The sequence below is a fragment of the Lachnotalea sp. AF33-28 genome (assembly GCF_003477885.1).
In the GTDB taxonomy this organism is placed as follows: Bacteria; Bacillota; Clostridia; order Lachnospirales; family Lachnospiraceae; genus AF33-28.
Genome location: NZ_QUEE01000002.1, coordinates 403,700 through 510,151, shown reverse-complemented (window position 1 = coordinate 510,151; position 106,452 = coordinate 403,700). Strand labels below are relative to the sequence as shown.

General features: G+C 49.9%; 88 protein-coding genes (1 of these 88 running past the window's edge). 26 read left to right on the top strand and 62 right to left on the bottom strand.

Features of this window, described 5'->3' with window-relative positions; all coding sequences use genetic code 11:
* Nucleotides 1-140 precede the first annotated feature (140 nt).
* The 13 genes from DWZ56_RS04685 to DWZ56_RS04625 form a co-directional block, all read right to left on the bottom strand.
* On the bottom strand, nucleotides 141-740 hold the full coding sequence (locus DWZ56_RS04685) for a hypothetical protein (RefSeq protein WP_118555203.1): 600 nt from the start codon (nucleotides 738-740) through the stop codon (nucleotides 141-143).
* Nucleotides 741-816: 76 nt separating this feature from the next.
* Nucleotides 817-2,523 carry a putative polysaccharide biosynthesis protein gene (locus tag DWZ56_RS04680; RefSeq protein ID WP_243095062.1) on the bottom strand — a complete coding sequence of 569 codons (1,707 nt, stop codon included), beginning with the start codon at nucleotides 2,521-2,523 and terminating at the stop codon, nucleotides 817-819.
* A gap of 136 nt (nucleotides 2,524-2,659) precedes the next feature.
* Complete coding sequence (locus tag DWZ56_RS04675; RefSeq protein ID WP_118555202.1) at nucleotides 2,660-3,859, bottom strand: DUF3048 domain-containing protein; 1,200 nt, start codon at nucleotides 3,857-3,859, stop codon at nucleotides 2,660-2,662.
* 21 nt (nucleotides 3,860-3,880) lie between these two features.
* On the bottom strand, nucleotides 3,881-4,378 hold the full coding sequence (gene ybeY, locus DWZ56_RS04670) for an rRNA maturation RNase YbeY (RefSeq protein ID WP_118555201.1): 498 nt from the start codon (nucleotides 4,376-4,378) through the stop codon (nucleotides 3,881-3,883).
* Complete coding sequence (locus tag DWZ56_RS04665; RefSeq protein ID WP_118555200.1) at nucleotides 4,375-5,346, bottom strand: PhoH family protein; 972 nt, start codon at nucleotides 5,344-5,346, stop codon at nucleotides 4,375-4,377. Before DWZ56_RS04665 ends, ybeY begins: the two co-directional genes overlap by 4 nt.
* Nucleotides 5,321-6,562: a sporulation protein YqfD gene (gene yqfD / locus DWZ56_RS04660; protein WP_118555199.1), complete on the bottom strand. Its 1,242-nt coding sequence runs from the start codon at nucleotides 6,560-6,562 to the stop codon at nucleotides 5,321-5,323. Before yqfD ends, DWZ56_RS04665 begins: the two co-directional genes overlap by 26 nt.
* 20 nt (nucleotides 6,563-6,582) lie before the next feature.
* Nucleotides 6,583-6,771 (bottom strand): YabP/YqfC family sporulation protein, encoded by a 189-nt coding sequence (locus DWZ56_RS04655; RefSeq protein ID WP_158584447.1) that lies wholly within the window; start codon nucleotides 6,769-6,771, stop codon nucleotides 6,583-6,585.
* A gap of 184 nt (nucleotides 6,772-6,955) precedes the next feature.
* Complete coding sequence (locus DWZ56_RS04650; RefSeq protein WP_158584446.1) at nucleotides 6,956-10,522, bottom strand: DUF4132 domain-containing protein; 3,567 nt, start codon at nucleotides 10,520-10,522, stop codon at nucleotides 6,956-6,958.
* Nucleotides 10,512-10,841: a hypothetical protein gene (locus DWZ56_RS04645; RefSeq protein ID WP_118555196.1), complete on the bottom strand. Its 330-nt coding sequence runs from the start codon at nucleotides 10,839-10,841 to the stop codon at nucleotides 10,512-10,514. The genes DWZ56_RS04650 and DWZ56_RS04645 overlap by 11 nt, the downstream gene beginning before the upstream one ends.
* Nucleotides 10,842-10,875: 34 nt before the next feature.
* Entirely contained in the window at nucleotides 10,876-12,633 is a 1,758-nt protein-coding gene (locus DWZ56_RS04640; protein WP_118555195.1) for an SWIM zinc finger family protein, read from the bottom strand.
* Nucleotides 12,634-12,648: 15 nt separating this feature from the next.
* Nucleotides 12,649-13,761 (bottom strand): VWA domain-containing protein, encoded by a 1,113-nt coding sequence (locus DWZ56_RS04635; protein WP_118555194.1) that lies wholly within the window; start codon nucleotides 13,759-13,761, stop codon nucleotides 12,649-12,651.
* Nucleotides 13,751-16,174, bottom strand: coding sequence for a DUF5682 family protein (locus DWZ56_RS04630; RefSeq protein ID WP_118555193.1), 2,424 nt, complete (start codon nucleotides 16,172-16,174; stop codon nucleotides 13,751-13,753). Before DWZ56_RS04630 ends, DWZ56_RS04635 begins: the two co-directional genes overlap by 11 nt.
* Nucleotides 16,135-17,250 (bottom strand): ATP-binding protein, encoded by a 1,116-nt coding sequence (locus DWZ56_RS04625; protein WP_118555192.1) that lies wholly within the window; start codon nucleotides 17,248-17,250, stop codon nucleotides 16,135-16,137. Before DWZ56_RS04625 ends, DWZ56_RS04630 begins: the two co-directional genes overlap by 40 nt.
* A 464-nt stretch (nucleotides 17,251-17,714) precedes the next feature.
* On the opposite strand from DWZ56_RS04625, the gene DWZ56_RS04615 reads away from it, so the two are divergent.
* From DWZ56_RS04615 to DWZ56_RS04605, 3 genes are all read left to right on the top strand, one after another.
* Complete coding sequence (locus DWZ56_RS04615; RefSeq protein ID WP_118555190.1) at nucleotides 17,715-18,185, top strand: HIT family protein; 471 nt, start codon at nucleotides 17,715-17,717, stop codon at nucleotides 18,183-18,185.
* Nucleotides 18,186-18,472: 287 nt separating this feature from the next.
* Nucleotides 18,473-18,736, top strand: a complete 264-nt coding sequence (locus tag DWZ56_RS04610; RefSeq protein WP_118555189.1) for a CD3324 family protein — start codon at nucleotides 18,473-18,475, stop codon at nucleotides 18,734-18,736.
* Nucleotides 18,737-19,075: 339 nt separating this feature from the next.
* Nucleotides 19,076-20,374, top strand: coding sequence for an MFS transporter (locus DWZ56_RS04605; protein ID WP_118555188.1), 1,299 nt, complete (start codon nucleotides 19,076-19,078; stop codon nucleotides 20,372-20,374).
* Between the two features lie 19 nt (nucleotides 20,375-20,393).
* Here the strand turns inward: DWZ56_RS04605 and DWZ56_RS04600 are convergent, their stop codons facing one another.
* From DWZ56_RS04600 to DWZ56_RS04530, 15 genes are all read right to left on the bottom strand, one after another.
* Nucleotides 20,394-21,824: an MATE family efflux transporter gene (locus tag DWZ56_RS04600; RefSeq protein ID WP_118555187.1), complete on the bottom strand. Its 1,431-nt coding sequence runs from the start codon at nucleotides 21,822-21,824 to the stop codon at nucleotides 20,394-20,396.
* Nucleotides 21,825-22,118: 294 nt separating this feature from the next.
* Complete coding sequence (locus DWZ56_RS04595; protein WP_118555186.1) at nucleotides 22,119-22,373, bottom strand: TfoX/Sxy family protein; 255 nt, start codon at nucleotides 22,371-22,373, stop codon at nucleotides 22,119-22,121.
* 20 nt (nucleotides 22,374-22,393) lie between these two features.
* Entirely contained in the window at nucleotides 22,394-23,101 is a 708-nt protein-coding gene (locus tag DWZ56_RS04590) for a YkgJ family cysteine cluster protein (RefSeq protein ID WP_118555236.1), read from the bottom strand.
* 2 nt (nucleotides 23,102-23,103) lie between these two features.
* A complete protein-coding gene (locus tag DWZ56_RS04585; protein ID WP_118555235.1) occupies nucleotides 23,104-23,664 on the bottom strand; it encodes a GNAT family N-acetyltransferase in 561 nt (186 codons plus the stop codon).
* Between the two features lie 59 nt (nucleotides 23,665-23,723).
* Nucleotides 23,724-24,329, bottom strand: coding sequence for a hypothetical protein (locus DWZ56_RS04580; RefSeq protein ID WP_118555185.1), 606 nt, complete (start codon nucleotides 24,327-24,329; stop codon nucleotides 23,724-23,726).
* A 496-nt stretch (nucleotides 24,330-24,825) separates the two neighbouring features.
* Nucleotides 24,826-25,002: a 30S ribosomal protein S21 gene (rpsU, locus tag DWZ56_RS04575; RefSeq protein WP_003504099.1), complete on the bottom strand. Its 177-nt coding sequence runs from the start codon at nucleotides 25,000-25,002 to the stop codon at nucleotides 24,826-24,828.
* Between the two features lie 139 nt (nucleotides 25,003-25,141).
* Nucleotides 25,142-27,748, bottom strand: coding sequence for an alanine--tRNA ligase (alaS, locus tag DWZ56_RS04570; RefSeq protein WP_243095071.1), 2,607 nt, complete (start codon nucleotides 27,746-27,748; stop codon nucleotides 25,142-25,144).
* A gap of 81 nt (nucleotides 27,749-27,829) precedes the next feature.
* On the bottom strand, nucleotides 27,830-27,982 hold the full coding sequence (locus DWZ56_RS22865; protein ID WP_199679544.1) for a hypothetical protein: 153 nt from the start codon (nucleotides 27,980-27,982) through the stop codon (nucleotides 27,830-27,832).
* Between the two features lie 65 nt (nucleotides 27,983-28,047).
* Nucleotides 28,048-29,280, bottom strand: coding sequence for a tyrosine--tRNA ligase (gene tyrS, locus DWZ56_RS04565; RefSeq protein ID WP_118555183.1), 1,233 nt, complete (start codon nucleotides 29,278-29,280; stop codon nucleotides 28,048-28,050).
* Nucleotides 29,281-29,633: 353 nt separating this feature from the next.
* A complete protein-coding gene (locus DWZ56_RS04555) occupies nucleotides 29,634-30,455 on the bottom strand; it encodes a lysozyme inhibitor LprI family protein (protein ID WP_118555181.1) in 822 nt (273 codons plus the stop codon).
* A 169-nt stretch (nucleotides 30,456-30,624) separates the two neighbouring features.
* Nucleotides 30,625-31,098 (bottom strand): ribonuclease HI, encoded by a 474-nt coding sequence (gene rnhA / locus DWZ56_RS04550; RefSeq protein ID WP_118555180.1) that lies wholly within the window; start codon nucleotides 31,096-31,098, stop codon nucleotides 30,625-30,627.
* Nucleotides 31,099-31,185: 87 nt separating this feature from the next.
* A complete protein-coding gene (locus tag DWZ56_RS04545; protein ID WP_158584445.1) occupies nucleotides 31,186-32,865 on the bottom strand; it encodes a MutS-related protein in 1,680 nt (559 codons plus the stop codon).
* A 158-nt stretch (nucleotides 32,866-33,023) separates the two neighbouring features.
* Nucleotides 33,024-34,379 (bottom strand): magnesium transporter, encoded by a 1,356-nt coding sequence (gene mgtE, locus DWZ56_RS04540; RefSeq protein ID WP_118555178.1) that lies wholly within the window; start codon nucleotides 34,377-34,379, stop codon nucleotides 33,024-33,026.
* Between the two features lie 790 nt (nucleotides 34,380-35,169).
* Complete coding sequence (gene spoIVA / locus DWZ56_RS04535; protein WP_118555177.1) at nucleotides 35,170-36,645, bottom strand: stage IV sporulation protein A; 1,476 nt, start codon at nucleotides 36,643-36,645, stop codon at nucleotides 35,170-35,172.
* 85 nt (nucleotides 36,646-36,730) lie between these two features.
* Nucleotides 36,731-38,035, bottom strand: coding sequence for a S41 family peptidase (locus DWZ56_RS04530; RefSeq protein ID WP_118555176.1), 1,305 nt, complete (start codon nucleotides 38,033-38,035; stop codon nucleotides 36,731-36,733).
* Between the two features lie 473 nt (nucleotides 38,036-38,508).
* Here DWZ56_RS04530 and pflB point away from each other — a divergent pair, with 473 nt between their 5' ends.
* Genes pflB through pflA form a run of 4 tightly spaced genes read left to right on the top strand, consistent with a single transcriptional unit; the run spans nucleotide 38,509 to nucleotide 41,904 of the window.
* Nucleotides 38,509-40,575: a formate C-acetyltransferase gene (gene pflB / locus DWZ56_RS04525; protein ID WP_118555234.1), complete on the top strand. Its 2,067-nt coding sequence runs from the start codon at nucleotides 38,509-38,511 to the stop codon at nucleotides 40,573-40,575.
* An 11-nt stretch (nucleotides 40,576-40,586) separates the two neighbouring features.
* Nucleotides 40,587-40,808 carry a hypothetical protein gene (locus DWZ56_RS04520; protein WP_118555175.1) on the top strand — a complete coding sequence of 74 codons (222 nt, stop codon included), beginning with the start codon at nucleotides 40,587-40,589 and terminating at the stop codon, nucleotides 40,806-40,808.
* A 46-nt stretch (nucleotides 40,809-40,854) separates the two neighbouring features.
* Nucleotides 40,855-41,094: an autonomous glycyl radical cofactor GrcA3 gene (grcA3, locus tag DWZ56_RS04515; RefSeq protein WP_118555174.1), complete on the top strand. Its 240-nt coding sequence runs from the start codon at nucleotides 40,855-40,857 to the stop codon at nucleotides 41,092-41,094.
* Nucleotides 41,095-41,154: 60 nt separating this feature from the next.
* Nucleotides 41,155-41,904, top strand: a complete 750-nt coding sequence (pflA, locus tag DWZ56_RS04510; protein WP_176928327.1) for a pyruvate formate-lyase-activating protein — start codon at nucleotides 41,155-41,157, stop codon at nucleotides 41,902-41,904.
* An 11-nt stretch (nucleotides 41,905-41,915) separates the two neighbouring features.
* Here the strand turns inward: pflA and DWZ56_RS04505 are convergent, their stop codons facing one another.
* Nucleotides 41,916-42,815 (bottom strand): AraC family transcriptional regulator, encoded by a 900-nt coding sequence (locus DWZ56_RS04505; RefSeq protein ID WP_118555172.1) that lies wholly within the window; start codon nucleotides 42,813-42,815, stop codon nucleotides 41,916-41,918.
* 203 nt (nucleotides 42,816-43,018) lie between these two features.
* On the opposite strand from DWZ56_RS04505, the gene uxuA reads away from it, so the two are divergent.
* The gene (gene uxuA, locus DWZ56_RS04500) at nucleotides 43,019-44,086 is read left to right on the top strand and encodes a mannonate dehydratase (RefSeq protein WP_118555171.1); all 1,068 of its coding nucleotides are present in this window, start codon (nucleotides 43,019-43,021) and stop codon (nucleotides 44,084-44,086) included.
* A gap of 26 nt (nucleotides 44,087-44,112) precedes the next feature.
* Nucleotides 44,113-45,723 carry a mannitol dehydrogenase family protein gene (locus tag DWZ56_RS04495; RefSeq protein WP_118555170.1) on the top strand — a complete coding sequence of 537 codons (1,611 nt, stop codon included), beginning with the start codon at nucleotides 44,113-44,115 and terminating at the stop codon, nucleotides 45,721-45,723.
* A gap of 63 nt (nucleotides 45,724-45,786) precedes the next feature.
* Here DWZ56_RS04495 and DWZ56_RS04490 read toward each other — a convergent pair whose 3' ends face one another.
* Nucleotides 45,787-48,624 carry a hypothetical protein gene (locus DWZ56_RS04490; RefSeq protein WP_147369382.1) on the bottom strand — a complete coding sequence of 946 codons (2,838 nt, stop codon included), beginning with the start codon at nucleotides 48,622-48,624 and terminating at the stop codon, nucleotides 45,787-45,789.
* Between the two features lie 64 nt (nucleotides 48,625-48,688).
* Nucleotides 48,689-49,780 (bottom strand): hypothetical protein, encoded by a 1,092-nt coding sequence (locus DWZ56_RS04485; protein ID WP_118555168.1) that lies wholly within the window; start codon nucleotides 49,778-49,780, stop codon nucleotides 48,689-48,691.
* 146 nt (nucleotides 49,781-49,926) lie between these two features.
* Here DWZ56_RS04485 and DWZ56_RS04480 point away from each other — a divergent pair, with 146 nt between their 5' ends.
* The 4 genes from DWZ56_RS04480 to DWZ56_RS04465 are packed head-to-tail and all read left to right on the top strand — an operon-like array spanning nucleotide 49,927 to nucleotide 51,364.
* Nucleotides 49,927-50,199, top strand: coding sequence for a helix-turn-helix domain-containing protein (locus tag DWZ56_RS04480; RefSeq protein WP_002593556.1), 273 nt, complete (start codon nucleotides 49,927-49,929; stop codon nucleotides 50,197-50,199).
* Nucleotides 50,159-50,536: a TnpV protein gene (locus DWZ56_RS04475; RefSeq protein WP_118555167.1), complete on the top strand. Its 378-nt coding sequence runs from the start codon at nucleotides 50,159-50,161 to the stop codon at nucleotides 50,534-50,536. Before DWZ56_RS04480 ends, DWZ56_RS04475 begins: the two co-directional genes overlap by 41 nt.
* A 55-nt stretch (nucleotides 50,537-50,591) precedes the next feature.
* Complete coding sequence (locus DWZ56_RS04470) at nucleotides 50,592-51,005, top strand: DUF3795 domain-containing protein (RefSeq protein ID WP_117505909.1); 414 nt, start codon at nucleotides 50,592-50,594, stop codon at nucleotides 51,003-51,005.
* Between the two features lie 53 nt (nucleotides 51,006-51,058).
* Nucleotides 51,059-51,364 carry a hypothetical protein gene (locus tag DWZ56_RS04465; protein WP_021425049.1) on the top strand — a complete coding sequence of 102 codons (306 nt, stop codon included), beginning with the start codon at nucleotides 51,059-51,061 and terminating at the stop codon, nucleotides 51,362-51,364.
* Between the two features lie 93 nt (nucleotides 51,365-51,457).
* Here the strand turns inward: DWZ56_RS04465 and DWZ56_RS04460 are convergent, their stop codons facing one another.
* Nucleotides 51,458-52,264 carry a helix-turn-helix domain-containing protein gene (locus tag DWZ56_RS04460; RefSeq protein ID WP_117534455.1) on the bottom strand — a complete coding sequence of 269 codons (807 nt, stop codon included), beginning with the start codon at nucleotides 52,262-52,264 and terminating at the stop codon, nucleotides 51,458-51,460.
* Between the two features lie 483 nt (nucleotides 52,265-52,747).
* On the opposite strand from DWZ56_RS04460, the gene DWZ56_RS04450 reads away from it, so the two are divergent.
* The 8 genes from DWZ56_RS04450 (at nucleotide 52,748) to DWZ56_RS04415 (ending at nucleotide 58,511) form a co-directional block, all read left to right on the top strand.
* A complete protein-coding gene (locus DWZ56_RS04450; protein ID WP_003020302.1) occupies nucleotides 52,748-52,936 on the top strand; it encodes a hypothetical protein in 189 nt (62 codons plus the stop codon).
* On the top strand, nucleotides 52,933-53,274 hold the full coding sequence (locus DWZ56_RS04445; protein ID WP_006873175.1) for a DeoR family transcriptional regulator: 342 nt from the start codon (nucleotides 52,933-52,935) through the stop codon (nucleotides 53,272-53,274). The genes DWZ56_RS04450 and DWZ56_RS04445 overlap by 4 nt, the downstream gene beginning before the upstream one ends.
* Nucleotides 53,267-53,563, top strand: coding sequence for a DUF3847 domain-containing protein (locus DWZ56_RS04440; protein WP_009323503.1), 297 nt, complete (start codon nucleotides 53,267-53,269; stop codon nucleotides 53,561-53,563). Before DWZ56_RS04445 ends, DWZ56_RS04440 begins: the two co-directional genes overlap by 8 nt.
* Nucleotides 53,564-53,857: 294 nt before the next feature.
* Complete coding sequence (locus DWZ56_RS04435) at nucleotides 53,858-54,178, top strand: TfoX/Sxy family protein (protein ID WP_109258346.1); 321 nt, start codon at nucleotides 53,858-53,860, stop codon at nucleotides 54,176-54,178.
* 31 nt (nucleotides 54,179-54,209) lie between these two features.
* The gene (locus DWZ56_RS04430) at nucleotides 54,210-54,728 is read left to right on the top strand and encodes a signal peptidase II (protein ID WP_109258347.1); all 519 of its coding nucleotides are present in this window, start codon (nucleotides 54,210-54,212) and stop codon (nucleotides 54,726-54,728) included.
* A gap of 186 nt (nucleotides 54,729-54,914) precedes the next feature.
* The gene (gene mobQ, locus DWZ56_RS04425; RefSeq protein WP_118392446.1) at nucleotides 54,915-56,495 is read left to right on the top strand and encodes a MobQ family relaxase; all 1,581 of its coding nucleotides are present in this window, start codon (nucleotides 54,915-54,917) and stop codon (nucleotides 56,493-56,495) included.
* Nucleotides 56,496-56,560: 65 nt separating this feature from the next.
* Nucleotides 56,561-57,205 carry a CHC2 zinc finger domain-containing protein gene (locus DWZ56_RS04420; protein WP_099323100.1) on the top strand — a complete coding sequence of 215 codons (645 nt, stop codon included), beginning with the start codon at nucleotides 56,561-56,563 and terminating at the stop codon, nucleotides 57,203-57,205.
* On the top strand, nucleotides 57,174-58,511 hold the full coding sequence (locus DWZ56_RS04415) for a virulence-associated E family protein (RefSeq protein ID WP_118555166.1): 1,338 nt from the start codon (nucleotides 57,174-57,176) through the stop codon (nucleotides 58,509-58,511). The genes DWZ56_RS04420 and DWZ56_RS04415 overlap by 32 nt, the downstream gene beginning before the upstream one ends.
* Before the next feature lie 28 nt (nucleotides 58,512-58,539).
* Here the strand turns inward: DWZ56_RS04415 and DWZ56_RS23430 are convergent, their stop codons facing one another.
* The gene (locus tag DWZ56_RS23430) at nucleotides 58,540-58,779 is read right to left on the bottom strand and encodes a hypothetical protein (protein ID WP_021682886.1); all 240 of its coding nucleotides are present in this window, start codon (nucleotides 58,777-58,779) and stop codon (nucleotides 58,540-58,542) included.
* Between DWZ56_RS23430 and DWZ56_RS04405 the strand changes: the two genes are divergently transcribed.
* Both DWZ56_RS04405 and DWZ56_RS04400 read left to right on the top strand, forming a co-directional pair.
* Nucleotides 58,753-58,950, top strand: coding sequence for a hypothetical protein (locus DWZ56_RS04405; protein WP_054328110.1), 198 nt, complete (start codon nucleotides 58,753-58,755; stop codon nucleotides 58,948-58,950). The two genes, DWZ56_RS23430 and DWZ56_RS04405, sit on opposite strands and share 27 nt — an antisense overlap.
* On the top strand, nucleotides 58,951-60,621 hold the full coding sequence (locus DWZ56_RS04400) for a recombinase family protein (protein WP_118555165.1): 1,671 nt from the start codon (nucleotides 58,951-58,953) through the stop codon (nucleotides 60,619-60,621). It abuts the gene before it with no gap.
* Nucleotides 60,622-60,644: 23 nt separating this feature from the next.
* Here the strand turns inward: DWZ56_RS04400 and DWZ56_RS04395 are convergent, their stop codons facing one another.
* The 4 genes from DWZ56_RS04395 to DWZ56_RS04380 form a co-directional block, all read right to left on the bottom strand.
* A complete protein-coding gene (locus tag DWZ56_RS04395) occupies nucleotides 60,645-61,397 on the bottom strand; it encodes a hypothetical protein (protein WP_118555164.1) in 753 nt (250 codons plus the stop codon).
* Nucleotides 61,398-61,434: 37 nt separating this feature from the next.
* Nucleotides 61,435-62,295 (bottom strand): carbohydrate ABC transporter permease, encoded by an 861-nt coding sequence (locus DWZ56_RS04390; protein WP_176928131.1) that lies wholly within the window; start codon nucleotides 62,293-62,295, stop codon nucleotides 61,435-61,437.
* A 4-nt stretch (nucleotides 62,296-62,299) separates the two neighbouring features.
* Nucleotides 62,300-63,196 (bottom strand): carbohydrate ABC transporter permease, encoded by an 897-nt coding sequence (locus DWZ56_RS04385; RefSeq protein ID WP_118555163.1) that lies wholly within the window; start codon nucleotides 63,194-63,196, stop codon nucleotides 62,300-62,302.
* Between the two features lie 93 nt (nucleotides 63,197-63,289).
* Nucleotides 63,290-64,654 (bottom strand): ABC transporter substrate-binding protein, encoded by a 1,365-nt coding sequence (locus tag DWZ56_RS04380; RefSeq protein ID WP_158584444.1) that lies wholly within the window; start codon nucleotides 64,652-64,654, stop codon nucleotides 63,290-63,292.
* A gap of 238 nt (nucleotides 64,655-64,892) precedes the next feature.
* On the opposite strand from DWZ56_RS04380, the gene DWZ56_RS04375 reads away from it, so the two are divergent.
* Nucleotides 64,893-65,804, top strand: coding sequence for a helix-turn-helix domain-containing protein (locus tag DWZ56_RS04375; protein ID WP_118555161.1), 912 nt, complete (start codon nucleotides 64,893-64,895; stop codon nucleotides 65,802-65,804).
* Between the two features lie 14 nt (nucleotides 65,805-65,818).
* On the opposite strand, the gene DWZ56_RS04370 is transcribed toward DWZ56_RS04375, so the two are convergent.
* The 12 genes from DWZ56_RS04370 to DWZ56_RS04310 all read right to left on the bottom strand — a co-directional run bounded on the left by DWZ56_RS04370 (nucleotide 65,819) and on the right by DWZ56_RS04310 (nucleotide 80,591).
* Complete coding sequence (locus DWZ56_RS04370; protein ID WP_158584443.1) at nucleotides 65,819-66,652, bottom strand: MerR family transcriptional regulator; 834 nt, start codon at nucleotides 66,650-66,652, stop codon at nucleotides 65,819-65,821.
* A 101-nt stretch (nucleotides 66,653-66,753) separates the two neighbouring features.
* Entirely contained in the window at nucleotides 66,754-67,509 is a 756-nt protein-coding gene (locus tag DWZ56_RS04365; RefSeq protein WP_118555159.1) for an N-acetyltransferase, read from the bottom strand.
* Nucleotides 67,510-67,749: 240 nt separating this feature from the next.
* Nucleotides 67,750-69,423 (bottom strand): extracellular solute-binding protein, encoded by a 1,674-nt coding sequence (locus DWZ56_RS04360; RefSeq protein WP_118555158.1) that lies wholly within the window; start codon nucleotides 69,421-69,423, stop codon nucleotides 67,750-67,752.
* A gap of 80 nt (nucleotides 69,424-69,503) precedes the next feature.
* Complete coding sequence (locus DWZ56_RS04355; RefSeq protein ID WP_118555157.1) at nucleotides 69,504-70,427, bottom strand: carbohydrate ABC transporter permease; 924 nt, start codon at nucleotides 70,425-70,427, stop codon at nucleotides 69,504-69,506.
* 10 nt (nucleotides 70,428-70,437) lie between these two features.
* On the bottom strand, nucleotides 70,438-71,394 hold the full coding sequence (locus tag DWZ56_RS04350; protein ID WP_118555156.1) for an ABC transporter permease: 957 nt from the start codon (nucleotides 71,392-71,394) through the stop codon (nucleotides 70,438-70,440).
* Nucleotides 71,395-71,846: 452 nt separating this feature from the next.
* On the bottom strand, nucleotides 71,847-74,171 hold the full coding sequence (locus DWZ56_RS04340; RefSeq protein ID WP_147369381.1) for an AraC family transcriptional regulator: 2,325 nt from the start codon (nucleotides 74,169-74,171) through the stop codon (nucleotides 71,847-71,849).
* Nucleotides 74,172-74,316: 145 nt separating this feature from the next.
* Nucleotides 74,317-75,384: a PTS transporter subunit IIC gene (locus tag DWZ56_RS04335; RefSeq protein ID WP_118555232.1), complete on the bottom strand. Its 1,068-nt coding sequence runs from the start codon at nucleotides 75,382-75,384 to the stop codon at nucleotides 74,317-74,319.
* Between the two features lie 171 nt (nucleotides 75,385-75,555).
* Nucleotides 75,556-76,071, bottom strand: a complete 516-nt coding sequence (locus tag DWZ56_RS04330; protein WP_118555153.1) for a transcription repressor NadR — start codon at nucleotides 76,069-76,071, stop codon at nucleotides 75,556-75,558.
* Between the two features lie 65 nt (nucleotides 76,072-76,136).
* A complete protein-coding gene (locus DWZ56_RS04325) occupies nucleotides 76,137-77,150 on the bottom strand; it encodes an NAD(P)H-dependent glycerol-3-phosphate dehydrogenase (protein WP_118555152.1) in 1,014 nt (337 codons plus the stop codon).
* Between the two features lie 63 nt (nucleotides 77,151-77,213).
* Complete coding sequence (gene plsY, locus DWZ56_RS04320) at nucleotides 77,214-77,855, bottom strand: glycerol-3-phosphate 1-O-acyltransferase PlsY (protein ID WP_118555151.1); 642 nt, start codon at nucleotides 77,853-77,855, stop codon at nucleotides 77,214-77,216.
* Between the two features lies 1 nt (nucleotide 77,856).
* Nucleotides 77,857-79,185: a ribosome biogenesis GTPase Der gene (der, locus tag DWZ56_RS04315; RefSeq protein ID WP_118555150.1), complete on the bottom strand. Its 1,329-nt coding sequence runs from the start codon at nucleotides 79,183-79,185 to the stop codon at nucleotides 77,857-77,859.
* A 47-nt stretch (nucleotides 79,186-79,232) separates the two neighbouring features.
* On the bottom strand, nucleotides 79,233-80,591 hold the full coding sequence (locus tag DWZ56_RS04310; protein WP_176928482.1) for a DUF512 domain-containing protein: 1,359 nt from the start codon (nucleotides 80,589-80,591) through the stop codon (nucleotides 79,233-79,235).
* Nucleotides 80,592-80,757: 166 nt separating this feature from the next.
* On the opposite strand from DWZ56_RS04310, the gene DWZ56_RS04305 reads away from it, so the two are divergent.
* On the top strand, nucleotides 80,758-81,651 hold the full coding sequence (locus DWZ56_RS04305) for a ribokinase (RefSeq protein ID WP_118555148.1): 894 nt from the start codon (nucleotides 80,758-80,760) through the stop codon (nucleotides 81,649-81,651).
* Nucleotides 81,652-81,756: 105 nt separating this feature from the next.
* On the opposite strand, the gene DWZ56_RS04300 is transcribed toward DWZ56_RS04305, so the two are convergent.
* Genes DWZ56_RS04300 through DWZ56_RS04290 form a run of 3 tightly spaced genes read right to left on the bottom strand, consistent with a single transcriptional unit; the run spans nucleotide 81,757 to nucleotide 87,609 of the window.
* Nucleotides 81,757-82,521, bottom strand: a complete 765-nt coding sequence (locus DWZ56_RS04300; protein WP_118555147.1) for a GNAT family N-acetyltransferase — start codon at nucleotides 82,519-82,521, stop codon at nucleotides 81,757-81,759.
* A 45-nt stretch (nucleotides 82,522-82,566) separates the two neighbouring features.
* A complete protein-coding gene (locus DWZ56_RS04295) occupies nucleotides 82,567-84,270 on the bottom strand; it encodes a molecular chaperone HscC (protein ID WP_118555146.1) in 1,704 nt (567 codons plus the stop codon).
* Nucleotides 84,271-87,609 carry a J domain-containing protein gene (locus DWZ56_RS04290; RefSeq protein ID WP_158584442.1) on the bottom strand — a complete coding sequence of 1,113 codons (3,339 nt, stop codon included), beginning with the start codon at nucleotides 87,607-87,609 and terminating at the stop codon, nucleotides 84,271-84,273. It lies immediately after the preceding gene.
* 411 nt (nucleotides 87,610-88,020) lie between these two features.
* Between DWZ56_RS04290 and DWZ56_RS04285 the strand changes: the two genes are divergently transcribed.
* A complete protein-coding gene (locus DWZ56_RS04285; protein WP_118555144.1) occupies nucleotides 88,021-88,941 on the top strand; it encodes an Rpn family recombination-promoting nuclease/putative transposase in 921 nt (306 codons plus the stop codon).
* Nucleotides 88,942-89,042: 101 nt separating this feature from the next.
* Here the strand turns inward: DWZ56_RS04285 and DWZ56_RS04280 are convergent, their stop codons facing one another.
* From DWZ56_RS04280 to DWZ56_RS04225, 10 genes are all read right to left on the bottom strand, one after another.
* Nucleotides 89,043-90,587, bottom strand: a complete 1,545-nt coding sequence (locus DWZ56_RS04280) for a glycoside hydrolase family 43 protein (RefSeq protein ID WP_199679543.1) — start codon at nucleotides 90,585-90,587, stop codon at nucleotides 89,043-89,045.
* A 57-nt stretch (nucleotides 90,588-90,644) separates the two neighbouring features.
* Nucleotides 90,645-91,268, bottom strand: coding sequence for a pyroglutamyl-peptidase I (pcp, locus tag DWZ56_RS04275; protein WP_118555142.1), 624 nt, complete (start codon nucleotides 91,266-91,268; stop codon nucleotides 90,645-90,647).
* Nucleotides 91,269-91,298: 30 nt separating this feature from the next.
* Nucleotides 91,299-93,920 (bottom strand): glycoside hydrolase family 28 protein, encoded by a 2,622-nt coding sequence (locus DWZ56_RS04270; RefSeq protein ID WP_118555141.1) that lies wholly within the window; start codon nucleotides 93,918-93,920, stop codon nucleotides 91,299-91,301.
* 30 nt (nucleotides 93,921-93,950) lie between these two features.
* Nucleotides 93,951-95,249 (bottom strand): amidohydrolase family protein, encoded by a 1,299-nt coding sequence (locus DWZ56_RS04265; RefSeq protein WP_158584441.1) that lies wholly within the window; start codon nucleotides 95,247-95,249, stop codon nucleotides 93,951-93,953.
* Between the two features lie 80 nt (nucleotides 95,250-95,329).
* Nucleotides 95,330-96,739, bottom strand: a complete 1,410-nt coding sequence (locus DWZ56_RS04260) for an amidophosphoribosyltransferase (RefSeq protein ID WP_118555139.1) — start codon at nucleotides 96,737-96,739, stop codon at nucleotides 95,330-95,332.
* Nucleotides 96,740-97,160: 421 nt separating this feature from the next.
* On the bottom strand, nucleotides 97,161-98,681 hold the full coding sequence (locus DWZ56_RS04250; protein WP_243095058.1) for a helix-turn-helix transcriptional regulator: 1,521 nt from the start codon (nucleotides 98,679-98,681) through the stop codon (nucleotides 97,161-97,163).
* Between the two features lie 371 nt (nucleotides 98,682-99,052).
* Complete coding sequence (locus DWZ56_RS04240; protein ID WP_118555137.1) at nucleotides 99,053-102,175, bottom strand: hypothetical protein; 3,123 nt, start codon at nucleotides 102,173-102,175, stop codon at nucleotides 99,053-99,055.
* Between the two features lie 3 nt (nucleotides 102,176-102,178).
* The gene (locus tag DWZ56_RS04235; RefSeq protein ID WP_118555136.1) at nucleotides 102,179-103,705 is read right to left on the bottom strand and encodes a response regulator; all 1,527 of its coding nucleotides are present in this window, start codon (nucleotides 103,703-103,705) and stop codon (nucleotides 102,179-102,181) included.
* Between the two features lie 2 nt (nucleotides 103,706-103,707).
* The gene (locus DWZ56_RS04230) at nucleotides 103,708-105,510 is read right to left on the bottom strand and encodes a sensor histidine kinase (RefSeq protein WP_158584440.1); all 1,803 of its coding nucleotides are present in this window, start codon (nucleotides 105,508-105,510) and stop codon (nucleotides 103,708-103,710) included.
* A gap of 165 nt (nucleotides 105,511-105,675) precedes the next feature.
* Nucleotides 105,676-106,452, bottom strand: partial view of an extracellular solute-binding protein gene (locus DWZ56_RS04225; RefSeq protein ID WP_118555134.1) — the final stretch only. Its footprint extends 912 nt past the window's final position; 777 of the gene's 1,689 nt are visible here — the last part of the coding sequence; its start codon lies beyond the right edge, outside the window; the stop codon is at nucleotides 105,676-105,678.

Below are 106,452 nucleotides of genomic sequence, written 5' to 3'. Positions count from 1 at the left end.
CCGCTGCGCTCCGCCTCTCTCGCGGGCTTCGCCCTATGGAAAAACAAATGCGGAGACATCCGTCGGTGAGCAAGCTCCCCGGCGGATGTCTCCGCATTTGTTTTTCCGCACTGCTCATTGCCTTCGCGGACATTATACCCCTAACTGGTATAACTTTCAAGATAATTATATACCTCGTCTATACTCTCTGTCTCTATCCCGGCTCTTATCTTTTCTTGCTCTTCTTTGGGCAGCTTGGATATTTCTATCTCTGTCTCTAAATACATCTCTCCTGTCGCGTTGTCATATACCGCCAGTTTGCCATCCCTCTCTGTCAGGGTGTAACCTGTTTTTACCCTGTCTGTGTCGATCGTTTTACGGATGACCAGACGGTCTTCTGAAAATGACATCAGATCGTATCCTATAAAGGTGCTGTCCTCTTTCTCTGTCTGCACCGACAGCTCGTCCAGATATCGGATCAGTGCCTCCCGGTTTAATCCTAACATCGCGATCGGTATTTTTCCGGACTCCTCTGCGATGTTGTTTGTGTCCAGATCGTAAATCTCATGTATATACTGCATGCCTTCTTTTACTATGATCTCTTTGTTCGCTTCCGCAGCTACATACTGCATCTCTTTCGTTTCCCCTTCTGTCGCTTCCTTCGCACGGAAATGATCCAGAGAATAACGGTAGCTGATGTAATAAACAGAGGAAAAGACAAACACCATAGAAAATAAGCAGATAATATAACGTTTCTTCATGGCTGCTCCTATCTCGCGCTCGTGTCGCCAAATATTACTTGTTATATTATCTGCTTAATTTTTATTTTTAAACGCTTTATTTCAATAAATGTAATTTCTTAGCAATGTTTACGACCGTCTTCCCTTTCGGCATGCTGTACAGATCTACCTCATCCACGCATTTCGTCAAAAGAAGCAGCACTCCGTAGACGATCACCGCTACGATTATGGATATGACCGTCGCCAGCCAGTTGCGCTTTACAAGCTTGATGAGCAGCGTGTACACGCCAAAGGCAAAGGCTCCCATGATTAAGGAGGAGATCAGAGGCAGCACATAGTTTTTCATCATATCCTGCCTGTATTTCACATAGCGGGATATGGATATCATGTTCAGCACTACCATCGTGAGGCCAAAGGTGATGTCCGCCAGCACAACGCCCTGAATACCAAGACGGAATACCCAGAGGCAGACCGCCAGTATCACCACATGGGAAACCAGTGCGATGAACGCATTTCTGGCAGGCACATTCATGCGGTTCAGCCCCTGAAGCACGGCGTTGGTTACCGTGGACCAGGAGTACAGCACTACCGTGATGCAGCCAATCCATAACAGATTAACTGCCAGGGAGTTGTATTCATTACCCGGAAACAGCAGGTTTACGATCGGATCAGCTAACACCGCCAGGCCCACACAGGAGGGTATGGCAATCAGCATCGTAAAACGCAGGGAGGTGTTGATCCGATTTGCTACTTGAGTATGGTTTTGATTGGCTACCGCCCTGGTAAGCGCCGGGACGATGGACGCTGCCAGACCTGTCGCAAAGGAGATCGGCACATGGGTCAGCAGATGGTATTTTCCTTCATAACAGCCCCAGATACCCTGATATTCCTTCTGTGTGATCCCGACAAACTCTGTGTAATGACCGAAAATGGAGTTGTCAATCAGGGAACTGATGTTGTAAATCGCCGAGTTGAATATGATCGGCAGCAGGATCAGCACCAATGTCTTCCATACCGACAGATAGGATTCCACATGACGGCTTTTGTCCCTGCGCATCTGGCGCTTGAGCACCCTCCGGTACAGCAGGTATATCAGCATGCATAGAATCAGCGCAACCAGCGCGCCCACACCGGTGCCGACGGTGGCGCCTTCCGCGCCCCTGGCCACCGCATAGATGTCAGTATTTAATATCCGGTCCGCTTTGGCACCCTCCGCATAGAGATAATAGGCCGCCGCAATGCTGATGACCGCATTGAATATCTGCTCCACAATCTGAGATAAGGCGCTCGGGATCATCGTGCCGAGGCCCTGATAATAGCCGCGGTATACGCCCAAAAATGCCATCACCATCACAGTGGGGGACAGCATCCGGATCGCGTATTTGGCCGTGGGCATGTTCAGCGCTTTTTCCGCGAAAAATCCCGCTCCAAAGTACATCACCAGAGCCGCGCAGGTACCCACGATCAATGCGAACAGCAGCGCGCCCTTGAAGATCCGGTTGGAATCCTTGTATTTGCGAACCGCCGCCTTGGCTGCCACCATGCGGGAGACCGCAGTAGGGATGCCCAAAGAAGATATCAGCAGTACGATCGAATAAATCGTAAATGCCGCTGAGTACACGCCCATCGTTTCCTCGCCGACAATATTCATCAGTGGGACACGGTATACCACGCCGATCAGCCTGCAGATAATCGATGCAGCAGCGAGAATACTGCCCTGAATTATGAAATTAGATGTCCTTTTGCTCTTTGCCGCTTCGCTCATGCTTTCCTCATATTTTCTGTATTTTATCCTTTGTTTCATCCGAAAGCAGCCTGCCCGCGGATGACAGTACAGATCACAAAACAGTACAGCATTCCGGCCGCAGGATAGGTTTCATCCCGTCTTAGAATACTGTACTGATTTGTCTGCCGCTTCCTATAAGCGGCTGTAAGAACCGTTAATTTATCTCGTTAGAATTCTTGTCTTTGCCGATGATCGTGTCCTTTTCGTTTTCCGTAGGCACAACGCTGATGAAGGTCTTGCCCTGATTCATCGTGATCTGGTTGCCGTCCTTATCCTCAAACCGCATGGGGCCCCACTCCGTGTCCTTGATCCAGCGGATCGGGATCGCCTTGCCCTTGGTGATATAGTAGCCGTCGCCGTCAGACCATAAATCAAACTGCAGATACTGCGTGCCGTAATAGGAATCCTTTTCGCTGTACATGATGATCAGGTTATCGTAGGACAGCTGCTTGTTATCCATGGTATCGATATGTTTTGCTCCATACTGAAAACGGTAGTATAATCCGTCATCCTCATTATACTCGAAACTCGCATCGTTATACTTAAATCCCGAATATACATAATCCGCCGCAAATCCTTCCTCCAGCGTCACGGTCTCGCCGTCTGCCGCGAATTTGAAATGCTCGGTATAGGTCTCCGGAATCTCCTTATTGTAGATCTCGCGGAGGCGCGCGTACTCTTCATCTATATTCTTTATATAACCCTGCTTTTCAATGCCTGTCTCGATGCCCTTCGCGCTGGTATACGCGTTGTGCGGAGCTTTTCTGTCCGTCGTGCGGTAGTATACGCCCACGCCGCTGCCCTTCACGCCGTTTAAGTTGTTGGTGATGGGCTGGCTTAGATACAGATTCGCGTAATCGCACTGTCCGAAATGCAAATACACGGCATTCCATTCGCCTGCCAGGTATACAAAATAGGTTCTGGCGCTGCGCACAGGCCCGATCTTATCCAGATCGTCATAATTCTCAAACAGACCCATCATTCTGGTTATGGAACCTTCCACCATGCACTCGTACATGACATCCGCACGGCTGATGCCGGTCTGGGGAATCGCTGCCTGTATATTATTGATCATGATCGCGGCCGGGCGGCGGTTGCCGATCTCTGTGGAAACAACCTTGCCGGTCAGATGGCTCCTCATGGAGCCCTCCGGCAGGTCCTCCCCCGCCGGCTGCGTCTCTTCAGCCGTTTGAGCAGTGGTTTCTTCTGATTCTGTCGGTGCCTCTGTTACCTCCTGTGTGGTGGCAGGCGTCGTTGTGTCTTCGGGCAGCGACTCCGATGCCGGGGCTTTGGCACAGCCTGCCAGCATTGACAAAAGCATCGCAAGCACCAAAAATAAACTAAGCTTTTTCATATGAATCTCCTTTGCAACATTTTATCTATTGATATGCAAGATATCTAATAGCTCTCTCTGCCTGTCCTCCATCACGGCCCGCTCGTCCTCCGCCATATGGTCATAGCCAAATAGGTGGAACATGCTGTGGGCGGTCAGGAATGCCAGTTCTCTCTTCTCGGAATGGCCAAAGCTTTCGGCCTGTTCCTTCACCTTTTCCACGGAGATTATGATATCTCCCAGCAGAAGCTCTCCGCTCTCCGGATTGAAATTTTCCAGGGCATCGTCCTCCACCTGTGAGAAATCTCCAGGCGCTTCGTAGGAAATCATCGGAAAAGACAAAACGTCCGTAGGCGCATCTATCCCTCTGTAATCACGGTTGATCTCCCTGATGCCTTCGTTATCGGTCAGAGTGACGCTGACCTCCGCCTCATAGGGGCAGCGTTCATATTCCATCGCCGCTTCCACCACGGTCTTAATGATCTCCTCATATGGGAGTTCCAGCGGTATTTTACTTTCGTATTCTATCTCAATGGTCATGAGTGTTTTCCCCGTTTGCCTTCGTACTCTTCATATGCCTGTACAATCTTCTGTACCAGAGGATGTCTGACGATATCCTTATTGGTGAGGTGCATGACGCCGATTCCCTCCACCCTGCGCAGCACCTTAAGCGCCACATCCAGGCCGGAGGCCTGGTTTGCCGGCAGATCTCTCTGCGTCATATCTCCGGTGATGACCACCTTGGAACCAAATCCGATCCTCGTGAGAAACATCTTCATCTGGGCGGAGGTAGTGTTCTGGGCTTCATCCAGTATAATAAAAGCGTTATCCAGCGTGCGTCCCCTCATATAGGCGAGAGGCGCCACCTCTATAAGCCCCTTCTCAGCGTTGTGCAGATAGGTCTCCGCCCCCATCATCTCATACAGCGCATCATATAACGGCCTTAGATAGGGATCGATCTTGCTCTGCAGGTCGCCCGGCAGAAATCCAAGCTTTTCTCCCGCTTCGATGGCCGGCCGGGTCAGTATGATCCGGTTCACCTCATTGTCCTTAAACGCCTGTACCGCCATGGCCATGGCCAGATAGGTCTTGCCTGTTCCGGCCGGACCGACGCCAAAGACGATCATCTTTTCTCTTATGTGATCCACATACTGCTTCTGTCCCAGTGTCTTGGGCTTTACAGGTTTTCCGTTTATCGTTCGTGTAATCACGTCCTTGTCAATCTCCAGGATCTTATCATCCTTTTCCTCAAATGACAGGGACAGTGCGTAATCCACATTCTGCTCGGTGATGACATTTCCACGCTTGGACAGTTCGATCAGATTGGAAAATACACTCTTGGCCTTTTTTACCGCATCGTCCGGTCCGATCACTTTAATCGAACCGTCCCTGGCCACCATTGTCACATGCAGCGTGCGCTCAATCTTTTTGATAAAAGCATCAAACTGCCCGCATACATTCCTCTCATGATCCATGGGAATATCAATCATTGTTTCCATCAGACTCATCCGGTTTGTCAATCTCCTCCAGCTGCTCCAAAGTTTGTTCGGCATCGATGGGCTCGTTTACGACAATTCTGCCGGACGAGACGCAGCGCAATGCACTAGTATCTATTTTAACATTATTTTCAATAATTTGAACCCCCTTTTTCTTTAAATTTTCCTTAAAAACTTCTAACCTGTTTTGTGCAATCTGCAGGATCTCCTCCTCCGTGTACTGGCGTTCATAGGATCTGTATTCTCTGTTTTGCACAATTCCTGCATAAACTGGAAGATACAGGCTGTCTAAAAGATGTATTTGATATTCTTCTCCAACCTGGTCCCATTGTTCATACTTAGTGCGGCCCGTCGGCACAGCAAACAGGAATTCCCCTATTCGCAGATACCATTTTTTCTTCACATTGCCCGTATATACCCTTTTCTCTGCGAACGCAGGGAATTCGTCATAATATTCATAGAAAGTTTTTGCCATAATATCCGCATCCGCGCGCACAATCTGATAGCTGTCCACCTCGCCGCTGTCATTCATGACAGGCACCCGGCCCGATACCAGCAGCTGGCCTTTTGTCACCACATCCCCCGCTTTGACCTGGGGCACACCCCTTCTGGTCACAATCTCCGTAATGATGCCGTCTTTAGCCGCCACCAGGTCGCACGGATCGGAGGGTTCCTCCACCACATCCATCAGCCGGTCATTCTCACGTATATTTATGATCAGCCTGGTGCCTTTAATCTGTGCGGACACCCATGTGATCTCCCTGTACTCCAGGCGGATCAGCTGTTCAATGTCATCGCAGACCAGCTGGCCTTTTAAGATGCCGTTATGCACGCCCTTTTCATCCAGAAACTGTATCAGCGCGTCCGTGGTATAGGTGGAGTTGCCCTCAAAATGGATGTCCCAGATAAACAGAGACAGCGTATAAAGAAGTAGAAAGCACATGGCCAGTCCGATAAAAAACATTTTCCGTTTCCGGTATCTCTGTAAAAAAAAAGGAAGCCCAAACCGCTCCAGTATGATCAGCCTGGCCTTCGATTTTCGCACGAACCCTCTGGTTTTCCTGAAATCTTTGATGCTGATTTTAAATTCATAGTGGTCTTTCACATGTACGAGATCCCAGATGTCAATCCCGTTCCGGCTGCAAAGATTCAAAAAGCGCTCCGGCGAGTAGCCGGTCAGCTTTACCGTAAGACAGCCCCTCATATAAGTCCTGATCTTTCCCGCCAAAGTTACACCCGCCTCCGCCTCTAATATTCAAATCTGATATCCGTGATAAAGCCCGTAATCTGCATCTCTTCGTTGGTATAAGCCGCTATATTCAGCTCCTGGCCGACCACGGATATTTTATATTTTTTTGCCTGAATCCGGATCAGCTGGTCTGTATAGTGTATCAGCCCTTTATAATTTTCTATGTAGAGGGACTGGTTTCCATTCATATAAATCTGCACAGCATCAAACAAAGCTGCTCCGCCCTTTATCATCCCTTTTGTCTATTCTATGGCAGGGGCATTTGTCCTTATGCCAAAAATACTCAGGAACTTCGGGCACAGCAGCTTATATTGTTCTTTTAGCAAATCAATAGCAATTCAGAAGGCACATCTTCCTGGCAGGCTTACTGTTTTATTTCTTCTCTCTCCAGTTTTCGTTGCGTTCCTTGCTGGAAGCGGTGGCCTTTTCCAGCTGGTAAACGATCTCACTGAAATAGCGGGCGGGCACCTGCCCCAGAAGGAACGTATTCTTTTTCGTCACTTCATCGTATACATAGCTGCCCCGCTTTACGGTGCCTGCTTTGTAAAATTTCGCTTCATAGACGGTGATCTCTTCATTTTCATCGCCGACAAAAAGGCCGGAAAATTCCAGTTCAACACCGATGCCGATGGAAGGATCCTCGCGGTAATAGGTATAGTATCCCCCCGCATCCTGGACGGAACCGCGGTACCATCCCATGCTCTGCAGTTTGCCGGACAAAGACAGGCCGTTTAAGATCTTTCCGCCAAACCTCTCTAAGGCGGCAGCGGTCATCTCCTCCTCGTCCGCTTTATAAATCGGACGGTTCAGCTGTTCAACGGACTGCTCCACCTCATAATCTTCCAGCTGCTGCTTCCATGCCTCTCGGGACTCTTCGGTCAGCTCAATGGGATGAACGAGGCCGATAGAAGCGTTTTCGGGAAGCTCATAGACATCTTCCTCCCAAGTGTTAAAGCTTCCGTCTTCCATATAGCGGAAGGTATCCGTCAGGCGGTCATCCTCATATACACCCCAGATCAGGCTGATGGCGAACTGATGCATCACCGGATTCTTCACAAAAAGTGCCTTCCACCTATCGGCGCTCCATTTTCTTTCTGTGGAAAGAGCCTGTTCCAGACGGAGCTTCTGGGCGGAAACCGTGATCTTCATCTGCTTTTTCATCTGTTTGAACGCTTCATAGCTCTCCTTTGCCAGGGCTTCGTCGTCCTTTTTACCCGGGGCGGGAAGGTTCTTCAGCTTTTTCTTGTTATCATCGTACACCTCAATCTCAAGGGCCGGTGTCAGATATACCTTAAACTTTCTTTCGCCGTAATCAAAGGTGCGGGCCATGGTTTCATCAAAGCCCAGATCCGGCACGATCTTATCCTCCAGCTCCTCCCTGGTCAGACCCAGCTGGGATGCGGCGAATTCCAGCGCCTCTCCGGCCGCCGTTTTGATCTGGCGGAATTTAAATTTTCTGGCTATGCTGTCCACAGTTAGAAGCGCGGATGGAGAATCGTTGAGCGCCAGGGCCTTTACCGCCTCCGCCGCGATCGCCCCTCTGGCATGCTGGGGCCACTCGTTGATCTGGTGGGTGAGCCTGCGCACAATCTCCTCCCCTCCGTGGACGGAGGCAAAATAGAGCACCCATTTCTTCTTGGATTCCGCACCGGCTTCCAGCCATTTATCAAACATCTCACAGGCATAAATGCCAAGCTCCCTTTTGTCGAGAGGTTCTGCCAGCCGGACGGCCTCTTTGCTGACTCCCGGGATATCCGCGCCTGCATAGCAAAGCGCTAAAGCCTGCAGATACTCCTCTGCGGCCTCTTCCCCGTTCTGCTTGTGTACACAGACAAAGGGGGTCTGATAAGCCCACTCCAGTTTTCGTTTCTTGCCGCCCTTATGCAGCTCCTTTACAAGATCTTCCAGGGAGGGTTCCCCGGCGGCAGACGGCTGTTCGCCCGCAGACGGCATACCGAGCACCGTGCCGATCAGGTCCGCCAGTTTTTTGCTTTTTTCGCTCTCAATCGCCGCGGACAGATCCTCCCGGAAAGCATCGGCTCCCCATGCTTTCATGACCAGCACCGCCATCTCACGCTCGGCGGATTTCCTGGAACGCAGCAGGCCCCGGATATCCTCTTCCCATTCCCTGTGGCCGGAAAGCACCGCGGCAAGCAGCTCCCGCACCTGTTTGGAATTATCGCCGGCATAGCAGAGCAGCTCCTGCTTGTATTCTTCCGGCCAGTTATCCATAAATGTGATGCCAAGATACCGGCCGGTCACACAGCTTTTCTTCGCCGCGCCAATCAGCTCCGCTGCCCCCTTCACCTTTTCCCGTCGCAGATACTTGGACACCGCATCCAGCAGGGCGGCTTTCTGAGAGTCCGAATAAATCGCGTCGTATATGGCGCCGGCCAGATCCAGGCGTCCTTCTATGGGAAGCCCTTCTTCCTCCAGCATTTGAAACAGCGTGGGGATCTCCTCCTCACCGTTTGTCTTATTCGAAGCAGATCGGCCGATCCGGTTTGCAAAAAAATATCCTTTCAGACTCAGACCCAGAAATGTGATGCACCTTCTGTAAAACGCATCACAGCCCACGCTCTTCTCATAATCCTCCAGCAGCCTGCTGTAACTCCAGTAGCCGTACCGTTCACCGCGGTAATCCTCTTTGTTCTGATAAAGCGTGTCAAGAGAAACGCTGCCGAGCAGATAGTCTTTAGCCAGAGGTGCTCCGGGCTGGTAACTGTCCGTCAGCTCCTTTGCGATCTTTTCCATCAGCCCGCTCTCAAGGCCTGCCGAAAGCTCTTTATAGAGGGAAGGATTTCCGGCCTTCAGCTGCTGGACCATAAATTTATAGCTGTCCATGTCCGTCTTCTTCAAAACATCTTCGTATTCTCCGGGATGTTTTGCCGACATCCTGCGAAGCGCTCCTCCCAGCTTCGCCGAAGCGCACCAGGATATGTAGTCTCCGGCCGGCACATCCAAAATGCTTTCCAGCTGCTCTTCATGCTCATTAAAGTATGTGCCCTGTGTGATCTGCCTGCAGGCGTTCATTGTGCCGGACAGAGAAGCGGCGGCACAGAACTTCAAAAACACTTCAAATCTGCCGGAGGCGTCCATGGCAAGGAACGCACAGCTTGCCAGCAGGCGGATCAGATAGTCGGAAGGGGCATGCGCCGTAAGAAGCGCTCTTACGGCGGCCGGAATCTCATCTGACACGGCGCCGGTTTTCAGATACTTGGATATCAGTGATTTTTCAAAATCGCTTAAGCCGGATATCATGACCGGCACGGCATCGATCAGGGAATCCCGAAGATATTCCGTCTTTTTTGTGACGGCATCGGCCTCACCGCCGCCCTGTCCAAACAGCTTGCCGATGCTTTTAAGCACCCCGACGCCGGCTCTGCCGTTTTTCTGATCTAAGCAGTGCAGATAGAGGGCCGCTGTCAGCAGCTGACCGTTGTTATACGCGTTCTGGCAGCAGTCGAAGGCTTCCAGAAATACATCCGGATCTTTTTTCCCCAGGGTGAAAAGTTCGCTCATAAAATTAGCGTTTAACAGATTCTCATTCCACGCCACCGCTTCAATCACCATAGAGGCTGCGGCGGCCGGTCCGACAAGCTCCTTTACCTTAGGAAATCCGATACGGTTTATCTGATAGGTTTCATAAGAAACATAAAAGCTGGTGGAACCGCCCACCGCAAACAGGAAGCGGATGTATCGGTCCAGCTCCTCTTTTTTTCCTCTCTTCTCACAGCGCTCCACATAGGATTTGCTTATCAACTGCTGCTCCCTGGTGAGTTTGGAAAAATCCTGTTTTTCCATCCGGCTTAGCAGCTCTGCATCTTCCGGCTGTGAGCAGTCCATCCAGGCCTGCGCCCTCTTTCGGTTTTCCGCGCTCAAACACAGCGCATCCAGTGTTTCATCCAAATGTCCGCTTCTGTCCTGATCAAGTCTCATTTTCTCTTCCTCCATTTGCTGCCTTATAGAATTCACAGGCACTCTCGTAATCCATTCTGCGCATGCACAGCTTCAGATACTCATTAAGCTCGCACACACGGTCCATCACCGCCGACTCGCCATGCAGCACACGATGTCTCTCAAGCGACAGCGCCTGATGGATTTCTCTGAAATTCTTTTCTGCCTCGTGCAGTCCCAGACGTGCGGCGATTCCCGCCATCTCCTTAAGCCTGTCCAGCGTTTCCTGTCGGACCGAGGAAAATCCGCACTGCAGCAGATCCGCCAGGATCCGCTTCATCTCTTTGATCCATTCATCCATATTCCGTCACCCCACCCGTTGATTTTCCGCTGTATCATCCTTCCGTAAGATCGAAATAATCCACCGGATACATCTTCATATGCCCGTCCTTCAGGTATAAGCGCCCGACAAAGGCCGGCAGCGCATATTTCTCCTCCTGCAGCCTCTGGCTTAGCTTCTCCAGAGTTTTTATGACCGGATCTTCCTCCTGGCTGTACCTCACCTCAATCTCCAGCACACGTCCCATCAGATCCTCTAGCTCCATGCAGAAGGTCTGGCGGATGGAATCAAACTGCGATCCTCTGCACCGCGCCGGAAGCACCACAGCCAGATGCTCCTGCTTACTGCCGGAATCCTCCTCAAACGTCCCCTTAAGCAGCGTCAGAAAGTCTCTGTCTATACGGCTGTTCCAGAATTCACGCGTAAAAGGCTTTACGCCCACGATTTCCGCCTTGGTTTTGCTGCCGGAAGAGATGCGGCCGGATTCCGTCACGCTCGGATCCTTTAAGACAAACTCAAGATCGGTGATCTGTTCCAAGCTGCAATTTAACTCCCACGGCGCCGGCGCACTTCCCGCAGCCTTCGGGGAAATCTTCCGGTTATCATAGAATACGGGCCGCGTGTCCGTATAGGTATACCATCGGCCGGTATCCTTTTCCATAAAATAATAGGTGTATCCCGCATAACCGCTCTTGCTGCGGAAATATCTTCTGCCCATCCCCATCAGATGAAGGTCGGGAACCGGAAGATATTCCTCCCGAAACGAACCGGCCAGCCGGCCGATCTGTGCTTCATCCTCACACTCCTCCAGCAGGCAGGCACGCCGGTAAAGCGCGGTGATCCCATCCAGCAGCCCTTCCTCCGTAAATGACGCCTTACGCCCGAAATAGCTGCGGTATTCCTCCGCCAGCTCACGAAAAGCTCTCTCAAAATCCGGAAGACTGCAGTTATGGCTGATCACAGCCATCCTCTCCATCGTCTCCGGAATGTCCGCGCTACTTCTGGCAAGGCCGTTGGACATAGCCTCTGAAAGCAGCTGTTTTGCGGCAGCCGCAGCTGCTTTCATCTGATGCACATCCCATTTTTTTCCGTCCTTTGGCGTATCGCTCAGTTCCTCAAGCGTAAGGATGCCGGACTGCAGCTGGTAGGCCAAAAGAGCGGCGGCCTTATGTTCACAGAGCCTGCTGCTGTGGCAGCTGCAGGAAGAGTAGTCTAACGGCTCCAGAAGCTTTACCGTCACCTGCTGCCATGGAAAACGCACGGTGAGTATGGATGACTCTTCGATTTCAGGCTTAAATCCGGTCTGAAGCCGGATGAGAAACGCCGCGTATTTCCGGCTTCCCATGGCCTTTTTTATCTTGTCCAGCGGGAAGCGCTTTAACGATTCCCATCGCTCCGCAGGCCCTTTCTGCACCGCAGCGCCGACATCCTTCTCTGCCCGCTCCGGGTCCGCCGCGCCGGCATCCTTCTGTATCCGCTCCGGATCCGAAGCTTCGGTACCTCCCTGTACCGGCCCGGGATTTTGGGCCGCCTCTCCCTCTTCCTGCATATCCTGCTTCTTCAGCCAAAGAATGGCGGTGACGATATGCCTGCAGATGCTTCGGGAAGGACAGCTGCAGGTGCTCTCTCCAAGGGGAGCCTTAATCAGGCAGACCGCGTCCGAAAGCGTGACCCTCGCGTCCTCTCCCTCAAAGCTCACCGCAGGCGAAGCCTGCTCCAGATCCTTATATGCTCTTTTTACGGTTCCTTTATTGGTCAGGCCAGCCAGATAATCGTCATCTGTCCGCCTGATCAGCTCCAGCAATGCGCTCATTTTCAGTCTCTCCTGCTATTTGATCACGGTTCCCATCCAGTCCGCAAGCTGCGCCGGAGTCATCGCCGCGACATAAGCCCCCATGGCGGCCAGGTCTTCCGCAATTTTCCGGTTGTAGGAAGGATTCGCCTCCATATCCAGAGCGGTCAGCGCGATCAGCTTCGCCCCGCTCTCAATGATGCCCCGGCACACTCCGTACAGCGCTCCCGCAGGACCGCCTTCGCAAAGATCCGATACCAGGACCACCATCGTGCGGTACGGATTTTCAACCAGTGTCTCACAGTAAGCTAAGGCCCCTGCAATGTTGGTGCCGCCGCCCAACTGCACGCTCATAAGCGTCGCCACCGGATCGTCCATATAGCCGCTAAGGTCCACCACCTGGGTGTCGAAGATCACCAGCTTTGTATCAAGCATGGGCAGCCTGGCAAAGATTCCCGCCATGATCGCGCTGTGGATCACACTGTCCAGCATGGAACCGCTTTCGTCCACCGCGATCACCACCCGCCATTTATTAAATTTCCTCACCCGGCTGTTGAAGTATACGTTTTCCAGGACAAGCCTCTTTTCCTGCGGATCGTAATGGGAAAGGTTTTTACGGATCGTCCGTTTGATATCCAGGTTTCTGGCCGATTTGACCTTGCTGTCGGCATTGCGGTCCAGCCGGCCGAGAACCGATCGCCGGATATCCTGCTCCAGCTTCGCCGTAAGCTCCTCCGCCACCTGACGGACGATTCTCCTGGCAGATTCCAACACCTCGCCCTTCATCAGATGCTTCAGCTGCATAATCGTCTTTAGCAGCTCCTGATTGGGTTCCAGCTTCTCCAGGACCTCCTTATCCGTCAGCAGTTCCGTCATATGGTAGGTCTCCAGCGCATGGCGTTCAAGTACCTCCACCGTTTCCTTCGGAAACAGTGTGCGCACTTTTGTGATCCAGGAAGCCACCGTCAGGCTGAAAGCGCCGTTACCGCCTTCTCTGCGCACATCCTCTCCGTTTTCTCTGGAGTATAGATAATCCAGAGCCTCCTCCATATCCATAAAATGCAGCTGCCCCTCACCGGAAAATCCGATCTGTTCCTTCGCGTGCTTTCCGAGTATCAGGCGCCATTTATTCAGTTCGTTATCCGGCATAACCCTGCTCCTTCAGTTTTGATGCGGCCCACCGATCCAGCCGTTCGCCGTACTCATACAGAGCCGGAGGGATTTCGGGCCCCTTCATCAGATCCTTACCGGTGCTGCCATGCAGCCCCGCGGCCTTGGCGGCGATCCGGTCCGTTTCCATCGGAGTAAAATATCCGAAGGCCATGCGCAGCTCCGGCAGCATCGCCATAAATTCCTCAGTATCCAATAGCTTCAAAAGCTCATCGGTCATCTTCACAAAGGAATCGCCCACCAGCACCAGATCTCTGGCGGTGTAAAACAGTCCCCTTAAGAACTTAGCCGCCTCCATGAGCTTTTCTCTGGTGCCGCGTATATAGCCTGAAAATACATGTTCCACCTGCTTCTGCCAGGACGCGTCATATCCGTACAGCAGTCCCAGAACCGTTCCTTCCAGGCCCGGATGAATCTGCGGATCCTCAAGCAGCTGCTCAAAGGCCGCAATCAGTATACCCTGTTCCGAACGAAACGATTTCCTGCCTGCGGTCTGATAGAGGGCCGTGCATGCCTTCATGCAGTCCGTCTGCTGTTCATCTTTGATCGCGGCCATGGCGGGCAGCAGCTGTACGATCTTCCGGAAAACATCCCTGGTCATCGTCTCCAGCTTCAGGTGTCCCGTCTCTTTATACAGATCCTCCAGCTCCAGCAGCGTGTTTAAATGGCCAAAGCCGTAGACCAGGGAAAAGAAATCCCCGTCCTGCGTCACCAGCTGCGCCACCTTATCCATGAGTCGGCCGGTCCGATCCTCCAGTCCCATGAGAAAGCAGCTGACTAACAGCCCCGCCGCCTCCTCCAGGCCCTGCGCCTCCTCCATACGCCTACCGAGCAAATTCATACATGCCTCCGGCAGCACGCCGCCGGATACCGAACGGTCGATCAGGACCACCACCACCTGGCTGCTCCATTTATATTTCCAGGTTTCCCGGATCAGGCTCCGGTCCTTTTTCGTGAGCAGATCCGGTCCCCTCACCTTTTTGGCGAATCCGGTATCCAAAAACTGCATCTGATAAAAGAACTCGCTCATTCGGCGGTGGCGGTCCGAAGCGAATATCTCCAGCACCGTTTCCTGCTCCAATGCCGTGTGGATCTTTAGGCCAAAGGTCCTGCACTGTCTTTCAAAATCCTGTACCAAAGGCGGCACCTGCGCTCCCGCACAGAGCTGTCCCACCGTATCTCCGGTCACCGCCTCCTGAAGAAATGCCAGCGGTTCACCGGTGGATGCATTGCATTCGCCCTTCACAAAGGCGCTAAGAACGCTGTCTTTTAACTCATAGAGGCCGGGCTCCCTCTTATCCCGAAGCGCGGCCAGCCCTTTGGCCATGGACAGCGCAATGATTTCATCATAAGAGGAAAGGGAACCATTCTTTCTCCTCACCTTTTTCCCCGTCGCAACCAGCAGTTCCAGCACCGCCTCTTCATAGGCGCCGCGGACGCTGCCGGCGGATACTTCTCTCTCCGTGCACAGCCTCCACACGCTGTGGTAAAATCCCGGCGCCTGCATGCCGCTGGCATAGCCGTTTAATGCATCCGCCGCTTCCATGGAATATGCCATCGGATAAATGCCCTGATCCTTTTCATCCAACTTATGAAGGGGCAGCGGATCCTCCTTTTGTGCTGCGGCCGTCCGCTCATACAGCCCCTGCGTATGAAATCCTCCGGTCACGACCAGCACGCGTTCGTATTTTTGTGCAGCTTTAAGAATCCTTTCCGACATATACTGCTCGCGCACCAGGCACCCTTCCGCTTCCAGCTCCTCTTTGGGGCTGTTTTCCCGGGACAGGCAGCAGTAGACCAGCATCTGGCGAACAAATTCTTCCGTGGTTTTATACAGCCCTCCGATTTCAAAATACTTTTCCCAGAATTCATCAAAATCCCGAAGGCCTGTTTTTTCACAAAGCATGGTAAGATACCGACTCCGGCTAAGAAGATAATCGTCATTGTAATTATTCTTCTCTTCCTTCTTTAACATGCCGTGTCCATCGGATGTATGGATCAGTATTTCCGAATAAGGCAGATCGATAAAAGCGGCCGGGATCTTTAAGGCCTCGGCCGTCCTTAAGGCCACCAGCTCCGGGGAGCAGTCGAGAAACGGGTAATAGCATTTATACTCCTCTTTTTCCTCTCCCACCAGGCCCAAGCTGTCTTTGTAAGAATAATAGACGGCAAACGGCGCTTTCGTATCTTTATTTACGAAGACCGGTATAAGGCCGTTGGCATTTTCCGGCCCTTCCACCAATATGCACTGCGGAGCGTAGGATTCGATCGCCTTTTTAAGATGGAATGAGCAGGCTGGGCTGTGGTGGCGGACCGGAAAGAACAGTATCCTCTGCCCGTAATCAAAGGGGATTACCGCAGATATTTCCTCGCCTCGTAGTATTCCTTCCATATGCCGCCCTCTCTACTTCCTTTATCACGGATCACCGTATTAAAATAACTTTTCACCTTTTCCAGATCATCCTTCGTCTCCTTGCGGACCGCGCCGGTCAGGTTCTGAACCAGGCATCCCACATCCATGGCGCTGTCCCCGTAATAATATGCGGTCATCATGGTCTGATAGTACACGGATACGGCTTCCGCCGTGCTCATCACAGCGGCCGGAGTGTCGATGCGGTGCCCATAGGAGGATATGCCCTCCCGCAGCTCATGATAGGTGGATGCCAGAAGCTCCGCCACATCCTCATCCACGGGCATATCGATATGGCTGTCCGCCGCCAGCTGGGAAACCTCGCTGATGATGATCTGTTTTTCCAGCGCCACATCCCGGACCGGCATCACCGTCTCGAAGTTAAACCGGCGCTTTAAGGCGCTGCTCATCTCATTGACGCCCTTATCCCTGGTATTGGCCGTGCCGATCACATTGAATCCCGGTCTCGCAAACAGCAGGCCCTCATCCCCCAGTTCCGGCACATTGAGCACCTTATCACTCAATACGCTGATCAGGCTGTCCTGAATCTCAGCCGGCGTTCTGGTGATCTCTTCAAAGCGGGTGATGATGCCCCTGTCCATCCCGATATACAGCGGCGACGGCACCAGCGCCTCCCGCACCGGCCCCTTAGCCAACAGGAGGGCATAGTTCCAGGTATATTTGATCATGTCCTCTGTGGTGCCTGCCGTTCCCTGGATCGTGTTTGTGCTGGTGCCGCTGATGGCGGCGCTCAGCAGCTCGGACAGCATGGTCTTAGCCGTTCCCGGCTCTCCCACCAGCATCAGGCCGCGGTTTCCGGCCAGCGTCACAATACAGCGCTCCACCAGGGCGTCGTTGCCTAAATATTTTTTTTCGATATGTATTTCTTCCCCTTCATATACCAGCGGCTCTCTGCTGCCGAGTATAAATGTCCGCACCGCTTTGGGCGAAAGCTTCCAGTTCTCCGGCCGCCTGCCCGTATCGCAGGCGGCCAGCGCTTTAAGCTCCTTCCCGCAGCGCACCTCCACCGGCGGTTTGATTTGTTTTATCTCTTCCATCCTGTTCTCCTTTTTTATGTCACCTCAAAGGTTGACGATTTGCACACACTTCTCTGTTCTTTTTCAATTGCATCTGGGATAAATGCTTCATTTTCTGTCTATTTTACCATACTTTTCTCTTTGTGGAAATCTGTAATGGGATTGGCAGAAAAATTTAAGAAATTCGAAGTCACTGTTCACGGTTGTCGTAAACCTACCGCGAATGACAGGGCAGAGTATGGTCCTCATAGGGACGCGCTCTCGCTCCGTGAAGCGCGCAGCGGTTCTAACGCTGCAAACTACGCAGCGAAAGAACCGGCGGGCTTCAAGGGATCCCTATGAGGACCATACTCTGCCCTGTCATTCGCTGCTTTATCGGCAGCCGTGAACAGTAACAATTCTAAGTACTCCTTGATGAGCGGTTTGACAATTCTGCATGCTGATAGTAGAATAAAATAAGTTTTGGCGTATAGGAGGAAGATCCGATGTTAGAATGTGCGCTTTGCAATTTAACTCCCCAAGATAAAAAATGGATGCTTTATGAAAATAACGATTGGATAGTATTTCTTGCGGACAAGCAGGATTATATAGGAAGATGCATGGTGGTCTGCCAGGAGCACTGTCAAAGTATATCTGATTTGAATATAGAGCAATGGATTTCGTTAAAGGTGATTATGTCCTCACTTGAACAAATGCTAAAATCCGAGTTGGGTGCGACAATGTTTAATTGGTCATGCCTGATGAATGACGCTTATAAGGCAGATTGCGCCTGTCCCCACGTTCATTTTCATATGCGTCCCAGATACGCCGAACCGGTCATTATTAAGAATCGTGAATATAGGGATGATGAGTTCGCACACCATTATGATAATAAGAAGCCGGCACAAATAACAGACGAAGCTGCGGACTTTCTCTTTGCACAGTTAAAAGAGAAGATATCTTTATACTTTAGCTAAGTGAACATCGCTGCTGCTTTATCGGCAACCGTAAACAGTAACCGTTGGACGTTACGGTTATTGCAATTGCCCCCCAATATACTTGCGCATCGGACAAAATACCCTTATAATGATAGAAAAACAAATAGAGGCGGTGAGGATCATGTGTCATAGATTAAGATTGACAGAAGTTTTACTCCATGCAGGGCCAGCAGATTGTCACGCCGCTTGCATGGAGTAAAAAGGCGTTACATGCCGGCTTTGCGACTTGAAGATACGATAAAATCTGTATTCAAGGAGTGAGTGGCATGAAATATTATAAAGCAGAGCTGGTTCTCCCTGACAGTCTGGTCAGAGAGCTTCAGCGGTATGTTCAAGGGGGTTATCTCTATATCCCCTCCCAAAAGGACGGGCGCCGCAAATGGGGCGAGCTGTCCGGTTCACGGGCCGAGTTAAACGAGAGGAACGCGCGGATACGGCAGGATTACGCGGACGGAAGCTCGGTGGATGAGCTGGCCGAAGCCTATTATCTGTCGGTGCATTCGATCAGAAAAATAGTATATGAAAAGTGATAAAAAAGCCTGATAACAGCAGATTTATATGTTGTTACAGGCTTTTGTTATTTCATTTTCAAATTCATGATCAGTAAAAAACAGTTCTGTCATAAAGATTCTATTGCATCAGGAAGCGCCGCCGCGTATTCTTTGATTAAAGTTCCGCTGAAGGAAAGGGGGATATTTATGCTGTGTATTGACCGCATTCCATGCAAAGTCATTATTCGGACAGACTTGTATGGAAGCAAGAATATGTTTTATCTTTAAGTTACTATCAATTTTGTCCGATAAGACTTTGCGCCTCATACTGCATCCAGAGCACTCTGAAATTCATACGAGATAAAGAAGGGCAAAGTCATGAAAACGATTCATCATACGTTCAAAGGATTACACACATTCGTCCTCTTATGGGCGACGCAGGCCTTTTCCGCACTGGGCAGCTCTATGACGAGCTATGCGCTGGTGATCTGGGCCTATCAGCAGACCGGTTCGGCGCTGTCCACCTCTCTGCTCACCATCTGTTCCTATGCACCTTATGTGCTGTTAAGCATTTTTGCAGGCGCTTTAAGCGACCGATGGAACAAGAAGTTTACCATGCTGGTATGTGACAGTTTTGCCGCCGTAAGCACGGCCGCCGTTTTGCTGCTGCTCTCTTCCGGACGCCTTATGATCTGGCATCTGTATCTGCTCAACGGCTTAAACGGTATCATGAATACGCTGCAGCAGCCCGCCTCAGACGTGGCGGTCAGCCTCTTGACCCCGAAAGAACAGGTCCAGCGCGTCAGCGGCATGCAGTCTTTTTCCAACTCGCTGGTCACCATTCTGACTCCGGTCATCGCCTCCGCCGTTTTTTCCTTCTTCGGCATGTCCGCTGTGATCGCTTTTGACCTGATCACATTCGCGGCTGCCTTTCTGTCGCTGGCTTTTTTTATTAAAATACCGGAAGCCGCACTCCTTGCTTCAAAGAAGAAGGAATCCGTATGGCGTCTGGCTAAGGAAGGACTGCATTACCTTAAGAAAAACCGCGGCATATTGGATCTGATTCTGTTTTTAGCAGCGATTAACCTGACCGCATCCATGTATAACGCCGCACTGCCCGCCATGCTGCTGTCCAGAAGCGGAGCAGGCCAGCTGTCTTTAGGCATGGTGAATACCTGCACAGGGCTGGCCAATCTGACAGGCAGCATACTCGTTTCCCTTGCGGCGCAGCCTAAAAGCCGCGTGCGGGTGATCTGCAATGCGCTGCTGTTTTCCATGAGCACTGAAAACTTTCTGCTGGCTTTCGGGCGCAGCAACGCGGTCTGGTGCCTGGGCGCCGTATCAGGGTGGATTTTTATTCCCTTTATGAACGCTAATATGAACGCGCTGTTCCGCTCCCGCATTCCGATCGAAATCCAGGGACGGGTATTTTCCGTCCGCAATACGCTCCAGTTTTTCACAATTCCGTTGGGTTATCTGCTGGGCGGTGTTCTGGTGGATAAGGTGGCGGAACCATTTATGGCGGGACAGGCTAAGGGCAGCCTGCCGGCGCTGCTGTTTGGAACCGGCAAAGGATCAGGCGCCGCGCTGCTGTTTTTCCTCTTAGGGTTCATCGGCATCTTCACCTGTCTGTCCTTTCGCAGAGATCGCCATATATGGGAGCTGGAAAGCAGCTGACCGCAGTCTGTAATATGCGTCATCCCTCCGCATTCAGAGCATGCGCTGCTCTGTGTTCTTTGCCAAGGAGCCTGCAGGTATAGACGATCACAGCAGCTGACAGAAAAAATGTCAGCGCATCTGATACCGGCATCGAATACAGCACGCCGTCCAGGCCGAAAAACCTCGGCAGCAGCAGTGCAAATCCCACACCGAACACCACCTCACGCACCATGGACAGCAGCGTGGAGATCAGCGCTTTACCCAGCGACTGCAGATAGATAAAGGTAGCCTTATTCACACACGCAGGGATGATCATGCACAGATAGATGCGAAACGCTTTCACCGCAAATTCCGTATAGTAAGCACTCTCGTTGGCGGCACCGAAGACAGCGATCAGCTGTCCCGGCAGTACCTCCACTATAAACATCGCGGCAGCCCCCACCAGGGCTTCCGCAGCCAGCAGGCGGGTGAACAGGCTGCGCGCCCGGTCCTTTCTGCCAGCTCCGATATTATAGCCTACAATCGGGATACAGCCTGCTGCCATCCCCACCACTATCGAAATGACGATCTGAAAAAATTTCATAACGATTCCCACCACCGCCATGGGGATCTGAGCATACTCGTTCTGTCCGAATATGGGATCTGCTGCGCCATATCTGCGCACCATATTATTGATGGCGGCCATCGCAGCCACGAGCGAGATCTGGGACAGGAAGCTGCAGATTCCGAGGGATAAAAACCGCCTGATCAGCCGTCCCCGCAGACGAAAACTCGTCTTTTTCAGCCGGACGGCTTTCATATGCAGCAGGTAATAAACGGACAGCGCTGCAGTCAGCACCTGGCCGATCACCGTTGCCACCGCAGCCCCCATCATGCCCCAATGGAATGCAAAGATAAAAATCGGATCCAGTATAAGGTTGAGCGCCGCACCGGCCAGCGTGGAGAGCATGGCAAATTTGGGACTTCCGTCGGAACGGATGATCGGGTTCATCGCCTGGCCGAACATATAAAACGGGATTCCTATCGTAATGTACAGAAAGTATTCTTTGGACTGCACAAACGTTTCTTCATTGACACTTCCGCCGAACATGGTCAGGATCGGGTCCCGGAATATCAGATACAGCGCCGTTATAACTGCGCTTAAGAGGAGGCAGAGCACGATAGCGCTGCCAATCCCTCTGTGCGCATTTTCTTTCTCTCCGGCACCCAGGCTGATACTCACAAAAGCACAGCATCCGTCTCCGATCATGACCGCCACAGCTAATGCCACCACGGTGAGGGGAAATACAACCGTATTGGCCGCGTTGCCGGTTGAGCCCAGATAATCCGCGTTAGCGATAAAGATCTGATCCACAATGTTATAAAGCGCCGCAACCAGAAGTGAAATGATGCAGGGCACTGCATACTTTCTCATCAGCGTTCCGATCTTTTCCTTTTCCAGAAAAGCATTTACATATTGCTCATTCATTTGAGTAACCTCCTAATATGGCTTTAAAAATAGGAACGTGTGCCCGCCGGGCACATGAAAAAGAATCCCGCTCGCGGGATTCTCCGCCTGCGGCGGGTCGCCCTGGCGACATAATACCTTCCCGCCGCAGTGCGATCCTAAGCGGAGCGTTTTTTGTTCAATAGGTCGTATTTTCCTATTGAAGAACAAAAAAACGCGCAAGACCGAATCTGGTCTTACGCGTTTTGCTGCTCGATAGATAAAATGATACCAAAACAGCCGATGTTTTTCAATGGCAAACTTGCATAAAATATCCTACTTAGCAGATTGGTAAAATTCCCTTAAATCCGCCTTCACTTCCTCCGGCAGCTGACTCTTTTTGATGTTGCGGACAGCGCCTTCCAGAGCCAGAAGCCTGTGGATGCATGCGCTCTCATCCACGGCTTTAATCTTCAACCAGGCCTGTTTGCTGCCGGTTTCCTTTAACTGTTCGTAAGTATAGATCCCCACTTCATTAAGCTGTGCTTCCACGACCTTGCCGATGTTGGGAAGCTGTGATAATTCTCCCATAAAACCCTCCTGTTTTTAACTTAACACGTTGTTTCCGGCTGTATGGTAAGATTCTCCCTCGCCTCTGCCAGCCGCCTGTCAAACTGTTCATAAAAATCTTTCTCACCGACATATTGCTCAGGCCGGATGGGGCCGTATGGTCTGCGGTAAAAATTCTGGAGCAGATAGAGGCTGATTCCTTTTCTGATCTCCGGATCCGGTTCCTGCGCCACCGCCGCCTCAGCATCGTTTAAGAAATAATGCCAGTCCGTCACAAATTTTTCATACCGTTTTAGATCCGGCATATCCAGCCATTTTCGCACTTTGATCTTTGCGCGGTTTTCCTTTTTACACTCATGGACCTGCAGGAAATAACGTAAAGTACCGTTTTCATAGTATCTTCCCAAAGGAAACAGCCTGCAGATTCCCGGACGGTAAGCATGAATGCCGCATCGGCCTGAAGGACTTAAAAAGCTGCAGCTCTCCTTCGGGCCGGTCATCTTCAGATTCGGCAGTATCACTGCATCCACCACATTTAACTCAAGATGTCCCGCCAAAAGCATGTCAAAGTCACATTTCAGACCCGTGCACAGCCTGTATATATCCAGGGGATCCAAAATGACAGAGCTTCCCATTCCCCGGCAGCAGGCAGAACAGCCTGTGCATCCGCCGCAGTCCGCTCTCACCATATCATTGGCACCGTATAAACTGCCGTCCGATATCTCGTTTAAATCAACGGCTCTTTTCACGCTCATTCACCTCCCCAATCCTTTGCCGGGCTGTCTTTCAGGACGCATTCCAGCTGGCAATCAAAGGGTTCCGCCTCCACATGCCTGCGGTTATATTCCTGCGCTTCCCTGCAGCCCATGGCTTCATAAAATGCCTGGGATTCCACAGCCGAATGAGCTGAAATATACAGCTTACCAGCCCCGTGCTCCCTTGCCCACCGGCATGCCATGTCAAACAGGGTCCGGCCGATACCGCGGCCCCTTAGGTCCTGCGAGACATGTATGCAGGACAAATCAAGATACTCCCCGTTTTGACCCATCGGCGCGCTTTCCACGGATGCGAAGCCCTTGAGCGCTCCGCCCTCAAACGCTCCGAACACCGCGCCATCCGTATTCACCGTATTGATCAGACAGCGCACCAGTTCCTGGTATTCCGTCTCGCCCCAGTCATCTATAAACGGGGCGTCCTTTATCACCCATTTTCCATCCTCTCTGCGCCAGCATTTGGTAACAGTCTGCCGGCGGATAAAATGTGAGAACAGCTGCCGGTTAATTTCGGCAGCACAAAGCTTTCTGTACTCCATATGCATTCCTTTCCTCACGCGTATCTGCCATTCGGCCGGTTTTGCTTCTATGCCGGTCTTTATAAACCGAAGATGCGGCAGACCTCGCGAAAAATATCATCCTCTCCGGCGCTCCCGTCGATCAGCAGGGTCCGGTACCCCAGCTCTCCGGCGCTCCGCTTTACGTCTTCTGCAAACAAGGCATCCCGTTCCATCCAGTTTTGAAATGCCTTCTCCCTGTCGCTGCAGCCTTCCAGTATATAGGGAATCCAATCCCGCTCCCTGTAATGGAGTACCTGAAAATCCCTGGTGGGCGTCATGCACAGATAATGACGGCAATCGACTCCGCTCTGTTTCATCAGTTCGGGCAGATAAGCCGCCCCCTCCGTTATGATTCCGTCTGCAGTTTGTATGCGTTCCAGATCCCGGCAGACAAACCCATACACCTGCCGGTAATACTCAAGTTCCTCCTCCTTTTGGATCTTGGGATTCCGCATCCAGGTTTCTTCCGGCGACATTGCGGCCATTTTTGCCAGGAAAGGATTCCCTGCCGCCGTACCTCGGATCATATACTCATTTAACAGGTCATCCACCTTAAAATAATAAAAGCCAAAGGTTTTTGCCATTTTTTCTGCCACCGTGCTTTTGCCGCAGCACGGAGAACCTCCGATGTAGTAGATATTCAAACGCTTTCGCTCCTTCCTGCACGGTTATATACAGCCTGTCCGTTATTTATTGATGTAATGTCTGCCGACATTATGCCATGTCAGCAGGCTGACATGGCCCCTCCGGGGGGGATGCGCATGATTTCCTAGGGAAATTGTCCGCTTCGCGGACGGAAATCAGCGCAGGTATAATATCTGTCGATATTATACCATAATTTTATCCGCATTTACATCTTATGGGATACTTATTCAGAATAAATAATCTCATCGTGACTGTTCAGAAATGCCGACAGAACTCCGTCATGCGCGGGAGGTTTATGACAGCTATGCATAGCAAAATCTCGTTTCCTGTAACCAAGAAAGAATCCCGCCTGCGGCGGGTCGCTTCAGCGACATCATTCCATTCCGCCGCAGTGCGTTCCTGCCCGGAGGGCTTTTTATTACATAGGAGAGTTCGGAGAACTTTCCTATGTAATGAAAAAACACAGGAGTCTATACTCCTGTGTTTTGCCACTGATTAGTTATATTTGCGTTTTCTTGCAGCTTCAGACTTTTTCTTACGTCTTACGCTCGGTTTTTCGTAATGCTCTCTCTTACGAATCTCCTGCTGGATACCAGCCTTAGCACAGTTTCTCTTGAATCTGCGTAAAGCGCTATCTAAACTTTCGTTATCTTTTACGATTACGTTTGACATAGCTCACACCTAACCTCCCTCCAGTTGTGTACTTGTGCATGAACCTCGGCGATAATTCGCCATAATACAACTGTTTGGGTATTATCTTAGCACAGTAGTTATTATAGCATAATTTTCTATTTCGTCAACAGGAAATTGCTTATTTTACCTGTTCTTTCAAAACTTCTTCCGCTTTCTTCAAACAATCGTCGATTCCGGCGGGATTTTTGCCGCCGGCCTGGGCCATATTCGGCCTTCCGCCGCCGCCCCCTCCAACGCCCCCGGCTATGGACTTGATCAAGTTGCCGGCATGAGCTCCTGCCTTCATCGCCGCGTCGGTTGCCATGGCGATCAGGTTTACCTTGCCTTCCGCTGCAGAAGCCAGCACCACAACGCCCTCTCCCAGCTTTTCCTTCAGCTGGTCGCCAAGATTTCTAAGGCCGTTCATATCCACGCCTTCCAGCTTGGCCGTGAGCACCTTCACGCCGCCGATCTCCTTTATGTCATCCATCACATCGCCCAGCGCATCCTTTGCCAGCCGGCTCTTTAATTTCTCATTTTCCGACTGCAATGCCTTGATATCCGCAAAAAGCGTCTGTATCTTCTTTACCAGTCCCGCAGCGTCCGTCTTCGCTGCTGCGGCCGCCTCATGGAGTTCCTTCTCTACCTCCCGGTAATACCGGAACACGCCTTCACCGGTCAGGGCCTCAATTCTGCGCACACCGGCAGCGATGCCGCCTTCGGAAACGATCTTAAACGCGGATATGGAGCCTGTATTCTTCACATGCGTACCGCCGCACAGTTCTCTGGAAAATTCGCCCATGCTGACAACGCGCACGCTGTCCCCGTATTTCTCTCCAAACAGGGCCATCGCGCCGGATTTCTTAGCATCCTCAATGCTCATCACCCTGGTTTCCACTTCCAGGCCGTTGGCAATCTCTGCGTTTACAATCGCTTCTACCTGCGTGATCTCTTCCGGGGTCATGGCGGAAAAATGTGTGAAGTCAAAACGCAGCCTGTCCGCAGTGACCAGTGAACCGGCCTGCTCCACATGGGATCCCAGCACGGTGCGCAGCGCCTTCTGCAGCAGATGAGTTGCGCTGTGGTTCTTACAGGTATCGGCGCGGTTTGTGCGGTTTACAATCAGCTTTACCTGATCCCCAGTTTTAAACATCCCCGAAGTCACCACACCTACATGACCGACCTTACCACCCTTTAGATGGATCACATCATTGACCGTGAACTCTGCCGTATCGGTCCGGATGATTCCGGTATCCGCCTGTTGGCCGCCCATGGTGCCGTAAAACGGTGTTTCCTCCGTAATAATCGTGCCCTCCTGCCCGTCGGTCAGAGCTTCCACCAGCTCATCGGGCGTCGTCAGCACCGTGATCTTTGAAACATATTCCAGATGATCATAGCCCACAAAACCGGTGGTGACCGCCGGATCGATCTCATCGTAAACGGTAGCATCCGCTCCCATATAATTCGTGGTTTTTCTGGCAGCTCTGGCAGTTTCCTTCTGCTTTTTCATACATGCAGTAAAGCCGTCTTCGTCGATCGCAAATCCCTTTTCTTCCAGAATCTCCTTCGTCAGATCCAGCGGAAATCCGTAAGTATCGTAGAGCTTAAAGGCATCCTCTCCGGACAGCGTCTTGCTGCCGGCGGCCTCTAAAGCCGCTTCCATATCCTGAAGGATACCGAGCCCCTGATCTATGGTTTTGTTGAATTTATCTTCCTCTTCAGACAGCACCTTAAAGATCATGGCCTTCTTCTCATCCAGTTCCGGATAGCCGTCCTTGGACATGCTGATTACGGTCTCGCTAAGGTTCGCCAGAAATCTGCCTTCGATTCCCAGAAGCCTTCCGTGGCGGGCAGCCCGGCGCAGCAGACGGCGCAGGACATAGCCCCTGCCCTCGTTGGATGGCATGATGCCGTCGGATATCATGAAGGTACAGGATTTAATATGGTCTGTTACAATGCGCAGGGACATGTCCGTCTTAGGATCTTCCAGATATTTTTTGCCGGCCAGCTCGCATACCCGGTCCAGCAAAGCCTTATTGGTATCCACCGTAAACAGGGAATCCGCATCCTGGACCACCACGGCCAGACGCTCCAGCCCCATGCCGGTATCGATGTTTTTCTGTGACAGCTCGGTATAGTTACCGTGTCCGTCATTCTCAAACTGCGTGAATACGTTGTTCCAAACCTCTATATAGCGGTCACATTCGCAGCCAACTGTACAGCCAGGCTTACCGCAGCCGTATTTTTCACCGCGGTCATAATAGATCTCGGAACAGGGACCGCAGGGGCCTGCGCCGTGCTCCCAGAAATTATCCTCCTTACCGAAACGGAAAATTCGTTCGGCCGGAATGCCGATCTCTTTATTCCAGATATCAAACGCTTCGTCATCCTCCAGATAGACAGAAGGATACAGGCGGTCCGGGTCCAGACCGACCACCTGGGTTAAAAATTCCCAGGACCAGGCAATGGCTTCCTGTTTAAAATAATCCCCGAATGAAAAATTTCCCAGCATTTCAAAAAAAGTGCCGTGTCTCGCTGTCTTTCCGATATTTTCAATATCACCGGTGCGGATGCACTTCTGGCAGGTGGTCACCCTCTTTCTGGGCGGAATCTCCTGCCCGGTGAAATATGGCTTAAGAGGAGCCATCCCTGAGTTGATCAGCAGCAAGCTGTTATCGTTGTGCGGAACCAGGGAAAAGCTCTTTAATGCCAGATGTCCCTTGCTTTCGAAAAATTCCAGAAACATCCTTCTAAGTTCATTTACGCCGTATGCTTTCACGATCTTTCCTCCACTGTTTCTTTTGTTTCGGTCACTCTTTTATTTCGGTCATTCTTTTGTCTCTGCGGCGCTTGACGCCGCGTTTTTAGCATCCTTATGATCTCTGAATTTCTTGCCGCATACCACTGCGGCCACCATAACAGCGATTAAAAATACAAACTTTATAGTATACCAGATCAAGGAACTTAAAAATGCAGGCATGTTCCCACCTCCTTTAGGCAATTATTCGCAGCGGTTTAAACATACCGCCGCCTAATCGGTTAAAATTATTCCGCTTTAAACTGATGGTATCCTTTTTTACCCTTTTTAATCAGGATTACCCCGTTTTCATTAAAATCGGACGGTGTATAGGTTTTGGCAAAATCCGTTTCCTTTTCACCGTTCACCACGACTCCTCCGCCCAGGATCAGTCTCCTGCCCTCGGAACGCGTAGGGGCCAGTTTACTGTCCACTAACATGGTGATCAGGTCGATGCCCTTCTCAAATACATCGGCAGGATACGCCGTAGTAGGGATATCTTCGCTGTGCGCGCCCTGTACAAACAGCGCTTTGGCAGCCTCCTGTGCCTTTCTGGCCTCCTCTTCACCATGTACAATCTTAGTGATCTCATAGGCGAGCACTTCCTTGGCTTTATTGATTTCAGATCCTTCAAGCGCTCCGAGCCGTCTCACCTCATCCATAGGCAGGAAAGTCAGCAGGCCAAGGCACTCCTCCACCTTTACATCTTCGATGTTTCTCCAGTACTGATAGAATTCGTAGGGGGAGGTCTTCTCCGGATCCAGCCATACCGCACCCTTCATAGTCTTGCCCATCTTGATGCCCTCGCTGGTGGTCAAAAGCTTAAAGGTCAGGCCGTAAGCAGGCTTTCCTTCTTTTCTGCGGATCAGCTCCACCCCGCCGATTATGTTGGACCACTGGTCATTGCCGCCCATCTCCAGGCAGCAGCCGTATTTCTGGTTCAGCACCAAAAAGTCGTAGGACTGCATTACCATATAGTTGAATTCAAAGAAGGTCAGCCCTTTTTCCATCCTCTGTTTGTAACACTCGGCGGTGAGCATGCGGTTTACGCTGAAATGCGCGCCCACCTCCCTTAAGAAATCCACATAATTTAAGTTTAAAAGCCAATTCGCGTTGTTTTCAATGATTGCGCTGTCATTGTCAAACTTGATAAATCTGGACAGCTGACGGTAAAAACAGTCCGCATTGTGCTGAATGGTTTCCTTTGTCATGATCTTTCTCATGTCGGTTTTGCCGCTGGGGTCACCTACCATTGTGGTGCCGCCGCCTAACAGCGCAATCGGCCTATGCCCCGCGCGCTGCATATGCATCATCGCCATAATGGTCAGGAAATGCCCTGCGGTCAGGCTGTCAGCGGTCGCATCAAACCCTATATAAAAGGTAACCGGTCCCTTACCAAGTAATTCTCTGATCTCCTCTTCGTTGGTGGCCTGCTCAATAAAACCTCTCTCCACCAGCACGTCATAAACGTTAGTTGACATCCGTCATTCCTCCTGGGTTACTTTATTTCTCTTTATTATATCGGAAGCTATTCCTGCTTTTCCACTTATCCTATCATAGTGAGACGGATTTATCAAGTATCCGGCTCACAAAAAAAGCGGCATAAGAGCCGTGCGGGCTATGCCTTACAGTACTCCAAGCCCTTTGCCTGGCGCGGCCGCATAGCGGCATATTACATCTTCACGCAAGCGTACATCCTGTCTGGAGGGCTTTTTTATATCATAGGCAGAAATTCCTATGATGATAGAACAAAGGTAAGGAATTTCCTATTGAAAAAAGCCCCGGATCCGCAGCAGTTGATGTACGGATTCAGGGCTTTGTCGATAACGTAAATTTACCTTCCCGCAATGGGATGTTTTTCTATATAGTCGAAATACATCTCGGCCAGTTCATAGGTGCGCTCTTTGGTGGTAGCGGTCAGGGACAGGGTGTAATGAAGCTCCTGCTCGTTGGTGGTGTTGGCGGCCATGGCAGCGCTGTCGGCAGTCTGATCCCGAACTTTAAGCCAGGCCTTTTCTTCCTGGCGCAATTGATCAAATTCCTCTTCTGTCAGATTGGAACGAAGCTCCCGGTATATATAATTTAATTCATCGTCCCAGAGCTTATATTCATACTGGGCCACCGCTTTTTCATCCTGCACCGTAGGTTTTTTTAGGTCTGACCAGGTCTTTTTGATCTGCTGTTCCATGCTGTCCAGCTTTTGATAATAATCCTCGGATGAAAGATATCCGGAGGTGGACTCCATCAGAACCGTTTTTTCCTGAGTTATGACCGGCAGTTCTTCCTCGGATTCCGACTCAGCCTTCTGTAAATTTTCGTTCACTGTGCCGGTATCATAGGAATCTTTCAGGTCGGCCGGAGCCGCCTGATCTTCCGATCTGTTTGCAGCGCCTGCGGCGCCTTCCTGTGCGTCCTGTGCCTGCGTTTCCTTCTGACCCGCTCCGCTGACACCGGCGGCCAGAGTTTCATTGCCCTTCGTTTCTTCCGCCGGGCTGTCCGATCCCCGCTCCGCACTGGATGCAGACTTTGTCTGCGTTATCTCCACAGCGTAATTAAAATGGCGGTCGATATATTTTTTATTGACCAGTGTCACCCCTGTTCCGACCACCAGCAGCAGGATGATGATCAGAGTGATTGTCCATTGTCTCTTGCTCATGTGAATTCGCCTTCCCAACTAATGCAGCAGCTGCTGCAAGACATGAATTTCCTTCTGAAATCTAAGATATCACACAGTTTGCAAAAAGGAAATAGCGAAAATAAAGACGTAAGAGATTGTAAGCAGTTTGTAAAGTTTCGCCAGAAGGAAATGGCTATTTTCCCGCTGTTTAAACGCCCTCATCCACCCACAGCTCATCGCCGTCCGCCGCTGTGGTAGCCAGCACGTCGCACCGCTCATTTAAAGGATGCCCGTTATGCCCCTTTACCCAGATAAACTCCACCTGATGCGGAGCCTTTGCCGCCAGAAGGCGTTTCCAAAGATCTACGTTTTTTACCGGCTCATTTTTGCCGCGTTTCCACCCCTTCTTGATCCAACCTTCAATCCAGTGCTGGTTGAACGCATTTACAAGATAGCTGGAATCCGAATGCAGCTGCACCCTGCAGGGCCTGTTTAAAGCCTCCAGGCCGGCGATGGCGGCCATCAGCTCCATCCGGTTGTTGGTGGTCTTCTTATAACCGCGGGACAACTCTTTTTCATGCAGGGTTCCGCTGCCGTCCACGTACTGCAGGATCGCGCCATACCCGCCGGGGCCGTCCGGATTTCCTCTGGCAGCCCCGTCCGTATATATTTTTACATCCATAATCTTGATATCCTCCCGATTCCATCATGCTTACAGAGGAAACACCGGCGGCATACAGAGATCTGCCGCATATGGCATACCCCGCTGTTATAATGTCCAAGTGCCCTCTTTGAGGAATCTGGCCGCGGTTTGTTCCGCCTGGCTGATGATCTCCTCGCTGTAGCCCATAATGCCTAACAGTTTAATGGCATTTCTCGTCGTTGCGCGCCCCTTGTAAAGCACATAGTTAAACAGTATGTCGTCGTCCATAATCTCTTCGCTGAAATGATAGTTGGAGTAGATCTGTTCCAGCATATGGGTGAGCTCAATATCGTGCGTTGCCGCAAAACACATCACATTTCTGCTGGACAGATTCTGCAGGATATGGGAAGAGGCGGAGATACGCTCCACCGTATTGGTTCCCCTAAGCACTTCATCCACAAAACAGAGTATGGGCGCTTCCTCGTTAATGCTGTCCAGAATTCTCTTCAGAGACTTGATTTCTACTATATAATAGCTCTCCTGGCCCTGCAGGTCGTCCCTAAGCGCCATGGAGGAAAACACCCGGTAATAATTAGCTTCATAGCTTTCCGCCAGCACTGTGTTTACGGTCTGAGCCAGCACCGCGTTGAGCGCTACAGTCTTTAGGAAAGTGGATTTGCCGGACGCATTGGAGCCGGTAACGAGCACGGAGCGATCCTCGTGTATGCTGTTGGCCACCGGCTCTTCTATCATGGGATGATACAGGTTATCCGCATGGAAATGAGCGCCTTTTCCATGCAAAAGCTTCGGAACAGCATAATAGCTCATGCTTTCCCTAAAGGACGCCACCGCAATACAGCTCTCCACTATTCCCAGCTGATCGATGAGGTTTTCGATATCGTGCAGGTATTCTTTAGCATATTTCACCAGCGAATTAAACGCAATCAGATCCACATGGAATACCAGGCGGAAATAATCCATAAACAGGTCCACCATGGAGCCGCTGCCGGATGCATTGATCCAAAATGCCTTTTTATTCATCGGCTTCAGCTTTCTGCACACCTGGGCGATCACCTCGGCATAGGGCTTTAGTTCCTCAATTTCCAGCTTTGCAATATCCGCTCCGAATTTTGTCATTAAAAGCAGATATTGAATGCAGGAAAAATAGTTCTCCACCAGCTTCTTATCATCGTAATAGGTTTTTATGCTCCATCCCATAGCAAAAATAAAGATCAGTACGAAAAGCTGCGGATAAAAAAAGATTCCCACAAAGGACGCGAGCAGCACCAGAATCTGGATGTAGTGCTTTGCGTTGCCGTCCGTTTCAAGCCCAACAAAATTATACAGATAGTCCGCCATGGCGATCCTGTTCGTGCGGCCGATTCCTGCATAATCCACCTGTATCTTCTCCCGCTTTTCCCTGTTCTGCGGGTTCTGGAAATAGCTGATCAGCTTCTCCCGCTCCGCCAGGACCTTCTCGTCAAATACCGGCTTACGAAGCATTTTATAGAGATATTCCTCTCCCAGAGAAGAATAGGTGTGGTTCATACACATGAAAACATCGTCCATCTCCAGATCGTTCCATGTGATGTCGTCGATGGAAAAGCTCTCATCCATGGATTTGCGGAAATAATGCGAGATCTTTCCGAACTCATCCAGCGTATACTCACGCTCAGGCACTTCTCCCCAGGACGCTCTGATTTTCTCTAAAAGCCGTTTCCTGTTCTGCCTTCTGCGGTATTCCATATAGACGTAAACTCCAACAACCAACAGAAAAAATATCGCTATAATCATCCATCTTTCCATTTTGTCTCCCATCCTGTCCATGTTTGGCATGCTCAATAATAATTCATTTTAGCATACTTTTCCGCTGTTGTGGAGAGTGCATTGCATTTTTATCCGTATCCGCTGTTACCATATATGGTTACTGACATGGCTGCTTTATCGGCCGCCGTGAAGAGTAACTATAAATGCAGCAGCGCCTGGGCGACGTTAAAGTAGATGATCAGTGAAAAGGCGTCTACGATCGTGGTGATCAGCGGGGCGGCCATAATCGCCGGATCCGCATGCAGCAGTTTTGCCGCCATAGGAAGCACGCCGCCGATTGTTTTAGCCATGACCACGGTGGCCAGCAGAGCGATAGCCACTGTAAAGGCTATCATCTCGTTGCCCGGATATGTGATGACAAGGCGCACAAAATTAACCAGGCTTAAAACCACGCCCACCAGAAGGCTGACCCGCAGTTCCTTCCAGAGGACTTTAAAGAAATCCTTCGGCGTGATGTCCCCGATGGCCATGCCGCGGATGATCAGCGTACTGCTCTGGCTGCCGGCATTGCCGCCGGTGTCCGTCAGCATCGGAATAAAGGTCACAAGCATGGGCATGATGGCGAAGGCGGCCTCATATCTGCCCAGGATTCCGCCTGTGATCATGCCCGATATCATGAGCACCAGAAGCCAGACGATCCTGTTTTTGGCAAGCGCGAAAACATTTGTTTTTAAATAGGGCTTTTCCGACGGCGCCATCGCAGCCATCTTTTCAAAGTCCTCGGTGGCCTCCTCTTCCATGACATCCATAACATCATCGACCGTCACAATGCCCACCAGGCGGTTTTCATGGTCAACCACCGGCATGGTGATGAAATCGTATTTCATCATCCTCTGTACGGCCTCTTCCCGGTCATCCGTTGTGAGTGCTGTGATCACATCCGGCTCCATCAGGCTGCCGATGATATCGTCGTCCGATGCCAGCAGGAGCTCCCGGACTGTTACCACGCCTTCCAGACAGCGGCTGTTATCCATCACATAGCAGGTATAGATGGATTCACAGTCCTCTCCTGTTCGGCGGATCCGTTTGATCGCATCGCTGACTGTCATCGTTTTGCGAAGATCGATGAACTCCGCGGTCATGATGCTGCCCACGGAATTCTCCGGGTAATTTAAAAACTGGTTGATCAGCTGTCTGGTTTCTGGCTTGGCATTTTTCAAAACCCGCTTTACCACATTGGCCGGCAGCTCCTCCAGCATATCCACGGCATCGTCCACAAACAGATCCTCCACGATCTCCGTCAGCTCATTATCCGTGATGGAACCGATGATCACCTGCTGTGTCTCCGTAGGAAGATTGGAAAACACTTCGGCCCCCAGCTCCTTGGGAAGCGTGCGGAAGCAGACCGTCGCCTTTTCCTGGGGCAGCCGTTCGATAAAATCCGCGATATCCACCTCGTTCTCATCGGCAAGGGCCGCCTTCAGCTCCCTGTAATTTCTGCTTTCCAGCAGTTCTAACAGTCTTTCGAAATCATATTCAAATTCTCTTTCCATTGGTGCATCCTCCTGTTCATGTAAGTGTAAGTTAAGCTGAATCTCCGAAGGAAGTCCCAAACGGACAAAAACCGTGCAAAAAACACCGGATGATCCATCCGGCTGTCTTCCACACGGTGATATTCAGATTGCGTTTTACGCCATTACGCCAGAGTTCCTGATAAGCGGCATAACGGCGCAGCTACTCCGCGGGTGAATATCACTGTCCGGTTTTGAACTTCGACCGCATATGTCCACTTATTTTCCCTCCTTCTTTCTGTCACCAAACGAGATCTGGCTGCCCGGTGCGAGCCTCCTCATTCGATGTAAATTGATCGTTATTGGCTTCAATATCGCGTTATTAGGAGAATAACACTTTTTTATAAGCTTTTCAAGAGTTTTTCTCCTTTTTTCATTATTTTACGTAACAGTTGTTACTATTCACGGTTGTCGTAAACCTACCGCGAATGACAGGGCAGAGTATGGTCCTCATAGGGACGCGCTCTCGCTCCGTGAAGCGCGCAACGGTTCTAACGCTGCAAACTACGCAGCGAAAGAACCGGCGGGCTTCAAGGGATCCCTATGAGGACCATACTCTGCCCTGTCATACGCTGCTTTATCGGCAGCCGTGAACAGACAGTAACTAACAGTTCATACGGCAGGAAAAATAGTACAAAAGCAGGCGTTGAACTTGCTCATAAGACTGTTTTTGTGTTATTTTTCACATCGGATGTCTGAACTGTTACCTATTTTACGTAGCAACAGCGTTACTGTTCACACGCTGCCGCCGATTCTCTTGGCTGTATTCCTTTTATATAATGATGCAGATCATGCCGCCGTTGCTGTCATTGATGATCTTCTGCAGTGTATCCTGCAGCTTCTGCTGGCATTCATCGGTCATCTGGGAGATCTTGGCCTGAATCCCGTCTTCCACGATCTGCTCGATGGATTTCCCGAAAATATTGGTGCTCCAGATTCCTTCTTCCCCGGACTTGGCATTTTCCTTAATATATGCGATCAGATCCTCAGCCTGGCGCTCATCGCCGACGATCGGCGCGATCTCTGTCTCGATATTGGATTTGATCAGATTGATGGCCGGAGCCTCCGCCTTCATCTTGACGCCGAACTTGTTGCCATGCTTAATTACCTCCGGTTCATCCAGGGATATCTCCGCCTTATCCGGCATCACAACTCCATAGCCCTTAAACCGCACGGCATCCAGCGCGTTTTTTACCTTCTGATATTCGTCCTTCTGTCTCGCAAATTCCCGGATGGTTTTCATCAGCTGATATTCGCCGCTTATGGGCATGCCGGTATATTCGCTGATCGTATCATAATAGAGTGTCGGCTTCATCACCACGCTGACGCTGACCGTTCCGTTGCTCAAGTCCTTTCTCTGGATCTGTATGGCGTTTATATTGTCGTTATCCAGGGACAGATTCTCTGAAATCACGTCCTTAATATATGTAATCCGGGATATGATGGTTTTAACGGCGCTCACCATCTGTTCCTTCAGCCAGTGGCTGTCCGGCAGGATTTCCACCCATTTTGGTATATGAAAATCCATCTCCACCACAGGGAACTCATACAGCACCTCTTCCATAATTCGGTGGATATCCTCTTTTTTCAGCTGTGCACAGTTGACGGGCATCACCGTTACGCCGTATTGCTGCGCCATCTGGGCCGCGGTCTGGGCCGTATCATCCGAATAGGGGCGCTCGGAATTTAAGAGCACGATAAACGGTTTGCCCAGCGCCTTTAATTCCCGTATTGTCTTTTCTTCCGGCGCCATGTAGTTTTCCCGCGGGATCTCACCGAAACTGCCGTCCGCTGTAATCACAATGCCGATGGTGGAATGATCGTTGATTACCTTTTTGGTCCCGATCTCTGCCGCCTGTGAAAAGGGCACTTCATAATCAAACCAGGGCGTTTTCACCATGCGCTCCTCATCGTTCTCCACATGACCGGTGGCGCCGTCCACCATATAGCCGACGCAGTCGATGAGCCGTATGCTCACCTGTGTGTCGTCACCGATTGTGACCTTAGCCGCTTCCTTGGGTATAAACTTGGGTTCGGTCGTCATGATGGTTTTTCCCGCCGCTGACTGTGGCAGTTCATCTCTGGTCCTGGCTTTGTCGTGCTCATCTTCCATCCCCGGCAGCACCATAAGATCCATAAAGCGCTTGATGAAGGTAGACTTGCCGGTCCTGACAGGTCCCACGACGCCGATATATACCTCTCCTTTGGTGCGGGCCTGAATGTCTTTGTATACATTAAAATTGTCCATAAAATACCCCTTCCATATATACTATTACTATATATGCGAAGGGGTTTTGATTTATGAACGCCCGCCGTCGAAAACTTCAGCCCCGTCATCCGCCGTTTTTAATCAGCTCCAGACATTTTAAGAGAGCGTCCTCTTCCGTCTCTATATCCGGCGGCGTGCCTGTAAAGGAATTACAGGTTCCATCCTCATTCAGCCCCGCAATATCCTCGAAAAAGACGAACAGCCCGCTGTTTGGAAGCGGCAGCGCGACAGGCTGGCTGGCGTAGCCTCCCCCTCTGGTCCTGGTCCCGACCACAGTTGCAAACCCCGTGTCTTTGCAGAATGCCGCAAACGCATCCGAGGCGGACGCAGCCGCTTGATCTGTGAGCAGCCAGATACGGCCTTTAAAACCCGTATAGCCGCTTCCGGCCCGATAGAGGACCTGGCTTTTGCCATGATAGCGGAAGCCTTCGGGCATGTCCGCCCTCTCCTCCGTCACCTGCGTCCCCCAGCCGTCAATTTCCCCCCGCAGATAAGTTGAAAAAGGGCCGGCGGCCGACATCTGCTCCAGGGTGTATAACGTATGCTTTTTCAGCAGCGGCACCACAAATCCGTTGATCCAGGCCTCATCGTTGCCGCCGCCGTTTCCACGGATATCGATGATCAGATGCCCGGCGTCCGCGTTGTCCCGGCAGAAGTCCGCCATCTGTCCGCAGGCTTCTTTCAAAGCCGCTTCATCGGGATACGAAAAGGTGCTTACCCTGATATACGGTATGCCTTCCTTAGATGAGACAGTAACGGCCCCGTCCCCGGCAGCCGGATTTCCTGTATAACCCTCTTCTTTAAGCACTTCCCTCCAGCGGTTATATACCTCTACGGATTTACGGTTAGCCAGCAGACCGGCGTATCGATGATAGAAGCCGTGGCTGACCCCTTCTCCTATGCCGGATAATGATTGATAGAGCAAAAAATACACCTCCGGCCCCAGCACGCCCAGATGGCCGTAGCCCAGCAGTTTTCCAAATCCTTTGCTAATGAGTTCGGCGAAATGACTGCGGGACATCCTTCCGGCCGCCTCTATCTCCCTGCGCGCCGTATAAGCGGATTCCGCCAGATATGCGGCATCCACTCCCGTATAGGCCTTATTATCGTCCAGCAGCCATAAAAAAGAGGCATTTTTCCACAGCATAGCCCACATATAGTCGTAGTCCTCGAGGGCCTGCTCGCCGGTAAGATCCGTCCATTCTTCCCAAGGCACATAATCCGGCGGCACATACTCCAGGACTGCCCGCTCATCTGCCCGGTATCCGTCCATCAGATCCAAAGCTTCCCGGCTGGTGCCATTGCATCCGGCAAGCACAATCGGCAATGCACATATAAACACCAGCGCTGCGGATACTATTCTTTTCATCCGGTTTCCCTCCCCCGATCCACTTATCACTTCTATTATATCCCCGTATCCCAAGGAAAGCAATCAAATTACGGCTGCAGCATCTCCGTCATGGTCCGCCAGTCAAGAACCGCACATTTGACTCTGGATGCCTATGGGAAAGGCTGGGTTTTAAAAGGATCGGACTGCGCGGAAATGGCAGCGTCTGATCCTGCGTGTTTGTTAATTATTTGTCGAATTGTATAAAATAAAATACAACAAACCGCATTTATGTGCTTGACGCATGCACACCTATGCACTATAATCTGTGCATGAGGAGATGAGGAACACCATATGTTGATTGTTTTTATCAAAAAGCTCTATATGCAGGATATGTAAAAAGAAGTGCGGTTTTTATACATTTTTTTCACATTCCTGTCGAAAATAACTTCAGCAGGTGTTTTTCGATATGCACAGTTACCTGATAGCTGTCTAAAGGAGGAAAATCTATGGAAATGCGACCAGAATGGGATGGTTTTAAGGGCGGCAAATGGCTTAGAACCATCACCGTAAGAAATTTTATTCAGAATAACTTCACCCCTTATGAAGGGGATGAATCATTTTTATGCGGACCTACGGATGCGACGAAAAAGCTTTGGGACCAGGTTATGGATCTGTCCCGTCAGGAAAGAGAGGCCGGCGGCGTGCTGGATATGGATACGAAAGTGGTATCCACCATCACTTCCCATGGCCCAGGCTATCTCAACAAGGACCTGGAAAAGATCGTAGGTTTTCAGACGGACAAGCCATTTAAGCGTTCTCTGCAGCCCTACGGCGGCATCCGCATGGCCCAGAAGGCCTGCCAGGAAAACGGCTATGAGGTGGATCCGGAAATCGTCGAGATCTTCACCAAACACAGAAAGACGCACAATGCCGGTGTATTTGACGTTTATACGCCGGAAATGAGAGCTGCCCGTTCCAACCATATCATCACAGGGCTTCCGGACGCCTACGGCAGAGGCCGTATCATCGGCGATTACCGCCGTATCGCTCTGTACGGCGTGGATCTGCTGATTGAGGATAAAAAGGAGCAGGTTAACTCCACTCCCATCGTCATGAGCGCCGATGTCATCCGGGACAGGGAAGAGCTTGCGGAACAGATCCGCGCGTTAAACGATTTAAAGAAGCTGGCGGAAATCTACGGCTGCGATATCTCCAGACCGGCAAGCAATACAAAAGAAGCGATCCAGGCCATCTATTTCGGATACCTGGCAGCTGTCAAGGAGCAGAACGGCGCTGCCATGAGCCTTGGCCGCACCTCCACTTTTGTGGATATCTATGCCGAAAGAGATTTAAGAAACGGCACCTTTACAGAAGACGAGATCCAGGAATTTGTGGACCATTTTATCATGAAGCTGCGCCTGGTTAAATTTGCGCGTACACCGGAATACAACGCCCTGTTCTCAGGAGACCCCACATGGGTTACCGAGTCCATCGGCGGTGTGGGCATCGACGGCCGCCCCATGGTGACCAAGATGTCCTTCCGTTACCTGCATACACTGGACAATCTGGGAACCGCACCGGAGCCGAACATGACCGTGCTCTGGTCTCCCCGCCTTCCGGAGAACTTCAAACGATACTGCGCCAAGATGTCCATCAAGACTTCTTCCATCCAGTATGAAAACGACGATCTCATGCGCGTGACCCACGGCGATGATTATGCCATCGCCTGCTGCGTATCCTCCATGAGGATCGGCAGGGAAATGCAGTTCTTCGGCGCCCGCGCAAATCTGGCTAAATGCCTGCTCTACGCGATCAACGGCGGTGTGGATGAAGTCAGCAAGAAGCAGGTCGGACCGAAATTCCGTCCGGTTACCGGAGATTATCTGGACTATGACGATGTGATGAGCAAATATCTGGATATGATGGAATGGCTGGCCGAGTTGTATGTGAACACGCTCAACGTCATCCATTACATGCATGATAAATACTGCTATGAAAAGATCCAGATGGCGCTGCATGACAAGGATGTAAAGCGTTATTTCGCCACCGGTATCGCAGGTTTAAGCGTTGTAGCCGATTCCTTAAGCGCCATTAAATATGCGAAGGTGAAATGTATCCGCGATGAAAACGGCATTGTCGTGGATTATCAGGTGGAAGGAGACTTCCCCAAATACGGCAACGACGATGACCGCGTGGATAATATCGCAAGAAACATTGTCCACACATTTATGAATATGATCCGCAAGCAGCCTACCTACCGCGACGGCGTGCCGACCATGTCCATCCTGACCATCACATCCAATGTGGTATACGGCAAGCACACCGGCTCCACGCCGGACGGACGTGTGCACGGACAGCCGTTTGCGCCGGGAGCTAACCCGATGCACGGCCGGGATTCCCACGGCGCGGTGGCTTCCCTAAGCTCCGTTGCAAAACTGCCTTTCACCGATGCACAGGACGGCATTTCCAATACTTTCTCCATCGTTCCGGGCGCGCTGGGCAAAGAGGATCAGATCTTCTCCGGCGACCTAAATGTGGATCTGGACATTGACCTGGATGCTTTGGATGAGAAACAGTAAGGGGATCACGGATGGCTGATAAAGACGATGCAAAAATAGACGATATTGTGGCCCTGCTGGATGATTTTATGCAGAGCGGCGGCGGCCACATGAATATTGAGGTACACGAAGACGGCGGTGTCGTTTTGGAAAAGACGGTTGTAAAAACCCAGAGCAACGACTGCCAGCAGGGAATGGCCTGCCAGGTCCCCACTCTGATGCAGGGGCTGGATGCCGACGATGACGGGGAATAAAGTTTCCCCGCCGTCTCCCGCCAGTAAACTTATGGAGGAATATGTTATGGTAAACGAACAGCAGGTGGATAATCTGGTAGCTTTGTTGGATGGATATGCGGAAAAAGGCGGACATCACCTGAATGTCAATGTATTTACAAGGGACACCCTTCTGGACGCGCAGAAGCATCCGGAGAAATATCCGCAGCTCACCGTACGCGTTTCCGGCTACGCGGTGAACTTTATCAAACTGACAAAGGAACAGCAGGACGATATCATCGCCCGTACGTTCCACGAAAGCATGTGAATAGGAATCAATAGGGGCTGCCGTAAGCGGCCCCTGATTCTTTTGAAATGAGGTGCAGTGATGAGAGGGCGAATTCATTCTATTGAATCATTTGGAACCGTGGACGGGCCGGGCATCCGTTTTGTCATCTTTTTTCAGGGATGTCCGATGCGCTGCCAGTACTGTCACAATCCGGACACCTGGGATCCCGGACTCGGTACAGAATACAGCGCGGATGAGCTGATTGCCGAATTTGAGCGCAACCGTTCTTATTACCGTACCGGCGGCATCACCGCCACCGGCGGAGAACCCATGCTGCAGCTGGATTTCCTTCTGGAGCTGTTTGAAAAGGCGAAACAGAAAAACATCCACACCTGCATCGATACCTCCGGCATCACCTTCCAGGAGACAAATGCCTCCTATATGGAAAAACTGGACAAGCTCATGAGCTTCACGGATCTGATCCTGCTCGATATCAAGCATATTGACCCGGACGGTCATAAGAAACTGACCGGGCACAGCAACAACCGCATCCTCTCCTTCGCCCGCTATCTGGACCGAATCGGAAAGCCCGTGTGGATCCGTCATGTCGTTGTTTCCGGCATCACCGATCACGATGAGTATTTGAACGCGCTGGGCAGATTTATCGGCAGCCTTGGCAACGTAAAAGCGCTCGATGTGCTCCCCTACCACACCATGGGAGCTGTAAAATATCAGAACCTTGGCATCCCCTATCCGCTTGAGGGCGTGGAGGCGCTTCCAAAAGAGGAGGCGCTGCGCGCAAAAAAGGTAATCCTGCGCAGCATTAAAGAGACACGCCAGGGCGGATGAGCGTTCCTCTTTTAATCCGTTCCTTCACCGTGAATATAATATTTCCGGTAATCCTTGGGTGAGAGCCCATAAACGCTCCTGAAATTCCGGTAAAAGGAAGAATAATCTGTGAATCCTGCGCTCTGATAGGCCTGCGTGATCGGACAGTTCCTGCGGATCTTTTCACAGGCCAGGATCAGGCGCTTGTTATTGATGAAGCTGTGGACCGTCATGCCGGTCAGTTCCTTAAATCTGCGAAGGAAATGATACTTGCTCATATTCACATGACAGGCGAGCTGATCGACCGAAATAGTTTCTTCGACGTGACAATCCACGTAGTCCGAAACCTCCTTCACAAGCGGGTGGCTCACCAGTTCCTCCTCGGAAAAATAAAATTCTTCCCGGCAGCAAAGCTCATTCAGATACACAAAAAACAGGGTGAGATAAGATTTATCCAGCAGCTTTTTCCCCTTGATATGCATCAGTTCCGGCGAATCCGCCAGCGCGATTTTCATCAGCATGCCGCGCAGCATCTCTTCATAGTAAATCGGAAAATGATACGCACCGCTGCCCTTCTCTGTGAAGCATCTGCTTAAATCCACATCCTCCGATGACATCTGCCTTAACATATCCCTTTTCATCCACAGCACAATTCTCCGGGAATGATCATGCTTCTTCTCCACATAATGATAGCGGTGCATGACATTCTGATCGATCAGCAGAAAATCCCCCTTTTTCAGATTATAAGTAGAATTCTCAATAAAACTGGAGAACTCCCCTTCCATCACATAGATCAGTTCATAAAAATTATGCGTATGTATGCCTGTAGCTCCGATGGGCGCGCCGTGTTTTTCGTATATCTCAAACTGGTCGTCCAGCATATACTGCCGTTCATCCTCCGGCAACATATATTTGGTAAAATTTTTGCTCATATGCTGTGCTGTCCTTTCCTTTAAAGTATAAAATCCCAATTTTCCGGTACCCTAACATTAGTGGAACGATGTGGCATATGCGCAATTTTTGCAATATATACAGCAATTTAAAAACTTTTCAAGCATATGCAACTATATTATAATAGTCTCATATGAAATTTGGCAATAGCGATTTAATATTTTAGGAAAAGAGGTATTTTATTATGGACATGACCTTAAGATGGTACGGCCGCAAATTTGACACGGTGACCTTAAAACAGATCCGCCAGATCCCGGGCGTGACCGGCGTTATCTCCACGCTCTATGATTCCGTGCCCGGAGAAGCCTGGGAGACGGACAAGATCCTGGCTTTAAAGAACGAAATTGAAGACGCCGGGTTAAAACTGCTGGGGATTGAAAGCGTCAATATCCACGACGCGATCAAGGTGGGTTCTCCCGACAGGGAACAGTATATCGACAACTACATCACCACGCTGGAGCGCCTGGGACAGGCGGATATCCATATGGTCTGCTATAATTTCATGCCGGTATTTGACTGGACACGCACGGAACTGGCCAGGGTCCGCCCGGACGGTTCCACCGTGCTCGCTTACACCCAGGAAGCGGTGGATAAACTGAATCCGGAAGACATGTTCGCATCCATCGAAGCGGATTCCAACGGATCGATTCTGCCCGGCTGGGAACCGGAGCGGATGGCAAAAATCAAGGATCTGTTCGCGATGTATAAGGATGTGGATGACGAAAAGCTGTTCGCCAACCTGAAATATTTCCTGGAACGGATCATGCCTGTATGTGACAAATACGATATCAATATGGCGATCCATCCCGATGATCCTGCCTGGAGCGTGTTCGGGCTGCCCCGCATCATCATCAATAAAGAAAACATACTGCGCATGATGAAGATGGTGGATAATCCGCACAACGGCGTTACCTTCTGTTCCGGATCCTACGGCACCAATCTGGAAAACGACCTGCCGGATATGATCCGTTCCCTGAAAGGAAGAATCCATTTTGCCCATGTGCGCAATCTGAAATTCAACACCCCTACGGATTTTGAAGAGTCCGCACACCTCTCTTCCGACGGCAGCTTTGATATGTATGAAATCATGCTGGCGCTGTATGACATCGGTTTTAATGGACCGATCCGTCCGGATCACGGGCGCATGATCTGGGATGAAGTTGCCATGCCCGGATACGGCCTTTATGACAGGGCGCTGGGTGCGGCCTATTTAAACGGGCTGTGGGAAGCGATTGTAAAAAGCCATAGGTAAAAATACCGGAAAGGAAGTTAAATCGTATGGAATTGACAAATCAGGGGTTACTGGACAGAGAGAGCTGGCAGCAGGCCGGCTATGAACTGCCGGATTTTGACCGTGAAGCAGTGCTTGAAAATACAATGAAAAACCCGCAGTGGATTCATTTCGGCGCCGGCAATATCTTCCGCGCCTTTCAGGCCAATGTGGCACAGAAGCTCATAGAGGAAGGCGTGCTGTCCACTGGGCTCATCGCCGCTGAGGGCTACGATTATGAGATCATTGACAAGATGTACCGCCCCCATGACAATCTGGGCATCCTGGTCACGCTCAAGGCGGACGGAAGCATTGAAAAAACGGTGGTGGGCTCCATTGTGGAATCGCTGATACTGGACAGCCAGGATGAAGCAGAGTACAGCCGACTGAAGGGAATCTTTTGCTCCCCCTCCCTGCAGATGGCCAGCTTCACCATCACGGAAAAGGGCTACAGCCTGACCGACGGCAAAGGCGGCCTGCTTCCTTTGGTGGCCGCCGACTATGAGGCCGGACCGGCAAAACCGGAGAGCTATCTGGGCAAGGTGGTTTCCCTGATCTATGAAAGGTATAAAAACGGCCGCCTGCCCATCGCCCTGGTGAGCATGGACAACTGTTCCCACAACGGTGACAAGCTCTGCCACGCTGTCAGCGAATTCGCTCGCGCATGGTGCAAAAGGGGGCTGGCGGAGGAAGGCTTCTGCGATTATGTGGACTCAAAGGCAGTTTCCTTTCCCTGGACCATGATTGACAAGATCACCCCCAGGCCGGACCCGACCGTCCAGGAACTCCTGAAAAAGGACAGTATAGATGGTCTTGATCCGGTTGTGACCAGCAAAAATACCTATGTGGCTCCCTTTGTTAACGCAGAAGAATGCGAGTATCTGGTGATCGAGGACGATTTCCCGAACGGCAGGCCAGCGCTTGAGAAGGGCGGAATCATCTTCACCGACAGAGAGACCGTGGACAAGGTGGAGAAGATGAAGGTATGCACCTGCTTAAATCCTCTGCACACCGCGCTGGCCATCTACGGATGCCTCCTGGATTATCATCTGATCTGCGATGAGATGAAAAATCCTCTGCTTAAAAAGCTGGTGGAAATCATCGGATATGAGGAAGGCCTCCCCGTGGTGGTGGATCCCGGTATCATCCGGCCCAGGAGCTTCATCGACGAAGTGCTGGGCATCCGCATCCCCAACCCGTTTATGCCGGATTCTCCCCAGCGCATCGCAACCGATACTTCACAGAAGCTGGCGATCCGTTTCGGTGAAACCATCAAAGCCTATCAGGCAAATCCTGACCTGGATGTAAAGAATCTGAAGATGATTCCGCTGGTATTTGCGGGCTGGCTCCGCTATCTGATGGCGGTGGACGATTGCGGAAAGGAATTTACTTTAAGCCCCGATCCCCTTTTGGAAACCGTGCGTCCCTGCATCGCCGGCATCCGTCTGGGCGATCCTGACGCGGATCTGTCCTGTCTGGATGAATTGCTGCGCGACAGCAGAATCTTCGGCGTGGATCTGTTTGAAGCGGGATTGGCTGATTTAGTGAAATCCTACTTTAAAGAACTGACCGCCGGAAACGGTGCGGTTGCCGCCACACTGGAAAAACATCTGGCTTAACAGTAAAATACAAAAAATCAGCTTGTGTCAGGCCATTTCAGTCTGGCACAGGCTGATTCTGCATTAAGCTTCTTCCAGCGTTCCAAACACCTCTCTTGTTATCCGCTTATATTCTTTCGGTTCATCATATCGAATCGGCAGTATCAGCTGCCGTTGCATTTCCTGACCGTTCTGACGCCAGATCAGCCGCAGACAAACAGATTCCTCCAAATGGTACTCGTGGCAACCATACTTGCAGATATGGACGGTTCTTTCCGCAATTCCTTTCTCCATACTGCAAAACGATAATGCAATCGGCGTTATCCATACTTCCTTTTCTCCTGGAAGTAATTCCATCCAGAAATGCAGCGTTTGCCTTCGGCCATCCAGAACGCTCTTTATATGTCCAGTCTGTAGGGATGACTTAAGGAAAGAAAAATTATCATCCCAGAGACTCTCTTGCTTTTTCATTATTTTTCTTCCGGACGGCACTGAAAGTTCGTATCGGATCTCTTCTAAGGCTGCCCCGCTGCCGTTGCACAGCACAAACGGCAGCTGTGCGCAGCAATAGCCACAGTTTTCCCGTATTGACAGCCGGTTTCCGTAACTGGTCAGAGCCACACCTTCTATGCCTGCCAGTTCAGCTTCTTTGTACACGATTTTCCTCTGCAGATCCTCACAAGCTTCAGGGAAGCTTTTCACTGTCCCTTCTACTGTTTCCTTAGAGGGGACCGGAATGGATGTTTCATGCTCTCCGGCGATCATCAGCATAATTTCATAGCTTAACAAATTTTGGAACCTGAAACTCAGCGTGCTGCCGTTTCTGTCATATTCCAGTGAAAAACGAAAAGCGCCTAACTGTCCGTCTGTGATGCGAATATTGTCGTAAATTCCACACGGTTTCAGATACATACACCGTTTGGCAGCATCCACACGGATTCCCAGCCAGCTCTCCAGATAATTCCACAGAAAAAAGCCCTGACCCTGACTGCATCTTGTGGCCTTCCTCACATGATCCGTTCCCATGGGCCACCAGTACAGAGAGCCATTTTCGGCCACTGCGCAGCTAAACATACAGTCCAGACCCTCCAGCTGCTCTTTTTTCTGCCGGGTCGATATAATCCTGCTGACATAGGAGGTGCCGTCGACGTTGCCTCCCCATGGGTACCATCGGATTCCCCCGGTCTCCGGCTCATAGTTTGTCAGCCATAGAGACTGTGCAAAGATCCGGTAATTTTCCCATAGATTATTATTATAAGGAAGAATGCCGTATACTCCGGCCATAGCCGATGCTGTATCCTCGCCGTCATAATAAGGGATGTCCTCCTTAATGTAGAAATCACTCTGTTCCCCCAGGTTGGTCCCTCCGCTGATCTGCGGTCCAAACGGGCCTTTCACCGCCATAACCTGCAACGAGGATCTTATCTCTTCCCCCCATATTTGCGCTTCGCCACCTTCTTCTCCCAATGCATGTAACAGCTTCGCATAGAGTGACAGCGCATATGCTGCTTTTACGTTTACTCCAAAATCATAACGGCGGTTCACCTTTCCGTCGCTGGAATACCTGCTCGGCAGCAGACAGCTGTCCTGTGGCTTCAGTTCCCGCAGCTTCCGGTACAGCCGCTTCAGTCCGCAGCAGACCTCCGAATATTTCCGGAACCATGCCACATCTCCGGTGAGCTCCAGATATTTCCCGGCTAAAATGATCGGCGCCAGCATGATCGGAACAGAATGATCCGGATACGTACTTCCCATCGGCAGACATCCTTTCAGGGCGTAGCGGATCATCCTGCCGCCGAGCTGCGGAAACACGAAAAGAAGGCTTACCATGGTGGGTTCCATGTCGATTCCCCACATTCTTCCACGGTAATGGGCCGGTGCGCCCTGCCAGTGCACAATAATTTCACCTGCTCTGTTCGTCTGGATGCAATTGAAATTGTCAATCAGACATCTCACAGCAAATTCTGCCGTTTTTCCAGTAAGCTTTGCCGGTTCCGGCAGCTTTGGGCGGACAGCACTAAGCGCTGTATCCCAGAAAGCAAGAGCAATCTCACGCCACTGCCCCACCGTCTTTGCATACAATTGTGCCAGCTGTTCCCTGCATTCACCCGGGCTGTGTCCAAGCACAATGAATGTATGAAATTCCTTGCTGACGCCGGGCTCCAGCTCGAAGGCCGCTTCACATCGCCTTTCCTTTATTTCATCCGGGCTTTCTCCGAAATCCTCTGCGGTCCTGCCGCCGCACATCTCTATGGCAGCATACAGCTCCGGATGTGCAAGCCAGATCAGATGTTCTCCTGTCCCGTCACAATGCATGGCCGCCGCTTTATCCGGCTGCCGTCTGTCTTCCCGTCCGATCAGAAGGCCATTCTGAAGCTTAAGCACAAGGCGTCCCCTTACGCTTTTTTTGCTTCGGTTATATGCGGACAACGTATAAAAGCATCCGGAAGGCCCCCAAACTGAATTGTCATCCTCACCTGTTGGAAACGCATTCTCATTCACCGGTGCAAAGGAAGACACCATCAGTTCCAGATCCCCGTATACCGTTCTGGTTACAGGAAGAAAATCATTCTGATAAAAGGACAGACTGTTTTCATCCGCCATTTCCCTATGCCCTGACTCCAATTCCAATGAATAGCTAAACCTGCCCGGTAAAAGACCGCAATCATTCTGGCGGTACATGCCTGCGCCGGCCACGAGATGCCGGGACGCATCCGTATGGTTTACCGGCAATGGATAATCATATTCGCTGGGCAGAGATATAAAATGCAGCCGGCCCAGGGTATCCTGTCCAAGCAGTACGCGTCCGTTTGCCTGGGTATACAGAAGCCTCTCACTGATCATCCCTTCTTTTTCCTCTGTCGGGGCGGATACGAAATATCCGGGCAGTCCTGATTTCAGATACATTTCACACAGTTCCAATATGTTTCCCTCCACGTTCTCAGCACTCACGGCTTTCATGCTTTCCCGGTACAGCATCACACAATTAGCGGAACTGTCCAGACGGAGCACCAGTTATCTGTCCGCGCACGCTTTCGGTAAAACTTCCTATATGGTCGGGTGAAAACAGATAACAGGGCGGAATCTTTCCGGACAGGATATCCGCTCTGTACTCTTCCAGACGGTTAATATCCTGTTCGATGACTTCCCGGTTCTCCGGCTCCTTAACCTTCTGATACCTCCTAAGCCGCAGATAAGCGTCCAGCTCCAGCTGGTGCAGCTGTATGAAACAAATAAAATCACGGTACCGGCCGCTAATGTCCTCATAATCCTCTGCCTTCAGATATTCCCGCAGATGATCAAGACGGCCGGCCGCTTCCCGCATCAGTGTTAAGCTGTTCTCATGGTTTTCACGGTTGATTCGCAGAGCCTTTCTTCCTGGGCGGATCAGGAGATCGTATACGGCCTGCTGGTTTTCCGGGTCCGGCCGCCAGCCGATCAGCGCTTTACCATAATTGTAAAGCCGGGATTCCAGATGGCCGTAATCCGGGATATGAGAATGATCCGTCATGCGTACGCCGCACCCAAACAGCACTTGCTTTACCGCTTGGTATGACGCCCTTAGGATGGACGCCAGTTCCTCGCAGATATACCTGTCAGATATGCCGTATCTGCTGTTTATCCATTCATCCCACAGTTCCTCCGTATCCGCCCCGGGATGACCTGCCAGTTTAAGCAGGGCGAATAAATTCACTTCATTGGGCGTTTTTAACAGGCTTTCCCCGTCCCAGATCGGGCGCACTACAATGCGTTCCATGTTAGGCGAGCTCTTCAGCGCGTAATTTAGATTAGCCTGCAGCGCTTCCGGAAAGCAGCATGGAATCAGGCTTAAACCGTAGTATTCCATACCGCAGCAATAGCATACCGCATGCTTTAGATGGGGTAGACGCTCAATCAGCCTCGGCGCCGGCAGATACGGATTGAAATCACCTGTAGTATAATTGTGTTCCAGTATTAATGGCAGATCCGCCGGAAAATCTTTCAGCGCCTCATATAGCAGTTCCTCCTGATACGGAAACCATACATGGGTCAGCAGACAGAAGCTTTTACCCAGTTCATGGCTAATTAAAGGGAACAAAAAGAAAGGAAAAGCACAATCCAGACGGTATCAGCGGCAATCTACAAGAATAAATTGTGATTACACAAGATTGGTGCTATAATAAGAGAAAAGTTCCTGCCGGGGCAGCCGCCCCGGTGGTATGGATAGAAAGGCAGGAAAACAATATGCACATCAGCTATAAACCACTCTGGCACACACTGTTAGAGCGTGATATGAGGAAAGAGGATTTAAGGCTTGCCGCTGGTATGACAACGAATATGATTGCCAACATGAGCAAAGAGGGAAAGCACATCAGCATGGACACATTAGCCCGTATCTGTGAAACGCTGAATTGTGAGATTACCGATGTGATTGAGTTAGTACCAGACGAGCCTGCTTCCACAGGAGGTAAGGAACATGAGAGAATTGAAACCAAGAATAACGGAAAACGGAATTGATTATATCCTTGTCGGAGATTACTACATCCCGGACTTGAAACTGCCGGAGGAACACCGCCCTATCGGAAAGTACGGACGGATGCACCGGGAATATTTAAGGGAAGTCCACCCAGCCAGATTGAATACATTGATACTGACCGGAGAATTGTGGACATATCTTGCAGACCTGAACGAACAGGCACAGGAACGGTTAGACACTATCATGGAGCAGATGAAAGCCACCGAGGGCGTGACCGAGGAATTGAAACGAACCCAAGAAATGGAATGGGTGCAGCGTTGCAATAGCATTCACAACCGGGCAGAAGAAATTATTTTGCAAGAGATGATTTATTCATAACGGTATGGTAGAATGATTATGACAAATAAGAATTTGTTGAAAGGAGTAAACAACTATGAAAATGTCAAAAGAAAAAATTGATATAAGCATGTTTGCCCCATGCGGAATGAATTGTAAGGTTTGTTATAAGCACTGTTACAATAAAAAAACTTGTTCTGGGTGCTTGAATAGTGATAAAGGGAAACCAGAACATTGTCGTAAATGCAAAATAAAGGATTGCATCAAAGGAAAATCGTTATCCTATTGTTTTGAATGTGCTGAATATCCATGTAAGTTGATTAAAAATCTTGAAAAAAGCTATAATAAACGGTATCAAGCAAGTCTTATAGAAAATAGCCGTTTTGTTCAAGGACATGGTTTGGAACATTTCATGGAACAGCAGAAAATAAAATATACTTGTCCTAAATGCGGTGGCATTATTTCTATTCACGATAAAGAATGTAGCGAGTGTCAAGAAAAAATGAAATAACAAAATTTCAGTTTATAGAACTAAGAAAATTAGAATTGATGGAGGGATATATTATGATAGGCTTTAGTATAATGATGTGGTTCTGTTCTGCTCTTCTCATATTTGTTAGTTTTTCTCTATTAAAAGGAAATTATTCTTCTGTTCATGGCAAAGTATTTGAAACCACAAACGACAGAAAAGGATATGCAAAAGCATTAGGAAAGCCTGTTTTATTGATAGGAATTTGTCTTTTGTTCTCTGGAGTGATTGCAGTTATATTACCGAAAGATTATGCTATTTCTATTGCAGTTATATTTATATTATTTATAGCTGTTATTTGTAGTATATGGCTGTATAAGATTCAAAAAAGATTTTCGTAAATCCCAGTTTATCGTTCTGATTTTCAACTGAATAACCACAGTAAAAACCGCTGCTACATGGAAGCTAACAAACCATGCAACAGCGGTTTTTCTTTACCGTTTTTTCCTTTGGCTGATAGGCGTTCCCATTTTCTTTGATTTTTTGAGAATCCGAATGAGCCAGCGAAATTCTTCATCTGACAGATTTTTATAGTTGATACCAAGTTGCTTGCAGTAAAGGACAACCAGCTTTTCATCCCGGCTGCCCTTGAAATTTTCGACCGCTTCCAGATTTTCTTTCAGTTCATCGGCAACGGTGGTCTGGGGTGCACTCTCACTGTCCTTTTTGTGGGCTTCCCGAATATCCCGGATAATGAGGTTGAGGTCATCCAGAACCATGTGACTAAAATACTCATCATCGCTGATATGGGCGGCTTGCAGCACTTTCAAATGCGGGTCATCTTCGCCGGGGCGATACCGTTCAATGATTTCATGCCGGACGGTATCGACAAGTGCATTGAGATTTTGAATCTGCATGGTGGCAATCCCGTCCACATAAATCTCAATGTCTGCAAGAAACTTGATAAAATCTTTATGTGTGGCAAGCTCACAGAGCAGACGGTTGTTAATCCGACTGCTTTTCAGAAGTGCTACCATCTCATCATTCAAATGCAGCTCCGTCAATGACGTGTTGATCTGCTCCCTGTTCTCTGTCCGGCACAGTAGATAATCAACGGAAACCCCATAGAAGTCTGCCAGCGTGATAAGGTTGCCATGATTGATTTCCTTAAAATCCTCTTTTTCATAACTTCCGAGAGCAGATTTGGAAATACCCGTCAGCTTTGATAGTTCTTCCAGATTTAAGCCTTTGTCCTTGCGGAGTTCCCAAAGGCGTTCCTGTATGCTTGTTGCTCCTTTCATGGGCGCACACTCCTTTCCGGCGGTTTCATTGCTGCCGCTTAACTGGATTATATCACACTTTCCGCAATCGTGGAAATTTCTGATTTTTACTCCTAATTCCTACTTTGTGGACATACGGCACAGGGCACAAAAATGTTCTATGATACAGGTAGTTCATCGATGGATTATTCCAATCGAATGACCAGCCTGTGTGGGATATGCTTCCCCGGCGATGTAGTGCCATGACTTTTGGCAGGGATGTGGAGGAACCCTGACCGAAACGAGCGTACCAAAGGGAGCGATACGCCGCTGTGAGATTCAGGGGAGGAACGACACCGGGGAGAACTGGCGAACTGACACCGAAATGATACCGAAACACGACAATCTGATAGGGGGATAGTCTACCCTATCGCTGATACTTCGGGAGATTTTAGGCGGCTCTATGGCTGTAATTTTTCCGAAAATCGCCCCGAAACCATACACAAAAACGGGAGGAAGCGCAATATGCCGAGAATGAGCAAAAAGAGGAAACAGGAGCTTTCCTTTTACCTCAATGACCGGGGGCGTGTCACTTACAACGAATTATGCCGGAAATGCCAGCATGGGTGCAAGCAGAGCTTCCGGGCGGTTGTGATTGACTGCCCCCGTTATTTATCCAAACGAGCAAAGAAAAAGGAGGAACACACCGAATGAATTTTGAATTTATGACGATAGACACACCACTGCCGCCCTGTATGCCATTTCCCAGAGCGTTGACAGGATTTCCAGTCAGCAGCACCGCAAAGGTCATGTACTGCCGGATGCTGGACGCTATGCTATCCAAAGGGCAGGAGGACGAGAACGGAATCCTGTTTGTCTGCTTCCCTGTCACAGCCATTGCCGCAGTCCTGTCCCGCAGTCCTATGACGGTCAAGCGTTCTTTGAATGAACTGGAAAACGCAGGACTTATCATGCGGGTGCGTCAGGGCGTTGGAGAGCCGAACAGGATTTATGTGCTGATACCGGGAAAGGAGGACGCTGCCCTTGCCTGATAGCTCAAAACTTGAAAAGCTCAACCGGGAGCTGGAGAAAAGCGAAAAGAAACTGCGGAAAGCTATCAATGATGAAAAGGCATTGCAGCATCAGTTGAAGCAGCTTACCCGAAAGGAACGGACGCACCGGCTCTGTACTCGTGGCGGTATGCTGGAAAGTTTTCTGCAAGAGCCGGAACGCCTGACAGATGATGATATCATGCTGTTGTTGAAACTCATTTTTCACAGACAGGACACGCAGGAACTATTGAAAAAACTGCTGGAACGGAAGAAGCCGGAAACCCCTTAGTTTACTAAGGGCGCAATTATACACCACCCAGAGGTTGGTGCATTGCGTTCTCCGAAGGCTCCTCGCCGGAGGGCTGTGATTTTCCGCAGTCATGGTCTGCTCCAAATCAAACAGGGGACGCTACGCTTCCCCTGCGCTGGCTGCCGCCAGCTACCCTTTTGTGGACTTGCCATCTGGGGACACCTTGCGTTGCAAGCTGTTCCCAGCCGACAAGTTTCATAAAATATGCTATCTTTTCGATAAGCAATAAAGTATAATGAAGTCAGTAATAAATTTAGAAATTGAGGTAAAGTTATGGCATCCAGCAAAGAATATTTAGAATTTATTTTAGGTCAGTTATCTGACTTGAATGAAATTACCTATCGAGCTATGATGGGCGAATTTGTCATTTATTATTGTGGTAAGATTGTAGGCGGTATCTATGATGATAGATTACTTGTCAAACCAGTAAAATCAGCAATAAGTTATATGCCAACGGTTTCGTATGAGTTACCTTACGAGGGAGCAAAAGAAATGTTGTTGGTAGATGAAGTTGATAATAAAGAGTTTTTGACAGGATTGTTTAATGCTATGTATGAAGAATTGCCTACCCCTAAATCGAAAAAGAAGAAATAATAAAATAATAATTTGAGAGGAAGTATTACTGATGGAAAAGTTTAAGCCGTTTATTATACCTGTGGCATTATTGGTTCTAATTGACCAGATGGTTAAAATAGTAATTTCAAAAGTATTTATGAAATACGAATTTGATATAATAGCCAAAGTTTTAAGATTTAATCCAGAACTAAATACTCGTTTATCTTATGCTGGCAATTTCTTCGAATTATTATCAAGTCCGTTTGTTACCATTTTATTGAATGTGTTTGTTTTGTTCCTCTTTTTATCAGGATATATGCTATATCAGGCAAAAAGAGCACATACAAGTTTTTGGGTAAAAATGATAATGATTTGTGGCATATCGGGATGTTTATGTAGCTTGATTGATAAGGTGTTTTGGGGTGGAAGTTTAGATTTTTTGCAGATACCTACCCTTTTTATTTTTGATTTGAAAGACTGCTATCTTACAGTTGCAGAAGTTATATTTGTTGTTATTGGAATTTTGAATAGCAAAGAAATATCGGTTAAAGAGTATTTACATTTTTGTTGTAACAAATTTAGCTTGTAAACTTCTGGTTTATTATTTCTTATACATCGGGTCAACTTGTCCCGAACTTTCACAACTAAATACCCGCCACCTACAAAGCGGCACACCGAGCAGGAAATCTAAAAAAGATCTCCTGCTTTTTTTCTGCCAAAAATGAGGTGGTAAAACTCCACCCCATCCACCAAGCATAGAAAGGAGGGACACAAAATGCCATGTCCACACAACGAAATTTCTATTGTACAGCGAAGCCAACAGCAGTCTGCGGTTGCCGCCGCTGCCTACCAGAGCGGCGAAAAGCTGTTCTGTGAATACGACCAGGAAGTGAAGCACTACCCGGAAAAGCGTGGTATCGTCCACAATGAAATCCTTCTTCCGGCAAATGCCCCACAGAAATATGCAGACCGCAATACCCTATGGAACGCCGCCGAAGCGGTGGAGAAACAATGGAACTCCCAGCTTGCAAGGCGGTGGGTGCTTACCATCCCCAGAGAGATACCGCCTGACCAGTACGCTGTCCTTGTACGGGAGTTTTGTGAGCAGCAGTTTGTTTCCAAAGGCATGATTGCTGATTTTGCAATCCATGACCCCCATCCGCCGGGACACAATCCCCACGCCCATGTCCTGCTCACTATGAGGGCAATGGACGAACATGGGAAATGGCTTCCCAAGAGCCGCAAGGTTTATGACCTTGACGAGAATGGGGAACGGATCAAACTTCCGTCCGGCAGATGGAAAAGCCACAAGGAGGATACGGTTGACTGGAACGACCAGAAGTATTGTGAAATCTGGCGGCATGAATGGGAGGTCATCCAGAACCGCTATCTGGAAGCCAATGACCGCCCGGAGCGTGTGGACTTGCGTTCCTATGCCAGACAGGGGCTTGATATAGTCCCTACTGTCCATGAGGGAGCTGCTGTCCGGCAGATGGAAAAGCGGGGTATCCAGACGAATATCGGAAACCTGAACCGGGAAATCAGAGCTGCCAACAATCTGATGAAGTCCATCCGGCAGCTTATCCAAAACCTCAAAGGCTGGATTACCGAGCTGGGCGAAAAACGGAAAGAGCTGCTTGCACAAAAGGCGGCGGAGGAAGCAACACTTCTTCCCAATCTGCTGATGAAGTATATGGCGATACGAAAGGAAGAACGGAAGGACTGGACAAGGGCTGGACAGAACCGGGGGACTTCACAGGACTTAAAGGCAGTCAGCGAAGCCCTGTCCTATCTCCGGCAAAAGGGGCTTTCCACTGTGGAGGACTTAGAAGCATTTCTGGAATCCTCCGGGAAATCAGCCGCAGATTACCGCAATCAGATGAAGCCAAAGGAAGCCCGAAGCAAAGTGATTGACGGGATTCTTGCCAGCCGGACAGACTGCAAAGAATGTAAGGCTGTCTATGAGAAGTACCAGAAGATATTTTTTAAGAAAACAAAGGAAAAATTCAAACAGGAACACCCGGAGGTTGCCCGGTATGCGAAAGCCACCGCCTACCTTGCCAAGCACCCGGACGATAAGGACAGCACCCAAAAGGAACTGCAAGAGGAGCAGGAAACGCTTCTGGAAGAAATTGCAGCCCTGAAAATACCGTTGACCGAGGTACAGGAGGATTTGAAGAAGCTGCGGGACATCCGCTACTGGGTACGGAAAGCCACCCCCGGCACAGAAGAAAGCAAAGAGCCGCCCAAGAAGCAGCCCCTCAAAGAAGTCTTGCAGGATAAGGCGGACGAGAAAAAAGCACAAAGAACTGCCCCGGTGCAGACAAAACACAAACAACAGGATATGGAACTTTAACAGGCACTTGCCATTTTCAGATTGAGAATGTCAGGTGCTTTTCTTTTTTTCAAGGAGGGATAGATTTGAATGTATTTGAAGCTGTGAAGCAGTCCGTCACAACAAGACAGGCTGCGGAGCATTATGGAATCCGTGTAGGCCGGAACGGGATGGCTTGTTGCCCGTTCCATAACGATAAAACCCCAAGCATGAAGCTGGATCGGCGTTACCACTGCTTCGGCTGCGGTGCGGATGGGGATGTGATTGATTTTGCCGCCGCCCTGTATGGGCTGGGAAAGAAAGAAGCCGCCGTACAGCTGGCACAGGACTTCGGGCTTTCCTATGAGGACTGGAAACCGCCGGGGAAGGTAAAAAAGCCCAAGCCCCGGCAGAAATCCCAGGAGGAACAGTTTCAGGAAGCAAAGAGCCGCTGCTTCCGTATTCTTGCCGATTATCTTCACTTGCTTCGGGCATGGAGAAAGGATTATGCCCCGCACTCCCCGGAGGAAGCCTTTCATCCACGGTTTGTGGAAGCCTTACAGAAGCAAGACCAAGTGGAATATCTGCTGGATGTGCTGCTCTTTGGGGAGACAGAGGAAAAAGCAGCTTTGATTACGGACTACGGGAAGGATGTGATACAGCTTGAAAAGCGAATGGCAGAGCTTGCCGCCGCAAACGCAGCAAGAACTAAAAAACACCATGAACGCCATGCAGCCGCCCCAGAGCATTGAGGAAATCAAGGCGGGGCTGGAAACTACCGAGAAAGGCGGTGTCCGTCAGAGCATACGGAACTGCCTGACCGTATTCCAGCGTGACCCGCTGCTTTCCGGGGCTATCGCATACAACATCCTGACCGACCGCAAGGACATCATAAAGCCCATCGGCTTCCACAGGGAAAGCACCGCCCTGAACGATACGGACATGAAGTATCTGCTTCTCTATCTGGAAGAAACCTACGGGCTTACCAATGAGAAGAAGATTGATAACGCCATCGGGATTGTGGCGAATGAAAACAAGTACCATCCCATCCGGGACTATCTCAATACCCTTGTGTGGGACGGGACAGAGCGAATCCGTTTCTGCCTGCGGCACTTTCTGGGGGCTGACGCAGACGATTACACCTATGAAGCGTTGAAGCTGTTCCTGCTGGGCGCAATCTCACGAGCCTTTCAGCCGGGGTGCAAATTTGAAATCATGCTCTGTCTGGTAGGCGGTCAGGGGGCTGGCAAGTCCACCTTCTTCCGTCTGCTGGCAGTCCGGGACGAGTGGTTCTCCGATGATTTGCGGAAGCTGGACGATGACAATGTGTACCGCAAGCTGCAAGGTCACTGGATTATCGAAATGTCGGAAATGATGGCAACCGCCAACGCCAAGAGCATTGAGGAAATCAAGTCGTTTTTAAGCCGACAGAAAGAGGTTTACAAGATACCCTATGAAACCCACCCGGCAGACCGCCCCCGTCAGTGCGTGTTTGGCGGCACTTCCAATGCCCTTGACTTCCTGCCCCTTGACCGTTCCGGCAACCGCCGCTTTATCCCCGTCATGGTGTACCCGGAGCAAGCCGAGGCTCACATTTTGGAGGATGAAGCTGCTTCCAGAGCCTATATCGAGCAGATGTGGGCAGAAGCTATGGAGATTTACCGAAGCGGCAGGTTCAAGCTGGCTTTCAGCCCCGCCATGCAGCGGTATCTCAAAGAACACCAGCGGGATTTTATGCCGGAGGACACCAAAGCCGGGATGATACAGGCGTATCTTGATAAGTACACCGGGAGCATGGTCTGCTCCAAGCAGCTCTACAAGGAAGCCTTGAACCATGCCTTTGACGAGCCGAAGCAATGGGAAATCCGGGAAATCAACGAGATTATGAACCAGTGCATTTCCGGCTGGCGGTACTTCCAAAACCCAAGAATGTTTTCCGAATATGGCAGGCAAAAGGGCTGGGAGCGTGAAAACCCGGCAACGGACTCCGGCAATCCGTCTGAAAAAACAATGGACGGTTTTGTGGAGGTCACAGAACAGATGGAGCTTCCATTCTGAAAATGACAGCCCGTTGCACCCCCTGTTGCTATCCCGTTGCCGAGCCGGTTGCCGGGGAAAAACCCTTATTTCCGGGCTTTTCTCCCTTATAACAACCAAAACAACAGAAAAATAAAAGAAAAGTATAAATAGTAACCATCGCCAGATTGAGATTGTTTGCAAGGTCTTTTGAAGCCCGTTGCCGGACTTCGTTGCCGACACCCTCTGTCTGGCTATTTTCATGTATGGAGGATAACTGCCTATGGCAAAAAACAAAACAGAGATTCATGTGACTACTGTGTTTGACGGGGAGCTTGACGCAACCGATGTATTCGTCAGCCTGATTTCCCAGAAATACGGAAAAACAAATACAAAAGAATATCTTGCTAAAAAGAAAGATATGAAGTATAATGAAGATGAGGTTCAAAAGAGCCAGATACCGTCTGGATTGTGTGGGTAAATGGCTATGATGAACGAAATGGAATACAGAACAATCGGAAAGGCACTTGCCGGGGGCTATCGTGCGGCGGTCTATTGCAGGCTGTCAAAGGACGATGACCTGCAAGGCGAAAGTGCCAGTATCGCAAACCAGCGTGATATGCTGGAAAAATACTGCGAAAAGCAGGGATGGGAGGTTGTGGCAGTCTATCAGGACGATGGCTTCACAGGTCTTAATATGGAGCGTCCTGATTTACAGAGAATGTTGAGAGCCATTGAGCGCAGGCAGATCAACCTTGTCATCACGAAAGACCTCAGCCGACTGGGGCGTAACTATCTGCAAACCGGGCATTTGATTGAGGACTTTTTCCCAAGAAACGGTGTCCGCTATATCGCCATGAATGACGGTATCGACACCCTGCGAGATAACAACGACATTGCCCCGTTCAAGAATATCCTGAATGAGATGTACAGCAAGGATATTTCCAAGAAAGTCCATTCCTCTTATCTTCTGAAAGCGCAGAAAGGACAGTTTACCGGGTGTCTTGCCCCGTTTGGGTATCGGAAAGACCCGGAGGACAAAAACCATCTGCTCATTGACGAGGAAACCGCCCCGATTGTGCGGCTGATTTTCGGATATGCCCTGAACGGTCATGGTCCGAACTATATCCGCAGACGGCTGGAAGAAGAAAAAATCCCCTGTCCCACATGGTGGAACCGGGAACGGGGACTTCGCAATACCCGCACCAAATGGGAAAAGAAAGACCCGGAAAACGGGCGGTATATGTGGGACTTCTCCGTTATCAAAGACCTTTTGATGAATCCAGTCTACACCGGGGCGATTGCTTCCCAGAAAAAAGACTACCGTTTCAAAATCGGTACGATTGGGGAAAAGAAGCCGGAGGACTGGATTGTGGTGGAGGGACAGCATGAACCGCTGATTGACCGCATGAGCTTTGACATTGTGCAGAACAAGCTGAAATCCCGCCAGCGTCCGGGACAGACCAATGAAATCAGCCTGTTTGCCGGACTGGTAAAATGCGGCGAGTGTGGGAAGTCGCTGACGATACGCTACACAAACGCAAAACATCCCCAGCAAATTTATTCCTGCAAGACCTACAATGCCTTTGGAAAGAACCACTGCACCCAGCACCGGATTGATTATGACACCCTTTACAGCCATGTGCTGCGAAAAATCCGGGAATGTGCCAGAGCCGCCCTGATGGACGGGGAAGCGGTTGCCGACCGCCTGACCAATACCTGCGAAGCCGAGCAGCGGGAACAGCGGGAAGCAATGGAACGCTCCCTTACAAGGGACGAGGAACGGATTGAGGTTCTGGACAAAATGGTCATGCGGCTTTATGAGGATATGATTGCAGGGCGTATCAGTGAGCAGAATTTCAACACCATGCTGGAAAAGACACAGACCGAGCAGACGGAGCTTAAAACAAAAGTGTCAGAGGGCAGGAAGCGGCTGTCCGATGAAGTCCAGCTTGCCAATGACGCAAAACAATGGGTGGAAGCCATTCAGGAATACGCCAACATCACAGAGCTGGACGCAGCCACCCTTAACCGCTTAATCAAAGAAATCGTCGTGCATGAGCGCATTGACGAAGATAAAATAAGACACATTTCTATCGAAATTCATTTTAATCTCAAACCCATCCCGGAGGTGGAACAGGTCACTGCCTGACCTGTCCTGCCGGGACGGTTCTCTTAAAAACACCATATAGATTTTTGTACGCCGCCGCCCGCCATCGAGCAGAGTTTTACACCTAATTGGGGATAAAACAGGTCACGGCAGGCGGAGGCAACAGCCATAAGCACCATACGAAGATGATCTGCAAAGCTTAAATACGGCCATGACTGCGACTCCTGTTTCAGTATCTGATCCGGATGCTTTTCCATCATTTCTTCATCAATGTCCAGACCGTAATTCATACATTTAAAGAAATTATTATAGTGAATCAGATTCATGGACTCAAAAAAGTACAGGGACAGTTCATCAAGCTGCGGAAAACGCGTTAAGATCCCATATGCCGCATCGTATAACAGCTGCCAAAACAGGCCGTTGTTCAGGTTTCTGACCTGTGGATAAGCTTTCAGTAACTGATCCAGCGGCGTAAAATTGCCCAGCATATAGGAAACTTTTTTTCCCTTCCCTTTGCAAAGCCTGATGACCTTGTCCACAAAGGAATTGGTTTCTTCATCCACCTCTATCCCTGCATCCGGATAGTTCTTTAATGGCGCATGGTTAAACCAAAAACCGCTATGCAGCTGTACCCAGTCAAAGCTCGCCTGATTATCTTCGGCATAATCCAGATAGCGTTGGATCTCCTGCGGATCCCCTACTCTGGCATGTGCTTTTTTCGTATCGGCAAACAATACAAGCATTGTCTCCAGTTGTTTATTCTCCGCATACCTTTTCCACGGATACATATTCGCCGTAATTGTATCAAATGACTCCATTTTTCTCTTTCTCCTCCTCTTAACAGATCTGATACCCTCATCCCTTCAGCCCCGTAGTCGCAACGCCTTCTACAAAATATTTCTGAGCCAGGAAGAAAATCACAATGCAGGGAAGCATGGCGACAAAGGACATGGCCATGATAGGCCCCCAGGATATGCTGGTGCTGCTGTCCATACTCAGTCTCAGCCCCTGCATCACATTATACTTTCGGACGCTGTTAATAAATATCAGCGGATTGAAATAATCATTCCAGGTCCAGATAAACTGGAAAATCCCCACAGAGAACAGAGCCGGTTTGCAAAGCGGCATGATAATTCTTAAAAATATGCGCAGGGTACCGCATCCGTCCATGAAAGCCGATTCATCAATTTCTCTCGGGATTCCCCGGATAAACTGCATTACAGAAAATATAAAAAACGGATAACACGCAAAGGCCGCCGGAATCCAAAAAGGCAGGTAGGTATCCAGCCAGTTAAACTGCCGGAACATAATATACTTTGGAATGATTGTCGCCGCGTTGGGCAGCATCATTGTAGAGATCATAAGCCCAAAGAGCAGATTTCTACCTTTAAACCGAAATCTGGCAAAACCATATGCTACCACACTGCAGGAGAGAACGGTCAGCACAACTACCGGAAACACGATTTTTACCGAATTCAGTATAAATGTGCCGAAGTAATACTCTCCCACACCTCTCCACCCCTTTATGTAGGATTCCAGCGTAATCTGCCTGGGGATCAGGCTGTAGGAGGTCAAAAGCTCTGTGTTCGTCTTAAAAGAAGCGGAAATCAGAAAACAGAAGGGGTATAAAAAGAGCAGCCCCAGCATCGTCAGGAGAACATAGGACACCGCTTTTTTTAACCGTCTTTTCAGATTTCTTTTTCTGGTTCTGTTCATGCTCTCATACCCCTCCATCCGCATAAAATGTCCAGTAGGACGACGACTTAAAAATCAGGCAGGTAAACGCGATGATGATCACAAAAAGTATCCAGGACTGTGCGGACGCGTATCCCATTTTGTAATAGGAAAAACCTGTCTCATAGAGCAGGAGCCCGAACAGTTTGGTGGATTTCATCGGACCTCCGTTGGTGATGATCGCAGGCGCCGTATACTCCTGAAATGCGTTGATCAGCTGCATAATCATATTAAAGAGTATCATTGGGCTAATCATCGGCAATGTGATATGAAAGAATATCCGCACTCCGGATGATCCGTCCACTCTGGCCGCTTCATAAAGCTCTTTAGGCACCTGCTTTAAAGCCGCCAGAAAAAAGATCATTGAGGATCCAAACTGCCATACCGACAGCAGGCTGATCGTCATTATGGATACCTTTGGATTGGTCAGCCAACCAACACTGTCCAACCCGATGTAAGTAAGTGCCGTATTGATGATACCGTCCGCCGCAAACAGGTTTCTCCACAGAATTGCGATAGCAACACTGCCCCCCATGATTGACGGCAAATAGTAGATGGTGCGATACCAGTTCATTCCCTTCAGCTGCACATTTAATATCATCGCCACCAACAGAGCGCAAAGCAGCTTCATCGGAACAGATAAAAACACATACTTAAATGTAACCGCCAGGGAATTGCGGAACTCGTGGTCTTTCGCAAACAGTTTTATATAGTTAGTCATACCCACAAAACGGAACTGGTCACCAAAGCTGTAGTCCGTCAATGAGTAAAACAGTGACAGCAGCAAAGGGTACAGCTGAAATACCAGGAAACCTATGATCCAGGGGGCCAGATACAGATACCCCTGATTATTTCTTCTGGTAATAAACGTACTTTTCTTCATAATCCGATCCCCTCCCTAAAACCGGCTGATTTTCAAACGGACGATAACACATGCCCGGCAAAAGTCCGCCGGGATTCTGCCGGGCATATCTTCTTATTTCTTCATCTCGTCCAGGATCTCCTGGCATTCTTCGATCATGCGGTCCGCCGCATCTTCCGGTGTGATCGCCTCATAGCAGAGTTCCTGCATAAGCGGGAACAGCACACCATATATTTCGGCGTTTTCCGAAAGCACGCTGGGAGGAGCATCCGTATTCTCCAGCGCAATATTCACAGCCTTGTTGATGACCGGATCCAGCATATCTTTCTTTGCCAGCAGGTCTCTGGCCACTCCGGCGGCGGGGACGCCGCGGCAGTCTTTCAAAATTTCAACTGCGGTTTGATCCGAGTACAAAAACTCCAGAAATTTAAGCGCTTCTACTGACTTTTCATTATCCGTTACAGCGAACATCTGTGAGGGCATGGTGATCACACCGGTTTTCTTCGCTTCATCCGCAATAGGTATGGATACAACATCCAGGTTCATACCATCCGCCTTTATATTGCCGATCGCGGATGATGCACAGTAAAAGCAGGCGATCTCATTGGAAAGCCACTTTTTGTTCTCCGCAATGTTCGCATAGTACGGATATGCGGTTTCCATCGGCTCTGCCACACCTTCCTTAAACAGTGTCTGCAGGAAGGTAAAGGCGCTTACCAATACTTCCTTATCCTGTATGACCGTATAATCATCCTCTATGCTCCAGCGCCCTGACATCTGTCGGATATAGGAACGAAGCATATGGTTCCAGTTATCGTCGTTACTCGTTATCATATAGTAATCCGGATTCGCCTCGTGCACCTTTTTACCGGTTTCTATAAATTCTTCCCAGGTCATCTGATCCGGTACCACAATGCCCACCGCATCTGTCACTGTTTTGTTCACCACCAGATTATAGGAGCTGATACCTGCCGGAACAGCAATGGTTCTGCCGTCCGCATAAGTACCGAAATTATTGATGAAGTTCTCGTCAAACAGGCCGAGATCCAGCGTGTCCTGACTCTTAAAGTCCAGGAAACAGTCGAACTTCTCTCCCCAGCTCATGATTGTTGTGTACCCCACCTGCATGATATCCGGCTGTGTCTTTCCTGCCAGCTGTGTGGCCATCTTGTCCTCATAGCCGTCCCATCCCTGATACTCCGGTACGATTGTTACATTCGGGGCGATATCCTTATAAGCCTCAATCGCCTTCAGTGTAGCTTCATGTCTTGCATCTCCGCCCCACCAGGCAAAACGGATTTCAACCGCATCGCCAGTCTGTGCTCCTGCAGTACTCTGTGTCTCTGTCTGCACAGACGATGTGCGTTGGTTCTGACCGTCCGTCTCCTTTCCCTTTTCATTTCCCGTACAGCCCGACAGGACCGCTGCGGAAAGGCAAACAGCTGTCAGAAGTGAATAAATCTTTTTTCTCCTAAGCATCTTAAATCCTCCTTTTACAAATCCCAACATATTCCACAATTTATAAAGTCAAAATATGTATACCGGTAATTGATCACTTTTACCATATATTGGTTTGCGGCGCCGCCGATAATTGTGATATAATAACATATATTTTTGACTATTTTAAGTATTATCCGGCATATTTGTTAAACAAAGTATAGTAAATATAGCAATTGAAAACAACATCCATAACAGAGAAAAGGTGGACAGATCTTATATGATATATTTAATCACCATCTGCGCACATCCAATTCAATATATAGACTGTGGACATATGCACAGTGATGGCGGCTTTTTTCATCAGCGGCGCAGGTTGGACTATTATGTGTTCATTTATGTAACCGAAGGGACTCTTTATATGGGAACGGAAGGACATGAGTACGTGACCGGTCCACAGCAGTTTCTCATTCTTTATGCCGGGCTTGAGCATTACGGATACAGGATTACAAAAGAAAAACTCTCATATTTCTGGGTGCATTTTCATCTCCGGGAGGATTGTCCATTTACATGCTGTGATAAGCATGCCCTAAGCGGTTTTCTGAACAGCCGTCTGGCCTCCAGTCCTTTAAACGGGCTGGACTGCTTTATCCTGCCGGAGGCCGGAACCATTTCTGATTCCGGTATCCTATTACAGCTATTTTCGCAGATGCTGAACCTCTCTAAAATAGAACCGGTATACTCCAGCTATCTGATACATTACTCATTAAACCTGCTGCTCATGGAGCTGACTCATGAATTCTTAAATCACTATCTGTCTGCTCCCGGTGTACCTGCCCATATCAATTACATCAAAGAGTGGATCCGGATTAATTACCGAAAGCCCGTCACCGTTAAATATCTGGCTTCTCTCTTTCATTATAATCCGGATTACCTGTCCTACACATTCAAGAAGTATACGGGGAAAAATCTGATTAAATTTGTTCACAGAACAAGAATTGATGCCGCCAAGGGACTGCTGTCCTCCGGGGAACTCTCAATTAAAGAAACCGCATTTGCCTGCGGCTATACAGACGAAAAGTATTTTATCCGGGTCTTTCGGCAAATGGAAGGGATGACACCCGGCGAATATCGAAAAACCTTTTACAAATGCAAAGTGCTGGCCAAAAAGCCAGTATTTAAAACAAACTGAATACATTTGAAAATTTACTGTTTCTGTCCGCTCATTTTCATCAGCCCCTTATACAGGACAATGAAAAAGACCAAAGCATCCACTGCCAGCACTGCTGTGATATGCTTCATGACACCGAATACGAACAGAACTGTAAACATCTGTGCGGAACAGGCCACAAAGCACAGAAAGTTGGTGAGGTAATCGGTCACCAGATCCGCCTGCCCCATATTCCCCAGCCATCTCCATATAAAGGGACGCAATAGCAGGCGGATGATAACACAGGCGGCCGGATAAGCGAAAATCACTAAACGGCCTGTCTCATTCGCCGCCTGTCCGCCGCTCCACTGGATCGGAATCCGTTCCGGCAGAAAGTAAAACGATACCGCAGCGATGAGCAGGCAAAGAGCTGTAAGCGCTATCCATACAGCCACACCGCCCCATACTTTCACAAAGGTCAGCGCATCCAGAGAAAACAGCTCCCTGTTTTCCCTGACGTATCCGCCCATATCGCCGATATAGTGGTCTATGTCCAATTTCTCATAGGAATCCACATTATCCTCAAGCATCCGGCTGCATACGTTTTTCGATCTTGTGAGCTTCACTATCTCCTGATCCAGCTGCTCATTCTGCTTTCTTAACAGGGCATTCAGCTGTATCTTCCCATTCACGCAGTCTCGAATGCTCTCCACCGGCAGATTCAGGCTCCTCAAAAAGGCAATTCTTTTGATTTCCAGAACGTTTTCCTCTGTATAGTCCCGGTAACCGTTTTTATCGTTGCGTTCCGGCTGGATCAGCCCCTCTTTTTCATAAAACCTGATGTTGGAGCGCGACAGCCCCGTTTTCTCTTCCACTTCTTTAATTGTCATATCCATCGCCTCACTTATCTTTGATGCCTGCCACAGGCCGGCCGTTCCTCTGCCGCCATTTGCTGTATGTCACAAGTATAAAGTATAAATAAGGTTTACAGTCAACAGATTGTGTCCAAAAACTTTTCAAATTTTTTCTCACTGAAGATTTCGTTGGTCACAAAAGTCCCGTCATAAAAAAAGCTGTAGGTCGTAAAGGGCGAAGGAGCATTTTTTGCTTCTTCCAGAGTTTCTATCTTGTGGATTGAAAGTGCCATTCCCCTTTCTTCGGCAATATCCTGGATCACAGGCACATACTTAGCCGTATGAGGACATTGGTTAGTGTAATAAAGAACCATGCCTTTTTCTTCGATCCTCCCTTTTTTCGCGCAGTCAGAGAATTTCGGCGCCGGCGCGCTCTCATCAAAAGGAAGGTACAGCAGTTCATAATGGGGAGCAGCCGTATCCGCGGTCTTAAACCCCTTGTATTTTAGATAGCCCGGATCGGAAAGGAAGGGCATTTTTTTAGGGGATGATATTACGGTCACTCCCAAAAGCCCCGCGTTCTTTGCATCCTCCATGCATTGCTCCAAAAGCCGGTTGGCAAAGCCTTTTCCCTTAAACTGTCCGGATACCCAAAAGCAGTTGATGTGCATATATCCGTCTGCCGATATCGGATACCAGGCCTTCGATGCCGGTATATATTCTATAAAAACTTTTCCCCGCACATCCAGCTTTTTAAAAACCAGCCCGTCCTCAAACCGTTTGATCATCCATTCCTTCTTGGATGATACGCAGCATTCCCCTTTTTTATCCGATATCGCACAACATATATGCTCCGTTGTAATATTGTCTCTGTTAACCGCGATAATCTCCATATTCCGAATTCTCCTGTACTTTCATGATTTCAGGCTGATAACCGCCTGATGAATGATTCATACAGTCATCTTATCACAGACATATGACACATGCATGTCATATTTATAATTCTTCTCTGGTAAAATATGCAAATATTTCTGTTCAGAGGTACCCAAATTTGAAAAGGGCCGCCCGGCGCTGCATGCGCCGAACGGCCTCTCTTCCGGCTTATGCCGGTTAATTTTTTAGCTGCTTACATCCTAGTGATAGTAACCCGCATCATAAGCGGCTTTCTTCTCATCCAGAATTTCCTGATATCCTGCATCCAGGTATTCCTGGGACAGCTCATCATAAAGCGCATCAAATTCCTCAGGTGTGCTTCTCACAAGTTTTACATAGGATTCCTGCCACAGTGTAGCAAGCTCTGTGGAGTACTCGCTCAAGGATGCGATCGGAACGGTGAAGCAGGTATCCGGTGTAGCCCACTCGTCATATTTGTCGTTATAATCCAGAATTTCCTGAATCAGATATTCATAACCCTTAGGTCCGTTGGCATTAACGATGGATTTCGCCCACTCTTCCTGAGTCGCGTATGATTTATTGGAAGCAACCAGGCAGTAATAATCCTGATTATCGTTGTTGGACATTCTCTCTTCTCCTGTGTAGCCCAGAGAAACTTTGATGCCGTCCTTCACTTCGTAATGCATTCCTTCAAAACCGCTCTGCAGTGTTGCGAGCACTTCCGGATCGTTCATCCATTCAATGTACATCCATACTGCGATTCTCTGCTCATCGGTAGCGTCCTCATTGATGCCGTAGATCATGCCGAAAGGCCAGTACTTACGTCCCTGAGGATGCTCTCCTTCCGGCGCCTTAGCCGCAGGATCCAGGATTGCCAGTTCCGCTTCGGGGAAACTTGCCATCAGGTTTTCAATATCTGTCAGTGTATTCTGGTTGATATAGCAGGACCATGTGCCGGCCTTTCCGGATAAGAAATCAGCCTTACACTGTGATCCGTCCGTATCCAGATAGAATTCCGGTGTGATCAGACCTTCGTTGTACTGTTCGTTCATATTCTTTAAGAATGCCTTGGTGGGTTCCCAGGACAGAGAAGCCACTGCCAGATCGGAATTTAATGCTCTGCCTTCCGCATCGTTCGGCCATCCTCTGAAGGAATAGTCAAAGTTGAAGGATTTCATTAACAGATAATCGGAAGCATAGCCCAAACCGGCATCTTTCCATTTTCTTAACATATCGTTGTACTCGGTCAGATTCTGAGGCATATCTACACCTACTTTATCCATCCAGTCTTTACGGATAATCGTTCCATAGTTGCTGGATAACAGTTCGGTACGGCTGCCCATGATCACCATCAGCTCATCATTGATCACACCGTATTCCTGAATGGTATCGCCCATCTTCTCCCAGTAATTAGGTGCGTAATATGCGATTTCCTCCGCATTCAAAGGCTGATAAGCATCTTCTGAGTAATACTGCAGGATGTTCGGATAATCATAGTGGAAAATGATGGTCGGCGCACTGCCTGCTGAAAGCAGCTGTGTGAAATCCGTCACTTCGGTAGAACGTCCGATGGATATCCACTCGATCTCTACATTATATTTATCACCGAAGTTTTCCTGGATCCATTTGGTCCAGTAATTGTCACAGGGATCCCAGCCTTCCCAGCCTCTTTCATAAATAGGAATCTGGATCGTTACTTTTTCCGGGAAACCGGCTGAGTAATCGGTAAATTCTCCTGCCGCCTGGGAAGGAGCCGCCGTACTTTCCGCATTGCCGGCAGCCGTCGTAGTTTCCTTGGGCGCTTCTGTGGTGCTGCCCGCAGGTTCTTTTCCTGAACTGCAGCCTGACAGGGAAGCGATAGTCATTGCAGCTGCCAGTCCAAGAGCTGCCAGTCTTTTGAAGTTCTTCTTCATCTTATTTCCTCCTCTTATAAGATAATATTATAGAGTCCGCAATTGCGGCTACTATCGGTTATAGATCGCATGAGATGCTGTCATCCCTTTACAGCTCCGATCATGGTGCCCTGTACGAAATATTTCTGCAGGAACGGATAAACTACGATGATCGGCAGCGTTGCGAATACAATACATGCAGCTTTAAGTATCTCCGGATCTGTATAACGGGTCATGCCGGTATCATTGATGGAACCCTGGAAGGATTCCGTAGCGGAGATAATCAGGTAATAGAGCTTCAGCTGCAGGGGGCGCAGAGCTTTATTCTGCTTGATATAGAACATTGCATCGCTGTATGTATTCCATCTTCCTACCGCATAAAACAGAGACAGTGTTGCGATGATGGGCTTTGACAGCGGCAGCACCAGCCTGCGCAGAATTGTATAATGGCTCGCACCGTCGATCAGGGCCGATTCCACCAGACTGTCCGGAATCGATGATTCCAGTGAGTTCTTCATGATAACAAGATTATAAGCGCTGAATGCCAGCGGAAGTACCAATGAAGTCATTTTTTCCAGCATTCCCAGCGAGTTCATCAGAAGGTAATCAGGGATCATTCCTCCGGCAAAATACATCGTAAATATGAAGATGAAATTGATCACCTTTCTGCCTTTTAAATTCTTTCTGGACAGCGGATATGCTGCGCAGATGGTCAAAAACATGCCCAGCACCGTAAACAGTACTGTCATAATCACAGTCACATACAAAGACTGCATAATGCTGGCATCCGCAAACACCTTCAGATAGGCATCAAAAGTAAGGCCCTTTGGTATCAGGAATACCTGCTTGGTCACTACAAACCGCTCTTCACTGATCGATTTGGATACTACATGGATAAACGGCAGCAGACAGGTCAGGGAGACCAAGGTGATAAACACATAGATCACAATATCGATCGCCTTGTTTTTCACTCTGGATGCGGTCCATGCATGCTTCTGCGTTGTTTTTACTCTGTTCTCGCTCATGGCACCCTCCTTAAATTAATCCGTCTTCGCCGAGACGCTTGGCGATAAAATCCGAAAACAGTACCAGCATCAGGCCGATCAGCGACTGGAACAGTCCCAGCGCTGTGGACTGGCTGAACTTCATGTCCTTAATACCCCAGTTATATACGAGGATGGGGATCGTGGTCGTGTACTCCGTCGTTGCCACATTCATCAGAGAATTCACTCGTTCGAAGGAACCACCCATGATCTTGCCGAGATTCATGATCAAAAGGATCACAATCGTGCTGCGGATACAGGGAATTGTAACATGCAGCATCTGTTTCCACCTTCCGGCTCCGTCCACCCTGGCCGCCTCATACAGTTCCGGATTGACCGAGGTGATGGCCGCCAGATAAATGATGGTTCCCCATCCCATGCTCTGCCATGCGCCTATGATGATATAGGAAATCAGCCAGTTTTGGTCGTCCTGCAGGAAGTTCACAGAACCGATCCCCAGATTCTCCAGCATTGTGTTCACCACACCGTTTGCCTGTGAAAACAGCTGATATGCCAGGGCGCCGATGATGATCCAGGACAGAAAGTGCGGTAAATACAGCACGGTCTGTGATACCTTTTTAAACCATTTGCAGCGGATTTCATTTAAGAGCAGCGCCAGAATGATCGGCATCGGGAAGCTCACCACCAGGTCCAGCACATTTAAGAGCAGCGTATTGCGCAGCGCTTCTTTAAACTGTCTGTGGCTGAATACCTTTTTAAAGACTTCCATCCCCACCCAGGTGCCGCCGCCGAAGCCGTCCTTTATTTTGTAATCTTTAAAGGCAATGACCAGGCCGTACATGGGCACGTATTTAAACAGGATACAAAATGCCAGAGGCAGAAGCAGCAGGGAATACAGCTGCCAGTCCTTTTTCAGATAAAACAGCGGACCTTTTTTCTTCTTTATACCGAAGTTCATCTGCGCCAAATTTGTTTTGGCCGTTTTCATTTCATTTATTCCCCCTTTTATGAGTAAAATTGCCATACAGTGTTATCTGCTGTGCATATCTGGAGTATAGTCCGGGAGTGATTTTCTGTAAATGATCATTTTTGATACATATGATCATTTTTAACACTCGGATTTGTCCTTGTTTTATCAGCTTTTCAGCAATTCCAGACAGTCTGGCATCCCATATATTACCGTTTTTTACCGCGCTTTTTTTCATATTTGCTTACTTTTCAGTATCAATTTTAATAAGATTTATCAAAATTGATATGTCATTTTTCCCATAGAAGCCAATTTGCACCGCCGTTTTACATTCAAATTGCACAATATGTGAATCAAATCCCACTTGCGGCATTCTCCACCTGCGGGCCGCTTTCGCGGCATAAAAAATAGAAAGCCATAGGACATCAAATCCTACAGCTTTCCGATACAGTCCGCCCGATTTTTTGTTGTCATTATCCGGTTATATTTCTCATCTCTCCGGGCGTTATGCCCTCATACTTTTTGAAGAACCGATTGATGCTCTGCACATTATGATATCCGACTTTCTCAGCAATTGCCGAGATGCTAAGGCCGGTCGTTGTAAGCAGCTTTTTGGCTTCTTCGATCCGCAGTTTATTTACAAAATCCACAATGCTTCCGCCGGTGTTTTCCCGTACCAGCTTTCGCATATAAGAATAGCTGATTCCCAGCTCCGATGCTGCCGCCTCATAATCAATATCCTCCCGATAATGCTCCTCAAGAAAATGAAGTATTTTATCATGAGTCTGATCTGCCGGCTGCTCCTGATGCAGATGATCGATCGCCTCACGGACGGATTCCACGAACTGCAGCATATATTTTTCAATCTCATCAATCGTATCCTGGGAGGCGATGCTTGTATAAGCCACACGTCCGTTTCCCATTACGCGGCTGGTATTCACGCCCTGCTCCATCAGACATTTAATCATTGCGCCGATCAGCTGCTGATAAATTAATATGACATTATCATAGGAAATATCCTCCACCATGAGTATCTGTTCCTTGACACGGATCAGTTCCCGGCAGACCAGATCCGTATTGCCCAGCACGATGAGGTTGATGATGCGCTTTTCACTGCTGTATGGGTAATGATAGCGCTTGCTCTCGTTCATGCCTGCATTCCAGAATATGGTCTGATTCTTTCCCGCCACAATGCGGTGCCGGACTGCCGCCTCCGCTTCCTGGGCGCAGAAAACCAGGTCGGCCAGATTGGTCCGCACGCCGCTGATTCCCATAGTCATTGTATACGGAAAAAATTCTTCTGCCTTTAATTTGACTTCCTTTATTTTTTCCTCCAGCAGACGCGGTACCTTAAACTGGTCATATACCTTCATATTCAGCACCAGCGTACAGATGGAAGAACGGTAACGGATGCTGCGGCTCACATAGCCTTCCATGGAGAATGTCTCATCAAACAGATTTTCCAGCCTTAAAAACTGGTAATTTCGCTCATCCGTGCCGGTGGATTTCAGGAATTCATTTTTGCCATCCACGCTGGCAAAGATCACCATGTAATGATGATAGGGGAATATCTTTTCTAACTCAGCAAGGTACTCTTCCTTTTCTATCGTTCCGGATAAGGCTTCCCGAAGCCTCAAATGAATGTAATCCGACATTCGCTTTTCCAGCAGGCCGTGCATCTCCTCTTCCTGGGTCTTCATATTCTGAAACACATTTTCCAGATAAAACCATTCATTTTTCATTCCTTTTACGGAAGGGTCGTTGGCACTGATATTTCTCATCAGGCTTCTGACCGGCTTAAAGAACTGGTAGCTAAGATACAGCGCCAGAACCGTGCCGAAAACGATCACTGCGGCGATCAAAATCAGCGCACGGAAGGTCAGGCCGCTGGCCTTTCCCATCATTGCATTTAGATCATACCGGTAGACATAGGTCCAGTTGTTAAAATTGGATTTATAATAAGCACACAGATATTCCGTACCATCGATCGCCATATCAAAATAGCCCGAAGCCGCAAGACTGCTCCTGATTCGTTCCGTGACCGCATCATCCGTTGCATCCTGATTGAACGCACCTCTGTCCTGGTGACAGATTATCCTGTTATCGCTGTCCAGAATATAGCCAATCCCATTCTCTGTATCCGACTGGATCATCCTTGACAGACGGTTCACCGATATATTGCATACCATGCTCCCCTTCGTCGCATTTGTCAGCGAGTTTACCACATATACATAGGAAAGCACCGGAACAGTAACCTCACTGGTCAGATTGCGTCTCGCCTCAGCCACAGTGGAAGTGCTCATATTTCTGGATATCCAGTATTTTTTCTGCGACGGGCTTTCCTCCTTAAGGCTCTGCAGCCATTCCAGGCTTAAATAATTATCCGTGGAACAGATGCCCTTATCAGAAGAAATCACATAATCGCTGTCCTCTCCCACATAGAAATTAGAGTATACGAGCGAATCGTTCACATAAAGGTTTTTCAGTGTATTATACGCATCATAGGCGATGAATATATTATCCGTATCCATATTCAGCGACTCATAATCCGGTACCTTGCGCAGTTCCAAAAAGCTGTTATTCTGCGAAAAACGGATGCAGCCGTTTACGATATTCACCATCATCAGCTCGATCGCATTGGCAGAAGAGATCAGTTTTTCGAGTGTGGATTGTGCCACCTCATCCTTCGCATAGTCTCCCAGTGTATTCGTAGCATAAAATACCACCAGCGATACCGGCATAATCAGTACCAAAAGCAGCATCAGGTACAGTTGGACAAATACAGACAGTCTTTTCATATGTTTTCCCCTGTTAGTCTGATTTCCTGCCGCTGATTTCAAACGGCATATCTGCTTAATATAATAGCAGATTGCAGGAAACAAAACAAGAGCAGGCTCTCATATGCCACAGAGCCTGCTCTTCATTTGTCCTTCAATAGGAATTTTAAATATCCAGTTTCATATCTCCGTCCTTGATCAGTCCTGCTCTTCTCATGCCTTCGGATATTGCCAGCGCCAGAGCCGCCGGTGCGAGAAACTGCATAATAAGAATCTCCGCCAGTACAACGGCCGGCGCGGTTCCGGCGCCCACCATGGTCTGGTAGGTCATAATTTGTCCCACCAGTCCGCAGGTTCCCATGCCGGATCCGGTAGCATTGCTGGTCATCTGCAGGATGCAGGTGGAAATAGGGCCCAAAATGGCGCTCGTTACGATAGCGGGCAGCCATATCACCGGCTTACGGATGATATTCGGCATCTGCAGCATGGAGGTTCCGATTCCCTGTGCCACCAGTCCGCCGACTTTATTCTCCCGATAGCTGGCCACAGCGAATCCAACCATATTCGCACAGCATCCGATAGTGGCGGCTCCGGCGGCAATTCCGCTAAGCCCCAGTGACACCCCGATGGCGGCCGAACTGATCGGCAAAGTCAGAGCGATTCCCATCAGCACAGATACGATGATACCGGCCAGAAACGGCTGCTGTACAGCGCCCCAATTGATCAGCTCTCCTACCTTGGTCATAAATGCCGCGATGGGCACACCGATGGAAAGGCCCACCAGAGAACCGACAGCGATGGTCGTAACCGGTGTGACCAGTATATCCACCTTGGTCTTTCCGGATACAATGTTGCCGGCTTCAATGGCAAGATACGCCGCAACAAAAGCGCCAAGTGGTTCTCCCACACCGGCCAGCACAAATGCACCGTCCACCAGCAGCGTGCCTGACATGATCTGTTTGGCAAACGCTCCCACCATACCGGCCACGCCGGCCGAAACCGTCACCAGGGGAGACTGTTTAAACTTCGCGGCAACGCCGATACCGATACCGGCTCCAGTCAGTTTCTTCGCTACGGTGGCCACTACCACTATGTAATTGCCGAGATCCCCTCCCAGCAGATTTCCCACCTGTTCCAGAATAGTTCCTACCAGCAGTGTCGCAAACAAACCCAGAGCCATTCCGGAGAGCCCTTCAATGAATATTCGGTTTCCTAATTTTTTCAGTTTTTCCATACCCTGTTCCTTCCTTTTCATGCCAACAGCCGCCGTCTGAACTGTTACGTTTGACGGCATGTGCACGGTTTCGTGCACTTTCTTTCGTTGTCTTTGTTGTCAGTCACAGCAGCGCTTTACAGCCCCGCTTTACATGTGTCTTGTCACCCTGTCGCATAGAATAACACAGATTCAGCAGCGAATCAAGTACTTTTTTTCGTCCAATGCTTTTTCTATCGCATCCAGCACCTCTTCCCGGTCCGCTTCCACCGTATGGAAATGAATTCCGTTCGTCAGTTCTTTCAGCGGTACAGTTTGCTGGCTTTTAATTTTCTTCACGAAATCGGCCGCATCCTTCCTGCTGAAAATGAAAAGGTCCGTCGTGATGCTCCCATAAATCGGGTGCATCACACAGACATCCAGCACTCTGCCACCCAGGTCCACGATCGCGGTCAGTTCATCTTCGATCTGCTCCGTCGTGTGGCTGACCTGAAAGCAGCGGACTTTTTTCTTCTCTTTCTGCTGATACAGCAGATATCCTCTGGCTGTGGACAGGATATTCTTATTGACTGCCCGCAGCAGTGCGATATCCTGGACAATCACCTGTCTGCTGACTGAAAGTTTTTTGGCCAGCTCCCCGCCGGAAATGGGGTCCTCTGCAGTTTCCAGCATCTCCAGTATTTTTTCTCTGCGCTCTTTTCCTTCCATTTTTCTTCTCCATTCACTGCAAAACGCAAGCCCCGCACGGGAACTGTCTGAACGGCTGCCACTATTTAAGCTTCGTTCCAGGGAAGGGCGGAATGTTCCAGCTTTTTATCCCTAAGCATCAAATTCGATACGGCATCCGCCGCGGATTTTCCTTCGAACAGAACCCGGTTCACCTGTTCAATGATCGGCATATCCACATGATATTTATTTGCAAGAGCCAGCGCGGCTTTGGCGCTGTACACGCCTTCCACCACCATCTGCACCTCTTCCATGGCTTCATCCATCGACTTGCCCTGTCCGATCAGTATGCCGGCACGCCGGTTCCGGCTGTGCATGCTGGCACAGGTTACAATCAGATCCCCGATTCCGGAAAGGCCGTATAAGGTTTCTGCCTTGGCTCCCATCGCAAGTCCCAGCCTGGTGATCTCAGTCAGCCCCCTGGTTATAAGAGCCGCCTTTGTGTTATCACCGTATCCCAGGCCGTCTGCGATGCCGGCGGCCAGCGCGATCACATTCTTTAAGGCGCCGCCCAGTTCGATCCCCAATATATCCGGGCTGATATATACTCTGAAAACATTGCACATGAACAGATCCTGAATATACTCTGCTGTTTCCTTGCTGTGTGCTCCGACCACACAGGTGGTGGGCAGCCCTCTGCTCACCTCTTCCGCATGGCTGGGGCCGGAGAGCACGGCCACATCAGCCTGTGAAATCTCCTCTTCAATGATCTCCGACAGCGTATACAGAGTTTTCTCTTCAATTCCCTTTGATACATTGACGATCTTCTGCCCGCTGTGCACATAGGGAGACATGCGTGAAGCGGTTTCCCTGGTATAAACGGAAGGGACCGCCAGCACCAGCAGATCGGCACCGTCCACCGCCTCTTTCATATCCCCGGTGATCCGAATTTCCTCCGCCAGTTTTATGCCCGGCATGCTTTTCTGCTCACGTGTCTTTTGCAGCATATCCACTTCCGCGGGGATTGCGGACCACATAGTGATGCTGTGTCCATTTTTATAAAGCAGTACCGCCAGGCCCACACCCCAGCTTCCTGCGCCTATAATGCTTATATCTGCCATAATCTATGCCTCCTGTGCCACCGCCAAGGCGGATGGCCCGCGCTCTTTATTGCGCTTGTTTGTCTAAGACTTTTTAGCTCCCAGTTTGTTTTCGGTACCCTTCACAAGCCTTACAATATTTTTCCTGTGCTGAAAAAAGGCCAGCGCCGCAAACAGAAACATCAGCACATAGGTCTCAGCCAGGTATGTAGAAGCCACTGCAATCCATCCCAGCTGCGTAAAAACCACCCAGCCGATAAAGAGTGCGCTGACGCCCAGAAGCGATCCCAGAGAAACAAATCTGGTGACCGCTACGGTCAGAAGGAAAACGGAAAGGGCGAAAACCAGAAGCTTCCAGTCGCCTAATGCGATGACAAATCCGCCGGTAGCCGCAATCCCCTTTCCGCCTTTAAACTTCAGATAAAAAGGATAATTATGGCCCAACACAACGCCCAGGCCGGCATAAATCACCAGCAGGGGCACCATATCCGGCTGGCTTTTTCCAAACAGGACTCTCACCAGCAGGCAGGCGAGCACCGATTTCGCCACATCGCCAAGCAGCACAACGGCTCCCGCCTTCTTTCCCATCACCCGCAGAGCATTCGTGCTGCCGGAATTTCCGCTCCCGAACTTTCTGATATCTGTTCCGTGCAGCCTTCCATAGATATATCCGGTCTGCACCAGGCCAAAAGCATAACCGATGACCAGGCAAATAATTCGTTCCATCCTACTGATCCTTCTCCTTTCTTTCCCGCGTAATGAACTTCAGCGAAGTCCCTCTGAATCCGAAGGCTTCTCTGATCTTATTCTCTATATATCTGGTATAGGAGAAATGCATCAGTTCTTTGTCATTGACAAAGATCACAAAAGTGGGCGGCTTTACCGCAACCTGCGTGATATAAAACAGTTTGAGCCTCTTTCCCTTATCTGAGGGTGGCTGCTGCAGCGCAACCGCTTCTGTCAGGATCTCGTTGAGCACTCCGGTAGGAACCCGCAGGTTCTGGTTTGCAATCACGACATCAATATAATCAAACAGCTTGGGCAGCCGCTGGCCGCTCTCTGCGGAAACAAACAGGATTTCCGCATAAGGAATAAAGGAGAGAATCTCCCTGATCTTATTCGTATATTTGTTCACCGTCTTATTGTCCTTCACCACAGCGTCCCATTTGTTCACCGCAATGATGATACCTTTACCCCGTTCATGTGCGATTCCTGCGATCTTGGCGTCCTGTTCCGTGACTCCTTCCACCGCATCGATCACAACAACCACCACATCCGCCCGCTCCACAGCGGTTACGGTACGGATGATGCTGTAGCGCTCCAGCTCTTCTTTTATCTTGCTCTTGCGGCGCAGCCCGGCCGTATCAATAAATATATATTCCTTTTTATTTCTGGTGACCACCGTATCCACAGCATCTCTCGTGGTGCCTGCCACATCGGATACGATCACACGGTTTTCGCCGATCAGTTTATTGATGATGGAGGATTTGCCCACATTGGGCTTGCCTACAATCGCGATTCTCGGCCGGTCATCCTCTTCCTCCGTTAACAGTTCTTTCCTGAAGTGCTTTGCCACTTCATCCAGCATATCGCCGATTCCCAGCCTCGACGCCGCAGAAACAGGAATCGGATCCCCAATTCCCAGATTATAAAATTCATAGACATCCGCCATGAACTTCTGGAAGCTGTCCACCTTATTCACCACTAAGATGACCGGTTTTCCGGATCTGCGCAGCATGTCCGCCACCTTGGAATCCGCGTCCACCAGCCCCTGCCGCACATCCACCAGAAAGATGATCACATCTGCCGTCTGTATGGCAATCTCCGCCTGCTCTCTCATCTGCGACAGGATGACATCACTGCTGTCCGGTTCGATACCACCGGTATCCACCAGCGTGAAATTCTTATCCAGCCAGGTACAGTCCGCATAAATTCTGTCCCTGGTCACACCCGGGGTATCCTTAACGATGGATATCATATCACCCGCGATCACATTAAACAATGTGGACTTACCCACATTCGGCCTGCCCACAATTGCTACGATTGGTTTGCTCATTTTAATCTCCATTTCAATCTTTTAACGGCTCATTCCAGCCGCCCGGCTCATCTGATTTCATAGCACTGCCAGGAAGTCTCTTCCCCATCCTTTTCTTCCCCAACAACCGCGTTAAAAAAATCTTGTCCGCTTGATTTTACAATATTCACCGGCACTTGTAAAGCCCTTTGTGCGTCCTCAAGCGTCAGATCATCCAGAAAGACGTTCTCACCGCTGCGAAACATATTCACTGGAAGCAAAAGTTCCTGCCCCAGCGGCTGGCCCGCAAGCTGTCCAATCAGATCCTGGCCCGTGATCAGCCCGGACACCGTAATTTTCTCGCCAAAGAAATAATTGGTGACAGGGTACATATGCACCCGGATATTGGGGAATTTTTCGCAGATTAAATCTGTCAGTTCTCTAAGGAACGGATAAGGCAGCTTTCCTGTGGCAATTGAGATTTCCCTCTGCCTTAAATCCCCCTTCGCATTCTTATATGCCTCGGTCACCTCTTCTATGAGCAGGCGCAGCATCCCCACACCGTTTTCCAGCTGGATATAGCCGTCATACCGCTCCTCTTCCGGAAGCGTCCGCCCGGCCAGCACATAGAATTCATCGCTGGCGTGCACGAAATGGAAGCCATACTTCTCATAGAAAATTTTCTGCCAGCGCTCGATCTGGTCAATCGCCCGTTCAGCGTCTTCTTTTTCGATGGGACGCAGCGGATAGAGCCCATCACGATATTTCGTCAGCCCTACCGGTACGACGGACATGCTCTGCATGACAGGGCAGAAGCGTCCCAGATCCCTGATGGTCCGATCCAGCTCCTCCCCGTCATTAAGGCCTGCGCACAGCACCACCTGGCCGTTCATCTCGATGCCCGCCCGGTAAAGCTTCTCCATCTTTTTCAGTGCCTCTCCGGCAAAACGGTTATGCAGCATCTCGCAGCGCAATTCGGGATTCGTAGTCTGCACTGAAACGTTGATCGGGCCCAGATGGTATTTTATAATCCGCTCTATGTCGTGATCGCTCATATTGGTCAGCGTCACGTAATTTCCCTGCAGGAAAGAGAGCCGGGAATCGTCATCCTTAAAATACAGTGTATCCCGCATGCCCGGAGGCATCTGGTCAATAAAACAGAATACACACTTATTTCTGCAGGACCGGTACTCGTCCATGAGGCCGTTTTCAAACTGAATGCCCAGATCTTCATCCGGATCTTTATCGATCTCCAAAAGCCACTCTTCTTTGTCCTTCTTTTCCACCAGGAGTTCTATATAGCTGTCCTGTGTCAGGAACTGATAATCGAAGATATCCTCAATTTCGGAATCATTGACCGCAAGCACCGCGTCTCCCGCTTCCAGTTCCAGCTCCTCTGCGATGGATCCCGGGGTCACGGATTGAATGATATGTTTTTTTTCTTTCATTAACAAAGCTCCGCTTCTATTAGATTTCCAATATAGTGTATCATAGAGGCCGGCCATTTTCAACCGGCCCCGGCCTAACGTTTATAGATTGATTTATATCTTCAGGAATGTTATGATAACCGCAGATGAAAAAAGCAGTCTGTAAGAGAGGAGCGCATGTATTACTATGAAAATATTGAACTACGGATCTCTGAATATCGACCATGTGTATCATGTCCCCCATTTTGTCCGCCCCGGAGAAACGCTGTCATCCCTTGATATGCAGCTTTTTGCAGGGGGCAAGGGGCTGAATCAGTCCATCGCGCTGGCGAGGGCCGGAGCCGATGTCTGGCACGCAGGAGCAATCGGTAAAGACGGCGGGATGCTGTCCGGCATTTTAAAGGACAGCAATGTGAACACCGGCTGCCTGAAGATACGGGATGTTCCTACCGGACATGCCATCATACAAATCGATGAAAACGGGCAGAACTGTATCCTTTTGTATGGCGGAGCCAATCAGACCATGAACCGTTTAGAAATCGAGGAAGTTTTGAGCCATTTTGAGGAGGGTGATATCCTGCTGCTTCAAAATGAGATCAACGAGCTGGGAACGATCATGGAACTCGCTTTCAGACGCGGATTAAAAATATATCTGAACCCTTCGCCGATGAATGAGATCATTCACGAGCTGCCGCTGTCCTATGTGGACTGTTTTCTGCTCAATGAGGTGGAAGCCGCGGATATCTGCGGTGTCGGCGAGGACGAGGCCCTGGCTGTGCTGCATGACAGATTTCCAAAGGCGGAACTCGTGCTCACGCTGGGAAGCAAAGGCGCTGTCTGCATGACCGGAGAGAGGGTCTTTCACCAGGATAGCTTTCCGGTGGAAGCCGTGGATACCACTGCTGCCGGCGATACCTTCACAGGCTTTTATATCAGTGCCGTCGCAAGCGGAAAGGATACTGCCCTCGCGCTGCGGGAGGCTGCGGCCGCCGCGGCGATCGCCGTATCCAGAGCAGGCGCCGCGCCGTCCATACCGGTATATGACGAGATGGCCGCGTTTTTGAAACAAATGCAGGGATGAACGTATTTTCCCATTGAACAAGAAGAGGGTATTTCAATCATCTGTTCCGCCTGTCGATTCACAGGGGCAGATGCTTGAAATACCCTCTATCATTATGCGGCTGTGCTATGACAGCTCATAAACCGTGTATTCCCTGTCAAAATGGTACCCCAGCTTTTCAGCCAGCGCCGCCGACCACTTATTCTGCGCATCCCAGCTGGGATACAGACCCCTCTTTATACATTCCAGTATCAGGCGCGCGCCGCACGCCGTTGCAATCCCTCTGCGTCGGTAATCCTCCCGGGTATCAATTTCTATCTCGATGCCGCCGTCATAGACCGTATAGGAAGAGGCGCCTCCCACCACCGTGCCTTTATAAAGTGCCGCAATGCCGATTCCTCTCGCCGCATAATCTTCATAATCGCGAAATTGTGAACACAGATCCCTTGACCAGCCCTGTGCCATCACCTGCTCATAAACAGGGCGGTCTATGTTTTGCAGCACAATACCGGAGGGAGCCGCATCTGCCCAGCGTTCCAGCTCATCCGGCTTAAAGACATCCGGTTCTTTTTTTATGGCATATCGCACTCTCTTCGCCGCACGGAACGGATACACCTCTTCAATCAGCCTTTCCCAGCACGCGTTCTGCGGTACCAGGATCCGAAAACAGGGATCCTGTGCGGCGCCCGGATACTGTACCAGCTCCCGGCATGCTTCTCCGGCAAAGTAGCAAAAGTCACCGACGATCAGTAAAGCCGCTTTGTTTTCATATGCATCGCAGGTATACGCTTCTCCCATATGTCCTTCAAGGCAGGAATAGATCAGCGTCTCCTGCCACCCGTCAAACAGCGCTTTTATCCGTGTTTTATCTCCAACCGCACAAACGCTCATATATGTCCTTCCCCAAACCGGCCCTCAGCCGCCATTTTAAACCCCTTAAGTCTCATCATTGAGATCCTCAATCTCCCGGAGCGCTTCCTTGAGCTCTTCCCGGGCCTTTTCAATCTTGGCGTTAACCCTGGTATTTAATACCTCTTCAAATTTACGGATCTCGTACTCCACCGCCTGACGGATATCCCCGACGCTCTCCTCGTAGATGCGTTCACAGCGGAGCAGAAGCAGCTTGTTTGCCTCCTGTTCCCTGGGATGGATCTTTAAATAGGAAAGTTCCTGCATTCTCTCCTCGATCTCCTCATCGGTCATCTCATTGTTCTCGCCCTTTATAATCTGTTTTTCAGTCACCCCAGTGGATAATACCGTTACCTCCACTTCCAGAATGGAATTGATATCGTAGGTATAGGTCACATCCACGGCTTCCTCGCCCGCTTTGTTTTTCGGCACATTGATCGTGAGTTCTCCCAGCAGCAGATTGTTGGCAGCAAAGCGGCTTTCTCCCTGCAGCACATTGATCGTGATCTTTGTCTGGTCGTCATGCACCGTATAGAACCGCTCGGTGCGGCTGGCCGGAATCACAGTATTGCGTTCAATAATGGGGCAGAAATGTCCGCCTTCGTAGTGGTCGCCGTAACGCGACCTCACCACAACCTCCGTTCCCAGAGTGAAGGAGCATACATCCGTCAGTATGACCTCCTTTATGGCCTCCCTGCGCTCCTTCATGGCGGCCTGAACCGCCGCTCCCAGAGCCACCGCTTCATCCGGGTTCACGCTGATATCCGGAAATTTGCGGAAAAGCTTGCTGATAAAGGTACGGATTAAGGGCAGCTTGGTTGCACCTCCCACTAACACCACCACATCGATGTCCGACAGCTTTATATTGGCGTCTGAGAGACTGCGCTTTACGGGTTTGCGGATGCGCTCCAGCAGCGGCTCGCATTGTTTCTCAAAGTCGTTCATATCCACTTTGTATTCCAGGGTCTCTCCGCCGATCACACAGCGCATGGTGGAATATCTGCTGTCCGAAAATCCCATCTTGCACTTATCCGCCTGTTTATGGATATAGGACAGTGTTTTTAAATCCAGCTCATTTATATCCAGCTTTTTCTCATCCAGGAACATCTTCTCCAGCACTTCTGTAAAATCTTCACCGCCCAGGAAATTGTCTCCGGCGACGGCCCTGACCTCCAGAATATTCTGAAACAGCTCCAGAATAGATACATCGAAGGTTCCTCCGCCCAGATCGAACACCAGAAATTTTGTGTTCTTCGTCTTATCATAGAGACCGTATGCGATGGCCGCAGCCGTTGGCTCGCTGATGATACGCTCCACTTTCAGACCGGCAAGTTCGCCCGCCCGTTTTGTGGCTTTCCTGCGGGTATCATTAAAATAGGCAGGCACGCTGATTACAGCCTCCGTCACCGCTTCTCCCAGATAGCTCTCCGCATCTTCCTTCAGAGAACGCAGCACAAAGGACGACAGCTCCTCGGCAGTGAATTCCTTATCGCCGAGTTTATATTTTCTGCTGCTGCCCATGCTCCGTTTGAATACGGCGGCTGCGGTATCCGGATACAGGGCCATGCGTTCCTTCGCCGTCTCCCCCACATAGATCTGCCCCTCCTCGTCCACACTGACGATGGACGGGGTCAGATGTTCTCCCAGCCTGTTCGGAATGATCCGGGGCCCTTCTTCGGTAAAATATGCTGCCAAACTGTTTGTCGTTCCTAAGTCAATACCGATTATCATTTAATCTCTCATCTCTTTCAATTTTTTTCTATAGTCTCTCACTCTGGCCCTGCATTCGATATAATTCGGATCCTCCTTTAAAGAGCGTTCATAATATTCCAGGGCCTTCCGATAATCTCCCCGGGCCGCACACAACAGCCCCTGTCCCTGAAAATACTCATGGCACTGACAGTCCGTGCAGTGCCTGCACTTCTCGTCCGGATCCATGCTGTTAAAGCATTCCTCCGCTTTTTCAAGATCCCCGCCGTAGTAGTAAATGCATCCCAGATTATACAGCCGGGCCGGACGGTGCAGCAGGGATTTCAGATAGCCTTCCACGGACCCGTACGCCTCTTTTATGGATTCGAGCGCCAGATCATAGTATCTTTTCACCTCGGCCTTTTTCTTCATCTGACCGTAGATGTTCATCAAAAAGATGCAGTCGTCTCTGTACCCCGAATTTTTTGCTTTCTCACTTTCGAGCGCCAGCTTAAAGCATTTCAGCGCTTTCTTTAAACCCTGCTTCTGAAACAGATATATTTCCCCCATCACCCGGTGAATCGGAGCATAGCCTGCGTCTTTTTTCAGCGCCTGCTTAAAGCAGGCAAAGGCCTTCTTATAATCTCCCATCTCCTCATAGGTCTCACCGATTTCATCCAGAAAGTACAGCTCATTGGCATCCTTGAGATTTCTGCCCTTTTCCAGCCACTTAATGCCTTCTTCATAACGTCCCATCATGCGGTATACGCTGGCTAAATCCTTGTAATTGGCGGTTTTCTCCGGAAACAGCTCAATGTTTTTCCGATAGGCTTCCGCCGCTTTTTCATATTCACTCATGCGCTCATAGCAATCCGCCAGGTTGCCGTAGGGAAGCATGGTCTCCCCTTCTTTCATGACCTCTGCCGCCTTTTTGAACAGCTCCACCGCCTTGTCATACTGTCCGGTATATTTATAGACGCATCCGGCGTTATTGTATGCAAAGGTATTCTCCGGTTCCAGTTCCCATGCCTTCTGAAAATCAGCCAGGGCGTTCTCCCACTGGCCCACCGTCATATAAAGCAGACCTCTTTCAATATAGTAATACGCCTCCGGAACCAATTCGATCTGCCGGTCCGCATAGGGGAGCGCCTTTTCAAAGTACTGGATATCCTCGGTATCGTCCAGCATATCGTCATAAATATCCACGATATCGCTGTTCACTCTGGGATGCTCCGGATTCAGCTCCAGACATTTCTGATAGTAGGAAAGGGCCTTTTCCTGCTCTCCCAGCTTTTCATAGCAGTCTCCGATATCCTCCATCAGGCCGTCATTGTCGGTGATATCCTTTTTACAGGTCAGATACAGCTTCAGCGCTTCTTTATATCTGGACAGACGGTATAAAATATCCGCTTTGGTCCACAAAAAGCTCACATAGGAAGGGTCCAGCCGGATCGCTTCTTCAATCGTATACAGCGCCTTCTCATAGTTTTTCAGCGCCATCAGACAGAGCGACTCTTCGTAAACCGCCTTGGCCACTTCCGCCGGTTCCAGCTTATCGTTTTTAAATTCCTCCGACACCTTTTTACAGATCTCATAGGCTTTTCCCATATCCTCGCGGCTCTCCGCCCGGCGGCGCATCGCCTTTGCGCCAATCAGCGACAGTTCACTGCTGGATACCGAATTGTCCTCAGCCCGTTTTAGTATGCTCATCACATCATCGTACTGCCGGTAATTTAAAAATACATCCGCCGCCAGCTCATACATCTTAGGATACTGCGCATAGATATCCAGCGCGCGGTAAAAATCGTCGATCACCTCCTGGGCCGACCGCAGATTATAATATGCCTCCTGCCGGAATGCGTATGCCGGAAAATATCGTACATCCTTTTCCACCATCCGGTCACACACATCCACACAGTCCCTGTATTCACCCATTTCCAGCAGCAGTCCGGCCTTTTGCTGCAGATAATCCATATCGTCTTCCTGGAGGTCAAGGGAATGATTGATCGCATCCAAAGCCTTCGCATAAAAGGAGGAATCTTCCTTGCCCATGTTCGTATAGGTGCTGCAAAGGATGCTGTAGGCAGTTCCCAGCCGCACCGGTATCTGCGAAATCTCCTCCTGTGTCTCCGGATGCTCGGCGTTGATCGCATCGATCCAATGGTGCAGATGGTCGGCTGCATCCGTATACGCCTGATTATAATAGCAGAGCCTGCCGCTTAGACTGTGAAATTCCGCTACATTCTCCTCGTCCGGTGTCATGGGCTGCATCAGCTTCATACCCCGGTCATACAAGTGATTTTGCAGGTAACACCAGCCCAGCTTCAGAGCCAGTTCCATATCTTTGGGATGCTCACGGCAGTCTTTCTCATACTGCTCGATCAGGCGCTCATTGACCGCCTCCAGTCCCTGCAGCACCTCCTGGCTGTTTGGCGCATCCCCCACTATATCGATGTAGAACTTCTTGGCTTCCTCATAATTACACTGCTCCATATGATACTGTGCCGAACGCAGCCTGGCGGTAAAATGCGCCGGCTCCTTTTCCAGTATGGATGCATATAACCCGAACGCCTCTTCCTTCTCATTAAAATCCCACAGAGCCTCGGCGGCCATAAACAGTATCCAGGTATCCTCCGGATATCTCTCCACCAGAGGGCGCGCGGTCTCAACAGCCTCGCCATACCGCCCCTTCTGCCGGTAATAGCGGACTCTCTCAATATCCATATATGGGTGGTAGATATCAAAACCCGCCAGATCCCTCATCTCACGCTCAAAATTTTCGTTTTCTTCTTTATCCAGTTTCAGGCGGATATCATGATACATCTTGATAAAACCGTCATAATCCGCATCGTCCTCTCCCTCAAACAGGGTATAGTCAAACCAGCCCTCACTGCTGCACTGATTCGCCATAAAATCCACAAAATCTCTGGGATATTTCTCATAGAGCTCTTCTTTTTCCGCACAGAGGGAGAGCCTGTCGTCGAGCAGCTTCCAGACCTCTGTCGTAAGGCGGAAATTATCCATCAGAAATCCCAGCAGGGTATCTCTGGCCTCCAGGCCGGTATCCAGGTCCTGGCAGATATCATCATCTAACAATTCCTTCCAGCATTCAGCGTTTATCCTTTTTGAATATGTAAAATAGACTTCACGTACTTTTTCCAGCCACTGTGTATAGACCGTCACTTCTTCCTGCTGCGCCAGCGGCTCCTCTTTCTTAGCATACGCACAGGCTTCCTCATAGGCTGTGCGAAGCTGTTTAAAGCCCTCCGGATCATCCTCCGGATTCACGGAAATCAGTTTGTTCCGATATGCCTGCTTGATCAGATTCTCATCTTTGGTGGCTTCTATCCCCAGAATGCGCCAAATCTGTTTTTCTTCCATACGCTGCCTCCGTATTTCCATTGTTTTTCTGTCGCACGTCATCACATGGAATAATCATACGTTTTTTGGGTGGACCTGTCAAGTATATGCCGTATTGCAATTCCGGCAATTTGTGTATATAATAAATACATCGGCCCGCCGTCTTCGGGTAACTGTTTCTAAAATGGTTCTATTTATTTCAAATCATGTTTTTCATTTTATTCCCTGCTATATCCTTTTATTTTTATATCTGAACAGATATTCTTTGCGGATTTCGAAACCGCTCTGAAAGACTCCCATCATGCTCTGACGAAAGCGCAGCGTTTATCTGCCCAACAATCCGTTAAAATGGAATCCGTAAAAATTTTCAAATCAAATTGCAGCGGACCGAAAAAATGTATATAATGGAGGAGAAGATGTATAGCAAAATTCATGGCAAATGATGAGCCTGACGCAGTAGATGCGCCGTTTTACCAATTTAATCTCAGCGACAACATTTTATTTTTATCCGTAATGAAAGTAGAAAAAGCCTTCCGGCACGTATTGAGTATCATTATGGATAAGGATATTGTGGAGCTGAAAACCTATAATGTCGAGTCGGTGGTGCTCAATAAAGAGGGAAAACGCGCCATCCGTCTGGATACATGGGCCACTGACAGCGACGGAATCCAGTACAATGTGGAAATGCAGAACGATAACAATGACGATCTTCCCAAACGGTCCAGATTTAATCAGAGTTTACTGGATACCCCTGTGCTGAAAGCCGGCCAGCGCACGAAATACAGGAATCTTCCGGAAACGTATATCATTTTCATCACGCAGCGCGATCTGTTCGGCATGGACAGGGCCTGCTACCGTTTTTGCCAGATCTGTGAGGATATGCACGAACTTCACTTAAAGGACGGCACCCACCGATACTTTCTCAATATGGAAAGCCTTAACGGAGATCCGGCACTGGTCAGTCTGCTGCAATATATGAAAGATACCACATTGGAAAATCCAAACATATGCATACAAGATCCACGCATCCGGGAGTTGGACGAAATCGTGGATGAAGTTCTGCAAAGCGACGAATGGGAGGTGTTAACAATGGGATTTTTTGAAACCTGTGAACAGCTGGGGGTGGAAAAGGGCATGAAAGAGGGAATTCAATGGGGGCTTGAAAGAGGCCGCTTAATTTCCTTAATCGAACTTATACTAAGCAAATACCAAAAAGCCTATCCGGAGGAAGTAATCGCAGAGCATACGGAAATGACGCCGGATTTTGTCCGTTCCGTTATTTTGTTACATACTGAGCACCCCGCGCTCGATGCAGCTGCGCTCAGTGAACTTATCCATAAATCCGATTCTTAAAACAGTAAGGCTGTGGCAGTTATACTATGTGCTGCCGCAGCCTTACAATTTTGTTCTTCAATACAAAAGCAGGTTTACAAGGGTCCTGGTGATGCCGCCCCCTACTCATACCTCACATAATCAATATCACAGTACCCATCACTCTCGTTGTTAAGGTCATTCAGGCAGTACAGCGCGAATTTTGCTCCGGTCCAGGTGCTTTTAGACGCCTGAAATACCTGGGACATGTCAAAGTAACGTATACCGTTCATGGAGTAGCCGAAACGGAAGGATCCGTCATCGGCAAACGTCATCCTAAGATATACCCTGGAAGAAGGGATCTGCTTGCTGTAAAGCACTTTTTCCTCAGCTGCCCCCTCATATACTTTTCCCGTCACCGTCCCCTCAAATACCTGAATACTGTATCCTTCATCCATGCGGATGCAGATGCCTCCGTATTGATGGCCGATGACGGCAATCCCCGCTTTATCGCCGGGCCGGGCATCGCCTAATTCCAGCAGTACCCGCACCTCAAATTCGGGCATGACAAGCATTTCGGTCAGCAGATTCGGCGCGTACCACAAAAGATTCGGACGTTTAGGATTTCTCTGCGAAAACAGGCGCAGACAGCTCTCCCTGGCTCCCATCCGGTACCACTCCTGTCTCGGATTCGCCTGCCACTGCCACCTAAGCCCAAGCGCGCTGCCCTCAAATTCGTCGGAAGGGTTGATAAAAGGCTCCTCACCATCCAAACAAAGCGGTTTCCTCCAGGTCTGTACAGGTTCTCCGATTCCGTCACCGTTTCGCTCCAGGCCGATAAATGGCCAGTCAGCCACCCAGCACATGGGCTGCAGATGTACAATCCGCCCATAGCAGTCTCTGTCCTGAAAATGAATAAACCAGCTGCTGCCGTCCTCCAGCTCCACATAGCCGCCCTGGTGGGGCCCGTTCATCGCAGTATCCCCCTGATGCATCACTATGCGCGCTTCATACGGGCCGTAAATATGTTCGGAACGCAGCACTGTCTGCCAACCCTGCTCCACCCCGCCGGCCGGCGCAAAAATATAATAGTATCCGTTTCGTTTGTAAAGCTTCGGGCCCTCAATCGTAGGGTTCTGCAGTTCGCCGTCATAAACCTGAACCCCTTCATCCAGAAGCGCCGACGCGTCTTCTGCCATGCGGCAGATATCCAGGCGGTGCTTAATGCCGCAGCGGCTGTTAGCAAACGCGTGAACCATATAGGCCTGTCCGTCCTCGTCCCAGAAAGGGCAGGGATCGATCCAGCCCTTTGCGGCCTTCACACAGTGCAGCGGAGACCACTCTCCATAAGGATCCCTGGCTTTTGTCATAAAGATCCCTTCATCCGGCAGCGGTACAAAGACATAAAACCAGCCGTCATGATACCGGATGGCCGGCGCCCAGGTACCGGAACCGTGCACAGGCCGATCGTATCCCTCAAAGGGGATGGATTTCACACAATAATTGATCAGTTCCCAGTTCACCAGATCTCTGGAATGAAGAAGAGGTACTCCGGGCAGATAGGTAAAGCTGGATGCGATCATATAGAATTCTCCGTTTACAGCGATCACATCCGGATCACTGTAATCCGTATGGAGAATCGGATTTCTGTATTCACCGTTTTTTAAATCAGCGGACCAGTACTTCATATTTTCCCTCATTTCATACATGGATGCATTCATTCAAATCTACAGTCGATAAATGCCTTATCCTGCGTTATGCGTCAGAATCACCGCTTCAATACACGCCTCAAGACCCCTGACCATATCTTCCTCCGCCATGCTGGGCCTTCCCGGATGCCCGGCCGCCTGGGACGGAAGATACGGAACATGAACAAAGCCTCCGCGTGTACCCTGATACTCATGATCCAGCAGGTGCAGGAGCCGGTACATCACATCATTGCACACATAGGTTCCCGCCGTGCAGGAAAGCTCTGCAGGTATCCCCAGTTTTAGGACCCGCGCTTCCATCTCCTTAACCGGAAGCGTGGCAAAATACGCCGCCGGCCCGTTTGGGATGATGGGCTCCCCGCCCGGGCAGTTCCCGGCGTTATCCGGGAAATCCGGTCGGCATTCCGCCAGATTCAGCGCCACACGTTCGATGGATATGGCGGTGCGCCCGCCGGCCTGCCCCACACATAAAACAGCATCCGGGGTTTCTTCTCTAACCGCATGGAAAACCATGGAGGCGCCTTCACCAAACACCACCGGTATCTCCAGTTTCCGTATACGGCACCCCAGGATCTCCTGCGGCAGACGCTTTACCGCTTCATAGGACGAATTCACTGTTTCTCTGCCAAAAGGCATAAATCCGGTTATCAAAATATTCATCGGCTTAAATCCGCCCTTCTTTCCTGATTTTTATATGTCTTGACGGGCAGACACGGCGATGGTAAGACTGCCGTACTCTTTCATCACACCGTCATCCGTCCAAAGACGCAGCTTATATTCACCGCATTGCTCCGCTTTGGGAATCCAGACAATTTCTCCGGATTCTTCCTCATAGCGGGCCCCTTCCGGCAGATCCTCCACCCCGGTTTTCAAATTCAGGCTGCAGCCTTTCACCGTAAAATCTTTTTTGGATACGGATTCATTGTAGATAAATCCGCTTGTTTCCTCTTCCGTAACATCCACCGCAGGATGCCTTACCACCACCGGTATACGGATTTCTGTGCAGGCAGCCGCATCCACCCTGGCCGGCATTGCAAAGAAAGGTCTGAATACGGTCAGCGGGAGCGGATAAGCTTCTGTGGCCACCCCGAAGTGATAGCCGTTTTCCGGCACAGGTACGGTCGGATACACATACTGTCCGTCATTGGGCGTGCCCGGCGCGGGAGCCTCTATCTCAACCCGCTTCACTTCCCATCCTTCCGGAAAGCTGGCTTCTACCGTTGTGGTGACATACGGCTCGTTTAATATGTATTCATGATTCGTCGGACGCCTGAAATGGCTGGTTACCGCAGCAGCCGGTTCCACCCCATCCTTCACATCCGCCCGGATATTCTTCAGCTTGACGCCGTACGCGTCATCCAGTACCACCGCGTGTCTTCCGTCCTCTGTCTTCCAGGTAAACTCCACATTCTCCATCAAAAGTCCGTCCACGTGGCGGGCATACATGCCGTAAGCGGGAAGGATTCCCCAATTGCTGGGTTCCGGATAGACATGGGGAAGTTCCGGCACATTATACGGATCGTCCTTCCAGCACTCCGCCTTAGGATCCCAGTCCACCCTTGGCAGCAGTCCCTCCTCTTTCAGGAAGAAGGTATTCACCAGCCAGGGCAGGGTCTGCACGGACGGTTTGGTCCCGTACTGGGTAAATCTCCAATTTGTATTGAGCTGGCGCTGTTCCACAGCTTGCTGCATAGTAATTCCTCCGCGGAATTCTACACTGATATTCTTCATAATGACATTTTCAATTCTGCTGTCCGCAAGCCCCATGAGCAGGATCGGGTAGCGGGGATCCGCATTGGTAATCTTCACATTGCTGATCTCAATATTATGTACTCTGGCCATATGGTCCGCTCCGCTGCCGTTGGCATAGCAGGGCAGCTGCCATTTTTCCAGTTCCTTATCGTAGTCGGTCACGTAAGCGCCGGCTTCTTCATCATATCTGCGCGCGTAATATCTGCCGTTTTCTTCTGTGACGTTTACCGGATTTATTGCCGCCGGTTCCGTCTGATCCACAATAGAAAAAGAAGAATGCCCGTCAATACACACGGATTTATTCTTCCGATAGGAAGGCGTATAGCGTTTTGCAGGCCAGCGCTCATATCCCGGCGCATCCGGTAGCACCCAATTGCGGTTATCCATGCGCACATTGGGTTCCTTGGCTACCAGCCACTCTTCCTGACTGATTCCCGTTACGGGAAACCTGCCGCGCTCCCCGGCACGGATATAAATCGGCGAGCTGCTCACATTATTCATGGTGCAGTCCGTAAACAGGATATCGCACAGATCCGAACCGTCCACAGCTTCCAGCGCAAATCCCCTGGAGCGGTTGAACGTTACGCGGCGTACCGTCACCCGTTCATAGCCGCAGGTGGACTCCGTTCCCAGCTTCACCCTTCCGGTAGGGCCGCAGCGGTCCGTAGCGATCAGCTTTTCTCTGGTATAGAGCCCGGCATAAACGCTGCCGGCATCATAGCCGCTGACCACACAGTCCTCAATCAGCACATTTTTAACCGGCTGATAAAAGCCTGCTCCGAAGCTGCCTTTCATAACAAGCGCATCATCCGTAAGGGAGTTAAATGTGGATCTGCGCACGGTTACATCCTGACAGCAGTCCACATCCAGACCGTCCCTGGTCGTGTCCACCAGCAGGTCTTCCACGAGGAAATTGGTCAGGGCCGTGGCCAATATGGCAAAATGCCCGCCGATTACCAGAGAGAACTCTTTCAGAACCACATTTTTACAGCGGACCAGAGCGATTGCCTTGTTGCCGAACCACTCTCCGCGATGTCCTGGCTCATTTCTCTTATCCGGTTCCATCGGGTCACCGCCCATCAGAACATACTCTCGGTATTCTTCTTCAAAACAGCTGCCGTCAATCACACCGGGGCCATAGATCATAATATCCGTCAGATCCATGCCGCAGATCAGGCTGTTGGAAAAATAGGTATGTCCGTGATCCTGAAGGCCCGCGTACAGATTCACCTCCGGTTCATCGTAATTTCCGCCCTCCCCTGTCTGTTTCTCATAGGAATGAAGGATATCCGTTTTCGCCGCCCGCAGCACGGATCCCTTCTCCAGATACAGGTTTACATGGCTTTTCAGGCGGATTGTATAAACTTTGTATTCCCCAGCCGGAATTACGACGGTTCCTCCCGCCCCTTCGGAAGCGGCCAGAACCGCCCGGTTCACCGCTTCCGTATTCGCTGCAGGATCTCCTCCGGATACGGCTCCGAATTCGGTAATCCTGTACATCTTCTCTTTTTTCAGCTGCTTTGCCGTGACAGAAGCACCTGTTGCAAATGGAACGCTCATTCTCATATCCCCATTTCTTCTATAATAATATTATAATCCTTTCATCAGGCTGTCCAGTTCCGCCTCGATCTCTTCATTTTTCTTTACTTTCGGACAATCGGTCAGCCTGCCTCTGACCATCACTGCATCCACACTGCGAAGCGCTCTAAGATCCTTATACGGATTTTCTTTCAGCACAATCAGATCGGCTGATTTCCCGGGCGCGATGCTGCCTGTAATCTCATCAATTCCCAGGATCTGCGCATTTTTCAGCGTAGCGGTATGCACCGCAAATTCGTTGGAAACGCCGGCATAGGTTTTAAAATACCAGAGCTCCCTCCACATATTATACTGTGTCGCAAAAGGGCAGCTGGCATCCGTGCCGAGCCCGACCGGTATATCATGGGCCAGAGCGGTCTTTACGCCTTCCACCATATTATCCAGTATTACCCTTGAGTTGTAGACACAGAGCTCATTGAGCTTTGTCTTGGACGGCGGAAGCGATGCCAGCGGCAACGCCGGCGACAGCGTGCAGATAAGCGCCGATTTACGCTCCTGAAACAGCTCCACCGCTTCCTGATCCAGCAGGCTTCCATGCTCTACCGTATCCACACCGCCTTTCAGCGCTACGATCACTCCCTCCGGGCTCTCGGTATGGCTGGCTACCTTGTATCCCAGACGGTGTGCCTCCTCACAGGCCGCTTTGGTCTGCTCCAGGCTCATCTTCAGCTCGCCGGGCTCTCCTTTTTTCTTCGCATCCATCACGCCGCCGGTCACACAGATCTTAATCAGATCCACACGGTGCTTTGCGTTTTGTGCCACCAGCTGCCGAATGCCGGCAGGGTCCGCGCTGGTGACAGCAAAGGTTCCGTCACCATGGCCGCCCGGCACGGTAACCGCCGGACCGCTGACAAGCAGGCGCGGTCCCAGAGCAGTACCTTTTTCAATCCGGTCGCGCAAACGCACATCGGAGTAAAACAGATCCCCCACTCCGCGCACCGTGGTCACACCGGAATACAGAGCCTGCTCCATATTCTCCTTCAGCATCTTATCCAGCACATGGCCGCCAAGCCTGGTAGAGGCAAAGGAGACCACCATCTTCTGCTGCCTGCCGCCTCCCAGAGTTTTGCTGGGCTTGCCCGTACCGAACAGATGGGCGTGAAGATTGATTAATCCCGGCATCAGATAGCGTCCCCTTGCATCCACCGTCTGATAGCTGTCCCTTACCGGGCTGTTCCCCTGTTCCAGGGCCACTATTTTGTCATCCTTAACATATACATGCATATCTTCAATAACGTCCCGGTCCTCTTCACCGGTGATCAGATTTACATGTGTAAATACATAGTTCATGCTATGAACCTCCCCCATTAATGCATCAGTTCAGACGGCGCGTCTAATTAACCGGAACAGCCGTCTGAACTGTTACCGTTTTATTCTTTCCCATTAAAGCAATATGTGCAAAGCTTGCAGGGTGAAATGCCGATGGATTCCACCAGGTCGTCCAGACGGTGAAAGCGCAGTGTGGTGAAATTCTGCTGTCTGCGGATTTCCTCCAATAGTTCTGCATAGCGTTTGCTGCAGGGATCCGCATACTCTTCCAGCACATCTTCTGCGTGATCGCCTTCCTTTTCCTGAATGATCCTTCTGGTGATCAGATCCAGTTCGGATTTGGAACGGGAGAAGTTCAGGAACTTACAGCCGTACAGAAGCGGAGGGCATGCCGGCCGCACGTGAACTTCCTTCGCACCGCTCTGATAGAGAAACTCCGTCGTCTCCCTAAGCTGTGTTCCGCGGACGATAGAATCATCGATCAGCAGCAGCTTTTTCTTTTCTATCAGCGCCCTGACCGGAATCAGTTTCATGCGTGCGATCAGATTTCTCTGCTCCTGATTGGCGGGCATGAAGGATCTGGGCCAGGTGGGCGTATATTTGATAAAGGGACGCGCATAAGGGATTCCTGATTCATTGGCATATCCGATCGCATGCGCGATGCCGGAATCCGGTACGCCGGCCACGATATCGGGCGATACGGTTCCCTCATCCCGTTTTGCCAGCATGCTGCCGCATTTATACCTCATCTCCTCCACGTTAACCCCCTCATAGGAGGAAGTCGGATAACCGTAATATACCCAGAGGAAGGAGCAGATTCTCATATCCTTTCCAGGCTCACCTACGGTTTCCACGCCGTCCGGCGTGATATATACGATTTCAGCCGGCCCCAGTTCTTTGTAGTCCGTGTAGCCTAAGTTGACATATGCAAAGTTTTCAAAAGACACGCAGTAGGCGTCTTCTTTTTTACCTACCACCAGCGGAGTTCTGCCATAACGGTCTCTCGCCGCATACAGCCCTTCCTCGGTCATGAGCAGAAGCGTCATGGAGCCGTCCACGATCTCCTGCACATAGCGGATGCCTTCCACGATCGTGCTTTTTTTGCAGATCAGCGACGCCACCAGCTCTGTGGCATTGATCTGCCCTCCGCTCATTTCCTGAAAATGAGTGTGTCCGTTCTCATAAACATATTTAAGAAGTTCCTCCGCATTGTTGATCTTGCCCACTGTGGTGATCGCAAAGCTTCCTAAATGGGACTGTATTAAAAGGGGCTGCGGCTCGTAGTCCGAAATACAGCCGATACCAAGATTTCCTGTCAGTTCCTCCACATCGCGTTCAAATTTTGTACGAAACGGGGAATTTTCAATGTTGTGAATCGCACGGTGGAATCCGTCCTTCCCATGTGTTGCCATGCCCCCTCTGCGTGTTCCCAGATGGGAATGGTAGTCAACTCCATAAAATAATTCCAGTGTACAGTTTGTTTTTGAGGCAACGCCAAAAAAACCGCCCATGTGCATATTCTCCTTTTTTCGTTAATTTTGCGGCACAGCCATGCTCTGCCATGTTCTCCTCTGATTGCAGTGACTGCCTAAGCGGGCATTCCTGCTTAATAGAGTTTAACACATGTCCGGGGGTAACGTAAAGATTTAATTTTTCTTCAGGCTAAAGAGCAGTGAACACCGGATGGTTTCCGGAATTCACTGCTCTTTGGCTGTAACAACTATGATTCATCCTGCTATAGCAAACTGCTATATGCCTTATCTCGTATAACTTCCTTCTACTTTGACATCTGTTCCGGATGTATTCTCCACAAATACTCTGTAGGTTCCGGTTACATTTATCTCAAATATATGGTAGGCATTTCCGCTTACATTGATATAGCGTACTGAATTATCTGACTCCACAAGTCCTACTTTTACAGTTTTGTATCCGTCACAGTATCTCAAATAATTCCTGCATCAATTCCAGTGCTCTTACATCAGCTGCCCTGCTTTCGTCAATCAACCTGCCGATATCCCCGCGCACCTCACGCCTCGCAAGCGCCTGCAGCGGTTTTTCTCCGCGCTCCCAGCCGCCCAGAGCTTTATACATCTTCTGAGCACAGTCGGCCGATGCGGCAAACTGCTCCGCGATCTGTCGAAGCAGTGACTGCTCCGGATTTTTATCGGCCAGCTTTTTAAAATATTTATGGGCATTTCCCCGTCCGTCCGAAAGACAGTCCACCGCATCCCCCTGGCACATCAGCCGCTCCGCCATCCGGGAGTGAACCATATCCTTGCTGAACTGGCTGTCGTCCAATATCGCCTTTTTCCATGCGTCATAGGCGTTTATGCCCTTCGCGAATTTGCCGGCCTGCCTGCCGCTAAGCGCTTCCATCGCTGTTTCTATGATGTTTTTCAGAGGTTTTCGTTCACCCGTACTTTCACCTATGGCCATCACCGCCACGGTATCCCGGTTTTCCCACCACGAGGAGGTGATGAAGTATCCGGATTCATCAACCGTTACGCTTGACGTGTATTCAGGGCTGTCCTGGAAGCAGTTCCATCCCAGCAACGTATTTCCGCCGTCACGGTAGCCTGTTATTACGCATGCTTCCGGCGGGCCGATTATGCCGAGAGCGATGACAGGAACCCCTTTGTTGATATTTTCTTTAATAAAAGAAATAAAATCAGCCTTCATCCTGCGGTCATCTTCCGGTGTTTTTACTGTCCCGGCCCTTTCAAGCAGCTTAAACTCACATCCCAGGGTTTCAATGCCTTTTCTATATACCGCCATCGGCTCATCGAAGGCCCACAGCACGTCCACATTGCCGCCATTCCACGCCGTTGTATCCCACACGAGCCGAAATGCAGCGCCGCACTGGACGATGGCATCCTCATAGTCCAAAGTCATGCCCATATAGTTTGCCACGGCTTTCAGACAGACAGGAAAGGGGGTACAGCCGCCGAAAGCTCCGTAATGGACTTTCGGAACACCGTATAAGACAGCGCTTTCTTTATTCACATGTTTTTGCTCTTGATCGTTATTCATACAAACCTCTCTTTTGAGAATTTTCTGACACACTTCACCGTTTTCCGATTTTACCGAAACCCCATATACCCCGGCGCAAAGCTTAATATGCCCAACCGTTTTCTTCCGTTTCCGGAACTCATTGGGATTAAGACCGGTAACACGCCGAAACGCCCTTGTAAAGGAATCCGGATTTGAAAAACCGTACTTAGCCGCTATGCTTAAAATGCTCTGCCCGCTATGGGCGATCTCAAACGCAGCGTTGGCAATCTTACGGTTTAAAACATAGCGGGATAAGGACTGTCCAGTAAGCTTTGCAAATACTGCCCGCAGATATGACAGTGAAAATCCGGTTGCCTTTTCAAGCTCTGCATATTCAAAACCGGTTTGAAGTCTGTTTTCGACAAACACGATCACAGTCCATATCGTAATGTAATAATCCACAACCGCACCCCTGTTTTTTATTCTTCATGAAGTGTTACCAGTATATCATACCGCGCAGAGGTTTTCTCGACTTTTTTGATTATCTTATAAGCTTAAAAAGGCTTTAATAGGATAGTGTTTTATGATAAAATATAACTTCAGAATATATTGAAGATCAACGAAAAATCCGGAAAACCTTATTACATAAGGCCTTCCGGATTTTTATGCTCTTTTAACTGTCGAAAACGGAGTAGAATATAATGCAATCCTATAATTGTCAGCCTTTTTTTATAAAAGTTTACTCATATCATTGTAACAGTGTTCTATTCTGACACTGCTTATATCTCCGCAGTCACGGTAGCCTGTTATCACACACGCTTTCGGCGGACCGATTATGCCGGGAGCGATGGCCGGACTCCCTTTGTTGATGTTTCGAGCCGCACCCGGATCTCCCGAACCTGTCCGGCCCGCACCGCTTCTGCCTGTTTTCCCTCAATCCTCGCGCCGGATATCTCTTCTGTCCGGCCGTCCGGATACAGCAGCCGGCTTACATGTACCCGGTAATGCCCCGGCACATAGGCCTTTCCCCCCTGCACCTCATACACCACTCTGACCGTATCCAGAAATACAGCCGATACCTCCTGTGTTTCCCGGGTCAGATAATCCGGCAGCAAAGGTCTAAAAGTCAGCATAAGATGACCGTTCTCCGACGTGAAGGGCTTTTCCCCGAACAGCATTACCTTGCGCATATGCAAGAATTCTGCGGTCGATCCGCTAAGACGGGCTACAAACCCTCTGCCGTGTATCCGGGCGTTGGGATTGCTGCTGCTCGCAATAAAGGAACTGTTCTCCAGGACACTCCTTCCATAGGTTTCCGGATCGAGAAACGGCACCGCCGCGCGGTAAAAGGCTTCCGAAAATTCCTCATACAGACCGGACCGTAAAAGCTCCAGCAGATATTTATATTCCATATGCAGCCAGACAGACTCATTTTCCAGCCATCCAGGAGTAAAAGCGGCGGCCCGGCCCAGCTCATAGGTGGCTTCCTGAAGAGGACCGTTTACTTTATACATAGAAAGTCTGCGGTCATACAGACAGCTCTCCTTTACCGCCCTTGCGATCCCCGCCTTCTCCTTAAGGCTGTAGGGCAGTTTTAGGAGATGAACCGGCCCTTCCAGAAACAGAGGGATCTCCTTCTGTGTGACAGCTAGGGGCAGAATTCCCGCCTCATCTTCCTCATAGCCGGTCACTTCATAATAAAAATAGGTAGGGATTACCGGCCTCCCGGCGCGTGCTTTTTCAATTCCGATCCGAACAGCCCGGCGGCAGGTATCGATGAGCCGCGCCGCCTCTGCTGTCCTCATCGGGCATCCCACTCCGGCAGGACCGGCATAAACGGACCGGCGATATCTTTCCTTCGCATCATTTATCCGGTTCCAGAAGGACATCTGCGCTCCCTCCCGCGAGAGACTGGCCATTTCCTCCTCCGTAATGCGGGCCAGCTCTGACAGCAGGTGATTCAGTTCTTCCGGCAGCACGACCGTCCGGTCATATACATGAAGACAGCGCAGCACATAATCCATGAGGCGCTCCAGCTCGACGGTCTCCGCCATGGAGGAACCCAGCAGGCCCGGCAGACCGTTTAGCGCGTCGTACCAGCCCGGCTTGCCGCCCTCCATCTCAATGCCCATCCCATAGAAATCCAGGGCGGCATATTTTAATCCGCACAGCAGAATCATTTTTTCTATCAGGGCGGAGCAAAGCAGCCGGCCGTCGGACATCCCCATTTCTTCCTGCCGCCGGACAGTCCTTTTTGTCAGAGTTCCATACTGCCGGATGCCGCCTGCTGTCTTTACATAGCGCTTCCTTCTTTCCTGTATACAGGCCTTTGCCGCATACCAGGTATAGGAAGTCTCAAACAGCAGCGCTTCTTCCTGCTCCGGATAGATGCTAAGATAGTCTTCCACCAGATCCAGATTATAGGTCCAATGATCGCTCCAGTATCCCTCATTGAAGCTGGCGGGGTGATGTTCCCATGACTCCTTCATAACGGCAGAGAACAATTCATCCTGCCTCTTTTCGGAAATCCCCAGCTTTTCCATACGCCCGTACAGCTGTCCGGGAGTAAAATCCGTCATAAGAAATGGCAGCAACGGACTCTCTCCGCTTTTAAGCTGCTTTTCAAGCGCGCCGCACCGCTCTTTCTCCAGCCGCCAGGATACCGGCTCCAGCTGCAGCGGATTATAGCCGTCCAGCTGGAGTAATTCGTAAAATATACGGATGTTGGCAGTTCCTACAAAAGGGGAAAGGCTCACATCGCAGCGGCGGTTCTGGTTCACATCCCGGAAATTTCCGTTTCCCTGTGAATAGAACTCTGGCCGCATGGAGAAATAGTTATAATCCCGTTCCAGATCCCCATGCTTGCGGGAGTACGCATAGAATACCCTGTCACCGTCTATAGGCATCGGATACCCGCCCCGCAGGGCATTATCCATATAGGTATAACGGCAGTAAGCGTCAAATACCGGATTTCCCGTGTGTGTCTCCACCCGGTCTGTCATCCGCCAGACGAGCACGTCCGCCTCTTTCTTTTTTTCTGTGAAGTACTGCGGGCCGAACTTCTTTCCCGCAAAGCGCCCCAGGACTTCCCGGCTTTCCGCCCGTCCGATCATCTGGCAGATCATCACACTTTTACCGGGCAAAAGCCGGGCCTTCGTTCCATAAAAGCTGCATGGAACCTGATTCTCACAGTTCTGCACGGCAGACATCAGGCCCTCCAGGCCTTTTTTCAGAAAACCGACAGGCTGTTCCAGCGAAGTATCATAATCAAAAACCAGCTCCGTATCGACAACAGGTAACAGACGCTTTCCTTCCCCGTCCACTGCCAGAGAGAAATTGCCGGCTTCCACCCTGCCCACATCAGCCGTATCCTCCATGCTGGCCCGTACCCGGTAATATGGCAGGTTTTCCAGAATCTCGGCCTTCATCCACGCCTTACCGGTCTGGAGCATGTTTTTCATCGTCCACTGGTTAACCCCATAGGGCACTACAGCCGGCATTCCGTCCAGCAGTTCCAGTTCCTGCTCCTGCGTCCCGGTATTCGTCACGGTCAGTCTTCTCACCAGAGCGCCGATTGGCTCACCCGGGAGGATATAATACTCCGCCTGCGTATCAAGCCCCCACTCTGTGTTGTGCTCCGAAACTGTCAGCCCATTCATCGAAACCGTCATTCTCTGGCCCGCGCATTCACTTTGAAAAGGTTCCAGAAATGCGCCGCCGCTGCGGATAAACGTACGGAAACCCGTACGCTTCACATTCTGCCAGGCCTGATGGGCAGGACTAAACTCCATGATGCTGTGATCTTTATCCTCCGTGCCAAAACTGGCGATACCCTGCCCCCGGTTCACATATAAACACCAGACAGGAATCCCCTTTAAGCCGGCGATACCCGGAAGGAAACTGGCAAAAACCGGTTTCCTTGCGTAATCCTCTATTACAGTCTTCATTTCTTCCATCTCTTAATTCTCCTGTTTCATGATCTGTTTCTTCCTGCGGTATTCAGCCGGTGTGATGCCCACCGATTCCTTAAACGCGCGGGAAAAGCTCTTATAGCTGTCATATCCCACCTTTTCTGCGATCTGCGCAATCCTCTGATCCGTTTTGGAAAGCAGTCGTTTTCCCTCCTCCATACGGATATCCCGGAGATATTCCATAAAGGTCTTGCCGGTGTATTTTCGGAACACATTGGAAAAATAAGCGTAATTCAGTGAAACATCGTTGGAGACCATGGCCAGCGTCAGCTGCTTATGATAATTATTCCGTATGTAGGCAATGGCCTTTTCCAGCTCTGCATTTTCGCGATAGGCCTTTTTGTATTCATACACCAGATGATGCAGCCGAAGCATCTTTTCCTGCAGCGACAACAGATATTCTCTCATGGAGAAATATTCCATGGGGCTGTTTGTCTTGCGCATATCCAGACCAGCTTCCATCCCTGCCTCACGCAGAGGCGCCTCGATGGCGCGCAGGCTCCGGTACAGCGTATCACACAGCGCCAGAGTATATCCGATCCGGTAACGGCACAGTACGCTTCTGTCAAAGATCCGGCTGATATAGTCAGCAATATCCGCATCTTCACATGAGCCCATCAGGTCACCGATCCGCTCCACCTCATGGTAGGGGATAGTGAAATCGCTCTTCAGCCCGAGCAAATCTTCCGGCATCAGGCAGTCTTTTCCAGGAAAAAGGAAATGGTGGATCCCAATCTCTCTTGCCTGTACATAGGCGGTCTGAAGCTGTCCAATACCGGAATAAACGCCGCTGACTGCCGCGCTTCCCGGAAAAAAGCGGCGTATCTCTCCCATCCATGCCTCCGGCTTTACCCAAACGCCGCACAGCAGCACCAGCTCCCGTTCCCCCTTTACCAATAGATGCGGCACCCCGTCCGTCTCCCGCTCCAGAAGAATCGAAAGGCGCAGGCGGATTCCCTCTTCCTGCATGTCCAGCTCCCTCTCGGGGAAGCCGAACAAAGCCACCCTGTAGTCCTGCTCCAAAAAGGAATGATCTCTTTTCAGTTTTTGTACAAGCGCCGGATTCGCTCCGGTTCCTTTCAAATAAGAAAGCATCTGTGTGAAAATGCCATCCTTAAGCTCCGGTTCCTGTTTCGTCCTGCCCACACAATATTCTCCGTATATCCGATCCACAGCCTGTAAAAGCGCCGTCCGTTCCAGAGGCTTTAACAGATACGCCCTGGCGCCGTACTCAATCGCCTTCTGAGCATAAGAAAAATCGTCGTATCCGCTCACCACTACAAACGGAATATCGGGATAATAGCGCGCCGCCGATTCCATCAGCGCAATCCCATCCATATCCGGCATGCGGATATCCGTGATCACGAGATGGATCTTCTTTCTCTGAAGGACGCTCAACGCCTCCAGTCCGTTGGCTGCGGTCTCAATCTCCATAGTTTCCTGCCTTTTTAACAGAATCGTCCGCATGCCTTCTCTGATTCTGGCCTGATCATCCACCACCAGTATACGAAACATCCTTACCAGCCTCCCAATTTTTTCTTTTCATAGGGCATGACCACCTTGATCAGCGTATATGCGTTCTCTTCACTCTGCAGGACGATTCCGTACTCCCTGCCGTAATTCATCTGCAGCCGTTTGTGAACATTAGCGATTCCGATTCCGCTGTTTCCTGTCCGCACATTTTCATCTGACACGCCTTCCAGGACAGCATTAAGACGGTTTAACAGCCCTCGCTCAATTCCCCTTCCGTCATCGAGCACCTGAAGTACCAGCACCTTGCCATTTTCTACGGCGCTGACCGTGATATGAAGCTGTCTGCTCTCCGGCGCCATCCCATGCACCACACTGTTTTCCACGCAGGGCTGCAGGCACAGCTTGGGAATCTCGGTGTCCAAAATTTCTTCTTCAAGCCTCACCTTAAGCTGCACATCAAATTCATAGATCATATTGACGAAATAAATATACCGCTCTATGCTGGCGATCTCTTCCCGCAGCGTTACAGTCCTGGATTCCCAGCTCATGTTGTAGCGCAGCAGTCCGCCCAGGGCTATGATGGTATCCGCTATCTCCGTTTCGCTCTTCACCTCCGCCATCATACGGATGCTCTCCAGCGCATTATAAAGGAAATGGCTGTTGATCTGACTCTGCAGCGCATTGAGCTCCGCATTGATCGCCGCCGTTTCCCTTTCCACATTTTCCGTAATCAGCCCCTCCATACGGGACAGCATGCGGTTAAAATGATTTCCCAGTTCATCCAGTTCGTCTCCGTCCTCACGTGCCTTCACCCGCACCTCAAGATGCCCGTCCTGAACCTGGCGCATGGAAGACGTCAGGACGTTTAAGCGGGACAGCATCCTGCGGTAGATCAGGCTGGCAATCAGATAGATCGCAGCCAGCACCAAAAGCACAAAGCCAAGCGCCATAAAAACACTGCGGTAGATCCCGCCCATCAGAGACTGTTTTTCGACACAGCGGACCGCGTAGGCATCCAGGCCGTCCAGATACTGCCAGGCCCCATAATACCAGCCCTCCTTTGTCCGCACCTCAAAGCTTTCCTTCGACACATCCTCCAGAAACTGCCGGCTGATGGCAAGAAGCGTATCCCGATCCGGCACTTCTCCATCCGGCTGTGTAAACAAACACCGCCCCTCGCCGTCCAGAAGCAGGGTATACCCGCCCTCCTCTGTCCAGATATCCCCGGACTTATTCAGGAAATCCTCTGCCTGCATCCGGATTTCCAGTACTCCTATACAGGTCGTATCCAGATATACCTCATGATAGCAGCAGGCGTACCCCCTGCCCTTCGGCGTGATGCCGTCCAGCAGAAAGATGCTTCCCCGCTCCTCATGCAGGCGCTCTGCAAAGCCGGCATTTTCAAAACGATCATAGCTGTATATGGTGTCCCAGATTTCATACAGCCCTTCATTATAGAAATAAAAGCTGGCGGAATCAATCAGGCTGTTGCTCTGAAAAATATATCTCATGCCCTTTAATTCATTTTGGCTGAATTTAACCAGGCTAAGCCCGTCCGCGCTCATATCGCCGCTGCAGAATTTCAGAAAATCCTTTTGATTTAAGGCTATAAGTACCGTATTCTCGATCAGGCTGCGGTTGCCCGCCACATCCTTAGCCGCTTGTTCCACAATTGCCAGGCACTGAAGCTGTGCCTTTTCATAGACCTGCCCTGCTTCTCTCTGCACCCAGAATACCGTCACGGCGGCCGCAGGGGCCAGGACAATCACAGCCAGCAGCGCCACGATCTTGGTTGCCAGTCCGGATTTGCGGTATTTTCTTTGCATCCATCCATAAATATGCTTCATGAGCCGAACTCCCGTACGCACGATTCGTGCGCCTCCTGTTTTCTTTTTATCAGTGTAGCATATTTGCGGCCCTCTGACTATTCCCTCCTTGCCGCCGCAGTGTGATCCCTGCAAATGACAAGGGCGCTGCAAAAGGATTTCCCTTCTCTGCAGCGCCCCCATGGTTTAATCCGCCATCTTGATGCGGCGTTCATTCAGCAGGTTCTGTTTATAGTTTACTACCTGTTCATAGCCGTAGCTGTCTCTGGCTTCCAGAAACTCGCTGAAGATACGGTCGAACTCTTCCTCTGTGGCAGCGGTGATCAGTTCCGGCAAAACTTCTTCCCACTTCTGATTGATGCGGGTGGAAGCAATCGCCGCATCGCTGTCGCCGGTCGGATCCAGGTTATTATAGATGCCGCCTTCGATGTAGGCATGCGCATCGGCCCAGTCGCTCATCTGCTGGATATAGGGTTCTGAAGCCGGCCTCCACTGATCCACAATCACGCTGTTGCGAAGCATCCAGTAGGTATCGCACAAACCGTACTGATTGGAAAAACCGTCAAAGTCCGTGGTCATCATGTCAATGAACTCCTGTTTTAAAGCAGGTTTTCCATCCGTCACATCATAGGTTTCTCCCTCAACGCCCAAAAACATATCCATCTGGCCTTCTTCACTGCTTAAGTAAGTTAAAAATGCGATAGCACGGTCAGGATTTTTACAGTTTTTGCTTATAAAGCAGGACATCCAGCCGTCCAAAGACCCGGGAAAGATTAACGGGGCGTCTTTTTTTGCATTGGACGGTCCGTCCACCGCGATGTAATAGCTGTCAGGGTTCTCGCTCTGTGCCAGGATGGTATTGGCCTCCTGCATGCCGCTCCACTCTCGGAGCATACAGAAATACCGTCCGTTATTGGCCTTCTCCGTCACCTGGTCTTCAGAATCCACCAGGTAGTCGATTCC

Bases quoted from the DNA above. Each gene is read 5' to 3' on its own strand.
- mobQ (WP_118392446.1), top strand. From the start codon at position 54,915: ATGCCATGTCCACACAACGAAATTTCTATTGTACAGCGAAGCCAACAG.
- uxuA (WP_118555171.1), top strand. From the start codon at position 43,019: ATGGACATGACCTTAAGATGGTACGGCCGCAAATTTGACACGGTGACC.
- DWZ56_RS04470 (WP_117505909.1), top strand. From the start codon at position 50,592: ATGAAAATGTCAAAAGAAAAAATTGATATAAGCATGTTTGCCCCATGC.
- DWZ56_RS04365 (WP_118555159.1), bottom strand. From the start codon at position 67,509: ATGGAGATTATCGCGGTTAACAGAGACAATATTACAACGGAGCATATA.
- DWZ56_RS04595 (WP_118555186.1), bottom strand. From the start codon at position 22,373: ATGGGAGAATTATCACAGCTTCCCAACATCGGCAAGGTCGTGGAAGCA.
- DWZ56_RS04305 (WP_118555148.1), top strand. From the start codon at position 80,758: ATGAAAATATTGAACTACGGATCTCTGAATATCGACCATGTGTATCAT.
- DWZ56_RS04405 (WP_054328110.1), top strand. From the start codon at position 58,753: ATGGCAAAAAACAAAACAGAGATTCATGTGACTACTGTGTTTGACGGG.
- DWZ56_RS04285 (WP_118555144.1), top strand. From the start codon at position 88,021: ATGGCAAATGATGAGCCTGACGCAGTAGATGCGCCGTTTTACCAATTT.
- ybeY (WP_118555201.1), bottom strand. From the start codon at position 4,378: ATGACCATTGAGATAGAATACGAAAGTAAAATACCGCTGGAACTCCCA.
- DWZ56_RS22865 (WP_199679544.1), bottom strand. From the start codon at position 27,982: ATGCCTGCATTTTTAAGTTCCTTGATCTGGTATACTATAAAGTTTGTA.
- alaS (WP_243095071.1), bottom strand. From the start codon at position 27,748: ATGTTTCTGGAATTTTTCGAAAGCAAGGGACATCTGGCATTAAAGAGC.
- DWZ56_RS04375 (WP_118555161.1), top strand. From the start codon at position 64,893: ATGATATATTTAATCACCATCTGCGCACATCCAATTCAATATATAGAC.
- DWZ56_RS04340 (WP_147369381.1), bottom strand. From the start codon at position 74,171: ATGAAAAGACTGTCTGTATTTGTCCAACTGTACCTGATGCTGCTTTTG.
- DWZ56_RS04655 (WP_158584447.1), bottom strand. From the start codon at position 6,771: ATGAATGGAAACCAGTCCCTCTACATAGAAAATTATAAAGGGCTGATA.
- DWZ56_RS04380 (WP_158584444.1), bottom strand. From the start codon at position 64,654: ATGCTTAGGAGAAAAAAGATTTATTCACTTCTGACAGCTGTTTGCCTT.
- DWZ56_RS04235 (WP_118555136.1), bottom strand. From the start codon at position 103,705: ATGTTTCGTATACTGGTGGTGGATGATCAGGCCAGAATCAGAGAAGGC.
- spoIVA (WP_118555177.1), bottom strand. From the start codon at position 36,645: ATGGACAATTTTAATGTATACAAAGACATTCAGGCCCGCACCAAAGGA.
- DWZ56_RS04610 (WP_118555189.1), top strand. From the start codon at position 18,473: ATGAAATATTATAAAGCAGAGCTGGTTCTCCCTGACAGTCTGGTCAGA.
- DWZ56_RS04505 (WP_118555172.1), bottom strand. From the start codon at position 42,815: ATGAGCAAAAATTTTACCAAATATATGTTGCCGGAGGATGAACGGCAG.
- DWZ56_RS04280 (WP_199679543.1), bottom strand. From the start codon at position 90,587: ATGAAGTACTGGTCCGCTGATTTAAAAAACGGTGAATACAGAAATCCG.
- DWZ56_RS04530 (WP_118555176.1), bottom strand. From the start codon at position 38,035: ATGAAAAGAATAGTATCCGCAGCGCTGGTGTTTATATGTGCATTGCCG.
- DWZ56_RS04460 (WP_117534455.1), bottom strand. From the start codon at position 52,264: ATGAAAGGAGCAACAAGCATACAGGAACGCCTTTGGGAACTCCGCAAG.
- DWZ56_RS04475 (WP_118555167.1), top strand. From the start codon at position 50,159: ATGAGAGAATTGAAACCAAGAATAACGGAAAACGGAATTGATTATATC.
- pflB (WP_118555234.1), top strand. From the start codon at position 38,509: ATGCGACCAGAATGGGATGGTTTTAAGGGCGGCAAATGGCTTAGAACC.
- DWZ56_RS04650 (WP_158584446.1), bottom strand. From the start codon at position 10,522: ATGAGACTTGATCAGGACAGAAGCGGACATTTGGATGAAACACTGGAT.
- DWZ56_RS04675 (WP_118555202.1), bottom strand. From the start codon at position 3,859: ATGAAAAAGCTTAGTTTATTTTTGGTGCTTGCGATGCTTTTGTCAATG.
- tyrS (WP_118555183.1), bottom strand. From the start codon at position 29,280: ATGTCAACTAACGTTTATGACGTGCTGGTGGAGAGAGGTTTTATTGAG.
- DWZ56_RS04230 (WP_158584440.1), bottom strand. From the start codon at position 105,510: ATGAAGCATATTTATGGATGGATGCAAAGAAAATACCGCAAATCCGGA.
- DWZ56_RS04415 (WP_118555166.1), top strand. From the start codon at position 57,174: ATGAACGCCATGCAGCCGCCCCAGAGCATTGAGGAAATCAAGGCGGGG.
- DWZ56_RS04555 (WP_118555181.1), bottom strand. From the start codon at position 30,455: ATGAGCAAGAGACAATGGACAATCACTCTGATCATCATCCTGCTGCTG.
- DWZ56_RS04395 (WP_118555164.1), bottom strand. From the start codon at position 61,397: ATGGAGTCATTTGATACAATTACGGCGAATATGTATCCGTGGAAAAGG.
- DWZ56_RS04290 (WP_158584442.1), bottom strand. From the start codon at position 87,609: ATGGAAGAAAAACAGATTTGGCGCATTCTGGGGATAGAAGCCACCAAA.
- DWZ56_RS04355 (WP_118555157.1), bottom strand. From the start codon at position 70,427: ATGAGCGAGAACAGAGTAAAAACAACGCAGAAGCATGCATGGACCGCA.
- DWZ56_RS04665 (WP_118555200.1), bottom strand. From the start codon at position 5,346: ATGAGTCTGATGGAAACAATGATTGATATTCCCATGGATCATGAGAGG.
- DWZ56_RS04350 (WP_118555156.1), bottom strand. From the start codon at position 71,394: ATGAAAACGGCCAAAACAAATTTGGCGCAGATGAACTTCGGTATAAAG.
- pflA (WP_176928327.1), top strand. From the start codon at position 41,155: ATGAGAGGGCGAATTCATTCTATTGAATCATTTGGAACCGTGGACGGG.
- DWZ56_RS04435 (WP_109258346.1), top strand. From the start codon at position 53,858: ATGGCATCCAGCAAAGAATATTTAGAATTTATTTTAGGTCAGTTATCT.
- DWZ56_RS04495 (WP_118555170.1), top strand. From the start codon at position 44,113: ATGGAATTGACAAATCAGGGGTTACTGGACAGAGAGAGCTGGCAGCAG.
- mgtE (WP_118555178.1), bottom strand. From the start codon at position 34,379: ATGGAAAGAGAATTTGAATATGATTTCGAAAGACTGTTAGAACTGCTG.
- DWZ56_RS04370 (WP_158584443.1), bottom strand. From the start codon at position 66,652: ATGACAATTAAAGAAGTGGAAGAGAAAACGGGGCTGTCGCGCTCCAAC.
- DWZ56_RS04300 (WP_118555147.1), bottom strand. From the start codon at position 82,521: ATGAGCGTTTGTGCGGTTGGAGATAAAACACGGATAAAAGCGCTGTTT.
- rpsU (WP_003504099.1), bottom strand. From the start codon at position 25,002: ATGTCAAACGTAATCGTAAAAGATAACGAAAGTTTAGATAGCGCTTTA.
- DWZ56_RS04385 (WP_118555163.1), bottom strand. From the start codon at position 63,196: ATGAAGAAAAGTACGTTTATTACCAGAAGAAATAATCAGGGGTATCTG.
- grcA3 (WP_118555174.1), top strand. From the start codon at position 40,855: ATGGTAAACGAACAGCAGGTGGATAATCTGGTAGCTTTGTTGGATGGA.
- DWZ56_RS04450 (WP_003020302.1), top strand. From the start codon at position 52,748: ATGCCGAGAATGAGCAAAAAGAGGAAACAGGAGCTTTCCTTTTACCTC.
- DWZ56_RS04645 (WP_118555196.1), bottom strand. From the start codon at position 10,841: ATGGATGAATGGATCAAAGAGATGAAGCGGATCCTGGCGGATCTGCTG.
- DWZ56_RS04430 (WP_109258347.1), top strand. From the start codon at position 54,210: ATGGAAAAGTTTAAGCCGTTTATTATACCTGTGGCATTATTGGTTCTA.
- der (WP_118555150.1), bottom strand. From the start codon at position 79,185: ATGAGCAAACCAATCGTAGCAATTGTGGGCAGGCCGAATGTGGGTAAG.
- DWZ56_RS04520 (WP_118555175.1), top strand. From the start codon at position 40,587: ATGGCTGATAAAGACGATGCAAAAATAGACGATATTGTGGCCCTGCTG.
- DWZ56_RS04360 (WP_118555158.1), bottom strand. From the start codon at position 69,423: ATGAAGAAGAACTTCAAAAGACTGGCAGCTCTTGGACTGGCAGCTGCA.
- DWZ56_RS04400 (WP_118555165.1), top strand. From the start codon at position 58,951: ATGGCTATGATGAACGAAATGGAATACAGAACAATCGGAAAGGCACTT.
- DWZ56_RS04635 (WP_118555194.1), bottom strand. From the start codon at position 13,761: ATGCCGGATAACGAACTGAATAAATGGCGCCTGATACTCGGAAAGCAC.
- plsY (WP_118555151.1), bottom strand. From the start codon at position 77,855: ATGGAACGAATTATTTGCCTGGTCATCGGTTATGCTTTTGGCCTGGTG.
- pcp (WP_118555142.1), bottom strand. From the start codon at position 91,268: ATGAATATTTTGATAACCGGATTTATGCCTTTTGGCAGAGAAACAGTG.
- DWZ56_RS04265 (WP_158584441.1), bottom strand. From the start codon at position 95,249: ATGAACTATGTATTTACACATGTAAATCTGATCACCGGTGAAGAGGAC.
- DWZ56_RS04545 (WP_158584445.1), bottom strand. From the start codon at position 32,865: ATGGAAAGATGGATGATTATAGCGATATTTTTTCTGTTGGTTGTTGGA.
- DWZ56_RS04390 (WP_176928131.1), bottom strand. From the start codon at position 62,295: ATGAACAGAACCAGAAAAAGAAATCTGAAAAGACGGTTAAAAAAAGCG.
- DWZ56_RS04240 (WP_118555137.1), bottom strand. From the start codon at position 102,175: ATGGAAGAAATGAAGACTGTAATAGAGGATTACGCAAGGAAACCGGTT.
- DWZ56_RS04640 (WP_118555195.1), bottom strand. From the start codon at position 12,633: ATGAGCGCATTGCTGGAGCTGATCAGGCGGACAGATGACGATTATCTG.
- DWZ56_RS04615 (WP_118555190.1), top strand. From the start codon at position 17,715: ATGTTAGAATGTGCGCTTTGCAATTTAACTCCCCAAGATAAAAAATGG.
- DWZ56_RS04270 (WP_118555141.1), bottom strand. From the start codon at position 93,920: ATGAGCGTTCCATTTGCAACAGGTGCTTCTGTCACGGCAAAGCAGCTG.
- DWZ56_RS04605 (WP_118555188.1), top strand. From the start codon at position 19,076: ATGAAAACGATTCATCATACGTTCAAAGGATTACACACATTCGTCCTC.
- DWZ56_RS04685 (WP_118555203.1), bottom strand. From the start codon at position 740: ATGAAGAAACGTTATATTATCTGCTTATTTTCTATGGTGTTTGTCTTT.
- DWZ56_RS04330 (WP_118555153.1), bottom strand. From the start codon at position 76,071: ATGGAAGGAAAAGAGCGCAGAGAAAAAATACTGGAGATGCTGGAAACT.
- DWZ56_RS04465 (WP_021425049.1), top strand. From the start codon at position 51,059: ATGATAGGCTTTAGTATAATGATGTGGTTCTGTTCTGCTCTTCTCATA.
- DWZ56_RS04630 (WP_118555193.1), bottom strand. From the start codon at position 16,174: ATGGAAGGAATACTACGAGGCGAGGAAATATCTGCGGTAATCCCCTTT.
- rnhA (WP_118555180.1), bottom strand. From the start codon at position 31,098: ATGGATGTAAAAATATATACGGACGGGGCTGCCAGAGGAAATCCGGAC.
- DWZ56_RS04480 (WP_002593556.1), top strand. From the start codon at position 49,927: ATGCACATCAGCTATAAACCACTCTGGCACACACTGTTAGAGCGTGAT.
- DWZ56_RS04625 (WP_118555192.1), bottom strand. From the start codon at position 17,250: ATGGAAGAGATAAAACAAATCAAACCGCCGGTGGAGGTGCGCTGCGGG.
- DWZ56_RS23430 (WP_021682886.1), bottom strand. From the start codon at position 58,779: ATGAATCTCTGTTTTGTTTTTTGCCATAGGCAGTTATCCTCCATACAT.
- DWZ56_RS04325 (WP_118555152.1), bottom strand. From the start codon at position 77,150: ATGGCAGATATAAGCATTATAGGCGCAGGAAGCTGGGGTGTGGGCCTG.
- DWZ56_RS04295 (WP_118555146.1), bottom strand. From the start codon at position 84,270: ATGATAATCGGTATTGACTTAGGAACGACAAACAGTTTGGCAGCATAT.
- DWZ56_RS04600 (WP_118555187.1), bottom strand. From the start codon at position 21,824: ATGAATGAGCAATATGTAAATGCTTTTCTGGAAAAGGAAAAGATCGGA.
- DWZ56_RS04260 (WP_118555139.1), bottom strand. From the start codon at position 96,739: ATGGGCGGTTTTTTTGGCGTTGCCTCAAAAACAAACTGTACACTGGAA.
- DWZ56_RS04310 (WP_176928482.1), bottom strand. From the start codon at position 80,591: ATGAAAGAAAAAAAACATATCATTCAATCCGTGACCCCGGGATCCATC.
- DWZ56_RS04585 (WP_118555235.1), bottom strand. From the start codon at position 23,664: ATGGAGTACAGAAAGCTTTGTGCTGCCGAAATTAACCGGCAGCTGTTC.
- DWZ56_RS04445 (WP_006873175.1), top strand. From the start codon at position 52,933: ATGAATTTTGAATTTATGACGATAGACACACCACTGCCGCCCTGTATG.
- DWZ56_RS04335 (WP_118555232.1), bottom strand. From the start codon at position 75,384: ATGGAAAAACTGAAAAAATTAGGAAACCGAATATTCATTGAAGGGCTC.
- DWZ56_RS04680 (WP_243095062.1), bottom strand. From the start codon at position 2,523: ATGAAACAAAGGATAAAATACAGAAAATATGAGGAAAGCATGAGCGAA.